Origin of the sequence: Arthrobacter sp. NPDC093125, assembly GCF_044754225.1 — a bacterium.
In the GTDB taxonomy this organism is placed as follows: domain Bacteria; phylum Actinomycetota; class Actinomycetes; order Actinomycetales; family Micrococcaceae; genus Arthrobacter.
In genome coordinates this window covers 85,291-186,723 of sequence record NZ_JBIVOQ010000007.1, presented here as the reverse complement: position 1 = coordinate 186,723, position 101,433 = coordinate 85,291, and the positions used below count along the sequence as shown (strand labels likewise).

Annotated in this window: 93 protein-coding genes and 7 pseudogenes; 53 read left to right on the top strand and 47 right to left on the bottom strand. The window is 61.9% G+C overall.

Features of this window, described 5'->3' with window-relative positions; genetic code table 11:
• From ACIP9X_RS14965 to rraA, 6 genes are all read right to left on the bottom strand, one after another.
• Nucleotides 1-485, bottom strand: a 485-nt coding sequence (locus tag ACIP9X_RS14965; protein WP_400480529.1) for an isocitrate/isopropylmalate family dehydrogenase, incomplete at its 3' end; no start/stop codon positions are given.
• A gap of 46 nt (nucleotides 486-531) precedes the next feature.
• Nucleotides 532-1,662 (bottom strand): ABC transporter ATP-binding protein, encoded by a 1,131-nt coding sequence (locus tag ACIP9X_RS14960; RefSeq protein ID WP_400480528.1) that lies wholly within the window; start codon nucleotides 1,660-1,662, stop codon nucleotides 532-534.
• Nucleotides 1,655-3,427 (bottom strand): ABC transporter permease, encoded by a 1,773-nt coding sequence (locus ACIP9X_RS14955; RefSeq protein WP_400480527.1) that lies wholly within the window; start codon nucleotides 3,425-3,427, stop codon nucleotides 1,655-1,657. Before ACIP9X_RS14955 ends, ACIP9X_RS14960 begins: the two co-directional genes overlap by 8 nt.
• 30 nt (nucleotides 3,428-3,457) lie before the next feature.
• Nucleotides 3,458-4,633, bottom strand: coding sequence for an ABC transporter substrate-binding protein (locus tag ACIP9X_RS14950; RefSeq protein ID WP_400480526.1), 1,176 nt, complete (start codon nucleotides 4,631-4,633; stop codon nucleotides 3,458-3,460).
• Between the two features lie 293 nt (nucleotides 4,634-4,926).
• On the bottom strand, nucleotides 4,927-5,709 hold the full coding sequence (locus ACIP9X_RS14945) for a FadR/GntR family transcriptional regulator (RefSeq protein ID WP_400480525.1): 783 nt from the start codon (nucleotides 5,707-5,709) through the stop codon (nucleotides 4,927-4,929).
• Complete coding sequence (gene rraA, locus ACIP9X_RS14940; RefSeq protein WP_400480524.1) at nucleotides 5,699-6,175, bottom strand: ribonuclease E activity regulator RraA; 477 nt, start codon at nucleotides 6,173-6,175, stop codon at nucleotides 5,699-5,701. The genes ACIP9X_RS14945 and rraA overlap by 11 nt, the downstream gene beginning before the upstream one ends.
• Nucleotides 6,176-6,328: 153 nt before the next feature.
• Between rraA and ACIP9X_RS14935 the strand changes: the two genes are divergently transcribed.
• A complete protein-coding gene (locus ACIP9X_RS14935) occupies nucleotides 6,329-6,547 on the top strand; it encodes a hypothetical protein (protein WP_400480523.1) in 219 nt (72 codons plus the stop codon).
• Nucleotides 6,548-7,782: 1,235 nt separating this feature from the next.
• Here ACIP9X_RS14935 and ACIP9X_RS14930 read toward each other — a convergent pair.
• Nucleotides 7,783-7,986 carry a hypothetical protein gene (locus ACIP9X_RS14930; RefSeq protein WP_400480522.1) on the bottom strand — a complete coding sequence of 68 codons (204 nt, stop codon included), beginning with the start codon at nucleotides 7,984-7,986 and terminating at the stop codon, nucleotides 7,783-7,785.
• A gap of 195 nt (nucleotides 7,987-8,181) precedes the next feature.
• Here ACIP9X_RS14930 and ACIP9X_RS14925 point away from each other — a divergent pair, with 195 nt between their 5' ends.
• Entirely contained in the window at nucleotides 8,182-9,291 is a 1,110-nt protein-coding gene (locus ACIP9X_RS14925; protein WP_400480521.1) for an ATP-binding protein, read from the top strand.
• A 324-nt stretch (nucleotides 9,292-9,615) separates the two neighbouring features.
• Here ACIP9X_RS14925 and ACIP9X_RS14920 read toward each other — a convergent pair whose 3' ends face one another.
• From ACIP9X_RS14920 to ACIP9X_RS14910, 3 genes are read right to left on the bottom strand one after another with little or no spacing between them, the layout of a single operon-like run.
• Complete coding sequence (locus ACIP9X_RS14920) at nucleotides 9,616-10,845, bottom strand: hypothetical protein (RefSeq protein ID WP_400480520.1); 1,230 nt, start codon at nucleotides 10,843-10,845, stop codon at nucleotides 9,616-9,618.
• 30 nt (nucleotides 10,846-10,875) lie between these two features.
• Nucleotides 10,876-12,516, bottom strand: coding sequence for a relaxase/mobilization nuclease domain-containing protein (locus ACIP9X_RS14915; protein ID WP_400480519.1), 1,641 nt, complete (start codon nucleotides 12,514-12,516; stop codon nucleotides 10,876-10,878).
• 4 nt (nucleotides 12,517-12,520) lie between these two features.
• A complete protein-coding gene (locus ACIP9X_RS14910) occupies nucleotides 12,521-12,910 on the bottom strand; it encodes a MobC family plasmid mobilization relaxosome protein (protein WP_400480518.1) in 390 nt (129 codons plus the stop codon).
• A 394-nt stretch (nucleotides 12,911-13,304) separates the two neighbouring features.
• Here ACIP9X_RS14910 and ACIP9X_RS14905 point away from each other — a divergent pair, with 394 nt between their 5' ends.
• From ACIP9X_RS14905 to ACIP9X_RS14895, 3 genes are all read left to right on the top strand, one after another.
• On the top strand, nucleotides 13,305-13,574 hold the full coding sequence (locus ACIP9X_RS14905; protein ID WP_400480517.1) for a hypothetical protein: 270 nt from the start codon (nucleotides 13,305-13,307) through the stop codon (nucleotides 13,572-13,574).
• A gap of 139 nt (nucleotides 13,575-13,713) precedes the next feature.
• Nucleotides 13,714-14,430, top strand: a complete 717-nt coding sequence (locus tag ACIP9X_RS14900; protein WP_400480516.1) for a hypothetical protein — start codon at nucleotides 13,714-13,716, stop codon at nucleotides 14,428-14,430.
• A 62-nt stretch (nucleotides 14,431-14,492) separates the two neighbouring features.
• Nucleotides 14,493-14,819, top strand: coding sequence for a hypothetical protein (locus ACIP9X_RS14895; protein ID WP_400480515.1), 327 nt, complete (start codon nucleotides 14,493-14,495; stop codon nucleotides 14,817-14,819).
• A gap of 208 nt (nucleotides 14,820-15,027) precedes the next feature.
• Here ACIP9X_RS14895 and ACIP9X_RS14890 read toward each other — a convergent pair whose 3' ends face one another.
• The 5 genes from ACIP9X_RS14890 to ACIP9X_RS14870 all read right to left on the bottom strand — a co-directional run bounded on the left by ACIP9X_RS14890 (nucleotide 15,028) and on the right by ACIP9X_RS14870 (nucleotide 17,176).
• Nucleotides 15,028-15,321 carry a helix-turn-helix domain-containing protein gene (locus tag ACIP9X_RS14890; protein ID WP_400480514.1) on the bottom strand — a complete coding sequence of 98 codons (294 nt, stop codon included), beginning with the start codon at nucleotides 15,319-15,321 and terminating at the stop codon, nucleotides 15,028-15,030.
• A gap of 2 nt (nucleotides 15,322-15,323) precedes the next feature.
• On the bottom strand, nucleotides 15,324-15,587 hold the full coding sequence (locus tag ACIP9X_RS14885) for a hypothetical protein (RefSeq protein ID WP_400480513.1): 264 nt from the start codon (nucleotides 15,585-15,587) through the stop codon (nucleotides 15,324-15,326).
• Nucleotides 15,584-16,240 carry a DNA-binding protein gene (locus ACIP9X_RS14880; protein ID WP_400480512.1) on the bottom strand — a complete coding sequence of 219 codons (657 nt, stop codon included), beginning with the start codon at nucleotides 16,238-16,240 and terminating at the stop codon, nucleotides 15,584-15,586. Before ACIP9X_RS14880 ends, ACIP9X_RS14885 begins: the two co-directional genes overlap by 4 nt.
• Nucleotides 16,241-16,322: 82 nt before the next feature.
• The gene (locus tag ACIP9X_RS14875) at nucleotides 16,323-16,847 is read right to left on the bottom strand and encodes a single-stranded DNA-binding protein (protein WP_400480511.1); all 525 of its coding nucleotides are present in this window, start codon (nucleotides 16,845-16,847) and stop codon (nucleotides 16,323-16,325) included.
• Nucleotides 16,848-16,903: 56 nt separating this feature from the next.
• Entirely contained in the window at nucleotides 16,904-17,176 is a 273-nt protein-coding gene (locus tag ACIP9X_RS14870; RefSeq protein ID WP_400480510.1) for a glutaredoxin family protein, read from the bottom strand.
• A gap of 537 nt (nucleotides 17,177-17,713) precedes the next feature.
• On the opposite strand from ACIP9X_RS14870, the gene ACIP9X_RS14865 reads away from it, so the two are divergent.
• The 8 genes from ACIP9X_RS14865 to ACIP9X_RS14830 all read left to right on the top strand — a co-directional run bounded on the left by ACIP9X_RS14865 (nucleotide 17,714) and on the right by ACIP9X_RS14830 (nucleotide 24,934).
• The gene (locus ACIP9X_RS14865; protein WP_400480509.1) at nucleotides 17,714-18,547 is read left to right on the top strand and encodes a GDSL-type esterase/lipase family protein; all 834 of its coding nucleotides are present in this window, start codon (nucleotides 17,714-17,716) and stop codon (nucleotides 18,545-18,547) included.
• Between the two features lie 756 nt (nucleotides 18,548-19,303).
• Nucleotides 19,304-20,122 (top strand): hypothetical protein, encoded by an 819-nt coding sequence (locus tag ACIP9X_RS14860; protein WP_400480508.1) that lies wholly within the window; start codon nucleotides 19,304-19,306, stop codon nucleotides 20,120-20,122.
• Between the two features lie 496 nt (nucleotides 20,123-20,618).
• Nucleotides 20,619-21,398: an alpha/beta hydrolase gene (locus ACIP9X_RS14855; RefSeq protein WP_400480507.1), complete on the top strand. Its 780-nt coding sequence runs from the start codon at nucleotides 20,619-20,621 to the stop codon at nucleotides 21,396-21,398.
• Nucleotides 21,399-21,458: 60 nt separating this feature from the next.
• Entirely contained in the window at nucleotides 21,459-21,605 is a 147-nt protein-coding gene (locus tag ACIP9X_RS14850; RefSeq protein WP_400480506.1) for an SOS response-associated peptidase family protein, read from the top strand.
• Nucleotides 21,606-21,739: 134 nt separating this feature from the next.
• Entirely contained in the window at nucleotides 21,740-21,904 is a 165-nt protein-coding gene (locus ACIP9X_RS14845; RefSeq protein WP_400480505.1) for a hypothetical protein, read from the top strand.
• A gap of 192 nt (nucleotides 21,905-22,096) precedes the next feature.
• A complete protein-coding gene (locus ACIP9X_RS14840) occupies nucleotides 22,097-22,972 on the top strand; it encodes a CPBP family intramembrane glutamic endopeptidase (protein WP_400480504.1) in 876 nt (291 codons plus the stop codon).
• Nucleotides 22,973-23,101: 129 nt separating this feature from the next.
• Entirely contained in the window at nucleotides 23,102-24,502 is a 1,401-nt protein-coding gene (locus ACIP9X_RS14835; protein WP_400480503.1) for a plasmid pRiA4b ORF-3 family protein, read from the top strand.
• A 303-nt stretch (nucleotides 24,503-24,805) separates the two neighbouring features.
• Complete coding sequence (locus ACIP9X_RS14830; RefSeq protein ID WP_400480502.1) at nucleotides 24,806-24,934, top strand: hypothetical protein; 129 nt, start codon at nucleotides 24,806-24,808, stop codon at nucleotides 24,932-24,934.
• 679 nt (nucleotides 24,935-25,613) lie between these two features.
• Here ACIP9X_RS14830 and ACIP9X_RS14825 read toward each other — a convergent pair.
• The 7 genes and pseudogenes from ACIP9X_RS14825 to ACIP9X_RS14795 all read right to left on the bottom strand — a co-directional run.
• Nucleotides 25,614-26,481, bottom strand: a pseudogene (locus ACIP9X_RS14825) (chromosome partitioning protein ParB); the annotation flags it as partial.
• Between the two features lie 385 nt (nucleotides 26,482-26,866).
• Nucleotides 26,867-27,313 (bottom strand): hypothetical protein, encoded by a 447-nt coding sequence (locus ACIP9X_RS14820; protein ID WP_400480501.1) that lies wholly within the window; start codon nucleotides 27,311-27,313, stop codon nucleotides 26,867-26,869.
• Between the two features lie 112 nt (nucleotides 27,314-27,425).
• Nucleotides 27,426-28,634 carry a tyrosine-type recombinase/integrase gene (locus ACIP9X_RS14815; protein ID WP_400480500.1) on the bottom strand — a complete coding sequence of 403 codons (1,209 nt, stop codon included), beginning with the start codon at nucleotides 28,632-28,634 and terminating at the stop codon, nucleotides 27,426-27,428.
• Nucleotides 28,631-29,518, bottom strand: coding sequence for a hypothetical protein (locus ACIP9X_RS14810; protein ID WP_400480499.1), 888 nt, complete (start codon nucleotides 29,516-29,518; stop codon nucleotides 28,631-28,633). Before ACIP9X_RS14810 ends, ACIP9X_RS14815 begins: the two co-directional genes overlap by 4 nt.
• The gene (locus ACIP9X_RS14805; protein ID WP_400480498.1) at nucleotides 29,515-30,639 is read right to left on the bottom strand and encodes a tyrosine-type recombinase/integrase; all 1,125 of its coding nucleotides are present in this window, start codon (nucleotides 30,637-30,639) and stop codon (nucleotides 29,515-29,517) included. Before ACIP9X_RS14805 ends, ACIP9X_RS14810 begins: the two co-directional genes overlap by 4 nt.
• 71 nt (nucleotides 30,640-30,710) lie before the next feature.
• A pseudogene (locus ACIP9X_RS14800) lies at nucleotides 30,711-31,204 on the bottom strand (ParB/RepB/Spo0J family partition protein); the annotation flags it as partial.
• A 575-nt stretch (nucleotides 31,205-31,779) separates the two neighbouring features.
• A pseudogene (locus ACIP9X_RS14795) lies at nucleotides 31,780-31,887 on the bottom strand (DNA-protecting protein DprA); the annotation flags it as partial.
• Between the two features lie 143 nt (nucleotides 31,888-32,030).
• Between ACIP9X_RS14795 and ACIP9X_RS14790 the strand changes: the two are divergent.
• Nucleotides 32,031-33,590 (top strand): cutinase family protein, encoded by a 1,560-nt coding sequence (locus tag ACIP9X_RS14790; protein WP_400480497.1) that lies wholly within the window; start codon nucleotides 32,031-32,033, stop codon nucleotides 33,588-33,590.
• Nucleotides 33,591-33,910: 320 nt separating this feature from the next.
• On the opposite strand, the gene ACIP9X_RS14785 is transcribed toward ACIP9X_RS14790, so the two are convergent.
• The 4 genes from ACIP9X_RS14785 to ACIP9X_RS14770 form a co-directional block, all read right to left on the bottom strand.
• Nucleotides 33,911-34,090 (bottom strand): hypothetical protein, encoded by a 180-nt coding sequence (locus ACIP9X_RS14785; RefSeq protein WP_400480496.1) that lies wholly within the window; start codon nucleotides 34,088-34,090, stop codon nucleotides 33,911-33,913.
• Between the two features lie 156 nt (nucleotides 34,091-34,246).
• Entirely contained in the window at nucleotides 34,247-35,227 is a 981-nt protein-coding gene (locus ACIP9X_RS14780; protein WP_400480495.1) for a DUF4192 family protein, read from the bottom strand.
• 589 nt (nucleotides 35,228-35,816) lie between these two features.
• Nucleotides 35,817-36,194, bottom strand: coding sequence for a hypothetical protein (locus ACIP9X_RS14775; protein ID WP_400480494.1), 378 nt, complete (start codon nucleotides 36,192-36,194; stop codon nucleotides 35,817-35,819).
• Nucleotides 36,195-36,272: 78 nt separating this feature from the next.
• Nucleotides 36,273-36,701, bottom strand: a complete 429-nt coding sequence (locus ACIP9X_RS14770; protein ID WP_400480493.1) for a hypothetical protein — start codon at nucleotides 36,699-36,701, stop codon at nucleotides 36,273-36,275.
• A gap of 927 nt (nucleotides 36,702-37,628) precedes the next feature.
• Here ACIP9X_RS14770 and ACIP9X_RS14765 point away from each other — a divergent pair.
• The 14 genes from ACIP9X_RS14765 to ACIP9X_RS14700 all read left to right on the top strand — a co-directional run bounded on the left by ACIP9X_RS14765 (nucleotide 37,629) and on the right by ACIP9X_RS14700 (nucleotide 50,371).
• Nucleotides 37,629-38,261 (top strand): helicase associated domain-containing protein, encoded by a 633-nt coding sequence (locus ACIP9X_RS14765; protein ID WP_400480492.1) that lies wholly within the window; start codon nucleotides 37,629-37,631, stop codon nucleotides 38,259-38,261.
• A gap of 170 nt (nucleotides 38,262-38,431) precedes the next feature.
• The gene (locus tag ACIP9X_RS14760) at nucleotides 38,432-38,764 is read left to right on the top strand and encodes a hypothetical protein (RefSeq protein ID WP_400480491.1); all 333 of its coding nucleotides are present in this window, start codon (nucleotides 38,432-38,434) and stop codon (nucleotides 38,762-38,764) included.
• Complete coding sequence (locus tag ACIP9X_RS14755; protein WP_400480490.1) at nucleotides 38,745-39,056, top strand: hypothetical protein; 312 nt, start codon at nucleotides 38,745-38,747, stop codon at nucleotides 39,054-39,056. Before ACIP9X_RS14760 ends, ACIP9X_RS14755 begins: the two co-directional genes overlap by 20 nt.
• A gap of 35 nt (nucleotides 39,057-39,091) precedes the next feature.
• Nucleotides 39,092-39,376, top strand: coding sequence for a hypothetical protein (locus ACIP9X_RS14750; RefSeq protein WP_400480489.1), 285 nt, complete (start codon nucleotides 39,092-39,094; stop codon nucleotides 39,374-39,376).
• Nucleotides 39,363-40,403, top strand: coding sequence for an ATP-dependent DNA ligase (locus ACIP9X_RS14745; RefSeq protein WP_400480488.1), 1,041 nt, complete (start codon nucleotides 39,363-39,365; stop codon nucleotides 40,401-40,403). Before ACIP9X_RS14750 ends, ACIP9X_RS14745 begins: the two co-directional genes overlap by 14 nt.
• Before the next feature lie 67 nt (nucleotides 40,404-40,470).
• Nucleotides 40,471-40,998, top strand: coding sequence for a hypothetical protein (locus ACIP9X_RS14740; RefSeq protein ID WP_400480487.1), 528 nt, complete (start codon nucleotides 40,471-40,473; stop codon nucleotides 40,996-40,998).
• 232 nt (nucleotides 40,999-41,230) lie between these two features.
• On the top strand, nucleotides 41,231-42,478 hold the full coding sequence (gene dcm, locus ACIP9X_RS14735) for a DNA (cytosine-5-)-methyltransferase (RefSeq protein ID WP_400480486.1): 1,248 nt from the start codon (nucleotides 41,231-41,233) through the stop codon (nucleotides 42,476-42,478).
• A gap of 103 nt (nucleotides 42,479-42,581) precedes the next feature.
• On the top strand, nucleotides 42,582-43,832 hold the full coding sequence (locus ACIP9X_RS14730) for a type II restriction endonuclease (protein WP_400480485.1): 1,251 nt from the start codon (nucleotides 42,582-42,584) through the stop codon (nucleotides 43,830-43,832).
• A 571-nt stretch (nucleotides 43,833-44,403) separates the two neighbouring features.
• Complete coding sequence (locus ACIP9X_RS14725; RefSeq protein WP_400480484.1) at nucleotides 44,404-44,631, top strand: hypothetical protein; 228 nt, start codon at nucleotides 44,404-44,406, stop codon at nucleotides 44,629-44,631.
• Nucleotides 44,628-46,514 carry a hypothetical protein gene (locus ACIP9X_RS14720; RefSeq protein ID WP_400480483.1) on the top strand — a complete coding sequence of 629 codons (1,887 nt, stop codon included), beginning with the start codon at nucleotides 44,628-44,630 and terminating at the stop codon, nucleotides 46,512-46,514. Before ACIP9X_RS14725 ends, ACIP9X_RS14720 begins: the two co-directional genes overlap by 4 nt.
• Nucleotides 46,511-47,380 (top strand): hypothetical protein, encoded by an 870-nt coding sequence (locus ACIP9X_RS14715; RefSeq protein ID WP_400480482.1) that lies wholly within the window; start codon nucleotides 46,511-46,513, stop codon nucleotides 47,378-47,380. Before ACIP9X_RS14720 ends, ACIP9X_RS14715 begins: the two co-directional genes overlap by 4 nt.
• Entirely contained in the window at nucleotides 47,380-48,141 is a 762-nt protein-coding gene (locus ACIP9X_RS14710) for a DUF6339 family protein (RefSeq protein ID WP_400480481.1), read from the top strand. Before ACIP9X_RS14715 ends, ACIP9X_RS14710 begins: the two co-directional genes overlap by 1 nt.
• A gap of 182 nt (nucleotides 48,142-48,323) precedes the next feature.
• Nucleotides 48,324-49,604 carry an HNH endonuclease gene (locus tag ACIP9X_RS14705; protein ID WP_400480480.1) on the top strand — a complete coding sequence of 427 codons (1,281 nt, stop codon included), beginning with the start codon at nucleotides 48,324-48,326 and terminating at the stop codon, nucleotides 49,602-49,604.
• A gap of 572 nt (nucleotides 49,605-50,176) precedes the next feature.
• A complete protein-coding gene (locus tag ACIP9X_RS14700) occupies nucleotides 50,177-50,371 on the top strand; it encodes a hypothetical protein (protein ID WP_400480479.1) in 195 nt (64 codons plus the stop codon).
• A gap of 235 nt (nucleotides 50,372-50,606) precedes the next feature.
• Here ACIP9X_RS14700 and ACIP9X_RS14695 read toward each other — a convergent pair whose 3' ends face one another.
• From ACIP9X_RS14695 to ACIP9X_RS14680, 4 genes and pseudogenes are all read right to left on the bottom strand, one after another.
• On the bottom strand, nucleotides 50,607-51,257 hold the full coding sequence (locus ACIP9X_RS14695; protein WP_400480478.1) for a hypothetical protein: 651 nt from the start codon (nucleotides 51,255-51,257) through the stop codon (nucleotides 50,607-50,609).
• A gap of 238 nt (nucleotides 51,258-51,495) precedes the next feature.
• Nucleotides 51,496-51,753 carry a tetratricopeptide repeat protein gene (locus ACIP9X_RS14690; RefSeq protein WP_400480535.1) on the bottom strand — a complete coding sequence of 86 codons (258 nt, stop codon included), beginning with the start codon at nucleotides 51,751-51,753 and terminating at the stop codon, nucleotides 51,496-51,498.
• 111 nt (nucleotides 51,754-51,864) lie between these two features.
• Nucleotides 51,865-52,131, bottom strand: a pseudogene (locus tag ACIP9X_RS14685) (tetratricopeptide repeat protein); the annotation flags it as partial.
• Nucleotides 52,132-52,196: 65 nt separating this feature from the next.
• Nucleotides 52,197-53,291, bottom strand: a pseudogene (locus ACIP9X_RS14680) (tetratricopeptide repeat protein); the annotation flags it as partial.
• A gap of 1,903 nt (nucleotides 53,292-55,194) precedes the next feature.
• On the opposite strand from ACIP9X_RS14680, the gene ACIP9X_RS14675 reads away from it, so the two are divergent.
• Nucleotides 55,195-56,139, top strand: a complete 945-nt coding sequence (locus tag ACIP9X_RS14675; RefSeq protein WP_400480477.1) for a hypothetical protein — start codon at nucleotides 55,195-55,197, stop codon at nucleotides 56,137-56,139.
• A 194-nt stretch (nucleotides 56,140-56,333) separates the two neighbouring features.
• Here the strand turns inward: ACIP9X_RS14675 and ACIP9X_RS14670 are convergent, their stop codons facing one another.
• The 3 genes from ACIP9X_RS14670 to ACIP9X_RS14660 form a co-directional block, all read right to left on the bottom strand.
• Entirely contained in the window at nucleotides 56,334-56,915 is a 582-nt protein-coding gene (locus ACIP9X_RS14670; RefSeq protein WP_400480476.1) for a recombinase family protein, read from the bottom strand.
• 675 nt (nucleotides 56,916-57,590) lie between these two features.
• A complete protein-coding gene (locus ACIP9X_RS14665; RefSeq protein WP_400480475.1) occupies nucleotides 57,591-58,097 on the bottom strand; it encodes a hypothetical protein in 507 nt (168 codons plus the stop codon).
• A 299-nt stretch (nucleotides 58,098-58,396) separates the two neighbouring features.
• On the bottom strand, nucleotides 58,397-59,008 hold the full coding sequence (locus ACIP9X_RS14660) for a Fic family protein (protein WP_400480474.1): 612 nt from the start codon (nucleotides 59,006-59,008) through the stop codon (nucleotides 58,397-58,399).
• Between the two features lie 5 nt (nucleotides 59,009-59,013).
• Here ACIP9X_RS14660 and ACIP9X_RS14655 point away from each other — a divergent pair.
• Nucleotides 59,014-59,262 (top strand): annotated as a pseudogene (locus ACIP9X_RS14655) (transposase); the annotation flags it as partial.
• Between the two features lie 410 nt (nucleotides 59,263-59,672).
• On the opposite strand, the gene ACIP9X_RS14650 reads toward ACIP9X_RS14655, so the two are convergent.
• The 3 genes from ACIP9X_RS14650 to ACIP9X_RS14640 form a co-directional block, all read right to left on the bottom strand.
• The gene (locus ACIP9X_RS14650; RefSeq protein ID WP_400480473.1) at nucleotides 59,673-59,867 is read right to left on the bottom strand and encodes a hypothetical protein; all 195 of its coding nucleotides are present in this window, start codon (nucleotides 59,865-59,867) and stop codon (nucleotides 59,673-59,675) included.
• Between the two features lie 1,050 nt (nucleotides 59,868-60,917).
• Nucleotides 60,918-61,880 carry a hypothetical protein gene (locus ACIP9X_RS14645; RefSeq protein WP_400480472.1) on the bottom strand — a complete coding sequence of 321 codons (963 nt, stop codon included), beginning with the start codon at nucleotides 61,878-61,880 and terminating at the stop codon, nucleotides 60,918-60,920.
• A gap of 217 nt (nucleotides 61,881-62,097) precedes the next feature.
• Nucleotides 62,098-62,712 carry a hypothetical protein gene (locus ACIP9X_RS14640; RefSeq protein ID WP_400480471.1) on the bottom strand — a complete coding sequence of 205 codons (615 nt, stop codon included), beginning with the start codon at nucleotides 62,710-62,712 and terminating at the stop codon, nucleotides 62,098-62,100.
• A 363-nt stretch (nucleotides 62,713-63,075) separates the two neighbouring features.
• Between ACIP9X_RS14640 and ACIP9X_RS14635 the strand changes: the two genes are divergently transcribed.
• Entirely contained in the window at nucleotides 63,076-63,603 is a 528-nt protein-coding gene (locus ACIP9X_RS14635) for a hypothetical protein (RefSeq protein WP_400480470.1), read from the top strand.
• Between the two features lie 124 nt (nucleotides 63,604-63,727).
• Here the strand turns inward: ACIP9X_RS14635 and ACIP9X_RS14630 are convergent, their stop codons facing one another.
• Nucleotides 63,728-64,318: a recombinase family protein gene (locus ACIP9X_RS14630; protein ID WP_400480469.1), complete on the bottom strand. Its 591-nt coding sequence runs from the start codon at nucleotides 64,316-64,318 to the stop codon at nucleotides 63,728-63,730.
• A 1,170-nt stretch (nucleotides 64,319-65,488) separates the two neighbouring features.
• Here ACIP9X_RS14630 and ACIP9X_RS14625 point away from each other — a divergent pair.
• Together ACIP9X_RS14625 and ACIP9X_RS14620 are read left to right on the top strand one after the other, a co-directional pair.
• Complete coding sequence (locus ACIP9X_RS14625) at nucleotides 65,489-66,430, top strand: ParA family protein (RefSeq protein WP_400480468.1); 942 nt, start codon at nucleotides 65,489-65,491, stop codon at nucleotides 66,428-66,430.
• Between the two features lie 158 nt (nucleotides 66,431-66,588).
• Entirely contained in the window at nucleotides 66,589-67,179 is a 591-nt protein-coding gene (locus tag ACIP9X_RS14620; protein WP_400480467.1) for a hypothetical protein, read from the top strand.
• 185 nt (nucleotides 67,180-67,364) lie between these two features.
• Here the strand turns inward: ACIP9X_RS14620 and ACIP9X_RS14615 are convergent, their stop codons facing one another.
• The 3 genes from ACIP9X_RS14615 to ACIP9X_RS14605 form a co-directional block, all read right to left on the bottom strand.
• A complete protein-coding gene (locus ACIP9X_RS14615) occupies nucleotides 67,365-69,206 on the bottom strand; it encodes a MarR family transcriptional regulator (RefSeq protein ID WP_400480466.1) in 1,842 nt (613 codons plus the stop codon).
• 203 nt (nucleotides 69,207-69,409) lie between these two features.
• Nucleotides 69,410-69,646 (bottom strand): hypothetical protein, encoded by a 237-nt coding sequence (locus ACIP9X_RS14610; RefSeq protein WP_400480465.1) that lies wholly within the window; start codon nucleotides 69,644-69,646, stop codon nucleotides 69,410-69,412.
• Nucleotides 69,647-69,683: 37 nt separating this feature from the next.
• A complete protein-coding gene (locus ACIP9X_RS14605) occupies nucleotides 69,684-70,043 on the bottom strand; it encodes a hypothetical protein (RefSeq protein ID WP_400480464.1) in 360 nt (119 codons plus the stop codon).
• Nucleotides 70,044-70,280: 237 nt separating this feature from the next.
• Between ACIP9X_RS14605 and ACIP9X_RS14600 the strand changes: the two genes are divergently transcribed.
• Genes ACIP9X_RS14600 through ACIP9X_RS14590 form a run of 3 tightly spaced genes read left to right on the top strand, consistent with a single transcriptional unit; the run spans nucleotide 70,281 to nucleotide 72,098 of the window.
• Nucleotides 70,281-70,733: a hypothetical protein gene (locus ACIP9X_RS14600; RefSeq protein ID WP_400480463.1), complete on the top strand. Its 453-nt coding sequence runs from the start codon at nucleotides 70,281-70,283 to the stop codon at nucleotides 70,731-70,733.
• Complete coding sequence (locus tag ACIP9X_RS14595) at nucleotides 70,734-71,183, top strand: hypothetical protein (RefSeq protein ID WP_400480462.1); 450 nt, start codon at nucleotides 70,734-70,736, stop codon at nucleotides 71,181-71,183.
• A 3-nt stretch (nucleotides 71,184-71,186) separates the two neighbouring features.
• Nucleotides 71,187-72,098: a hypothetical protein gene (locus ACIP9X_RS14590; protein WP_400480461.1), complete on the top strand. Its 912-nt coding sequence runs from the start codon at nucleotides 71,187-71,189 to the stop codon at nucleotides 72,096-72,098.
• Here the strand turns inward: ACIP9X_RS14590 and ACIP9X_RS14585 are convergent.
• Nucleotides 72,095-73,246 (bottom strand): alpha/beta hydrolase family protein, encoded by a 1,152-nt coding sequence (locus tag ACIP9X_RS14585; protein ID WP_400480460.1) that lies wholly within the window; start codon nucleotides 73,244-73,246, stop codon nucleotides 72,095-72,097. The genes ACIP9X_RS14590 and ACIP9X_RS14585 overlap by 4 nt on opposite strands.
• A gap of 178 nt (nucleotides 73,247-73,424) precedes the next feature.
• Here ACIP9X_RS14585 and ACIP9X_RS14580 point away from each other — a divergent pair, with 178 nt between their 5' ends.
• Genes ACIP9X_RS14580 through ACIP9X_RS14530 form a run of 11 tightly spaced genes read left to right on the top strand, consistent with a single transcriptional unit; the run spans nucleotide 73,425 to nucleotide 84,786 of the window.
• Entirely contained in the window at nucleotides 73,425-74,501 is a 1,077-nt protein-coding gene (locus ACIP9X_RS14580; RefSeq protein WP_400480459.1) for a CHAP domain-containing protein, read from the top strand.
• Complete coding sequence (locus ACIP9X_RS14575) at nucleotides 74,501-75,019, top strand: hypothetical protein (protein ID WP_400480458.1); 519 nt, start codon at nucleotides 74,501-74,503, stop codon at nucleotides 75,017-75,019. The genes ACIP9X_RS14580 and ACIP9X_RS14575 overlap by 1 nt, the downstream gene beginning before the upstream one ends.
• Nucleotides 75,020-75,062: 43 nt before the next feature.
• Entirely contained in the window at nucleotides 75,063-76,508 is a 1,446-nt protein-coding gene (locus ACIP9X_RS14570; protein WP_400480457.1) for a chromosome partitioning protein ParA, read from the top strand.
• A 36-nt stretch (nucleotides 76,509-76,544) separates the two neighbouring features.
• Entirely contained in the window at nucleotides 76,545-77,153 is a 609-nt protein-coding gene (locus tag ACIP9X_RS14565) for a DUF6668 family protein (RefSeq protein WP_400480456.1), read from the top strand.
• An 11-nt stretch (nucleotides 77,154-77,164) separates the two neighbouring features.
• Nucleotides 77,165-77,434, top strand: a complete 270-nt coding sequence (locus ACIP9X_RS14560) for a hypothetical protein (protein WP_400480455.1) — start codon at nucleotides 77,165-77,167, stop codon at nucleotides 77,432-77,434.
• 26 nt (nucleotides 77,435-77,460) lie between these two features.
• Nucleotides 77,461-78,201: a hypothetical protein gene (locus tag ACIP9X_RS14555; RefSeq protein ID WP_400480454.1), complete on the top strand. Its 741-nt coding sequence runs from the start codon at nucleotides 77,461-77,463 to the stop codon at nucleotides 78,199-78,201.
• Nucleotides 78,198-79,475: a hypothetical protein gene (locus ACIP9X_RS14550; RefSeq protein ID WP_400480453.1), complete on the top strand. Its 1,278-nt coding sequence runs from the start codon at nucleotides 78,198-78,200 to the stop codon at nucleotides 79,473-79,475. The genes ACIP9X_RS14555 and ACIP9X_RS14550 overlap by 4 nt, the downstream gene beginning before the upstream one ends.
• On the top strand, nucleotides 79,462-80,970 hold the full coding sequence (locus ACIP9X_RS14545) for an SCO6880 family protein (protein WP_400480452.1): 1,509 nt from the start codon (nucleotides 79,462-79,464) through the stop codon (nucleotides 80,968-80,970). The genes ACIP9X_RS14550 and ACIP9X_RS14545 overlap by 14 nt, the downstream gene beginning before the upstream one ends.
• The gene (locus ACIP9X_RS14540) at nucleotides 80,970-82,565 is read left to right on the top strand and encodes a helicase HerA domain-containing protein (RefSeq protein WP_400480451.1); all 1,596 of its coding nucleotides are present in this window, start codon (nucleotides 80,970-80,972) and stop codon (nucleotides 82,563-82,565) included. Before ACIP9X_RS14545 ends, ACIP9X_RS14540 begins: the two co-directional genes overlap by 1 nt.
• Entirely contained in the window at nucleotides 82,562-84,334 is a 1,773-nt protein-coding gene (locus ACIP9X_RS14535) for a type IV secretory system conjugative DNA transfer family protein (RefSeq protein ID WP_400480450.1), read from the top strand. The genes ACIP9X_RS14540 and ACIP9X_RS14535 overlap by 4 nt, the downstream gene beginning before the upstream one ends.
• An 11-nt stretch (nucleotides 84,335-84,345) precedes the next feature.
• Nucleotides 84,346-84,786, top strand: coding sequence for a DUF4913 domain-containing protein (locus tag ACIP9X_RS14530; RefSeq protein ID WP_400480449.1), 441 nt, complete (start codon nucleotides 84,346-84,348; stop codon nucleotides 84,784-84,786).
• A gap of 237 nt (nucleotides 84,787-85,023) precedes the next feature.
• Here ACIP9X_RS14530 and ACIP9X_RS14525 read toward each other — a convergent pair whose 3' ends face one another.
• A complete protein-coding gene (locus ACIP9X_RS14525; RefSeq protein WP_400480448.1) occupies nucleotides 85,024-86,319 on the bottom strand; it encodes an SIR2 family protein in 1,296 nt (431 codons plus the stop codon).
• A gap of 1,195 nt (nucleotides 86,320-87,514) precedes the next feature.
• Here ACIP9X_RS14525 and ACIP9X_RS14520 point away from each other — a divergent pair.
• Together ACIP9X_RS14520 and ACIP9X_RS14515 are read left to right on the top strand one after the other, a co-directional pair.
• The gene (locus ACIP9X_RS14520) at nucleotides 87,515-90,550 is read left to right on the top strand and encodes a hypothetical protein (RefSeq protein WP_400480447.1); all 3,036 of its coding nucleotides are present in this window, start codon (nucleotides 87,515-87,517) and stop codon (nucleotides 90,548-90,550) included.
• A gap of 1,688 nt (nucleotides 90,551-92,238) precedes the next feature.
• Nucleotides 92,239-92,532, top strand: coding sequence for a bacterial transcriptional activator domain-containing protein (locus ACIP9X_RS14515; protein WP_400480446.1), 294 nt, complete (start codon nucleotides 92,239-92,241; stop codon nucleotides 92,530-92,532).
• Nucleotides 92,533-92,586: 54 nt separating this feature from the next.
• Here ACIP9X_RS14515 and ACIP9X_RS14510 read toward each other — a convergent pair whose 3' ends face one another.
• Both ACIP9X_RS14510 and ACIP9X_RS14505 read right to left on the bottom strand, forming a co-directional pair.
• A complete protein-coding gene (locus ACIP9X_RS14510; RefSeq protein WP_400480445.1) occupies nucleotides 92,587-93,420 on the bottom strand; it encodes a hypothetical protein in 834 nt (277 codons plus the stop codon).
• Between the two features lie 604 nt (nucleotides 93,421-94,024).
• A complete protein-coding gene (locus tag ACIP9X_RS14505) occupies nucleotides 94,025-94,420 on the bottom strand; it encodes a hypothetical protein (RefSeq protein WP_400480444.1) in 396 nt (131 codons plus the stop codon).
• 753 nt (nucleotides 94,421-95,173) lie between these two features.
• On the opposite strand from ACIP9X_RS14505, the gene ACIP9X_RS14500 reads away from it, so the two are divergent.
• Together ACIP9X_RS14500 and ACIP9X_RS14495 are read left to right on the top strand one after the other, a co-directional pair.
• A complete protein-coding gene (locus tag ACIP9X_RS14500; protein ID WP_400480534.1) occupies nucleotides 95,174-95,392 on the top strand; it encodes a hypothetical protein in 219 nt (72 codons plus the stop codon).
• Nucleotides 95,392-95,640 carry a hypothetical protein gene (locus ACIP9X_RS14495; RefSeq protein WP_400480443.1) on the top strand — a complete coding sequence of 83 codons (249 nt, stop codon included), beginning with the start codon at nucleotides 95,392-95,394 and terminating at the stop codon, nucleotides 95,638-95,640. The genes ACIP9X_RS14500 and ACIP9X_RS14495 overlap by 1 nt, the downstream gene beginning before the upstream one ends.
• 209 nt (nucleotides 95,641-95,849) lie before the next feature.
• On the opposite strand, the pseudogene ACIP9X_RS14490 reads toward ACIP9X_RS14495, so the two are convergent.
• The 3 genes and pseudogenes from ACIP9X_RS14490 to ACIP9X_RS14480 all read right to left on the bottom strand — a co-directional run.
• Nucleotides 95,850-96,184: pseudogene (locus tag ACIP9X_RS14490) on the bottom strand (helix-turn-helix domain-containing protein); the annotation flags it as partial.
• Nucleotides 96,185-96,294: 110 nt separating this feature from the next.
• Entirely contained in the window at nucleotides 96,295-96,558 is a 264-nt protein-coding gene (locus tag ACIP9X_RS14485) for a hypothetical protein (protein WP_400480442.1), read from the bottom strand.
• Nucleotides 96,559-97,143: 585 nt separating this feature from the next.
• Nucleotides 97,144-100,116 (bottom strand): BTAD domain-containing putative transcriptional regulator, encoded by a 2,973-nt coding sequence (locus tag ACIP9X_RS14480; RefSeq protein ID WP_400480441.1) that lies wholly within the window; start codon nucleotides 100,114-100,116, stop codon nucleotides 97,144-97,146.
• 986 nt (nucleotides 100,117-101,102) lie between these two features.
• On the opposite strand from ACIP9X_RS14480, the gene ACIP9X_RS14475 reads away from it, so the two are divergent.
• Both ACIP9X_RS14475 and ACIP9X_RS14470 read left to right on the top strand, forming a co-directional pair.
• Nucleotides 101,103-101,228 carry a hypothetical protein gene (locus ACIP9X_RS14475; protein ID WP_400480440.1) on the top strand — a complete coding sequence of 42 codons (126 nt, stop codon included), beginning with the start codon at nucleotides 101,103-101,105 and terminating at the stop codon, nucleotides 101,226-101,228.
• Between the two features lie 60 nt (nucleotides 101,229-101,288).
• Nucleotides 101,289-101,414: a hypothetical protein gene (locus ACIP9X_RS14470; protein ID WP_400480439.1), complete on the top strand. Its 126-nt coding sequence runs from the start codon at nucleotides 101,289-101,291 to the stop codon at nucleotides 101,412-101,414.
• Nucleotides 101,415-101,433 lie beyond the last annotated feature (19 nt).

The window sequence follows — 101,433 nt, the reverse complement described above, 5'->3', positions numbered from 1 at the left end:
ATGATGCCGTGCATGATGGCCACGTCCGGGGTCGGCATGAACTCGCCCGTACCGGCGAAGGTGTTCCGGTCAGCGTAGAAGCCTTCGGTGTTTTCGCGCACGATCACCAGGTCGGTGCCTTCGACGATGGCGTTCCCACCCGGGAACGCCTTGGAGGGCCGGATGTTGGCGAACAGGCCGAAGTGCTTGCGGATCGTGCCGGAGGGGTTCAGCGCGGACTTGTGCGGTTCCGGGTAGGACGCGGAATCGTGCGGGCCCAGGAGCCAGCCGTCCACGTCGTTCAGCGCCTTGAGGGTTTCCTCCGGGACGGCGGTGCCGTGGGTATCGATCGCACTCCGGCCCAAAGGCAGCTCGGTCCAGTCAATCGCGGGGGCGCCTGCGGCAGCCATGGCTGCGTCGAGGATCTTCACCGATGCCGGCACGATCTCCGGGCCGATGCCATCGCCGTTCAGAACGGCCAGTCGGTACTGCTTGGATTCAGTCACGGTATTTCCTTTTCTATATATCCAGGTCTCGTTGACGGACCAGGGGTCAGTGGATGACTGCCATGAGCTCGGCGGCGTCGGCCGAAACGACGTTGGCGCGCGGGTACAGACGCAGCGCCTCGATCGGGACGACCAGCATCAGGTCTCCGTGGAGCGCGTTGTTCTTGCTGTCCACTGCCAGGGTGCGCGCCCCGTAGCGCAGCTCGTATTCGTAGCGGGAGCCGACATAGGAGGTTGTGAGGATTTCCACAGGAAGACCGACATTGCCGGACGGGATGGAGTCTCCCACCGGTGCCAGTGAGGCCTTTTCCGGCCGGAACGCGACGGTGACGGGGTCACCATGACGCATCTGGTCGGTCAGCACGGCGGTGACAGTTTCGCCGGTGTCTTCGAGCCGGACGATCGCCCGGTCGCCAATGGTGGAGGTGATGAGCCCATCGAGGAAGTTGGAACGGCCGATGAAGGCGGCGACTTCTGCTGTGGCGGGGCGTTCGTAGATTTCCTCCGGCGGGGCGACCTGGAGCATGTTGCCGCCGGACATTACCGCGATCCGGTCGCTCATGGCCAGGGCTTCTTCCTGGTCATGCGTGACGTACACGGTGGTGATGCCGAGCTCGGACTGGAGGCGTTTGAGCCAGACGCGGGCCTGTTCGCGGAGTTTGGCGTCGAGGTTGGAGAGCGGTTCGTCCAGGAGCAGGACCTTGGGTGAGTAGACCAGGGCGCGGGCGAGGGCTACGCGCTGCTGCTGGCCGCCGGAGAGCTGGTGCGGGTAACGGTGGGCCAGGTGGGCGAGGCCGACCTTGTCCAGGGCGTCGTGGATGAGGGTTTTTTGCTCAGCCTTGTTCACCTTGCGGATGTTCAGCGGCATGGCAAGGTTATCGGTCAGGGTCATGTGCGGCCAGAGGGCGTAGGACTGGAAGACCATGCCGAGGTTGCGCTCCTCCGGGGGGACGAACTTGTTGGAGGAGTCATCCACCAGGACTGTGTCACCGACGGCGATGGAGCCTGAGGTGGGCTGCTCCAGTCCGGCGAGGCAGGACAAGGTGGTGGACTTACCGCAACCGGAGGGGCCCAGCAGGGTGAAGAACTCCCCGTCCTTGATGGTGAAACTCACCTCGTGGAGGACGGTGATTCCTCCGAAGTCTTTGCGGAGATTCTTGACTACGACGTCAGGCATCTTTCTTACCTTTCATGAGCAGGCCGGCGATGCCGACGAAGGCTGCGGTGATAGCGATCTGGATGGTGGCCAGGGCGGCGACCGATCCGGTGTTGCCCTGGACCCAGAGCTCGAGCATGGTGGTGCCGATGATGTTCGTCTCGGCCGATCCGAGGAAGATTGCCGGGGAGTATTCCTTCATCATGACCACGAAGGTCAGGACCATGGCGGCGACGAACGCCGGGGTGAGGAGTTTGGCCAGAACGCGGAGGAACATTCTCATCCAGTCCGCACCGTTGACGCGGGCCGCGTTGTCCAGTTCCTCACCAATCTGCATCACGGCCGGGGAGATGGACCCGAACGCGCTGGGAAGGGCGCGGAGTCCGAAGCCGATGATGATGGCCCAGATGGTGCCCTGGAGTAGGGAGCCCATGTTGAACGGCAGGAAGGAGAACGCCCAGAACAGGCCGATACCGATGATCAGACCGGGCATGGCCTGCGGGGCCAGAGCCAGGTACTCGATGACCTTGCGGTAGCGGAACGTGGAGCGTTTGGAGACCACGACGGCGACGACTGCCAGGACGCTGACCAGGACGGCGCCGACGCTTGCAACGATGAGGCTGTTGCGGATCGAGGCGAGGTAGACCGGGAACTCGATGATGCGCTGGTAGTTGCCCATGGTCAGGGAGAGGAGCGGATTCTGAAGCGGGGTGAACACTTTGGTGAAGGAACGCATCACCAGCCCGAGGATCGGGACCAAAGCTCCGATGACCACGTAGACGGTAATGAAGGCGACCGAGAGCCATTTGATCCAGCCCAGATCCAGCAGGCGCGGCCGGGTGGCCTTGCCACGGACCGAAACGAAGCGCTTGGCGTCCTTGAGGAGCTTGGCCTGGACGGCGACGAGCAGGATCGTGACCAGCAGGATGATGACCGACGCGGCACCCAGGATCCCGTAATCGGGGTCGATGGACTGCAGCCCGTTCTTATAAAGGAACGTCGCGAAAACCGTGATCCCTACCGGCTGGCCATAGAGCAGCGGGATGGACAGGGTTTCAATGGACATGCTGAATACCAGGACCGAGCTGTACACCATGGGCGGGCGCAGCATCGGGATGATGACGGACCAGAGGATCCGGAACGGTCCGGCACCAACGGTCTGGGCGGCGCCTTCGAGGGAAGCGTCCGAGTTGCGCAGCGCGTTGGAGCAGAAAACGTACGCAATCGGTGCCAGTGCCACGGCCTCCGTGATGGCCATGCCCGGGATGGTGTAAAGGTCCCAGGGCAGGAAGCCCAGAATCCGCTTGACCTGGACGCTGGCAAAGCCTGCCGGGCCGTACATGGTGATCCAGCCGAAGCCCAGGATGAGCGAGGAGATGAAGAACGGCCACTGCATAGCCGCGCCGAAGAACCTGCGGCCGGGAATGTTGGTCCGCACGACCACGATGGCCATCGGCACAGCGATCAGCAGGGTCAACACAGTGGTCATCACGGCGAACATCAGCGTGTTCAGCGCCACCGATCCGAACCCGGCCTCGGTGAAGAGCCTGGTGAAGTTTTCCGTGGTGAACAGACCGCCCTCCTCGTAAAGAGGACGGTCCATTACCGACTGGTACAGCGTGGGGACCACAGGTGCAAGGACCAGGAGCGCCAGAATGATGATGGTCGCCCAGAAAAGTAGCTGACTGCGGTCGACGCCAAGTATTTTGCGGTACTTGGGTGCCGGGAAATCAGTTCGCGACGGGGTTTCCGCCGGAGCGGAGGCGACCTCGGGGAGTGTTTTCATGATTTTTGTTCCAGATCCTTGCACCGCGGGCTACTTGAGGAGGCTCTGCCAGCGGTCAGTGAATGCCTTCACCTTGTCCGCGGGAACCGATTCGTAGGGGGCCATGATGACGTTGTCTTCGCCGACCTTGGACACGACGTCCTGGTAGGTCAGGGCGAACTGAACCGACTTCACGCCCTCACGGTAGGAGGACAAGCCACCTTCGAGCACGGCCTGCTGGCCTTCCTGGGAGATCACGAAGTCCTGGAACAGCTTGGCCGTGGCCGGGTGAGGTGCGTCTGCGGAGATGCCGAGCCCGCGGGGGATGACGACCGTGCCGTCGGTCGGCAGGGCAATGTCGAAGAGTCCGTTGCTGTTCTTCACCACCGGGAACGCCGGAGCGGCCGTGACCAGGACACCGGCCTTGTACTCGCCGGCGAGGACCTTTTCGGAGAGCGTGCCCGAGGACGTCTCGGGACGTGAGGCCGAAAGGATCGTCGCGATGGAGTCCCAGGACTTCGGCTTGGCCTCGGTCAGGTTGTAGAACATCGTGAACCCGAAGGCGCCGGTCGTGTCGCGAACGCCGATCATGTTCTCGAAATCCTGCGGCTTTGCCTTGACCTGGGCGGCGAGACCTTCCAGGCTCTCAGGCTTCTCCGTCAGTAGGGACGTGTTATAGGCGATGGTCTGCGGGTCAGCGGACATGGCCACCACGCCGGGGAGCAAGGAGGCAAACTTGGGAAGCTTAGCCAGCTCAGGCGAGGTGTAATCGGCCAGCATTCCCTTGCGGGCCGCGAAGTCAGCCCAGGCGCCGGCCGCGTTGGAGACGAAGACATCGGCGCTGGAGGCGTTGGTGGCCTTCTCGCTCAGGGCCTTCTGGAACACCTCGTCGCTGTCCAGGTTGTTGGCGGAGATTTTTGTGACGAACGGGTATTTTTTCTTGAAGTCCCGCAGGACGGGATCCCAGTTTTCCTGGTCGGTGTTGGAGTAGATGGTCAGCTCACCGCCTTCCTTCTCCGCGGCGGCAACCAGGCTCTTGTAGTCAGCCGGGTAGTAGTCCGGGTACTGGCCCGCGGCAATGGAGTTCTCGGGTGCCGGCGTCTGTGCCGTTCCAGAATTTCCGCCGCAGGCGGTCAGTCCCATCACGGCGGCAATGGCCGCTGCGCCAGCGGCCATCACTGCCCGGCGACGGGGCCTGGACGGCAGGGCCGTCTTGAGTTCAGTCATTGCTTCTCTCCCTTGAGGCTGCACGGCTGGTGTTGATTGATTCCCGTGTCTGTGGTTCAGCGTGAGGCTGCTCACACAATAATGACGGTAAGTGGTCGACCAGTCAACCACTAAGTAGTAAATTTTTTAGCGAGTTGTTGCGGACCGGACCAGCTTCCGATACAAGAGTGCCCTTAAGTGGTCGGCCAGTCAACCACTTCGATGGGATTGCTTTGGAAGCGGCTGCCGCCATCCTTTGGGCAGCAAAAAGGCGGGGAAGCATGTGCGCTTCCCCGCCCCTTCTTGTGGAGTTATTATTCCTCGGACTTCAAGGTAGCCATCAGACGGCCGCTGGCGGCGTCCATGTGTTTGGCCATCGAGCCTGCCGCCGTCTCGGCGTCCCCGGCCAGAATGGCCTCGTAGACAGGGGTGTGCTCCCCGTGGGAGCCGGTAAACGATGTCTCAGCGTCCATCACGCGATGAATCCAGACTCTGAGCAGGGCCGCGATGTTTTTAAGCATGTTGGCCAGGACGGTGTTGCCGGAGGCGTCTGCAACAGCCAGATGGAAGTCCACGTCTGCGGCGACGAACTCCTCAGTGGTCTTGGCGATGCCCATAGCGTCAAGGGCCGTCTTGATGCGCTTCAGGTCGGCGTCCGTCCTCCGGCTCGCAGCGAGACCCGCCGTGACACGTTCAATGTGCTGGCGGGCCTCGACGAGGTCCGAGGTGCGCCGTTCGCCGAGCATGAGGCCCCACTCGATCACCCTGGGCAGCAGCTCCGAGTTCGTGTCCCGGAGGAACGTTCCGCCGCCGTGCCGGAACTCCACGAGCCCCAGCAGGCCCAGGGACTTGATGCCTTCACGAACGACAGAGCGTCCCACGCCAAAGGATTCACTGAGCTGCCGCTCGGAAGGCAGCTTTTCACCGGGCGCAACCTGCCCGGAAAAAATGTAGTCCAGCAGCGCTTTGGCAACTTCCGAGGAAGCGGGTTCAGCGTGGACGACTGTCACCGGCTTAAGGCCGGTCACTGAGGGCGCTGCCCGCTTACGGCGGGTTGCCCGCGGGGCGGGCTCGGCAATGGCTGGGTCAGCGCTCAACAAGAACTCCATCCGGGTCGCAGTACACCATGGCACCGGGCCTGACCGTGACACCCTCAAGGGTCAGTTCCACGTCAGCTTCGCCAGCGCCAGTCTTGGTACTTTTTCGAGGGTTGCTCCCCAATGCTTTCACGCCAAGCGGGAGGCTTGAAATCGCCTCGCGGTCACGGATGACTCCGTAGATCACTACTCCTGACCATCCGTTCGAAACGGCGATCTCAGCAATCATGTCCCCCATCAGAGCCCGGGATAGCGACCCCCCACCGTCGACAACGAGTACGCCACCATCACCAGGAGTTGAGACTACCGATTTGAGCAGTGCGTTGTCCTCAAAGCACTTCACAGTCCGCGCGGGCCCGCTGAAGTGCGTTTTCCCGCCAAGTGACTGGAACTGGATGGCAATGGACTGGATGTCCTCGCCTCGTTCATCGTAAAGATCAGCCGTGTTGACCGTTTCCGCTGTCATGAAAATCCCCTTTGAGTCCTCTTACGCACATGCTACTCTGCTAGCACTAAGTGGTCGACCACCTAAGGCTACTTTTCCCAATATTCTTGCCCACATCCCCTGCCACGTGCTGCGACCGGGCAACCGTCCCCACACTCCTCCGAGAGGAAACCCATGGAACTTGCCCAGATCGTCGCTGACTTCCGTGTCGAAGGAAGGACCGAGATGGAAGAAAAACTCAATGCCGCAGTAGGGGCTGCACGACAGCAGGCCTCGGAGTGCAAGCGGGGAGTGCTCGTCACCCGGCACGACTTCCACCATTTCTCTGTATCCCTTACCCCTCAGGTGCCATTTGGTTTTATCCGGGAAAACGACCGCGCCTGCCGGAACTGACGGGTCCCTGGAGGGCCCAAGAAATATCCGGGTCGCTATTGTGCGCTTAGGAACAGAAGTAAAGCGCTCCGACTTTTCGCACTCCCCCTTCGCCGAGACCTTCAATTCCAAAGACCAAGGAAGATTCCCGTGGACGAAATCTGCCAAACAGACAACGACGCGATTGGCGACTTCAGCACGCGGCAGCAAGCCGCGGCCGATTGGACACTACTCGACGGACGAAACGTCGAGATCTATGACCAGGGAAAAGTCGTTGACGGGGGTCGTGTAGACGGAATAACCAGGGACGGAAGTATCCTCTGGCTGGCCCAGGACGGCGCCTGCCCCCGCCGATTAATAGAGAGACTGCCCGAAAGGACGGTCGCCATCCTGACTGCGCAATAAGTCGCTCGACTGGCCAAGGGGACGAAGGCGCATCGTCGATTCGTTCACAGCAACCCTCCGTTAGGGTCAACCATGTCCAGGACGCGGCCTGCCTGTCTCCCAACTCTGACCGAGCACCGCAGATCCAGCGCAGACTTGAAACCAAGGTAGCGAAACACAAAGCGGCCCAGGCTACGGCGCACGCCATCCCTTTTATCGAAAGACACTAGCGGCATTGGCGACCAGGACGTCAGCTGTAAGTACACCCCAACCTGACGTCAGATGAGCACCGAGAATCCGTCAGAATAGAGTCCATTTTCTTGTTTACTGACTTGCTTTTGCGGATGTCTTAGATTTCAACCGGACACCCATCCGGGAAGGTGCATGCACGATGGAGCCAGGGCGCGCCACCGGATGGCAAGTCCGGTCCCATGTCGACGTCCGACGGATGCACCCGCAGGCATCCCGCTGGCTTCGCTATGACGGCCGGATCTGGGTCGTAGATATCGAGGTCCACCTCTCGAAGGAAATTCGTGGCCTCACACCTGAATTGGCTGAAGCTTACGCCGGGCATGATGAGAAGATCATTGGCCGGGAAAAATGGAAGTCATCGACGCCTTCTGCCCCGTTGGGTTGTACTCCCGTAGGCGTGACGCATATCCACCTTTTCCCGAGCTCTTTGTTCTCTGCCAGGCTCTGAGTCCTGGAGCGGTGATGTCGTTCTCATGGGTCCAGTCCAGGCATTTGGGGAGAATCAGGCACAGAAATGGGTTTTTCATCCGGGAGAGCCGCCCATGTCGAAGGGGAAGGCCCTCCGCGGGTCCCTGGCCATAGTCCAAAGCACTTTGGACTATTGGTTTCCGGCTGCGGTTCTAGACGTCGGGATCGTGCCCTAGGAGACGGAGCAGGTCACGCACCGCGATGTTCAATTCCTCGAATCCGTGTTGATAGAACAGGGGCGTCATCGCCGTCAGCGGTGTGTTGTCAAAATCCTGCAGCGTTCGCATGACCCCGGCGATGATGTCCTCGGGCCCGTCCTGCCCGGAAATGGAGCCGTCTTCCGCGGAAGAGCTCATAGGATCGCCTTTCGTGCCCGACCCGACGTACGCCAGGTAGTCTCTGCTCCTGTGATTCCCGCAGGGATCGTCGTACCGGCATAGGCGGCTAACATGGTTCTAAGTTCACCAAATTAACCCACCTGCCCAAACTCACCAAATTCACCAAATTCACCAAATTCACCTAAATTCACCCGACTGCTGTGAGGATCGTTCGTGCCCGGCAATGAAAATCCCTTCCGTCCTACCGCCGGAGCCACACCCCCGGAAGTCATTGGCCGGTCGGGGCTCCTGGATGAATTCGAATACGGCTTGCGGCTCGGTTCCGGCGCGCCAGGATTGCTATCGATCTTCACGGGCGCCCGCGGCATCGGCAAGACCGTAATGATCGGAGCAGCCCACGATGTCGCCCGTGAGCGCGGTTGGGCGGTGGTTGCAGAAACGGCAACCGGTACCTTCATGGGGCGAATCGGGGAGACAATGCGCCGGCTGGCCCAGGAGCTCAGCGACCAGCCCGAAACCAAGCGCCGCATAACCGGCGTCTCACTCGCAGGGTTTAGTATCACCTCGCAGCTGACGCCCGAACGCCAGGTCGACTGGCGGGAACTAGGTGAAACGCTGCTCGCACTCCTGAATGAACAAGGCACGGGTCTGTTGATCACCGTCGATGAAATCCACGCCGCTGACCGTGCAGAACTGGCTCAACTGGCCGCGAATGTACAGCACTTCATTCAGGATGGCCTGCCGATCGCGCTGATCTTCGCGGGACTGCCCTCAGCCGTGTCTGATCTGCTGAACGAGGGCGTGGCCACGTTCCTGCGAAGGGCCGACAAAATTGACCTGCACGCAGCGGCGGTCCGGGATGTCGAGAAGTCCTTCACGAATACGTTTGCGGCCGCGCACTTCACGATCGCCCCCGACCTGGTCCGCAAGGCAGCCGCAGCCACCGGTGGCTATCCCTTCCTGATCCAACTCGTCGGCTACTTCCTCTGGCGCGAGGCCGAGAACCATGACGGAACCCTGTCCCCTGCAGCCGTCGATCGGGCCATTGCCGCCGCTGTCCGACGCAATGAGCGCGTGGTGATCGAAGCAGCCCTCGCCACAGCATCGGCGAAAGACCTGGAATTCCTGCACGCCATGTCTGTCGATGAGGGTCCCTCAACGGCCGCTGACATCATCCAGCGCACCGGCTCCAGGTCGACAGTGGTCGCCAAATACAGAAAGAGGCTCCTGGCCGCAGGGCTCATCGAATCAACCGGCCACGGAAAAGTTGACTACGCCATCCCCGCGCTGCGCGAGTACCTGCGCAAAAATGCCGCCGCCTGACCGGGAATCCCCATGGCACCGTCAAAGACACCAATCCGTCGACCGACCCCTTGGCAATCAGCGGGGGATGCGAGGACAACCAACGAAGATCTTCACGAAGACGCGCCAGGCCGCCACCCGAGGTACCTGGTGCCCCCAACAGGAACGAACACACCGGCCTCGGCCCCGGAGTTCTCCTGACCCGCGCCACAACGATGAGCGCCATGCCCTTCTTCACGTTCCCAGACGGCTTGAGGGGCGCCTGTTTTGTCGGACTGCTGGCATGCGGCTCTTGGCGCAATCGGATCACTCGCCGCTCGCCTCCGACCCCTTATGCGCTTCCGTTCAGCGGCTGGGACCGTTCTTAGTCCGTTCCAACCCCGCTGCTGTCCCTGCGCGCGTCTTCCTCGCCTTTGTTGCTTTGCCCACCGTGACCGCGGCGCTGGGGTGGGTGCCCTCGCTGCGGGCTGCTGCAAGTCGGCCGCGGATCTGGGTGTCGTTCGCACCGCTGTTTTCCAGGGACTGAGCGAAGTGCTCATGGTGTTGGGTTGAGCCATAGCTGGCGGCCGATGCGGTTTCTGCCTTCACACCTCGGCCTTGGAGTCGACTGCTGTCGTCGCCGGTGACGCGGTTTTCGATCTCGCGGCCGACACCTTCGAGACGGGCGAAGAGTTCCTTCTCGGCCCGTTCGTAGCGCTGTTCCGGAGAGGCGAACTGGGAGCCTGCGAATCCGCCTTCTGCCAGGAGCCTGGCTTCGTGCATCTCCTTGGCGGCTTGCACGAACGCCGGATCCTTGAAGTAGGAATCCTCAGCGACATTAAAGTTGGCGGTGGTTTCTTTGCGGAGCTGGTCGATGTTGGGGCCGTTGATGCCGTCTTTGCTGATGAGGAACATCCGCTCCTTGATGTCATTGTCGGCAATGGCAACTGCTTTGGGGGTCTTCGCGTTGTGGGCCCGCTGCAGCGCTTGTGCCAGTTCGGGGTTTGCCAGGTATTCAACGGGGACCTGGTGGCGTTCCATTTCCGGTGCCAGTTGGGCTGCCTGGGTGCGGAGTTCTTCTGCCCGTGCCGCTGCGAGCAGCTGCATGGCTTTCTCGTGTTCGGCGGCCGCCTTGCGTGCTTCTTCCTGGCTGCGCGCGAGCTCCTCCAGCCGGGCCTTTTCGGCTGCGATGGTCTCGATCCCCGACTCGAGGTACGCGGCGTCCCTGCCGACGTCACGGGTGTCGATGCCGTACCGGGTAAGGACTTCCTGCCGGATTTTTTCGGATGCTTCAAGGGCGGTGGGGTCGTGGTCTTTCCAGCCCTCCGCGACGGCATGTGCCGTGGCGATGTCCCTCGGGTTCGCGTTGTCCCACCACTGTTCCCTGTGGATGGCTGCAAGTGCCGCGTGGGCTGCGCTGCGCGAGGCATGCAGGCGTGCCTGGGCTTCGTGCGCTATCTGGGTGTCCTGGTGTTCCTGCTGTCGCCGGGTCTCTTGCAGGCGGCGCGCCAGCGTCTCGGCGATGCGTGAGGCGATCAGCAGAGACTGCCTCATTCCGTTGTCCAGGAAGTCGTCCATGCCGTCTGATTCACTCATCGTGTTCCCCTTGCACTAGTGGTGTGATTCTTATCGGTCGAGTCCGGGCCCGGCGTCGTGCCGGCTGGGCTGATAGGTCTTCGCTGGTCTTGCCGGTGTGGGCGTGGTCGGCACTACCGAGCCAGGGCGGATGGGGGTCATGCCGCGGCGGGCAATATCAATTGCCCTCGGCGGCAGTGCTGCCTCGGTCGCAGGTGTGTGTTCCGCTCCCACCGGTACAGCCTTGGGCATGGTGGCGGTGAACGGGGCGAGCTGGTTCTCGACCACTGACCGGATGCGCGCAGCTTCCCGGGTCCGGCCGGACTGGGCGTGCATTTCATACACCGCGAAGGCTGTGTTGATCAGCTGCACCATGAGTGCCGTCTGCGCCGCTGTCTTGTTTTTGCTCGACGCTGCCATGAACAACATCGCCGTGCCGGCAATGGATGGCAGCGCGACGGGTTTGCCGTGCTGCCGGGGAGCCCGAAGTTGGGCTGTGCGGGACAGCTCCTCGGCTGTGGCGGCCAGCGGCCCGGGTGTCGGTTCGAGCCGGTAGGACCATGCTGCGAAGGCACCGGAAACCTCACGCGCTGCTTTCGCCCAGGTGGCGTGATCGTCACGGGGAATGGTGCGGAGCTGGTCGGCCAGTGCTGTGGCGTTGCGGGTGTATTCCACCCACACGTCTGCTGAAGGGGTCGCGTTCTCGGGACCGGTCCTGGAGACCTTGCGCTTGTTGCGGGCCGCAGCGTTCCATTCCGCTGCGGCTTCGGTAGCCAGGTGCGGTGAGTCCATCCATTCCTCACGCAATGTACCGAGCTTCAGGTCGGACGCGAGGGTGCCGCCGCCGAACCAAATAGGACGATCACCCCGCAGGGGGCGTTCGGCGACGGAGTAGCCGACGATGACGTCGGTGGTGTTCTTCGCGTAGCGGGGACGAACCAGCATCCCGGTGTCCCGGGCGCGTCGAACGAACTCCGCTTCGGTAGCTGACGCGCTGGCGCTGGCGCGGACTTTCCGGGCCAGCGAGGAGCGGTGCATTTCGCGATCGTCTCGGACGGCGGTGGCCTTTTCGGCCCGGTCGTAGCCGCGGGTGGCGTGCACGCTCGAGAGCTGCTCGAGCCCGTACTTGGTTTCGAGTTCGCGGCAGGTCTGTTGGGCCCGTTTGTAGTCGCCGTGGGTGGAGGCTTTGGTGCCGTCCTCGCGGACGAGGGACACGGCGATGTGGATGTGGTGGTTGCCGTTCTCGGACGTTCCGTGGTTGATCGCTGCCCACCGGCACTGGGCTTTTCCGCTGGCCTCGGTGAAGCCCATGGCGTCGACGAAGTCGTTCGCGATGTCGCCCCACTGCTGGTCCGTCAGGGCGCCTTCTTCGGCGCGGAGGCTCAGGGAGCAGTGCCATACGTCGGCGTGCTTGTGTCCGTTCGGTACGCGTTCTTTCTTGACGGGGTCCCAGCGGAAATCCTTCTGCAAGACCTCGACCCCGAACGCTTTTCGGGGCTGGTCCAAATGCTTCGCGATGGCGACCGCGTCGTCCTTGTCCAGGACGCCGTCGTCGTACCAGGCCATGATGGCCGCGTCCCCGGCGACCAGGTGCGGGTCAGTGTGCGCGTTCTTCGTCTTATCCGTGTCCGTGGAGGCCAGGTAAAGCATGAGCCCGGACATCCGGGAGCCGCGGGTGATGTTGGGAATCATCGCCCTACATCAGCCCCTCAATCGTCCGGTCAATACGCATCGCAACCTCTCGCACATACGCCAGCGCCGCCTTTGCGTCCTGGGGGAACTCGTCGCCGGCGTTCGCGTGCCGGGCGATCTGGTTCACGTTGTTCGACACCCGCGCCAACAACGTATGGACCGCCATCAGTTCGGCCATCGCCGCCCTGCGCTCGGTCGGCGTCTCCGACTCCTCCGACAGCGCAGCGGTCAGCAGCAGGTTCGGGACCGTGACCTTCTGCCGGGCAGCCTTCGCGAGTAGGGCTGCTTCCTCCTCCGCCGTCACCCAGACGTCGCGGCGCTTCTTGGTCCCTGCCGGGGAATTCGCACGGCGCCGTTTCGAAAGCCGGGATCGCGGCACATTCTCTTCAGTCACGCACTCCCCCAATCCCTTCAACGGCCCAGCGCAGCGACCCCGAAACCCGGGGACCCACAAGCCAGTGTGCCAAGCAAACAACCACAGGGCCGTGAGCGACACACCATTTACACCCGTGCAAATGTATAGCTTGCTCCGCGCTGTGGCCCCGCCCTTCATCCTGCCCCGGGGTGGGGTTGGATTCCTGCCGGTCGCTGCGCGCCTGTCCTTTGTAACGACTGCGTCGTTCCGTTTCGGCTGTTGAGGCTACTGCCCGGTCCTTCCTTGGCAAGTCTGCGCCTGGGGCTTTCGCGGCATATCCTCGCTGCGCTCCGGTATTCCACGGTCCCCAGGCTCCGACTGGCCAATTCCCTCACCGGTCAAGTGCTTTCGGGCATGCCGAAAGGAACGCGGCATGGGGCAAGCGAAAGGCACAGTCATGGCTCTCATCCCACCAACCGCCGTGGAACAGCACTACGGCATCCCGGTAGCGCGGCTGCGCCGCCGGCGCAACGCAGGCATCGGACCCGAAAACTTCCAACTCGGACCCCGCAGCATCGCCTCCTACGCCCCCGACCTGGACGACTGGCTCCGGGACCCGGCCAACGCCCACCTGCACAACAACACCCCGAACCGCGAACAAGGCCACCGGCGCCGGGAAAAGGTCCTGGTCGCCGCCACATAGGGGGCGGGACGGGCGACTGCAGACACTCCTTCCGCCTCACCACGCAACAGCATTCCCGGTGCACCCACGGCTAGCTCGCAGGCACCGTGAAGCCCGTTTGACCAAGGAAAAAACCCAGACCATCCAAGGAGACCGAACCATGGAACCAGACCACATCCGCTACGCACCCGCCACCGGGAACGGACACGACTTCCTGTACACCCAGGTCAGCTTCACCCCGGCTCCCCAGCGCGACCACATCCTCCATACAGCTGCAGAGCAGCGCTCCGATGACTTCTGGTTCCAGAAGGAACCCTGGGTACTGGAGGACTGCATCAGCCTCGTCGCAAGCCGGCATCTGCAAGGACAGACAGGCATGAATGCCTACATCACCGGCCGGGACGGTGAAACAGCGCGCGTGGTGACCCTCGTCCCCACACCCCTGGCGGAACGGTCATCCTTCGAATCCCAAACCTATCTTCAGACATCCGAGATGCGACCGCTGACGGCCGCCCAACTGAACCGGCTGCCGGAGCTCACCGCACGGCTCCGGGAGATCGTTCCCGACAACCAGCAGCCCCACCTTGAAGATCTCGCCCGCAACGTCGCACAGGACATCCCCTCCCGCACCGACCTCATCCGCGCCTACCAGCGCACCTCCGTCACCGAAGTCCTCGCCAAATACGACGCACGCACAGCCCCGCCCCCAGGCATCGACAACTTACCGGCCAGCATCAAAGTCGCCAGGCTCAACTTCCCCAAACACCCGGGTTCGGCAGTGACAATAGCTGCAGCTGGGAACCCGGCCGGCCAGCAAACCGGACCCGTCCCGCGAACTTTCCTCAGCCCGGAACCGGACCACGGCTTCAGCCGCTAAAAGGGCAACACAGCGCAGCACCGTCCCCGCCCACCGCACACAGGAAGATTAATCTTGGAACCATGGCGATCATCGACATTGAACAGACACGTAACCAGGCCCGCGCACTCCTTGACTCACGCATCGAAGCCGTCACCACCCTCGTCAAAAGCCGGCAACGGGTGGCAGACCTGAAAGAACAACTCGCCGACGCCGAGCGCGAAGACAAACGCGCTTACGTCCGAGCCACCAGGGACGGCTGGAGCACCGATGAACTGAAAAAACTCGGGCTCGAACCCGCAGCCGCAGCACGCCGCCGCAAAGCCGCCACCCGGACCGCAACCAGTGACAACTCCGCGCCTTCCACCATGGCCAGCACCGGGCCCGCCAGCGACCACCTCCAGGAGTAGGAGCAGGGTTCCCGGCGTAGGAGCAAGGCTTTAGTACAGGGCACGGAAGTTCCCCCTGGTCCCACCGTGCTGCTCCCGCCCCGGCTTTACGCAGTGGCTGGTTTTTCTCCGCCGTTGAAGGCAAAGCCCGGTTCACGGCGGCGCTGCGATGCGTGGAAGGCCGGCACCTGCTCAGGTGCCGGCCTTCGGGCTTTGAAGCAGAGGGTGGTCAGTCGTCGGCGGTGCTGTCACCTTCGGGGAGCTGGCCCGACGCGATGCGCTCGGCGGTCCGATCGAACGCGGCGTCGATGTAGGCGAGCAGGTCACTTTCGCGGACCCGCCAGACGCCCCGGCCGCCGAACTGCGCCGCGCGCAGCTCGCCGCTGCGGACCAGCGCGTACACCAGCGGGCTCTTGACGTTCAGGATCTCGCAGACCTGTTCCAGCGTCAGCAACTTCGGCAGCGCCGGCCCGTGGGCCGGCGCCTGCTGGATCGTCTTGGTGTCCTCTGTCGGTTTTGGCATGCTTAGTCGCTTTCTTCCCGGTGCTGGATCTCGTCCCTGGTGCGCTGGCCGCGCCGCAGCGAACCCGCCGGGGCCGGATCCCATTTCCGTCCCCCGTTGTGTTTGCGCTGCAGGCGTCTGACTTCCCGCATCGTCGCCCTCACGATGAAGTCCGAGACACTGGCATCGCCTTCCAGGTGACCGGCGGCCAGGAACGCGGCACGGACCTGATTGGCCTCCTCCTCCGTGAAGTAGGGAGTGAACGCCGGAATCTTCTTAGAGCTCACTGGCCCTCGTCCGGAGCAGCGGCAGCTTCGGGTGTCCCCTGGTCCGGGGCCGCGGACTGGTTGGTTGGCTCGTCGGGGGCGGGTGTCTGGTGGGGGGTGATGCGTGCCAGCAGCGCGTCGTAGGCCGCCTGCATGGCGCCTTCGCGTGCAGCGGCAGCGGCGAGCTTCGCGGCGGCGCCGGCAGCTTCGGCGGCGGCGGCCCGCTCCGCGGCGCGGGCTTCCTCGAGCTCTCCGGTCAGGGCCGTCAGCTGTGCCTGCAGCTCGCCGACCTGCGCGGTTAGTCCGGACACTGCGGCGTCTTTTTCCTCGGTGAGCCGGTCTAGGTCGGCGACGAGCTCGGCGATCTCGGCGTCTTTGTCTTTGCGTTCCTGGACCCAGGCCGCTTCCAGAGCCGTATGCCGCGCGTCCGCCAGGGCGGACGCTTCGGCCCACGCCATGCCGGCCAGGCGCGCCGATGCCTCCAGCAGGCCCGCCGGGGTCGCGGCGAGCTGGCTGCCTGCGGCCTGCCGCTCCTCCAGCCACTCCTTCAGGTACCGGGTCGCGTCGGCGTTGCTGACGCCGGCGGCCGCGCGCACCGTCGAGACGGTCGGGCGCCGGTCGGCGGCGATCTGCGCGGCGGCAGCGTACACGCGGTCTTTCACGCTCTGCGTCATGGGCGTCCATCCCGTCCAAGAAAACAACAAGTAGTAGGAGTAGTAACGATACGACTCCTACTACTAGGGCTTGTCGCCGCTTCTAGAACGCAGGCTCTGAGGCCGCGCCGGGGAGGATGACCCGGCCCGAGGGGTTGGCGTCCTTGCCGAACCAAGGGTCATCGTCGGGGTAGTCCCGGGGGCTGATGGTGAACTCATCGGCCGGGTGCCTGCCGTCGTGCGCTGCGTCCGTGGGCTGGGGTTTGCGGCTGGCCTGGGCTGTGGCGGCGGCGTAGCGGAGGGACAGGCCGATCTCGTCGACCTCGAGTTCGATGACGGTGCGCTTCTCCCCCGCCTTGGTTTCATAGCTCCGGGGCTTCAGGACACCGCTGGCGACGACGCGGGAGCCTTTGGTCAGGGAGGCCGCAACGTTCTCCGCGGCGTCGCGCCAGACCGAGGCGCGCAGGAACAGGGTTTCGCCGTCTTTCCATTCCTTTGCCTGGGCGTCGAAGGTCCTGGGGGTGGAGGCGATGGTGAAGTTCGCGACCGCGGACCCGGACGGGGTGAAGCGCAGTTCGGGGTCGGTGGTGAGGTTGCCGATGATGGTGATGCTGGTTTCGCCTGACATGGTTTCGTTCCTTATCTGCTGGTTTCGTATTGGCGCGCAACGTAGGGGGTGGTGTTTTAGCTCTGGTGGGCCATCGCGGCGGTTTCGATGCTGATGACCTGCGCGATCCTGGAAGGGTTGAGGCCGGACCAGTGGTTTTCGGTGCCGTCCCTGTCGTAGACGACGACGGGGGCCTGGGAGTAGCCGAGTTCTTCGGTGATGTACTCGAAAGCGGCCTGGTTGGCGGTGATGTCCACTTCGTGGAAGGACAGGCCGGCCTCAAGGAATTTCTGCTTGGTTTTGGTGCAGCCGAAGCATCCGGAGGACTTGGTGTAGATGGTGAGAGTCATTTGTCAGTCCTCGGTTTCGTATCACTCTGGTTAGGTTCGTCTGATCTGTACTGCTGCCTCCATCCTAGCAATCATTCAACTGAATGAATAGGTATTTTGCCGCTATTTATAGGGCTTTTTAGGATCAAAATTGTAGGTGCTTCGTGAGGTGGGTCCGTCAGCTGACGGCGTTTAGCCACCCGTTCCTGGTCCTCGGAATAGAGCCTGCGGTAGAACTCCCCCACCGCCTGGCCGCACCGGTGGCACTGAGGCATGCCGTCTGCTTCCCGTATCGTCCACGGCCGGCTTTTTATCGCTCGGTTTGTCCCTGTTTGGGAAACAATGAACGCATGTGTGCGGCAGATACGTGATGGCAAAGCCCAGCAGTGACCTGTTGAGCCACTTCGGGGCTCTCTGACGTCTTCCCCGGCACCGGTTTTGTCGGCATGCTGGCATTGATCCAGGCAAGAACGCGGGCATAGCGTCTGTTTGTACGGGCCGGCCGGGCTGGCACGGTGAGTTCCCGGTATGCAGCGCCGGTCCGCGAAGGAGGTGGCCGTGCCGAAAGTTGCCCGTTTCCTGATCCTGCCGTTTGTAGTGCTGGCAGCGTTCACGGCGGCACAGCCGGTACCGACCGCGCCGCCGCCGACTTCCCCGCCGCCGCCCGCCTCCATGGCAGCCTTGGGCGACTCCATTACCCGGGCCCTGGCAGTGTGTTGTTCGAACGGGGACAACTCACGTCACTCGTGGTCCACAGGCGACCGCCCCGGCGATGGAGTCGCCAGCCACTACGAGCGGTTGACAGGGCTGGACCCGACTATTGCGGGTCGCAACCACAACAACGCCATCAGTGGCTCCACAGCCAGGCATCTTCCGGGCCAGGCCGAGATGGCGGTCGAGCAGAACGTGGAATACGTGACCATCCTGATCGGAGCCAACGACCTTTGCGCCTCATCTGCCGCCGCAATGACGTCCGAGGCAGAGTTCGCTTCCCACATCAATGCCGCCTTGGCGACGCTCGCTCGTGGCCTGCCCAGGGCACGCATCTTCGTTGGCAGCATCCCGGACCTTTACCAGCTTTGGAAGGCCCTGGAAAACAACGCAGAGGCGCGCGACGCATGGTCCCGCGGCACGTGCCCATCGATGCTTTCTGCCGGCAACAGCGAGGAGCAGCGCCAGCTGGTGGCCGGGCGGGAACTCGCGTACAACAGAACCCTTGCCCGGGCCTGCTCCCGGTACAGAAACTGCCGCTGGGACAACAACACAGTGCATGACTTCAAGTTCTCGCCAGGCCACGTCAGCGTGCTCGACTACTTCCACCCAAGCCTGGAGGGCCAGGCACGCCTGGCTGAGCTCACCTGGCGGGCGTCATGGTGGGGCGACCAGCAGTGACAGGGCTCCGGCTCCTGTTCCCGCCCCGGGGGTGTGGCCCTTATCCCTGAGAGGTGGCCCAACGCCATGGGCGAGCACTTTGCTGGCGCCACCGCCGGCGCGGTCAGGGGCCTGGGGTCCGGAGCTCTGGGACGCCGCGCCCCGGATGGCGCAGCCGGGGAAGCAGGCCGTAGAGAACGTCAAGGACCCCTTCCAAAAGGGTTGACCGGGTTCACAACGGAACGGTGCGGTTCCCTCGGAGCCGCACCGTTATGTTTGACGGCCCATCTGCGCAAATGCGTGGTCAAGAGTGGGAAAAGACAGGTACCGATCACCCGTGCAGAGCGGGGATCACGGGGTGTTGACTTCAGGAGGGCGGCAGTTGGTTGAGGCCCTTGTGGTGGCTCAGGTCGCCGGCGTCCCTTTTGGTTTCCGGGCACCCCAGCCCGGAGAGAGGCGGGGCCGGCGACGTGAGTGTCCGCTGAGCCGGGCATCTCCCCCCAGCCGTCGTCGGCCCCTTTCATCCCCCGCGTCCCTGGAGCCATACCTCGCTCGAGGAACCGCAACAGCGAGGAGCTACCTGCATCACCACTGAATCCTCCGCCCCTTGTCCCGGTCGACCCGGTTCCTGGAGCAGGCCGGCGGGCCGGCCACAAACGCTTGACCTGCTCCTCTGACTGTGACAAGCGTCTCAAGTAAAAACGGCCCCGGTGGGGAACCCGCCGCGTAGGGTGGGCGTTATCTATTCGTAACATTCCCCAACTGAAATGCGTGAATATGGCTGCGGACTCCGCTACCGAAGACAAGCCGAAACAATTCCTCGGACTAAGTGGTGCCCAGACTATTGGCTCGGCTCTGGCCGCGGTGACCTCTGCCTTGGTGGGGTCCTTTCTAGGCGTTGCGGGGACGCTGATCGGCGCGGCGCTCGGCTCCATTATTGCCACAGTGGGCGCCGCTCTCTATGCCCGAACGCTCAGTTCGGCCGCCATTCTGGCCTCGACGAAAATCCCCCAGCGCCGCAGGGGCGGACTGGCCGCTGACGACCGGGAGGTGTTGGCCGCCGACGCTCCGGCCCAGAGCGAGGAACCTCGAGCCAAGCGTGTGAGGAGGCAGTTCACGCCCATGACCTGGATCAAGGTTGGGGCGGTCAGTGCTGCCGCATTCGTTATTGCAATGGTTGGTGTCACTGCGTTCGAATTCGGGACCAATCAGCCCATCTCCAGCCTTGTCTCGTCGACCTCGAGCATCGACGGCGGTGCGGTCGCACACACGACGACGCTGGGCAAAGCACTGAGCGGGAATCCGACAATCCCGGACAAGACAGACAAACCGATTGAGAAGGTGGAGGAGCTGCCCGGGCAGGTCGAGGAAGGCCCTGCCAAAGAAGGTGGCCCGACCACGGACGGTAGCCCCGGTGGCGGAGACAGCGGTCCGGCCGGAACTGAAGCGCCCGGAGCGGACGAAACAGGCGACACTCTGCCGACGGACCTCGCCCCCGAAACCGAACAGAGCATGGAGCCTGCCCCCGAGGCCGAACAGACCTCGGTGCCGGAGGTGCTCACGGATCCGGGATCGGCCGGGCAGCCCGCACCGTAATGGCCAGGACACGGATACAGGCCCGATAGGAAACCCTCTTAAACCGGCACCGCTCACTCAAGCGGCACTGGCGGCCTAGCCCGAGCGGGTTTGTGACCACCGTGGAGGCCGCACACTGGCTCAATCAGCCCTGGACCCCCAACCAGCACATGCAGTGGGCGTAGCGCAGGACGTCACACCGGCGAGCTGTGGATAATGACGCCCGATGGTCACCGGCTTGAGCGAAGCCGAAACGTCGTCACTCTCGCCAAGTATTTTGGGCATCCGGGTCGCCGGCGTCAGGGCAGAAATGCCGTCTGCCACGACTGTCGAATTTCTTCTTCTCCATCTATCACCTGCTCGACGGCGTGCGTCAGCGGTCGGTGATCAGGTCGTCGGTCACGTGCCGTGTGCGGCGCGAACCGCTCTGCGATCATAAGACCGTGGCGAAAAAGTTCAGGGGGGAGGGATCATGCCGCTCGCGACCGTGTTCGTCGTCGTCGGGCTCCTGATTGGCATGCCGTGGTTCTTCCAACGCTCGCTCATCTATTTTCCCGACCGCGGCCAGCCACGCCCGGCCGCCGAGCTGTTGCCCGGAGCCCGGGAAGTCACGCTCACGACGAGTGACGGCCTCGAGCTTGGCGCCTGGTACCTGCCAGCCGCAGGCGGCTGCCGCGCGACCGTGCTCGTCGCAGCGGGCAACGGTGGCAACCGGGCTTATCGGGCAGGGCTGGGACGGGCGATCAGTGAGCTCGGCTTCGGCGTGTTGCTCTTCGACTATCGAGGTTACGCGGCGAATCCCGGTTACCCGTCCGAGGACGGTCTCGCGCGCGATGTCCGCGCCGCTCGCGAGTTCCTGACAGGTGCGGCAGGAGTACCGGCGGGCTCGCTCGTCTATTTCGGGGAGAGCATCGGCGCCGGGGTGGTCACGGAGCTCGCCACCGAGCACCCTCCAGCCGCGATGCTGCTGCGCTCACCCTTCACCTCGCTCGCCGACGCCGGCCGGGCAGCTTACGGCGTGCCGGTGGGCTGGATGCTTCGCGATCACTACCCGGTACGCGAGAACGTAGTACGAGCGGACATCCCGACCGCCATGGTCTACGGGAGCGCGGGCACCATCGTGCCCGCACAGCAGAGCCGGGACGTGGCTCAGGCGGCCCGGGACGCCGGACACTACGTCATCGAGGTGGAGGTAGCGGCGGCGGACCACAACGATGCAGCACTGGCGCTGGGTCCCGAACTCATCGGTGCCCTCGTCGACGTGACTGGCCGCGGCGGGGCGACCGGGTGCCCGTGACGGGTAAGGACGCCGAGTGCACGCGCGTTTCGGCCCGCTCACCACACACGCTTCACGTCAATGGCCAAGTGGAAGTCCCCGGAGCGGCGCGCGCTGGTGCCGGCGGAGGGGTACTACGAGTGGGAGAAGACCGAAGACGGCAAGAAGATCCCGATCTACCTGCCCCCGAAAGGGATGATCTGCTGGCCTTCGCGGGACTGGGTATGAGTGGTGGCCGGACCCGTCCCTACCGGAGGATGACCCGGGCAGGTGGCTGCTGTTCTGCACCATCCTCACCACCACCGCACACGATTGCCTGGGCCACGTCCACGACCGGTCCCCCCGTCATCGTCCCACCAGACATGTACAAGGATTGGCTGGACCCCGGAACCAAGGACAAGGCGGACATCCAGCAGCTGCTGGACGCCATGCCGGAACCCGTCCTCACTCAGCGGGTTGTCAGTGACCGGGTCAACAGTGTGCGCAACGACGGCCCCGAGCTCATCGAGCCGGCGGCCGCTCCCTGACCGCCGGGCACGGGCGCAATGTCAGATGAACCCGCAGGGAGAACCGGAGTGCATGGATCCGGTCCTTGGGCCACGTCGTTTTCCGAGGGCTCGCTCCGCGGAGGCGGCAGCCTCCAACGTCAACGTCAGAACATCGGCGCCTAAAGTGAGTGCCTAGAATTGGTGTGCCGCTCTTGAGCCAGGAGGGTTGCGGTGGCATCCTCGACGATCCGGAAAGTCCAGTTGCCGCTGTTTTTCGTCCTGGCATACGCCATCACGTGGGCAGTCCAGGTCCCGGCTTATCTCTTCGTTGCTGTCCGGGGCGAATCCCTGACCAACGAGGTGAACCTGCTGCACTTCCTCGACCTCTTCAGAGGAGTGCTGGACCCCGAGTTCGCAGTCGTGTTCCTACTGGTGTCCTTCTCTTTCGGGCCGACTCTTGCCGGGCTCATAGTCATCGCTCTCACCCGCGGGACGGCCGGTCTGAGGGAGCTGGCCTACCGGCTGACAAAGGTTCGAATACCCTGGCACTGGGTCGCCGCGATCCTCCTGATCCCGGTGCTGCTGGCCATCGCCAGCCTCGCCGTGGCGTTTGTCCTCGGCGGATTCCAGCCTCTGCACTACAACCCGCTGGTCCCTCTGATCCTGGCTGGTCCGTTCCTGGTGCATCTTCTGATCTTCACCGGGCTGGCGGAGGAAATCGGGTGGCGCGGTTATGCGCTGCCGGAGCTGTTGCGCCGGCATACGGCCGAGAAAGCCAGCTGGATCCTCGGGCTGGCTTGGGGCCTGTGGCATCTGCCGTCAAACCTGCTCCTGCCGTACCTGCGCGGGCAGCTGACGATCCCCATGGCAATCGCCGTCCTGCTCGGGCTGACCTTCGGAGCGGTCGGCTGGACCATCGTCCTGACCTGGCTCTACATCAACACCGGCAGCCTCTTCTGGATGGTAGTCCTACACGGCTACTACAACTGGGTGCACTCTTACCTGGTCATCTCCTCCGGCAGCTACACCGCCCAGGTCGCGGCCGGAGTCCTGCCCTGGGCGATCGCGGCATACTTGCTCAAGAAGAACGACCCAGCCACATTATAACAGCTGCGGCGCGGCCACGGAGACCAAGGGCCAGCACCGGGCTCATCAGCACCATGAGCGCACATCCCGGCCTGTCGCTGGCAAACAGCCGCGACAGCTACACCACCGCGGAGCTGGCAGGATGGTGATGTGACGATACGCGCTGCGGATGAGAATGACGGTTCGGTGTTGCTGCAGGTAAAAGTCTCGATCGTGGGCAGCGAACCGGTCATCTGGCGATTGCTTGAGGTCGACTCCTCCCTGACCCTGGACAACGTCCATAACATCATCCAAACGGCGGTTGGCTGGCGCGATTCACACCTGCACTCCTTCACTGACACCGACCCGTTTGTTCGTCTGCGTGCCGTCAACGGGCAGGTGCCCGAACCGCGGCGCTGGGTCTCGGAGGATCTGCTGGAAGACAGTGACGATGACCTCCCCGAAACGGACTGGCGACTGGGTCAGGTCCTCACCCCGGAGTCCGGTCCCCTGTTCTACGAATACGACTTCGGAGACAGCTGGATCCACCGGGTCGAACTCACCGGAAGCCTCCCCCGGCCGTCCGGCGCACCAAGGGCGCGGCTCCTGGACGGCGCACTGCGGGCACCGCTGGAAGATTCCGGCGGTATCGGCGGCTACCACGACCTGCTCGACGCCCTGGCCAACCCCAACCACGACGAGCACGAGGACCTGAAGGCGTGGGTGACATGGACAGCCGGGCCATGGCAGGAATTCGACCCGGAACGGCTGGACATCGACGACGTAAACCATGAACTGGCCCTGCTGTTCCCTGCTCCCTCAGCCAACGAACCTGGCCCCGGAAGCGAGTCACTAATTCAGGAACTGGCGCACCGGCTGCCTCCTGGCATCCGCCGGGACTTCCGTTCCTACCTCGCCGCCGCGGACCTCGACGGACCCTCGACGGTGGACGCGGCCACGGCTGAGGCCATGGTTGCCCCCTATCTCTGGCTCGCCCGCCGTATCGGCGGGGACGGACTCCCCCTCACCGCTGCCGGCTGGCTGCCGCCGGCCGTGGTCCACGAGGCAATGACCGAGCTGGGTTGGGCTAAGAACTGGATCGGCAACGCCAACCGGGAGGACCAGACCCTGCCCGTCCTCCAACTGCGCGAAAGCGCCCAGCGCCTCGGCCTGATCCGCAAAATCAAGGGCCGGCTCGTCCTCACAGCGGCGCTGAAGCGGCTCCTCGATGATCCCGCGGGCCTGTGGCTTATCCTCGCCCGGGCTCTGGCCCACCGGCACCGTCATGATTCCGGGCGCGACGCGGTCCTGCTGCTCCTCCTCGAGGTCGCCGCAGGGAGACGGACCGTGTGGGAGGACTACCTTGATGCCGTCGCATTCGGCCTCAGCGCACTCGGCTGGAGGACCCGCATTGGAGCCGAACTGCCGCCGGAAACTGTAGAGGCACTCCTCCACGAGCCCCGAGAAGTGCTGTCAAACCTCGGAGTCTTCCACGACGGTGGCGGAACGCAGACAGCAACCATCGTCACGCAGCCGGGGCAGTCCTTCGCCCGGGCCGCCCTTCACTCATAACCACTCACCCCCCACACACGCGGTACGCAGCAACGCGACACGGAGCTTCAGAGGCTACCGGGTATGTACAGCAGTGGTATTCACATGCCGTGCACCAACCGGGACCAGTGGACACACCCGAGGGTCACGACACGCCGGATGCTTTCTGTGGATGAACTGACGGGATTTTTCCACAGCCGCCCGTTCCTTCGGGCGCGGCAGGCAGGCACCCTGTGCACAGACCCACCTGGCTGTCCGCGGCGCAGCATTGGCTGACGGTCCCCGCACCTACGATGGTCCTCCAGCTGCAAGAGGAAGGCATCCGTGACGAAGCAGCAGAGCAACGAGCGTTCATTTCGGCTCCAGGTCGCAGGCATCTGGATCGCCTCGGCAGGGCTTGTCCTGGCCCTCTTCCGGACCGTCCTGGACATCATGGAGGTCATCGGCCGGTAGCACCCCTTATGTCTGACCTGCATCCTCTGGTGCTCGGCGGGGCGTTGGTTCCCGAGTCAGGGTCCGGCTTCCCGACAAGCGTGAAGCCGGACCCTCTGACCGCCGGCGCGTAGTGGAAACATCCTTCGGCGGTGTCTTCAAAGGTACTCCTGCCGCCTCCGATGTGGGGTGGGCCTTCCGGGCGAAACGGGAAGGGGGCGGCACGTCCGCGAACAGCCATGGTCAGGGTTCAGCTCCTGCCACGGGATGCGATATCCGGGCCGCGGCGATTGTGGATCCGTCAGTGGCCGTGGCCCGGAGGTGCCCGCCGGTTAACCCGGAAAGGAGCCGGCATGTGCCGGCTCCTTTCGGGTTCCTCTGCAAAAAGAAATCTGGGTCGAGTCTAGCTCAATCATTGATCGCTGCAGGCCGTCTGCCGCTGATGCCGTCCATGTGCTTCGGCAGCCAGGTTTGAATCTCTCTGGTGCCAGAGCCGGCGCATCCGCGAGGTCGGCGTGGCGGCGCGGCACCTGGTGTGGGTCCTGGCAGTTGCGGTGAACGGCGGTCCGCCGCTGGTGAGTGCCTGCGGTGGTTCGTACTGGGCGGCGGACCGCCCGCGACTGCCGACGGTGACGTACCCGGCCTGTGGTGAGTGGCCGGGCGGGGCATGGTGGACGCACCGCCCGGCACTCGTCCTGCCTTACTCGGCGGCGCCGGTGTCCTCGCCGGTGGTGTTGGCCTGGGCGCTGTCGAGGATGATCTGTTCCACGTCGCTGGCGGTGTAGCCCCAGGCGACGAGTTGGGTCAGGTAGTCGCGGTGGGTCTGGCTGAGTGAGCACCATGAGTCTTTGGCGATGGTCTTTTCGTACCCGGCGCAGATGAGCGCGATCAGGGCGACTTCGGGCCGGGCCGTGGTCTTGGCGACGTGGTCCCTGAGCGGGTTCCACCCCCACCGGTCGCTCTCTTCGGCTTTCACGCCGACCATGTCGGCGGCGACCTTTGCCGTCATAGCCGCTGGCGGTTTCGGGGTGGTGGGTGATGGCGTGGACGGTGAAGTACTGCCAGCCCTTGGGTGCCTGCTTCCGGGCCAGCAGGGTTTTGACGAAGTCGCGGCGGACGGTGGTGGCGGACTGCATCAGCTTGTTGTTCTCGATCAGGGTTTTCCGCTCGGCTTTCTGCTCCTCGCTCATGGGGCCCTTCGCCCCTGATGTGGTGCCGTAGCCGCTGTACCGGAGGGTATAGCCAAGGTCCTTCCACGCGGCCACCACGGGGACGGTGGAGTGGGTGCCGTTGTAGCTGGTGGTGATGGCGACGGCGTTGGCGTCCTCCTCGGTGGCCGGTTCCCCGTCGGGCCGGTTCAGCGAGGAGACCCGGACGTTGTCACTGTCCACGTCGCACCCGGCGGCATCGACGACGGTGGTTCCTCCCGCTTCCAACTCGGCCTTGAGGGCGGCGAGGGCGGCTGCGCGGTCCCGGCGGTCCCGGAGCTGCTGGGTGACGTGCAGGAGCATGTCGGGTTCGTCCCGGATGACGGGTTCGAGTTCCTCGGTCGCGTCCTCGTCGTCCTCGATTATGTGGACAAGCTCCATTCGTCAACGCTTCCGGTGCTGTTTGGTCGGATTCTCGGCACCATAACGGGCCAGGTGATCCAATAAGCTCTGCCTATGGCAACCATGTGGTGGAAATCCTTGCCGGATTTTGAACGCGATCTAAAATCTGCGAATGATGCCCGCGTTGAAATCATGCGGAAGTGGGCAAGTGACCACGAGGCCGCTGCAGACGCCCCCGGCCCAAGGCGAGCACCCAAGGCGAGACGCCTCTTCAGGCTGATGAGGGTCGCCGCAGACCAGGAACTAGCCAGGCGGCGGCCAATGTGAAAAAGTGACGACCTCTGAGCCTGACGGCGACGTTCACCAGAACGCCAAAAGGAGATGCAGGGGCCAGTCGTTTTCCTTAATAAGGTCGCTTGAGACTGGCTTCAGTACCGTCCCGACCGAACACTAGTCCTACCCGCGCCAAAGCTTTCAGAGGCGGGTACCACTGGATGGGGTGATCGGTGATCCACTCAATGGTTTCTTCAAGGGTGACGGGCAGGGTGTCCGTTTCATCTTCGCCAGGTCCTGCCGTTCGCTCATCCGTCATGAAGTAATCAGCAGAGTAGACAAAGTCCTCCGGTCGAACAGGTATATGCTCAGGCTTTCCCCACACCAGGACGAGTATGTCGTAGTTGACCCATGGCCCACTCAGCACTTTGCCGGCGAACTCCCTGCGGCCCGCGACGATCGCATCCCAGCTGGGCCCGTACCCTTCCGGCGGCTCCGGTGCCTGCTGCAACGCGTCCAGCAACGCTATGCGCTCGGCCCATTCCTGCTTGACCCGCCGCCGATTCCTCCACCACACTCCGGCTGTACCTTTCCTCCGAGGGGATGAAGGAAGGCTATCGGATCAGCCTCTTATATTGAGCCGGTCCTGCCTAGAAGCAGCGTGGGGACATCGAGCCGAGCCCGTTGCCTCAGTTTGGGCCAGACTCATTGAGGTCGCGGAGTAGTTGAGTGATACGGCGCTGAGTTGCGCGATGACGTTCGACTTCTCGGGGCCAGCCACGAACCTCTGCATCGATAACGAGTTCTTCCTCGCGCTGGAGCCGTGCCTGCAGCCTAGGTGCATATTCGCTCGTCGTGAGAAACTTCGGGCACGAAAGCATCAGTTCGCATTCGCACGGTCCTTCTGCCGGCAGCCGGAGGCAGTGGCCTAGTTCTAGTTCAGTCTTCAGGAAATTGGTTTGCAGCCAATGGATCGACTGATCATCGAGACGGCCGTTCATAAGCGCTTCAGCGGCAGGGCCCGCGATGCGGTGTCCGGACGCAAGAGCGTCTTCATACTGCTTGCGGACTTCGGGATCGGAAATCCTGCTGTAGATCATCGACATGGACGCGCTTTTGTGCCCAAGGATCGTCATGATCGTTTGGATCCGAGCACCCCCTTCCACGAGCTGGGTGCCCAGCGTGTGGCGGAGCCTGTGGGCGCTGACGGTCCTGGTGCCGTCATTGTCGACGAGTCCGGCGGCCGTGCTGGCCTTGTCGAAGGCATCGTCAAAGAGAGTGGCTGAGGACAGGAGCCTGCCTTTGCGCACGAAGACGTGTTCCTCGAGCCGTCCGGTGGTGGGGTCGTGACGGATGCCCGCCTTCCTTGTCTTGGCCTTCTCGATCGCTTCCTGCAGGGCAGCGGCTGCGTCAGGGTGCAGCGGTATCAGGCGCTCTGTATGGCCTTTACCCACGGGGACACGCAATCGCGGGTGGCCGCTGGCATATGTGTCCAGACTGCTGCAGGTCAGCCGCCGGATCTCATCTCTGCGAGCCCCGGACCAGCACAGCAACAGTAGGGCTGTCCGCTGCAACGGGTCAGTCAGTCCGTTGATCGCTTCCATTAGGGCGTCCAGTTCGTGTTGGGGCACATAGCGTGGAATGGTTTCGGGATTGCGGGGAGCGTCGCGGCTCGTCAGCAGTGGCCGGCCGGGAACGTCCTCCCAGCCCCAGATACCGGTGTCGCGGCAGAATGTGCCGATGGCATTGATTTCGTGTTTGCGGGTCGTGGCTTGCAAGGGTTGGCCGGTAGTTTGACTCACGTAAGTGGGCAGCCAGCGCAGGTAGTCTTCGACCAGGGTCCGGTCCAGGTCGCCCAGGGAGGTGATGTGCGGGTGTTCACGTCCCAGCCAGTTCACCAGACGGCGCAATCCCTGGCGTTCCGGACCGTCTGCGGGCGGTCGATCTTGGCCTCGAGACGGAGCCGGAGGTACCTCTCCACGACCGCGCGGATCCGCGGCGGACAAGGTTCCGGGAGCAGCTCCTGCTCCCAGCTTTCGCGGTGCCTGGTCTCGGTGACGGGTGCTTCAGTGATCTGACCAGCGTTGAACAGCAAGACGTGGAGGGTATGGACTTTGGCCAGATGGCTTCTGATGAAGCGCTCCCCGGCGTCGTCTCCTGTCATTTGCCATGGAGATTTCTCGTAGAGAGCAGCCCGTAGCTGGCCGAAGTCCTGCCGGCTGCCAAAGGCACGTATTCGCTCGGCGAGGTCAAATAAGTCATCGGCCCCTATATGAGTGATGTCAGGATCGCCACGCGATAGGACCAGCCGCCCTATGGACCATGTGAGGTTGGACCGGGAGGACACTGCGCCATAGCCCAGCTCCGTAAGCCGTGCAGCGTGTGTCTCCAGAAGGTCCAGGTCCACGCCCAGCCCCTTGCCACCTGCCTGCGCACTGAAAAGCCGGGCGTACTTGCGGACGAAGAGATAGTCATGATCCAGCGCAATCCCGTGCACAAGGGCCAGATAGACCAGATAGCCACTGGCTGTGAAGGTGCCGGTGCGGCCCGTGGCACGTAGCGGCGCCCCGGTGAAACCGGCGCGGGCGAGAAGGGGCGCGCCGAACCAGTCCTCCAAGTCAGGCCATGCCCGAACAAACCGGCGGTAGGAGGCCATCCGCTCATACCGCGCCGCCTGATTCGGCACGAAGGTGTTGACCCAGGTGCTGTACTCAGCCTCAGTGGCGTGCCTTCGCTCCCAAGGAGCGGCTATGTCTGCAGCTGAGGCTGCCCCGGGATTCACTGGAGGGCTCCCAGCGCGTTGCGGTACTCATCACGGACTTGGGCGTCGGAAACCCTGGTGTATATCCGAGTGGACTCCGGCGATGCGTGCCCCAGACGGCGCTGGAGCGCGAGCTCGCGCATTCCGGCCTCCCACATCAGGCTTGCATGGGTATGACGCAGCGCATGCGGCGTTTTCTCCGGTCCCCGGAAGCCGAGGCTGTCCAACCGGCGGGCGAACATCCGCACCAGCGCTGAGTAGGACAGCGGCTCACAGGCCCTTGCCCCGTGCCCGCCCACCAGGAAAATAAAGGGGCTCGGAGACTGCGAAGGACGCTCACGAAGGACGTATCTGTTCACGGCGTCGAGGGTGCGGGGCTCGAGCACATCGACGACGCGCTCCTGGCGAGATTTCCCCCTCGCCCCGCGAGGATGGTCATCCCTCTTACTGACGGTAACTCGTCGGCGGCCGTATGAGATGTCCTTAAGATGCAGGCTCAGAACCTCGCCGGGCCGCAGTCCGCCATCGAGCATCAGCAGCACCATCGCCAGATCCCTCAAACAGGTCATGCTCTCCAAGAGCGCCTCGACCTCAGATTCGGCCAGCGGACGCGGCAGACGCAGCGGCAGCTTAACCCTGATCTGCCTCCGGACTGGCTGCTGTCTGCTGGCACCTCCTGTGAACGGGCGGTGGCGCTCCGTCACCCTGGCCAATGCCAGGTCGGGCTGGCGGCGCATCGGATTCTCCGCTTCGAACAGTTCGACGACAATCGCCCACTCACAGAAGCTCGACACGGCCGCCAGCACGCGCGCAGCGCTGGTCGGCGCCAACCTCCGCCCATCCTGCCCGGCCACAGCCAGCCCGAGCCGCTGCGCCGGCCGTCGGCTCGGTCGCTTCCGCAACCAGCTTAGGAAGCTGACAGCAACGGCGGGCCGGAAGTCCTGCCAGTCCGTGGCCGTCTCGTCCAGGAACTCAAACAGATTCTTCAAGTCGAACCCGTAAGCGGAAGCGGTGTTTGGACTCCCACCGGAGTCGAGGATGTGCTGCAGGAAGCGGCACACCGGTGCCACCGCTGCCCCGGTCCGATCACAAAGCTCAATCGAGGAAACCACGCCAGACGACTTCGTCGTTACCACACGCATGTGCGTCACCTCTCCAGTGCAACACCCCCTGCCCTCCGCCGAAGTGAGGCGCGCAGCGTCCACATAAGAAAGAACTCGGCCATGATCAGCGCTTCCGTAATGCTCCGTCCCCTGCCCAGGGCGGCGGCTCCGGCATCGGACGCTTTGGCCTTCAGCGCGCTGTCCACGGTGGTCTTGGTGGGTCCGGTTTTCTTCGCGATCGCGGCCGCTGAAACGCCGATGAGGGAGAGCTGGTGGTAGGCCTCGGCTTCGTCCGCTTCGGTGAGCTCCGCGCGCTGGATGTTCTCCACCACCTGCGTCACGATGCGCTCGGCTTCCTCGGGGATTCGATGATCATGACCGGGATGGCGTCTCGTACGGCTTCGACGGCAGCGCGGGTGCGGCGCTGGCCCATCAGGACATGCACGGTGCCGTCGTCCTTGCGGTGGGCGATCACCGGTTCCATCACGCCGTGTTCCTTGATGCTGGCGATGAAGTCAGCGGTCAGGGCGGCGTCCTTGCGGACGTTGATGTCAACGGTCAGGGTTGCCGGGTCGAGCATTTCAAGCGTGGGTGTTGCGTTCATTGGTGGTGTTCCTTCTTGTCCGAGAAGTGCCGGTGGGTGGGGCGGCACTGGTGACCGGCCAGCTCCCCTGCTCCCCCCGTTGTTTTTTGGTTGCTGGCAAGCTTGCTTGCTCGGCGGCCGACGGAGGCCTGTCTACCCGCCAGGGCAAGGGGCGGGAAATTCCCGCAGGAAATCAGCGACGCAGGAGCGCCGCAGGGAAATTCCCGCGCCGCAGGCCCCGGTGGAGCTTGCGGAACCGGGGCTAGACGGGCTGGAGCGGACGCCTAGAATCCGCAGGACAGCAACCAGAAAACGTCGTAGACAAGACAGGTGATGACGGGCAGGAGCTCTGCGACGGACCGACAGCACCCAACAGCCGGCCGCGCCAGCGGACGCCCGTTCCCTGGTGAGCCCCTGCGAACCACGCATCAGCACCCCCGCCGAATCCCCCAAGGTTCGTGCCGCGGCCGGCAGGCCGCGCTCCCGTTGGCCCCCCGCGGACGTGGTGGGCGGGTGGCGCCGCCGGCGACCAACAGCGAGGCGGCGGACCGCCGACGGTGACCGGCCCCAAGAAGGGACCGGCCACCCCGCCAAGGCTAACTGGCGAGCAGTTCGGTCAGTTCGGCCGCGTCGGTCACCAGCACCGCGCCGCCCTCTTTCAGGAGTCGGTGGCATCCTGCCGTGTTTGCATTGTGTACATTGCCGGAACTGCTGCCACGTCAGCATGGGAAGCGCAAGTAATTTTTCAGTATTTAGCGGGCAGGCATTCCTTCCGAAAGACCATTTGGATAATGTCCACCCAGAGGCGTGCTGACAAGGACGGCCCGGACAATTAGGGGGACTGGGCATGATCCCACGGAATCTTCGGAAAACACTTGGCGCCTTCGCGATAGCTGTGGGTGTCACGGCGACAGCCCTTGACCCCGCGCAGGCGGCTGTGACCGATCCGATACCGGTGGGATCGACGACGGAATGCCAAGATGTCGTGGTCCTAGGGGCGCAAGGTTCTGGGCAGACTTTAGCTGACAATAACGGCTTTGGTCCCGAAGCATGGCTTGGATTGACGGCATACGCCGGACATATGGACGGCTACAAGATCGGATACTTCACGGTCCCATACCCATCTGCTCCAGCCGATCTTGTTGCCCTTACAACCATCAAATATCGTCAAACCTTCTTTGGGTCGATTGACCAGGGCGTATATGAAACGTTGAAGTTCCTGGAACAGCGGGTCCCGCGCTGCCAGGATGAGGGGGAACACTATGTGTTGATGGGGTATTCGCAGGGTGCGATGGTGATGCACAGGGTTCTCTGGCAACTTACCGACCACAAAACCAAATATGCGGCGCTGGGCAGGCAGCTCTTACCCCGTCTGGATGGTGTACTTGCGATTGCTGACGGTGACAGGGTTGCCAATCAAGGGGGCGTAGCCATGGATACCGCCGCAGATGGAGGTTCGGGCATATGGTGGCTTGGTCCTACCGTTGGCGCCCGCGCCAAGTACAAGCCACTGGAGCAGCCGATCCCTAATCTCGAGGAATTGCAGTGGTCGGCGACGAGGTTTCATTCGGTATGCCACGCTCAAGATCTCGTTTGTGACGCCAGCAACCTGGACTTGATCCCGGTTCCCCACCCGATCGCGAGTGCAATAAACGCGGGCATCGTTTCCAGGGCAAAGACAATTCACGAAAGTTTCTATCGGCCCAGCGGCGATAGCTCCGTGTTTGTTCGATCCGCTGCTACGAACATTGCTAAGACGTCCAAGGCCCAAAACCCGAAAAGCGGAACGGTGCTTCCAACGGTGCCGGTCCGGGTTGGCCAGCAGCGCAGCATCGCACTGGTCCCGGATGGGGACAACATTGCTTCCGTTCATTGGCTCTCCGATCCGGTTCCCAACGCGCGACTGTCTCCGGGTATGCCCTCAATCGCACCGACGTTGACCTGGTCTCCAACGGCCCCTCAAATTGTCGATTACTCGGTTCGCGTCAATTTCACCGACGGTACAAGCAAGGACGTGTCGGGCTCCCTGCAGGCATTTCCCGTACCTGCCCCATCCCTGTCAGTGGAGAATGTTAAAACGGCATATCTAACAGATTCTTATCGCACAGAGCCCTACTCAAGGGTTACCTTCGACGTGGTCAAAACGGCCACTTCGGACACCACGCCGCTTAAGAACCTCTCGAGCCGTGAGGACCCGGCCACAGATTATTTTTATTACTTATCAGGAGATACGAACGGCGATAATGATCTTGACGTTGGTGAAACCTGGTCTTACAGGGCAGACATTGACTGGATTTGGTGGGAACCTGACACGGTTCGCACGCGGACGATACTCGTTTTCGCCAATGACACCACCGGCGCAGGAGCGTGGACGGAGCTTCAAGTTCCCGTTACGCTGACACGCTAGGTTTGCGTGGGGCTCTCGGGTGAGGACGGGCAGAGGCTCTGCGACGGACCGGCAGCACCCAACAGCCGGCCGCGCCAGCGGACGCCGTAATGAGTCAGTAAAGGTCTCCTTAAAGCGGCCCTGGTTTTGCTAGACCTGTTGTCGTCCGGCGTCGGTCGTTTCCCCCAAGCCGTCCGATGCCGGTGGGCACCTATTCGGCCGCCTACACTCCTGTCGCTACATGCGGTCAAGGATGACAAAAGAGCCGGTCCCTACTGGGACCGGCTCTTCGCATTCCTCGGACAAAGGAAACCTGTGGTGCAGCGTGTTGCTGCCTGGTGCTAGAAGTTGTGGTGTTCCTGGGCGTGGGCGGTGTCCACGGGCCCGGTTTTTTCCCGGGCTGTGAGCAGCTGCAGCTCGATGATGTCTTCGGCAAGACTGGCGTCGGCAGCCGGCTGGTCGTCCTCGGTCAGGATGTATTCGGTTCCCACAGTTGCGCGCCCTCCGGTTGTCATGGTCATGCCACTGTAGTCCGGGATTCTGCATGTTCGCTGGGTAGGTGGCTGCGCCCGCGTCAGCGTCATCGGCGGCCGGAGGAGCGCCAGCGGGGGAGGCCGCCCCGCCACCGGAAAGGCCGGGCCGAATACCTAGTGGTGATCCGTCCCGGCCTTTCAGGCCTAGATCAGGCGGCGCTTGTAGGACGTGGCTTCGTCCCGGGCGACGTCGGCAATGTGGCCGCGGTTGATCAGTTCCCGCAGCAGCACCGCGAGCCGGAAATCGGATACGTCCTCAGCCGCGAGTTTCAGGTAGCGGTCGGCCTGGCTTCCGTGACCTTTGAGCCATTGAAGCCAGCCCATCAGTGTCAGCATGGGCGCCCGCTGTCCTGCCGGGACAACTTTCATCAGCTCGAAGGCGATAGCCTCGGCACGGTCAACGCGTGCCCAGTCGGGGCGCCCGGTGAGTTTGCCGGTCAGCACGTCTCCGAAGCTGCCGTTGTGGGTGGTGATGGTGTCCCGGAACAGAAAGTCACGGATGTGCCTGTGCTGGAATGCTGCCGCCAGCGCGCGGGCGGCCTCGGTGTCAGGCATTCCGTCGGCGTCCAACACGGCCGCCCATGTCGCGCACGCCATGTCGAGGTCCTCGAAGGTCCCCTCCGGCGCTTCCACCGGAAGCGCCCGCCCGCCCAGCAAAGCCGGGTTGTACACGTCAATGTCCGTAGCTGAACCAAAGTAGGTCAACGTCGCGTTGGCTTGACTGTCCTTGATAGCGTCCAGCGGGTTCCTCTCGGCGGTGCCGTACGTTCCCCAGTAAGTGCTGGTGACCAACAGGACCTGACGCACGGGCATCCGGGCTGTGGCCAGCTCGGTCACCAGCATGGCGACGTGAGCGGCATAGGGGTAGCCGTAAACCATGACCTCGTCGGTGTAGACGATCAGGTAGCTCTCGGTCGCCTTCTCGTCATTGGCGGCGTAGGTGGTCAGCGTCTGCGCGTAGTCCAACGGGTCGGCTTCGGCCGGTGCGTCCACGCGCAGGGTGGCTCCGAGGGTGTTCGCGCGTGCGGTGAGCACGACGAAGGATTCCTTCGGCTGGTTGCCCAGCAAGTGCGGGACGGTGGCGAGCAGGTCAGCGGAACCGGTAATGGTCAGTTTTTCAGTCATGGTGGTGTTCCTTCTTGTCCGAGAAGTGCCGGTGGGTGGGGCGGCACTGGTGACCGGCCAGCTCCCCTGCTCCCCCCGTTGTTTTTTGGTTGCTGGCAAGCTTGCTTGCTCGGCGGCCGACGGAGGCCTGTCTACCCGCCAGGGCAAGGGGCGGGAAATTCCCGCAGGAAATCAGCGACGCAGGAGCGCCGCAGGGAAATTCCCGCACCGCAGGCCCCGGTGGAGCTTGCGGAACCGGGGCTAGACGGGCTGGAGCGGACGCCTAGAATCCGCAGGACAGCAACCAGAAAACGTCGTAGACAAGACAGGTGATGACGGGCAGGAGCTCTGCGACGGACCGGCAGCGCCCAACAACCGGCCGCGCCAGCGGACGCCCGTTCCCTGGTGAGCCCTGCGAACCAGTTATCAGCACCTCCACCGAATTCCCCAAGGTTTGTACTGCGGCCGGCGGGCCGCGCTCCCCTTGGCCCCCCGCGGACGTGTTGGGCGGGTGGCGGTCCGCCGCCGGCGACCAGCAGCACCGGCCAGCCACGTGCGGCGGACCGCCGGCGGTGACCGGCCCCAGGAAAGGACCGCCACCGCCAAGGGTTTATTCGCGGCGGTCGTGCAGCGGCACGGCTCCGTAGAAGTCGATGGATTCGCGGAACCGGGCGTCGCTGCTGAAGATGAACGCGCCGCCGAACATGTACCAGGGCGCGGGTTCATCCTCGGTGGGCAGGGGTTCGGCGTGGTAGACGGCCCCGCTGGTGTTCTCACGCTTGACGATGCGCACCGCCGGGCGTTCCTCGGTCGGTGTGAAGATCCGGTCGATGCCGGGGCCGACGACGGTCACCTCGGTGACCTGGGCGGAGAGTCCCCGGTTGGAGAAGTCGATGCCCAGGGCGTCCCGGTAAATCAGGGCGGTGATGCCTCTCAGCGGCTCACTGTCTTTGTTCGCTGTGTCGTTGTGCTCGTTGTCGTTGCTCATGGTGGGTGCTCCTGGAAGGTTGGTGGGGCTGTACTGCCCGGCCTGGGTGGCCGGGCAGTACAGCGGGTTGGGTGTTGGTTAGGCGGCGTTGATGGCGTAGGGCATGCGGTACCGGCTGGGCAGTTCGGCGGCGGCTTCGGGCAGGTCGTCCGGGCCGTGGGCCTGTCCGTGCTTCCAGTAGAAGAAGGCGTGTTCGGTGATCGCGTCCCACTGCCGGGCCTTGGTCCGGTAGAAGGTGCAGGTCACGTCGCCCTCGCAGTACGTGGCGACGCCGAACAGGTTGCCGATGCTGTCCGCGGTGCGGGTGGCCGCGACCATGACGTAGGGCCACTGGCCCAGGTCCCATCCCTCCGATCCCCAGCTGGGGATCACGGCCCAGCCGTGCTCTGAAATGAGGTCCATCCAGTCGTAGCCGCCGTTCAGGTGGTAATCCCCCAGCACGGTCACGCCGTCGATGGTCTCGCCGGTGTCGGCGGTGGTGACGGCCTTGGTGATGACTGCGTTCATTGGTGGTGTTCCTTCTTGTCCGAGAAGTGCCGGTGGGTGGGGCGGCACTGGTGACCGGCCAGCGTCCCCTTCTCCCCCCGTTGTTTTTTGGTTGCTGGCAAGCTTGCTTGCTCGGCGGCCGACGGAGGCCCGTCTACCCGCCAGGGCAAGGGGCGGGAAATTCCCGAAGGAAATCAGCGACGCAGGAGCGCCGCAGGGAAATTCCCGCACCGCAGGCCCCGGTGGAGCTTGCGGAACCGGGGCTAGACGGGCTGGAGCGGACGCCTAGAATCCGCAGGACAGCAACCAGAAAACGTCGTAGACAAGACAGGTGATGACGGGCAGGAGCTCTGCGACGGACCGGCAGCGCCCAACAACCGGCCGCGCCAGCGGACGCCCATCAACTGGTTGGAGCGCAGCGGAAGCCAGGCTCCGTGGCCACAGCGCCGGTCGATGTGGCATGCTCGAAAGCGTAAGCAGCAGGATGTTTACACAGCAGAGGGTCCGCACTCCAAGAGAGTGGATCCTCTGCTTCTTCTCAAGAGATCCGGTACGCGTTGGTACCGTTGAACCGTCTCGCCAGTTGCAGTGGAATTCGGGGGAGTTCCGACTGCTGGCGGGACACCTCTTCGACGGGACAGGGTATGGGGCTGCGAAGCTTACGGAGAACAACCCAGGCCCGTGAACATGGCTCTTGCGGGCGGCTGCCCCAAGGTCCCGCAACTTATTTGCAAGCCCTGCAAGACAGAGTGGTCTTGCCCACCCCCCAGGGGCGCTGTCGAGGACAAAGGCGGCGGATAAATGGCCAGGTCCGGAGAGTCTCCCCCAATGCTCTCCGGGCCTGGTGATCCAGCCGCCAGCAGGTCGCCTGTGCGCGAAGGCGTCATTTCTTAGCAGGGGTTGTCTCCGTACCGGTGGCAGGATGGTTCCGTGGCGACCAGGCGAAAGATGACGGCCCCGAATGTGGAGTGGGTGCTCATGTACCGGAAGGGTCTGAGCCGGGGGCAGATCGCCGAGCTCACCGGCGCTGCGCCGGCAACTGTCGGGTACCACCTCCGCCTCGCCCGGGAACGGGAACCCGGCCTGCAGAACGAACACGAAAGTGCGGCGCGGAAACCCGAGGTCACCGGGCAGGGGCGGGAACGGCTGGGCCAGCTCGCGGCCTTCGTGCAGGAGACCGGCCGGTACCCCTCCCGATGCTCAGACGACGGAGCGGAGCGGATTCTGGCAGGGTGGCTGCAGCGGCGCCGCCGCGAAGCAACCGCTGGGACCCTCGCACCGGCCTACCTTCAGGCCTTGGCGGTGCTGCCCGGCTGGCAGGGCACACCCCGGGCCGTGGCCGATGAGGCACGCTGGCAGGACCGCCTCACGGAGCTGGCCGGTTACCTGGCCTCAGGGCAGGACTGGCCGCGCCACAAAGCCACCATCACCGGCCAGGAGCATGAGCTCGGTATCTGGCTGCACATCCAGCGGTTCAAACTGCGCCGTGGCGAACTCGACCCCGCCAGGGCGCAGGCCCTGGATGCTGCCGTCCCGGGGTGGCGGACCGGCAGGACCCGCGGCAAGAAACCCACACGCTAGAACGGGTTGTGCCCACTGGGGGCAGGTGGAGCCCTCCGCACAGCTCAGGCTGTCCCCATTGGCGTGCAACCCGTTCTTTGTCGTACCCCTCCCCCACAATGAACAGCGGCGGCTCAGAAGGCCGCTTTTTACTGGCGTGTCTATTCGAATATATGTTCTAAGGTTGTGTTATGGGACCGGAGCAAGCCAGCGCTTTGCAGGCGCGGTACGCCCGCCGGGCCGGCCCGATTGGGCTGACGGTGGAGGAGCTCGATTTCGAGCACTTCCCGGTCAAGAACGGCTTTCCCGGGATCCCGGTGAAGGCGTGGATCCGGTTCCCGAACTGCGCCGAACTGGTGGACGGCGAGGTGTTCGCCTGGACAGCCAAGGCAGCCGAAGTGACATGGATGGATGGGCCGGTGACGTACCGGACCTGGGTGTGGAGTTCGGCGGTGACCCGCCGCGAAGAAATGATGAACAGAAACTTGGGAGAGCGGACCAACCGTGACAGCAACACTGAATGAAACAACCCTCGACGTCCCCGTCGATGTCCGGTTCACCGCCGCCGGGACTCCCCTGGCCGTCCGCTACGACGGGCGGGTGTGGGCCGTGGCAGCGGAGCCGGTGCACTGGTTCGACCGGGATTCCTGGTGGGCGACCCGGCGGACCGCGCCGGTCGGGGTCGGGAACGTCGTGGCCGTCGAACACTGGCGGGTTCAGGTCCGCCTGACCTCGACGTCGGCGTTGCGGACCTTCGAGCTGCGCCGGGACCCGCTGTCGGAGCAGTGGCTGCTGGAGTCCATCGCTGACAACTGAGGACAAGTGAGCCCGGGTCTGCGTAGCGTGGGGCCATGGGACTGCTCTACGACGATCCGCGGCTGGCCGCGCTGGCGCTGACGCGCATCGCCGCGGAGGAAGCCGATGGCCCCAGTGAACTGACCGGCCGCATGCATGAAGTCCTGGACGACCTTGTGGAGCGCAACGGGACCGGGTACCTGACGGAGCTGGCCATCGCCTTGCCCGGGCAAGGTTTATCGCCCTTGATGAACTGGCCAGGGTCACCGGGACCGGCACGGCAAAGCTGCTCGATGCAGTGGAAATCGAGGGCATTGGAAGGCTTCGATGACGGCGCCTGACCCGCGGGCCGGCGTCGGGCTGCCGGCGGGGCTTGCGCCGCCGGTGAAAGTCGCCTTGGCGCGGGCCGTCACGAAGATGCCCCGGCCCGGCGCGTTGCCCGGCACCTTGACGTTTGAACCTAAGTGGGACGGGTACAGATGTATTGCCATCCGCGACAACAACGGAGCCACCTTGTGGTCGCGGCAGAACAAGAACCTCACGAGATACTTCCCCGAACTCACAGCAGCCATCAAAGCTGCCGTCCCTCCGGGCTGCGTGATCGACGGCGAGGCCGTGATCTGGACCGGCGGCCAGCTGGACTTCTCCGCCCTGCAGCAGCGCCTGGGCGCCGGCCCGAAAACCCTCCCCGCACTGGTCCGGCAGGCGCCGGCCAACTACGTTGCGTTCGATGTCCTTGCCGTGGCCGGACATGATGCCCGGGACCTGCCGCTGAGCCAGCGGCGGGCGCTCCTGGAAGAACTCGCCAGCGCATGGGAGCCCCCGCTGTCCCTCTCCCCCACCACGACCGACCCCAAGGTGGCAGCTGAGTGGTTTGAAGAGCTGCCCCATACCGGGATCGAGGGCCTGATCATCAAAGGCGCCGATCAGCCGTACACACCGCGAGTCCGGTCGTGGTTGAAGCTGAAGCACAGAGAAACCGTGGAAATCATCTGTGGGGCGGTGATCGGCCCGATCAACCGACCCTCTGAGCTTGTGGCCGGCCTGGTGCTGGACGGGGAGCTGCGGATCGTCGGCCGCTCCAGCCCCTTGAAGACGGCGGACGCCCGGGAACTGGCGCGCTGGCTCCAGCCGCCCCGCGGCCATCACCCGTGGCCCGCCACGGTGAAAGGCACGACCTTGGACAGGTTCAACCGGGACAAGGAACCCGTCACGCTGACGCTCGTGGAACCGGTCGTCGTGGAAGTATCCGCCGATACGGCCTGGTCAGGCCGCTCCTTCCGCCACGCACTGCGCGTGCTCAGGGCCAGGCCCGAACTATCCCCGGCCGACGTCGTCCTGCCGGAAAGACTCCTGCCGCCCGCCTGACTGGTTATTGTCATGACCGCCTGACACACTGACTGTCAGGAATACCTGACAGGAGAGGTTGCAGGTCATGGGCTGGGTATCAACAGACAACGAGCACGAGGGCTGGGCAGCGTGCGTCGCGCCGGACGGGCGGCTGTCCGCATCCTCATCCGGCGAAGGAATGCTCTTCCGCGGCATATCCGGCCGCTACAAGCGTGACAAGATGATGCCCGACTATGAAGTCGTCCCGGACGCCGAGATCGTGGGCTGGCGGGGACAGTGCGTGTGCGGCTGGCAAGGCGAGATGTGGGAACGGGTCATCTCACGCGCGGACGCCGACTTCAACCACCGCCGGGACTATGTCTCCCCGGAGGATTCCGCTCACGCCTCTCTAAAAGTCGAAGACGCCATCCATGACGAGTGGAAGGCCCACATCGGCCCCTCCGAAGCGCTCCTCGGCGTGGAGGCAGCCGCCCGCGAATACAACCAGGCCGGACACCGGCTCGACAAGACTGTCGCAGCCGCCAAAGCAGCCGGAGCGTCGTGGGCGGACATCGGCCGGGCAGTAGGCATCAGCCGCCAGTCCGCACACGAGCGGTGGGCAGACAAACAGTGAACCCGGCGTCCTGGCGGCCCACGCGGATGGCATCGGCGCCTGTGGCCTGACAAAGCCGTTCGTTAGCAATGAAACGACATGGGGAAAGTTTGTCAGTGCCGCCCTGCATCCTTATCCAAGGAAACCAAGCAGCTCAAATATGGACCGGAAACTAGTGAACTAGGGCGCGGCGATCCCTGCTCTGGGTCATTTGTGCGACAGAATGTCGGGTGAACTACCCAGATAGGACATCATGGACAACGTAAATACGCTTCTCGGGCAGGCGCGCGCCCGCTACACCCAGCGGCAGCTCGCTGAGCAACTCAACGTTTCGGATCGAACTGTAGCGCGTTGGGAGAGTGGCGAGACCGCCTGCCCCACAATGCTCGCGCCCGCACTGAAAGAACTGCTTGGGCTGCGGACTGTCTCGGGAGCGGACGATTTCAAGTTCATTGATCTCTTCGCCGGCATCGGGGGCATCCGGAAGGGCTTCGAGGCCCATGGCGGCTGCTGCGTCTTCACCAGCGAGTGGAACAAGTACGCCGAAAAGACGTATCTAACCAACTTCCCCGACGATCAGGAAGACTCCCACACGTTCGTCGGTGACATCCAGCCATTCCCTGCCGAGGAAGTACCGGACCACGACATTCTGCTGGGCGGTTTCCCGTGCCAGCCGTTTTCCATCGCTGGCGTAAGCAAAAAGAACTCCCTCGGCCGCCTTCACGGATTTGAAGACGCTACCCAGGGCACCCTGTTTTTCGATGTGGCCCGGATCATCAACGAAAAGCGCCCGGCAGCGTTCATGCTCGAGAACGTCAAGAATCTCCGTTCCCATGACAAGGGACGCACTTTTGCTGTGATCATGCAGACCCTCCAGGAGGAGCTCGGGTACGAGGTTCACGCCAAGGTCATCGACGCGATCAACTTCACGCCTCAGCACCGGGAGCGCATCATCATCGTGGGTTTCCGCGAACCCACTGATTTCAGCTGGGACGATCTGGAAATCCCGCCCGTTGGCCCGAAGCTTCACACCATCCTGCACAAGACTGACGGAACTGAACCGTTCCTTGAATGGGACGGCGACCGGTTCTTTGACCACGAGAATGACGAGGTGCAGGCCAAGTTCACCCTGACGCCTAATTTGTGGGCCTATCTGCAGGCGTACGCTGCCAAGCACAAGGCCGCCGGCAATGGCTTTGGCTTCGGTCTGGTTCACCCCATGGGAACATCAAGGACCCTCTCCGCGCGGTACTACAAGGACGGCTCGGAGATCCTCGTCGCACAGGACGGTCTTCGGCCACGCCGGCTGACTCCGCGCGAGTGCGCGCGGCTGATGGGATATGACGACACTTTCAGGATTCCCGTAAGTGACACCCAGGCCTACAAGCAGTTCGGAAACAGTGTTGTCACACCGGTCATGAGCGAGATTGCCCGGATCATGACCCCGCACGTACTCAAAATCATGAACCAGCCTGTCGCCGTAGAGTCTCTTTCTGCCTGACCTGCCTCACGTTCGCGGCCGTGTCGTGGTACCCGTGTGAGACGGCGCCACGATACGGTCAGTCCGGCGTGCATGTCTGGTCTTTTAGCGTTGGGGGAAGTGTATGGATTTCGGTGACCTGGCTGATCATTTCGACGGAGTAGCTGCCAAGATCCTCAGCACCGTGGAGACTGTGGGCCGAAGTTCAAACCAGCACGAACTCGACGGAGTCAAAGCCCTCCAAGCCCTCTTCGGGCGCCCCACGGAGAAACTGTTCATCTCAACACGGTTTCTGTTGGTTTCCGATGACACCGATGAGCCTGTAGCCGAAGACGGCACGCTGACTTTTTATGATGCCCGGGTCAACATCCCCAAGCGGTCCGAATACCGCCTGTACTACCCGGCGTCGGTAGAAGCGATGAAAAGGGCGAAGCCTGGCGACGTGGTCTTCATCGCCAAACAGAGGAACGGGGACGCCCTGTTCATTGTGGCCCCGTCCGGGTCCAGCATCGCTGCCCAGCTCGACTGGCTCTTCGGCACAGACGTACTGGAGCACCGAGGCTTTTCCGTCCGATCGGAACTTGAAACCGGGCACGACAGTCTGAGCCTGACCGCCATGTACCTGCTGGATATGCTCGGCATCGCCATCGAACCCGTCAACGACGACTGGCTTGACAGGATCCTGGCAAAGTTTGGACCCCGGTTCCCAACGTCAGCCGAATTTGGTGCTTTTGCCCGCTCCACCCTCCCTGACCTCCATCCGGCTGACGACCCTGACAAGGTGCTGATGGCATGGATGGAGCAGGAAGAAATACTCTTCCGAACCTTGGAACGACATCTGGCCACGGACACTCTGGACGCCCTTTACAAGGACGGGCACGTGGACGTGGACCGATTTATCGAAGTCTCGCTCTCCTTGCACAACCGGCGTAAAAGCCGCGCCGGGAAGGGACTGGAGAACCAGCTCATCGCCCTCTTCGATTCTTTGGAAGTACGCCACACGTTCAACCCCGTAACGGAGAACAGAACACGCCCGGACTTCATCTTCCCGGGCATTAGCGAATACCTCGACCCCGGCTTCCCGCCCCTCAATCTGACCATGCTTGGAGTTAAGACCACATGCAAAGATCGATGGCGTCAGGTCCTCAGTGAAGCAAAACGCATCGAAGAAAAACATCTCCTGACGCTTGAGAGCCCTATCAGCCCTGCCCAGACTGACGAAATGAAAGACCACCAGATCCAGCTGGTCATTCCACGATCCTTGCATGAACCGTACAAGCAGGAGCAACGGCAATGGATCATGAGCGTAAACGACTTCGTCACCATGACGAGAGAGCGCGACCAGCACGGCCCGGCCCAGGCCGTCCTTCTCTGACCGGCAAAAGGAGACACGCTCAAGCACTGATTATGGGGACAAGTCGGCCAAGACTGCGAGGATCCATACACCGTCGGCAAACTGGATCTCAAACAGCGGCTCCCCCAAGGCATCCGTGCCGCGTGGTTCCATGGCGAAATAGGGCCAGCCATCCCTAGCGAAGGCTACCGCGTCTCTGGTTTGAACTGCACGGAACGTCCCCAGTGGCTCCGGGGTACTGCTGTTCACGTCATCTGCCCTTCGGAAAGCTCCTTCATAGCGTCTCCCCATCTCCTGCCCATGACGGCTCAAATCCAAGCTGGGCCAAAACTCTTAGACTCTCCCAGCCTTGGCCGCCTGAGCCTCCTCTCGGAACCTCCAAACTACCCCAAGGCTTCTTCCCGGTCCTGTCGTCGTTCCTCCAACAGCTGGCACATTCCCACACTTTCAGCCCGCCGGAGAACTAGTCAGTCGCTAGGTCAGCGAGTCTCCGGCCCTCCTAAGCAAACTCACCCCCATGACTTGCCCTGCCTATATTTCGGATATATAGTAGTCATATAGCGACTATTTATCCGAGAGGTAGCCAAGGATCATGCCTGACGAATCGCGGAATGAACGGTTTCGGCGCCTTGCGGAAACGCGGGGTGACCGGCTAATTCGCGAGATATCCCTCTTGGGAAATCTAGCGAACCGAAAGAACTACGACTACACGCCCGAAGAAGTGGACGCACTTTTTCGCCCGATCGAGGCCGAGCTCAAAGAAGTGCGTGCACTTTTTGACCCGGCCGCCGCTTCCAGCAGAAAGGTGACATTCAAATGAACACACCGCAATTCGGGTTTTACTTCGAAAAGGCCCTCAGAGGGGCTGCCCAAGGTGCGATCTCCCCGGCGGAGCAGTTCTTTGAGGGCTCCCTGGCGGAGTCATCCTTGGTCCGTGAGACGGGGCAGAACTCCATTGATGCCCGAGCTGGCAAAGACCCCGTCACCATGGTCTTCGAGCTGGCTGACATGGCCACCGACACCATTCCTGGCATCGCAGGACTTCGAAGCCATCTGGAACAGGTTGAAAAGCACACGCGAGGCTCCCAAGGCCATAAGAGCATGCAGTTGGCCCACACTACTGCCAATCAGGAGACTGTCCCGGTCTTGAGAATCAGTGACTATGGGACAAAGGGCCTCGCCGGTTCGGAATCGGTCAACAATCCCAACAGCCCACTTAGCGCGCTCACGAGAGGCGCCGGCATCTCTGCGGATGACGGGGCCCGCGGCGGGTCCTTCGGCATTGGCTCCGCGGTTGGCCCGATGGCCTCCAATATGAGTACCGTTTTCTACACTTCCTTGCCGCTCAACAGCTCCGACGTTATCTTCGCCGGCTACAGCAGCCTGGCCACACACCGAGACGCTGACGGAACCTGGCGTGTAGGCGATGGATTCTTCACGGATCTCGACTACACAGAGGACTTCCGCTACCAACGCAACCCCCTGCCCTTGGCGCCTTTCGATGCGCGCACCGAACCAGGAACAGATACCTACGTCCTCGGTTACCGCAAAGCCAGCGTTGATCCCGACCTCCAGCACATCAAGGTCGCCTTCATGAGGAACTTCCTCCTGGCTATTCACCGCGGCATCCTCGTCGTCAAAGGGATCACAAAGTCCGGAGTATGGCAGCTGGACTCAACCACCCTTGCCGGCCATGTGGCCGAGGACCCCGAAGCGGCGGCCTTCTACCGGGCAATCAATGACCCCGACCCAATCACCGCAATTAGTCCGCGATTCGGAAAAATGTCCTTGCACATCAACGTGGACGAATCCTTGGACAAGACCCTGCACACCATCACCGTGCGCGCACCCCTCATGAAAATCGACACCTTCCGCCACAACTCCATCCCTGTGAAGTACGCAGCAGTGTTGGAATGCTCCGATGACAAAGGCAACACGCTGTTGCGGGCCTTGGAACCTCCCCAGCACCACCGCTGGGACCCCGAACGGGCACCCGGAGGCAGGTTCCATCTCGACGAGCTCAAAAAATTCGTCCGCGAGGGCCTACGAAGCCGCGTAAAGCAGCAAATCGGCGACAAAGTAGAAATCAAGGGGCTCGCACGCTTCCTGCCGGCGCAGCTCTCTCAGGACACAACACCGGCCACGGAAAACACGGGGACCCCCACTTCGGGGGCCGGAACCGAAAAGGAATCAAGCACCGTCCACGGGGCCGAGGAAGCGCCGCGCAAAGCACCCATTGGCGGACGAAAAACCGTCAAGGTAGGCGTACGGACAGCGGCCGACGGCGCAGGAGACTCACCCACTGATAAGGGAAAGGACGCCGGAGGATCCAACAAACGCCAGAAGAAGGGCGGGAAAATGCCCGGGACCGGACAGCAAGGTGAAGGCACATCCCGTATCACCACCGGGGACGTCCGCTTCCGCAGCTGGTCCGACGCCTCAACGGGTCACCTCTACCTGGCCCTCACTGCCCATGAGGACATCACCGGCGATCTTGAGCTCGTCGCACTTGGCCCCGGGGGCAGCATGGAGGACGACTACAAGTTGCCCATAACTAAAGGCGTCATGGTCACCAACGGAACTGCGGCACCCCTCAGCCACCAAGAGAACGTCCTCTCGAACCTTCAGCTCCAAGCCGGCGTGACATCCCAAATCCGGCTCACGCTCTCCTCCGCTCACCGCTATCGTCTGGGGATCAAATGAGTACCATCAAGACCCGTGGGTCCTACCCACATCCCGTTCTCGACGCCTCGGACGACGTGGCCTCCACTATCGAAGTATTCAATCCGACCTATACATCAGGCGTTAATGACGTTGAGATCAAATTCCAAGTTCGGATGACCGACCCCGGTATCCAGTCACTTCTCGATAGCGGACAGGCCAAGTACAGTTTCCGCTGGACCTGCAGCTCAACTATTGCCAGCGGCGAACTCAAGGCTGAACCGGTGCAGATATACGCCGACAGCACCGGCTACGTCGGGTGGCTTGATCAGGAGGATGTCCGCGGAACGGTCAGGATCGACGTCAGAATCGTTGCCATAAACCCCATAGACCAGTACTGGCTGGAAAACCAGCACAGTGACTACGGGAATGCGCGCTTCAGCCTGTTTGCCGGTGACATCCTCGCCGATGGCGGCTACTTCGAGTTTGAACCGAGCAAGCTTTATGACCCCCTGAATCCTCCTGTCGGATCCTGCTTCCTCTTTGTCTCCGAGTCCACGCGCAAAAAGGGCCTAACCGTCAGGTTCCACGACGATGAGCACGTGCTCGTAACCTTCCCCGAGAAACTCCTGACCGGATTCGGCCTGCTGCTTCCTGAACTCCAGATCAGCCTCGTCGTCCTGCCGGCCCTAATGGAGACCATCACCTTCATCAAGGCCAACATCCAAGCCGGTGACGAGGGAGAGGACCTGAGCGGAAAGCATTGGTACGTCAGTATCAAACGACTCGTGGAAGAGATAGCTTCCTTCGACGATTCAGCTTTCGACGTTGCCCAAAAAATCCTCGCACAACCCTTGGAGGCCTCATTGCTGAAATCACTCAACGCCCCTGATTCGGAGGACGACTGATGCAGGAAAACCCAGCACGCGCGCTGACCTTTGAGGCGCTGGTCAAGCTCAAGGCAGCACTAGACACCGCAGAATCTCCCGACGACTTCCTGGCATCAGCAGATGCCATCATCAAAAACCCAGAAAATCTGCTGACACTTCCCTTCGACACCGGAAACCCCGATCCGCTGGACCCGGGATCCGCCGGCGACACCGGAAGGGACGCGGACAACGCCCCGCAGGTTTACGAGTTTCTCGGAGCCCTCGACCGGGCCAATGCGTCCGACCGACGGCTATGGACCTACCTGACGTTCGTCGTATACCGGGACTACATGGAAAAACGCTGGCCCCTTACAGAGGTGCGCAACTGGAAGTCCCGTGTCCAAGACCGATGGCTGATGCTCAACGCTAGCCGCGGCAAACTAGTCAGAAACGGAATATCCCGCCTCTGGTGGGTCACATCGCTCACCTACGATCCCAAATGCAAACACGCCCTTTCGAAAGTGTCCGGTGACCCCTTCGCCTACACCCGTGAAGTGTTCCGGAACGAGGACCGAATTAACTCCCTGTTTGACAGAGAGGCCGGCGCTCTCCCCGTACTGGTCCGGTCCGTCCTTGAACATGCCTCTCAGGGCGGCGTCTATGGGACGGACAAACACCTCGCCGGCCTTATGAAAGAGCTAACACTCGTCTATGGGTACCGCGACATCGGATTCCTTCATGAAGATGACCTCCGATCCCTGATTGCAGAGTCAGCTCCCGCGCTCAAGAACGCCGAATGAAGCCGGAGGCGCGTCTCAGGGAGACGCGCCTCCGGCCCACCAGCTCACTGCTCGCCATTGCTCCTTCAAGCGTCGTCCGGCCGAGCGTGATTTCGATATCAGAACGATGCGGCAAACCGGTTGGTACGAGATCCGCGATCGGGCTCCCCACTGCCGCTTCAGGTTCGCTTTAAGCTGGGGTCATGCCTCTAACCGCCACCGAAGCCGCCGCAAAACTGGGTCTAAACCCAAAGACACTCCGACAGAAGTTACGCGACGGTGTAATTAAGGGCCGGCAGATTGGACGGAATACTTGGGTCGTGGAAGAAGGTGACGTTGAAGAGTACAGGTTTAGGGCCGGCACCTATCGCGCGGATCCTACTCTTCTGCCAGCCACCTTGCCGGGAGGTCGGCAGAAATATGCGGGAGCGGCAAACGAAGCCCCGGAGGTTTCAGGGTTCGTGCCAGAACCCGCTGACACGAAGCTCCTGGAAAGAGATGCTGGACCTGTGCCGCCGGTGCGTTCTGCGAATGAACCTGCTACGGCATGGCTTCTCCTGGCAGTAGGCGAGAACCGGGCGTTTGGAAGCAATGACGGGTACGACGATGAACCGGAAGCTCACTATAAGTGGGACGACACGGTCCCAAACCATGGACGAGTTTCAGTCGGGGATGCCGTGGTCCTGTGGGACAAGAAAACGAGCATTGGCGCCTCGATTATCGAGTCGATAGCCACTGCAAGTAGAACCAAGCCCATCTACAGCTGCCCGATCTGCCGTAAGGCCCACATCAAAGCCCGCCAGACCAAAATGCCCCGCTACAAGTGCTTCAGGTGCCAGTCGGACTTTGACGAGCCGATCACGACCGTCAAGAAGGTCAGGGAATACACCTCGACGCACAGCGGGGCGTGGGTGGACCTCTCGGGCTTGTTGCCGGGCGCGCGGCTCCGTGCTCTGTGTGAGAGCCCTAAGTCACAACTGAGCCTGCGGCCGCTGGAGTGGGAACGGTTCAAGGCCGCTGTCGCCGAAGCCGGGGGTCCAGAAATCCTTACCGTCGTTGAGGCTTCCCGGCGGATGATAGCGGGTGGGCACCGGACCGCTAATGTACGGGTGCGCCTCGGTCAGGGTGTGTTCCGCCGAGAGCTTCTCGCCAAGTTGGGAGCGGTGTGCGCCTTCACCGGCAGAGCACCCGTCGCGGCCTTAGAGGCGGCACACCTCTATAGCTACGCAAAGGCGGGCGAACATCACCGACACGGCGGCCTCCTGATGCGCCGAGACCTGCACCGACTTTTTGACCTAGGTTTAATCGCGGTCCATCCGAAAACTTTGACCATCGATGTTGCTCCATCCTTATCGGGTTATCCCTTGTACCAGGAGCTTTCTGGCCGGCCCCTTAAGGTCAAGGCCACGCAGGGCCAAACAGAATGGCTCAAGGAGCACTGGAACGAACACAGAACTCCTGCCGACGCGGGTGTGTCAGGGTGACACACTGAAAAAACTCACCGCACCTATTGCTCTAGCGGCCGCCATTGCCTTGAGGGGTTGTGCCGGACCAGGCAGCGCACCGACATCAACTGGTTCTTGTTCGGCGCACGGCGAAGGAACTTTGCAGCAGCGGCGGCGGTACGGACCTGGTGTTTCCCTATCGAGAAGTCAAAACGCGCAACGTCACCGTCTCTTCCGCTTTTTCCTTTTGCTGGTATCCCTAGTCGCCCGCTTAGCCTTTGGTGGAGGTAGGCTCGGCATCTTGTCGGCAGGAACCACGCCGACGCTGACGTAGAAGCGAGAGCCTGGCGACGAGGCGCCGCCCGTGTCCGGGGATGAGTGCAGAGGACTTCGGACATTCCGTACAGACGACTTCAGAAAATGACATCAAGCTCATCAAACGACACTACTTTTGTTGAGTGAGGCCAGGGGCAAGGCCCCGGAAGCCCCGCCAACCTGGGCTGCGGCCAATCTCCGAGGAATCGTGCGCCCGGGTCCTAATGAAGGATGGATTGCTGAGGCAGCGGCGACCCATGCTAACGTCGCTCCACATACCAAAGGGAGCACGGAAAATGAGACACGAACCGACCAGCGGCTATGAAGATCCGAGCCTGAAGTATCGAGTCACATGGAAGTCCTTGGAGGAGGACGACGGGAAGATCTATGAAGAGGTCTTCACCAGCAGAGATCAGGGATGGGACTTCTACCAAGACAAGCAGAAGTCACCGCGCGCGTATGGCGCCACCTGGGAGCATATCCCCGCTTAGGGGATCGACCCGCTTGTAAGTCCGCCGCCCGGCTTACGGGCGCCCGCCCGTACAACGTTCCGCAAGCCGGTGGTCCGTCGAAATCCTCGTTGAGCACGAGGGAGTGAGGGTGTCCCGCATCAAGGAGTGGCTGGCCGGGCCGGTGTGATGGCCCTCGGTGAGACATCTCGGCAGAGGATCAAGCTGCTCAGAGCCTCCTGTTCGACGGGGTTTTTTTCTGTGGTGAGCCTTCCTGTTACGGCGTTGTAGATTTCCGAGGCCGCATTGCAGCCGTTTTTTCGTGGAGACGGGTCGCCCTCGATGCGGCCTTACGAAGTTCTTGGGCAAGGCCTTCATCGTCAGTCATGCTGGCCTCCAGCGCGAGGTTCTCTATGCTGGTTTCCAGCCTTCGCAGTCTCTGGCGGATCGTTGTCTGAGACATCCAAAAGTCCTCTGACTTTGCCACACACCGAAATTCACCTTCGTTTTTGACTTGTGCGGTTAAGATCCACACGTTCCACGCTTGCTCGTCGGCCTTTACTATGGTCCTGGCTGGGAGGATCCTCTTGACTTCACTTGCCGCATCACCATCGGTAGGGGATGCCGTGAATTCGAGGGAACGAGCTGTTTTGTCGAGTAGGCCGGGAGTTGCGGGGGGATCCTCAGGGCGAGCGGCCTGGCGAGCAGCTTCCTTTTCTTTCTTGTTCTTGATGTATTCCATAGCATCACCAAAGCTGAACCACTTGCTCTTTTTCGTGCGCTTGTCCTGCGCTCCGCACATCCAGGCGTAAGCGTATTCATCACCATATTTGGTCGCGAATAGTTCGTGGCCCAGCATGAATTTTCTAGCCGTCGAGTTCCAGCCCTTCTCATAGGCGTCTTCGATGGTGATCTTGCTCGGCGGCATAGTGAATGCTCTCTGATAGGCAACGGGTGACGTGTTCGCATAGCTTACTGTGCGGCAGTGAGCTTAGCGTGATATCCGGTCGCGCGAGGCCGACAACATTCCCGTATAACCTGCGCGAGATGATGCTCGGTGAGGGTGCATATACGGACGCAGAATCGGACCGTGGTCCATTGTGCCGTCTCGGAAAAGGATCCATTGGTGGGACCGGTCCCAGCAATGCAATCCCGCCAGGCCTCATTCAAAATGGTTCGGCAACATTCTCAAAGTAGGCCAGGTTGCTGCGGGCGCCGAGGGTGTCGGGGTGGTCGGCTCCAAGTACCCGCAGCTGGTCGTCGAGCAGGTCCCGGTACTGGGTGAGCGCCCCGGCCACATCCCCGGCTTGCCCGGTCCAGGAGGCCAGGTTGCTGCGGGTGCCGAGGGTGTCAGGGTGGTCGGGTCCTAGTACCCGCAGCTGGTCGTCGAGCAGTTCCCGGAACTGGGTGAGCGCGCCCGCCACATCCCCGGCTCGCCCGGTCCAGGAGGCCAGGTAGCTGCGGGTGCCGAGGGTGTCGGGGTGGTCGGCTCCAAGTACCCGCAGCTGGTCGTCGAGCAGCTCCCGGTACTGGGTGAGCGCCCCCGCCACATCCCCGGCTTCCCCGGTCCAGGAGGCCAGGTTGCTGCGGGCAGTAAGGGTGTCGGGGTGGTCGGGTCCGAGTACCCGCAGCTGGTCGTCGAGCAGTACCCGGTACTGGGTGAGCGCGCCCGCCACATCCCCGGCCTGCCCGGTCCAGGAGGCCAGGTTGCTGCGGGTGCCGAGGGTGTCGGGGTGGTCGGGTCCAAGTACCCGCAGCTGGTCGTCGAGCAGTTCCCGGAACTGGGTGAGCGCGCCCGCCACATCCCCGGCTTCCCCGGTCCAGGAGGCCAGGTTGCTGCGGGTGCCGAGGGTGTCGGGTGGTCGGCTCCAAGTACCCGCAGCTGGTCGTCGAGCAGCTCCCGGTACTGGGTGAGCGCGCCCGCCACATCCCCGGCTTGCCCGGTCCAGGAGGCCAGGTTGCTGCGGGTGCCGAGGGTGTCGGGGTGGTCGGGTCCTAGTATCCGCAGCTGGTCGTCGAGCAGCTTCCGGTACTGGGTGAGCGCGCCGGCTACATCCCCGGCTTGCCCGGTCCAGGAGGCCAGGTTGCTGCGGGTGCGGAGGGTGTCGGGGTGGTCGGGTCCGAGTACCCGCAGCTGGTCGTCGAGCAGCTCCCGGTACTGGGTGAGCGCCCCGGCCACATCCCCGGCTTGCCCGGTCCAGGAGGCCAGGTTGCCGCGGGTGCGGAGGGTGTCGGGGTGGTCGGGTCCAAGTACCCGCAGACGGGCGTCGAGCAGCTTCCGGTACTGGGTGAGCGCCCCCGCCACATCCCCGGCTCGCCCGGTCCAGGAGGCCAGGTTGCTGCGGGCAGTAAGGGTGTCGGGGTGGTCGGGTCCGAGTATCCGCAGCTGGGCGTCGAGCAGCTTCCGGTACTGGGTGATCGCCCCGGCCACATCCCCGGCTTGCCCGGTCCAGGAGGCCAGGTTGCTGCGGGTGCGGAGGGTGTCGGGGTGGTCGGGTCCAAGTACCCGCAGCTGGGCGTCGAGCAGCTTCCGGTACTGGGTGATCGCCCCGGCCACATCCCCGGCTTGCCCGGTCCAGGAGGCCAGGTTGCTGCGGGTGCGGAGGGTGTCGGGGTGGTCGGGTCCAAGTACCTGCAGCTCGGCGTCCAGCAGCTCCCGGAACTGGGTGAGCGCGCCCGCCACATCCCCGGCTTCCCCGGTCCAGTAGGCCAGATGGCTGCGGAGGAAAAGTCTGCTCTCGCTCGTTGAAGGCAGTACGGCTGCGCTTCGGGTGTCCCACGATTCAAGGATGTTCCGGTTGTCGTTGGCCCGATGGTCCAAGCCGGACGTTACGGCCTCCAGCGCTTGGTCATAGCGTTCCAGCACCCAGAGGTGTTCAGCGACACGGGTCCGTCGGTAAGCCTGGGCTGCAGGATCCGTAGTCACTTCGAGTTCGGCGAGGATCGCTTCGTGGGCTTCCATCACCAGGTCGGCCCAGGCGGTTTCCGAGCGCAGGTAATGGACGAGGGTTTCGTGGAAGAGGCCAAGGGTTTCGGCGTCAGTGCCGGGGTTGGCGCGGGTGGTAACCGGATCCAGGCGCAGAAGGACGTCCCGGAGCTGGGGGACAGCTGAGGGCCCGCCTAGGCGTGTGCCGGCGGCCACGGTGACGAAGACAGGAAGGACCGGGCCGGAGCCAGCGGCGGCCAACACTGCCAGTGCAGCCCGGGTCTCCCGGTCCGATGTCGGAACGTTCGTGGCAAGCCACGTCCGGTAAAGATCTTCCAGGCTGAATGTCCCTGTGTACATGGCCTCCGGAGGCAGCGCAGATCCAATGTCTGAGAGGAGGGCCAGTTCTAGCCAGGTCCATGCATGCTGGACCAAATTCCCGGCGAGTCTGTTCGGCACTCCCTGATTGGTTAGATACTCAAACATTTCTTCGTGCCGGGGAAGCATCAGATCAAGCCTTACCGCGCGATCAGGGCGATTCAGAACGACCGTGGAGTCCGGACGTGTAGTTAACAGCACGCTTACGCGTTCGAGCCCCGGGTCAGAGTTGACCGCTGCCACCGCGGTGATCAGTTCCTCCTGGCTGGCCGTGTCGAGCTGGTCTGCCCCGTCGACGACGACACGGATTCTCTCTCGGATTTTCATCTTCTTGAGCGGACCGAAGACCCGGCGTTCCAGGGCGGGCAGGTTCTCGTATTCCTCTGCGTCGGTTGTCTGCCGATAAGCCGCCTCCGCATCCGGGAAACCAGGAGTGTTGTCCAATTGTGCAGCCAGGCTGTCGGCGACGTCGGGAAGCGTGCGCGACAATGATGCGTACGACACAGCGGCCAGGAACCGGGAGTGGTGCCCGGGCAGTAGCTCCGGTCGGGCCATCGCCGATACCAGCGCCGACTTGCCCGACCCCGCCCCGCCGACAAGGACCACCAGACGGGCGATGAACAACGCGCCCATCACGCGCTCCAAGTCATGGGAGGGCTGGAATCCCTGGGTCAGTGAGACCGCCTGTTCTCCTTCTGCCGTGCCGGCCAGCGCCCATGAGTATGGCGAAGCTATGTTCCGCGTGACAAAGAGTCCCCGATCGCTACCCGGTCTTCCGGACGCTGCCATTGTGAGGAAGGTTTCCTGCTGTTGTTTCCCGCAGGCATCAACACCCGCATTTGCGGCTTCCTGCCCGCCAATGTAGTCGCTGGACAGATGCGGAAGCCCGTTTTGCATCAAAGCGATCAATGCCCGGGAAAAGCAGCCCTCATATGCGACTTCATCAAAGGTCGACCCCAGGACCAGCACGCGCGTAGACCCGGTGACAGTACCTACTTGGGACATGACTTCCAGGGCTCCCACGCCCGCATGGCAGGCATCGATGACCAGCATCAATCCGTCCAGCCCCTCGATGTCCAGATCTGAGAGCAAAAACGCCAGATGGCTACCGATCTCGTAAGCGGTCTCAGGGCGCGGTCTGGCAGCGTCGCTATCGACCGGCATGAGAAAAAACTTCAGCTCTCCATTGGGCATCGGCCTTGTCACGGCGTGACCGATGAAGCAGATAATCAGCGTTGCTTGCGCCGCCGATGCCCGGACCACAGCCTCTTCAACCGCTGCCCTCAAATCCACCACTGTCGGGTCCATAAGGCGAACACTGCCGCGATGCTCGGGCTCGCATCCGCCGCGGCGGGGGTCAGTCAACAGGGTGATCAGCCGATCGACCCGGCCGGGCACGAATTCCAGAGGCTCCAAAGCATCGCATTGTGAGCCAATCACCAGGGCATGCCGTCGCGATTCCATGGGACGTTCTATCACGGGCAGCAGTCCGCCGGTACCATACACAAACACCGGGAGATGCTGCCGGAGCCTACAGACGCACACCCCGAGGGAACCGATCATGGCTGAAATCGTCCTAATTCACGGCATCGCCCAGGAACAAGAAGGAAAAGCGAGCCTGGAATACCGCTGGATTCCCGCTCTCGCCGACGGTGTCAGGGCCGCCGGGCACGACGGGTTGGCTGACACCATCTGGCCCGCCGGCCGACCCGGAAGCCCCGATATACAGATGGCGTACTACGGCGACCTCTTCAAAAGGAAGGGCGCACAGGGAGGGGAGGACAGACTCACCGACCTGCCCCAGGAGGAGCAGGATCTCGCTGCTTCCCTGGCTGCAGAGTGGCTGACCCACGCGGCCGAGCGTGACAACCCCGATCAGAAGACCGCCAAACGCCAACTCGCCCACTTGGACCCGACACACCCGCCTCAGGGTCCCAAGGAGGAGGCTACCCGGGCGATAATCAACGGGGTAGCCAAACTCAAGTGGTTCGCGCCAACCGGGATGGCCTTCGCCGAGCGCTTCGTCAACAAGTCCCTGAAACAGGTCACCAGATACCTCAGTGAACCGGAACTGTACGAGAAGATCCAGCAGCGGGTCCTGGACCTGATCGGCCCCGACACGAAGGCCATCATCGGCCACTCCCTAGGCTCGGTCATCGCCTACGAAATAGCCGCCAGCCATTTGAAAGCCCCGCTGCCGCTGCTACTCACCATCGGCAGCCCACTCGGGCTGCAAACCATCATCTACGACCGCATCAAACCTCAACCCCCCGAGTACCCAAACCTGGTACGTAAATGGGTCAGCATCGCCGACCGCAACGACCTTGTCGCCGCCAAGCCAGACCTCACAACCCTCTTCGACCGAAACAAACCCGCCGAGGGCGTCCTCGAATCCGCATGGACCGTCGACAACGGCGCAAAACCCCATCAGGGCGAGTACTACCTCCGAAAAGCACAAACGGGAAAGCCGATCGCCGCCGCACTGGACGATGCAGCAACCCGTTAGGACAGAAATAGGGCCCGTTTCAGACTTACCCCAGAAAATGTAGCGGGCCCAGCTTGACGCTCACCTCGTTCTCACAAAACGATCCCTTGTCTAGACGGCAAGGGATCCTCGTCGATGGTTTTCAAAGCCCCGGCTTTGCGGTGTGACTGTTGGCGGTAAATGGCGGTCTTTTTGCGGCGCTAAATGTCGCCCTGCTAGTCGGCAAGGGCTCGTGACCGCCTGTAGAACGTCGCTCGGGACATACCGAGATCGCGGGCTACCTGCGCCGCGGGCTCGCCACCTTTGACCAGTCGAACAGCGCTTCTGATCTGACTATCAGTGACCCGGCGGGGCCGGCCGCCAAGGTCCTTGCCAGCTTCTCTTCGTTTGATTATGGAATCCGTAACACGTTCGCGTTTGATCTCGTGTTCCATCTGCGCGAGGGCGGCCATGATCGTGAACAACATAGAGCCCATCGGTGTTGCGGTGTCGACGTCGCCTCCGCCCAGGTTCAGGACGCGGAGGCCGGCGCCCCTGCTGCGGAGTTCGTCGGCGAAGGCAAGCATGTTCTGGGTGGATCGTCCGAGCCGGTCCAACGTCGTGATGACGAGGGTGTCACCCTCGATGAGTGCGTCGAGTGCTTTATCGAACTGCGGTCGTGAAGCACGTGCTCCGGAGACTCCATGGTCGATGTAGAGGTCATCGCGTCGAACGCCGGCGGCCAGTAGATCCGCCCCCTGCCGGTCGGTGGACTGCTGCCGTGTTGAAACTCGTGCATAGCCAATAAGTTTCGACATGCAGGCCTCCAAAGTGTCGCATAACTAACGCTTAGTACCCCGATTCAAGCAGAAGGTTTCGAGACATAGTTATGAGAATCACCGGATGCAGAGAAAGTCGCAAGATTCCACGGTAATCAGATCCTGTAGGACATAGCCGGTGAGACGTCTCGTATCCCAAGGGTTTCGAGACGTCAGGGGGTAAAAAACCGACCCCTTGAAGTGAGGCGAAGCTGAGCTAGAAAAGGGGGTTTGAGCGCGCAGAGTCGCGCGATCACATGACGGAAAACCCGCCACGGCCAACGCCATGCCGGCCATGTCCTCTCCCACGACGGCTCATGGATCGGGAACACTGTTCTCGTTCAATGGACGCGAAACAGAAGGCCAGAGGTGCTGCCGCTGAAAATCCGGTCCTGACAAACACCTGGACCATCCCCTACTGGGTGGAGAACCGTTCCATCGCCTTGTCATCCGGCAGCCGGTCGTGGCCGGCGTTCAGGGCATCGAAGCCGCTACCGTCGCGTTCAAAATAGAGCGAAGCGACGCGACACTGGACTCGCCCGATCGGACAGTCGCCGGCCCAGCAACGTCTACTCGGGCGCAACGAGCTGCATGCATTTGAACTGCTCCACGATTCCTGGAGCTAAACGGTCCCGCCTCGGGTGATGCCCTCCAGAAGCGGCTGGTGCGGGCCGCCTAGTCTTTGTCGTGCTCTGCCACGTTGTTGATGTACGTATCGACGTCCATGCCTCCGAGCATCTCGGCGCGGGTCCGGTCCTGCCAGTCAAGCTCATCGTGCCCGTCGTACCACAAGTGCTGCGTTCGGCGCCGTGTTGGGCCGGGCTCATCGTCAGGGACCGCAGGCCGCAGGCGCCGGTTATCGTACCCACGCAGGGACCGGCGGAACTTCCACCTCCGTTCATCCCGAGTTTTCTTCGCATTCTCGGATCCGCGCTTCCAGGCCCCGAAGGGTCCTATCCAGCCAGTGAACAGTACAACCGCTGCCAACAGACTGAAAAGGCCGTCCAAGTCGCTGGGATCGCCTTTGAGCTGCTCTGATTGCACGACCAGGAAGACCGTCAGTGCCGGGTAAATCAGACCCAGGATCACAAGCCGGACGATGTCGTTTTCGGAGAAGGACAGTTTGTTGATGCGCCGGTACTCATCGAGCTCATCGTCACTAAGCAGTCGTTGGTCGATCACCACATGCATACGAGCCCCCGTGTTCTCCGCCGCATACTATTGATCGGGAGCATATAGTGCTTCCAATACGCCGGTACGGCTTGTGACGAGGCGGCGTAACAACAGGCAGCCCCGTGCCCTTAACCGCGCTCACCGAAATACCCCAGTTTTGCTCGCTGAATTCCCCACTTCGTGTCGGCAAGAAGGCATCAACAGTGCTGATCCTCCTCGGTACCGCGCTGGTGATTATTTCACCTGCACTGGCCGTCCTTGACTACAATCTTTGGGGAGGCGACGAGCTGCTCCCCGAGAATGGGCTCTCAGCCGCGGCGGCGTCTGGCCCGCGCCGCGAACGCATCGAGTGCAGCGAGGACCTCCCGCGCCTGCCAGATACGGTTCCGGCGGCCGGTGGTGCTCTGTGTGAGCACGCCGGCCTCGACTAGCCTGTCGACCGCGCTCTGCGCGGCGACCTCGCTGATACTCAGCTCTGCCGCGATGGTCCTGGTGTTCACGACCGGTTGGCGGAGCAGGTATGTCTTTACCCGGTGCACCGAGGAGTCGCTTCTGGCCACGACCTGGTGGTCCCAGCGTTTCGCGACAGTCTGGACGTCATCGACCAGCCGGCGGCCGTTCCGGATTGCAGCAAAAGACGCCTCGGCCACGGTGATTACAATGGCGTCCGCTTTCCCTGCCCGGTACTCGGCCAGTGCGCGGAAGTAGGCGTTGGTGTCGTTTAAGAGTCCTGCCGACACGGGCACAGTGATGTTGCGGGTCAAGCCGCCGTGGCGGAGCATGCCCTGGAGGAGTGCCCGTCCGGTCCGGCCGTTGCCGTCGGGGAAGGGGTGGATGGTCTCGAACTGCGCGTGTGCGATCGCTGCCTGGATGAGCACGGGCACGTCGGTGCGCCCGGCGAAGGCGACAAGGTCAGCCATGAGCCGGGGTCGACACCGCATTCATCGACCCGGGATCACCCTGGCAGAACGGCTTCATCGAATCCTTCAACGCCCAATTCAGAAGGGAACAACTCTCCGGAGAAATCATGGACACCATGGCCGAAGCGAAGTACTTGGCCGAGGAATGGAAAGCGATCTACAATCATGAACGGCCCCACGGATCCCTGGACGGCATGACGCCGAAACGCTACTGGGAAAACTGGACGCAAGAAAACCAATTAGCTATCGCATAGACGCCGGACTGCTAACGGGGGCCCAACCATGGGATGGAATCACAGTGATTACGGGAACAACCTCCACCGGGCTACTCATCCTGCGAGAACTGCATAATGTTGATCTGTGACGCTGGCAAGAGCCACTAGCTAGACGCTTGTGAACAGCAGCATCTGGCGCCTCGGTAGAGGATCCATTACGGACGGCCGCACCCTCTCCAATCCCGCCGCTGTGTGTCTCATAACCCAGGTGCCTCAAATTGCAAGGGTTTCGAAACAGGCGGTTAGATGGATAATCGCCGGAACTAACAACAGCCACGCCTGTCAGCCAGATGCAGATCGCTCTGAGGACTGCTCCGCCGCGGTAGGTGGGGGCGAGTTTGGCGTAACGGGTTGCCAGGGCTAGCCATCGTCAGTGAGCTTCGGCCACGCTATCGAAAAATCCATGCTACGGCTGCCCAGATCGCAGTTCCGGCGGCGGCTAGGCTTCCAACGCGAATCAGCAGGCGTTCATTCGTCGCGAACCAGCGAGAGAGGCGGTCGCGCCGTGTCAGCGTCGCGGTCTGCGGCAAAAAATTTTCGATCACCACACGCAGTTGCGGCAGTCCGTCGCGCTTATCAACCAAGCCGATTGGTTGGTGTACGCGGAGCTCATTATTGATGACATCGTCCTTAACAAATGCGCTGTATACGATGACAGGAACTTGCGCAGTCGATGGCTCTTGCCGCAATAAGGCCAAGCATCCAAGGCCGCCAGAGATGGCAGTCGCATTAGACTCGCGAGCAGCAAGCCATGGCAAACGGAGATCCAGCACAATTATCGCTGGAACGCGTTCTCCGTCGGAAACGCGCGTAAGCCGGTCAACTAGTTCGCTCTGCGTCGCGAGTTGCACCGGAGACAAGCGCACTCGACGGACGACGTCGGATACGTCGGCGCGTGACTTGGCGTTGTCGTCTACGATCCAAGCATCCGGCTGAGGCTGCCGACGGGCCTTCACGGCTGCCGACCGAACACTTCATTGCCAAATTTCGACAAAGCACCAAGGACGTCGTCCTCGTATACGTAGACATTGGCTGGCTTGGATGGGCTTATCCACGCATTTGTAGGCGCAGTTACGAGCACGGGCTTGTCTCCTAGTCCCCCTGAACGTACGAAGGTTGCTAAAGCTTCGTCGTTGCAATGACCAACGAGGATCGCTCGTGGTAGCCCACTTGCTGCCGCCTCGATCATCTCCCGGTCGCGCTGGAAATATCGAGTGGGTCCTAGAGTGCTCGCGAGATACCCTGACCGGTCTGCAATGGCCAGGTGTCCAACCGGGCCGTCCAGTACCCAAATTGTGTATGCGTCGGAGACCATAGCTCAATCCCTTCGAGATGCGCTTATGCCGGTGAGCGATGGCAAGCCGGTGCACCCACGGACTGACGTTGATCGAAACTGTACCAAGCAGGCGGATCTTCAGACGCTCCCTTCCAGTGCGCGACTAGTGGTCACAACCTTCCCAGCTAGTGATTGAGCCGCGGTCCTCCAAAGGAGGCGGCCTCCCCGTGCTTCTGTTCGCGTTCTCGAGGGAACCAGGTGTCTCGAAACCGCTGCGCCTCGAAACCCTAGAGTTGTGAGACGAGGGGCGTGCATTTGAGGCGCCTTCACCGTGGCGCAGCCTTACAGGTCGAGCGATTCAGTAAACCAGGGCAAGATTTATCGATTCGAGAAGGTTGTCCGTGATTTTCTCTACGTAAGGCGTTTCTTCAGCATCGTAAGCGTCGAGAGGGACCATTAAAGTCATTGACTTCTGACCGAACAGGACCTTGATCTTCACATAGTTGCCCGCAGCCTTGCCCATTTGCACCCTCGACCGTCGGGCAATGTTGAACTCTTCGGGCTTAAACACGGTGCAACCAGTGATCTCTGACATCTTCGCCAGTACGGGGCTCCCCTTTGATTTGTCTTCGACGGAGCAGTCGGAATACTCAAAGAAACCAAGATCGTCATTTAGCACGATGGCGTGACCATTCCAGGAGCTCTTATCTCCGATCATCATGCAGGGTAGGACGACCAGTCCGTCCAAACTCCCCATCGCAGCGTCGGCAAAGTAGCGTAGCGCCCCATAGATCGTCTCCTGCAAAGCGGCATCGACACCCAGATCATACTCGTCAACCTCATCCGAAAGACTCTTGCAGTTGGCGTCGTCGCTCTTGTTCTTGGCGTTGCCGCGGGCGGTAAGAGCTGAAATCAGAACGGAGACGACCTTCGAATAGGCTTCATCGAAGACTTCTACCTTGAACGTTGCTGCTTCTCCGCTCTTTGAGCGGATCTCGATCCGGGGGGAACCAGAGCCAAACCGCAGGCCCGGAACCCGGGGCAGGTTCTCCAGCAACTCCTTGCGGATCCCACCGACGGTGATCAGTTCAACGTCTTGGATCAGAACCATGAAGTCGTCCGCGCGAGGGGTGGATGACAGGCCAGTAATTGCGTTTATTCCCTGAAGGACAGCCACAACCTTGTGCCCGGCATATAAGACCGCTTTCGGTGACCGTGATGCCCCTAATTCCACCCGCCCCTCTACATGCCCTGACTCCTGAGACATCAACGGAACAGGGATGCGAAAATTGACAGCGTGACCGGAGCCAAAATATGACATCGGATCAGACTATAGATTGCTGCTCTTCCCACGCGACTATATGAAGTAAAGCCCAGGGCCAAGCGGAGAGTGCAGTTCAGAACACCCGACGTGTCGCGGCACTGCTCCTTGAGCTGTCGTGGATGGCTAGTGACTTGAGACGTACGGTTTCGAGACACTGACCTGATGGGGAATCTTCAGGCCCACAGCCTGGAACGGCCAGTGCTTGCCTATCTTCCTATTTGAGCAGCAGTTCCGCCAGCACACGGCCGGGCCACGGGATCGTTAGTAGTGCCAGTTCGCGAAGTACCTTACGGCTGCCGCTCTCTCCTTCGTCGATATCAGTGTTGATGAGAAGCCCTCGTAAACTCGGTACAGCAGTGCCTTCTACGAGGAACTCTGCCATCCATTCAGCTTTTTTAGGCAAGTGCCCAGGATTGAAGCCAATTTGAGCGTTTTCGGTTCCGATGGCCTGCATGGCCATCCCCGGGGAGGCCCCGACTGTGCTGGTTGTGTGGATCAGACCCATGAACGTGGCATCCAGTCCAACCCAGAGGGGCTGATTCTGATCGAAGTGATCTCGGGTGATGTCGTGAGGGCCTACATTCTTTAGCCGCAAGGTCACAAGCTGCGGGTCGTTCACCGGGATTCCTTTGTATGTGAAGCCAAGGCCTTCCCGGGGCCCTCCGGTAGGCATGAGGCTGGTGACGTTGTATGCCAGCAGTAATCTTCCCCTGCGGTTCCCCCAACGTCGTGCTGCCCAGATGCTGAAAAAAATTGCAGCAATAGCTAAGGCGCCGCCAATCACAATGCTCCAGAAGGCCAGCCACTCACTGCTCGTCCACTTGTCCATTGGACTATCTTGACCTAGCTCTAGGGCAGAAGACTCCACGCTGCCCGCCGTTAGGCGGTCGGTCAACGCACAGCTGGTCCAAATGATCGTCGCATGGCAAGGTCCTCCTGAGCCCGATTCCCCTAAACCTCGCCCGGTGAAGTGTCCGCGAGGTCGCCCTCTATACGCGACCTGCTGGTGTACGGTGCAGTCTCATAGGTCATTAGTGGTGTCCCACTTCTTCGTTGCCGCACATGTCCCACCTCCTTGAAACTGAGACACCCATCGCTGACACGTAAGACGTTGGGTGCCGCTGTGTCTAGTCAATGTCAGGGGGTCCTGAGACACTGGCTGTCAGGAACTCCTGACAGGAAAGGCTGGACCATGGGCTGGATTTCAAACGACAACGAACACGAGGGGTGGGCGGCCTGTGTCGCGCCTGATGGACGGTTATCGTCCTCGTCTTCAGGTGAAGGAAGGCTCGTCAAGGGTATCTCCGGGCGGTACAAGCGGGACAAGCTGATGACTGACTACGAAGTAGTTCCCGATGCAGAGATTATCGGCTGGCGTGGAGCGTGCGATTGCGGCTGGCAAGGCGAGATGTGGAAAAGAGTTGCTTCCCCGGCCGATGCTGACTTCAGCGAGCGTCGTGACTACGTTGCCCTAGAGGATTTCGCTGACGCCTCCCGAGAGGTTGAAGACGCCATCCACGACGAGTGGAAGGCCCACATCGCCCCGTCGGAAGCGATCCTGGGTGTTGCAGCAGCTGCGCGCGAGCACAGCCAGGCCGGCCAAAGGTTGGATAAGACCGTTGCCGCGGCTAAGGCGGCCGGGGCCTCCTGGGCGGATATCGGCCGTGCAGTGGGCACCAGCCGACAGTCTGCCCACGAACGTTGGGCCGACAAGCAGTGACCCTGGAACAACCGGCCCTACACGAAGATCTTCCCGCCCGGTCGGCGGCGGCTAACTGTCCCGCCATATATGCCGGTTTGTCCGTAATCTGAGCGTCCCAGAAGCATTTCATAACTAGAGGCGGCTACGCGGCTGCAGTTGCGACTTCTGGGACGTCGTTCCGGCTAAGGGCCCGGGTCAGTGATGAGATGCTGACGCTGAGGATCTGGGCTGTCTCCTTCAGAGTTTTTCCTTGGCTGCGCAGCTGCCGGGCGGCTTCTGTCTTTGACGGCGTCATCGTTCGAGGGCGGCCACCACGCCGCCCGCGTGCTTTCGCCGCCGCCAGGCCGGCCTTGGTCCGTTCAGACAGCCGGGACCGTTCGTACTCTGCAAGGGATGCGAACATGTCAAAGATCAGCTTGCCGTGTGCGCTCGTGGTATCCAACCATGGTTCTGCCAGGGAACGGAACCCTATCCCCCGCTGTCCCAACACCGTCACAATGTCAGCCAGGTCCGCGGTACTGCGGCCCAGCCTGGTCAGGTCAGCAACTGTCAGAACGTTGCCTGGCTGCAGGTAGTCCAAGCATTCCCTCCACCGCGTTCTCGCCTGGGTGGCGCCGGACGCGTACTCCTGAAACACTCGCACGGCCCCAGCAGCGACGAGTGCATCCACCTGGGAATCCAGGGACTGCCCCCGGGTGCTCACCCGCGCGTAACCAATTACGTTGCCAGACACGTCAAAAAGCCTCCACTTTAGGTTTTGACTAGGTTTCATTTCGAGAACCAGTTTTGACCAACGATATGAGTACTTTTTTCACATTTTTGAAGGCTGGCCGCGGGCCGGTCAGAAACGGCGTCGTTATTGAACTACCCATCTTCGCAAGGGCGAAGAGTTTTTAGACATGCCTCGCCGTGGCGCAGGCTCGCTTGTCTACCTCTGGTCCCCAGGCGCTCTTTGTGGGCTCCACCTGCCCCCACTATGGCACAACCCGCCTAGGTATCTGGGTTCGCCGGCTTCTGTCGTACCCCCGCATCATCCTGATCGAGCGGCTCCCAGTGGATGCCGCTGAAATTTCGGGTCACCGCTGGCGCCTGTCGTGCCGAACGGCCAGGCAGGCCCGCCGGGGGCTGAGCCACGGTTTCCGACATTTACTTCTTGACCATAAGTTCGACGGACTGGAGGCGCCCTCTTCGGGCAGATGTCCGGCCTTATAAGCCTTCCGTCCGGGACGACCCATCCAAATTCCAGCGGGTGTCTGCCACGAACCACAGCCGTTGGCCGTTCGAGCCACTTGGGCCGCTCCCCTGGCCATGGCGGGCCTCTGCACAAGCGCCCCCCAGTTAGCATTGGGCGCAACCCCGTAGGCTCAACGTTATTCCTCGTTGCGCCACAGGTGATGAGATCCGCTTTAGAATCAACAACAGTTCATGCCATAAGTCATGCCATACCTCCAATTGGAGAAACAAACAGAAGGCTTGTTGGAGGATAAGCAGGAAGCAGGGCCATACTATCTGTGCAAGGCAATGCGTGAGACTGGGCCATAGGCTCAATAGTCTGCTAAATGGGTGCACACGTAGGGTTAGCAATACCGATGCTAGCAAGTTAAAAGGCAGTGACAACTACCCGAACGGCAATGTGCTATGCAATGAGAGCTAATGCAGAAGATAGGCCAGTAGTTCTGGCAGGAGATGACATTGAAACATCAGCTAAAGCTCCCCTTTGATTTCATATGGCCCAACGCGCGTTGCGCCCAGCCGTGTCTACAACGCGACGTTTCATGAATCACCCTGCTCCATGCTCTGTTGTTCCTCTTATGCGTGTCACTGCCACCATTTCCGGAGAAGTGCACATAGCGTTGAGAGCAGGACAACATGCAAACCCACCAAGTAGGAGAGTCGCCGGCCGATGGCACGATCACTGCAAACCCCCGTACCCCCGAAACCCCAGGCAACGCGGGCCATTGACCGAGTTGTCTCCCTGGCGAACGGCAAAGGTGGAGTCGGCAAAACGACAACCGCAGCCAACGTTGGCGGATACGTGGCGCTGGCTGGCTCCCGTGTCCTGCTGATCGACCTTGACCCGCAGGGCGACCTGGCTCGCGACCTCGGATACGAGCGGCAGACAGGGAGGGAATTCTTCCAAGCCCTGATCGCTGGCACAACGCCGATGATCCTGCGCGACGTGCGGCAAAACCTTGACGTCATCCCGGGCGGCCAGGACCTCGAAGACATCCAAGGCCTCATGGTGTCCCGCTCCAGCCGCTCCGACGCCGGCGACTTCGGCGACATGCTCTACACCGTCTTGGCCCCGCTGGCAGACGATTACGACTTGATCCTGATCGACACCCCGCCGGGGGAGCGGATCCTTGTAGAAGGAGCCTTCGCAATCTCCAGCGCCGTCGTCATTCCTACCCGCTCCGATGATGCGAGCATCGACGGTGTCGAACGCATCGCACGCCGCTTTATGGCAGTACGTGACCGAAACCCCTCGCTACAGTTGGCGGGCATCGTCTTGTTCGGTGTCGGACCACGCTCCATGCGCCTGGAACGAAGCGTCCGAGACACCCTGGAAGAGATGCTTGGCACCGTCGCCCCCGTCTTCGGAACCCGCATCAGGAACCTGGAGAGCGCAAGCGCCGACGCCCGCCGAAAGGGCCTGCTCTTCCACGAACTTGAAGGTGCCGTCACCGACGCACAGAAGAACCGCCTGAAGGCGCTCCGGGCGGGGGAGAAGCCGGCGGACGGTTTCTTCTCACGCAATGCCGGGGGATTGGCTGAAGAATACGAGCAGCTGACCGGCGAGATCCTCGCACGACTGAACGAGATCGAAAGCGGGAACCAGGCATGAGCGGCCGGCAGAGCCTTGCCGGGGCATTCGCACCTGTAGCGCCTGCGCGCGGTGCAGCACTGCAAGGGTTGCTGGCTCCGAAGCGGGGGAAAGGCGTCCCTGCACCAGAAACCAAACCCGGGGAGTCCGTGGAGGCACCGGCCCGAGAACTTGTCCGGATGCCGCCAGCAGCAGCACCCGAGCCCGCTGATACGCAGGTACCTACTGAGCAGCAGCAGCCGGACAAGCCGCCCGCTGATCAAGCACCTGTTGAGGAAGCGCCCCTTGTGGCGGCAAGAGAGAGGGAGGAGCGCAAGCCTACATCCGTCAAGGCCCAAAAGGCCACCACGGGGCAGCAGCCTACTGCCAAGAAGCCAGCTAACGCGGCCAAGGCCTCCGAGCTGGTTCCGGGGGCGCTGCGCAATGTCGGGGTGTACCTGCCGCCGGCGCTCCTGGCCCAAGTCAAGGATGCTGTCTATCAAGAGCGGACCACTTACGCCGACCTGTTGATTGACGCCTTCGAAGCCGTCGATGACAAGCAGATCACCGAGGAGTTCACCCCCAAGACCACGCTCACCAGCTCCGGCATGCCCCGCCGCGCACCGCGGAAGCGGGGGGAGGCCGGCATTCAGATCCAGCTGCGTCTCGACGGGCTGCAGGTTGCCTGGCTGGATGAAAAGGTCACCGAGTTCGACGCACCATCACGCAGCGCGCTCGTCTCGACCGTCTTCAAGCTTCATATCCAAGCGGGACAAACTCCGGAAGAGTGATGTTGGCCTCCTGCAACAGGCATGGCTCGTCTTCCCATTGCATTTATGGCATTAGTTATGGCACGAAAACGGAGAGTGTCAAAGTTACACCGGGGGAATGGATGCGGCGGTCGGCTTCAACAAGACCTGTCATGTGCGCAGGCCGGGGGAGCGGCTCACATCTGGCAGGCCGTTGGCGTTGACCCTCATCCGGTTCTGTTAAAGGCCACGTGAGACAGTGACCATTCATGGGGTGGCCCCTCGAACATCTCCCACGGATAGTCCTCGTCGGGGGAGAGCAACTCAGGTACCGTGTTCACGTTCTTGGCCAGCCATTCCCGCCAAATGATCCTGTCATGGCGGTACCGCTGTAACTGGAGGGCCACCGCTTCAAGGACCCCGAACTGTTCAGCAAGTTGTCTCAGTGAAGTTCCGGCCACGATTGACCAGGCCCGCCTGGAATTGCGGACAACCAGGTTCCAGGCGGCAAGGACTTCCAGGGCCTCATGGACGGCGGACCGGGACAGTCGAGTGACCCGCACGATCTCGGCGGTCGGCATGGCGGGGGAGTGCTCCAGCGCTTCGTAGACGAACGCGGCCGGCAAACCCAGCTCCCGGAATACCGGCCGCAACGCGTGGATCTTCCCTTTCTGCCAGGTGAGGTCCTCGGCGGCTGTCTTCACGTCTTCGGGGACGGTGAGCATGTACAGATCACCCTTGGTTCCTCTACCCTCTTCAACGAGGGTGACCAAGGGGTCCTTCTCGGCACGCAGCTCCCTCAAATGCAGCCCAACGGTGGTGTGGTCCAAGCCGGTAGCCACGGCAATGGACCGAACGCCAAATTCGATGAACCGGGATGAGGTCATGTGGGCTGCCTCCCCCAAGGCCCTGAGCACCATCCGTCGCGCCATCCCCATCCTGGATTCCTGGTAATTCACCTCCCTGATGCGCAGCGCGTTTCGCCAGATCCGAATGAACCGATGCTCTGCATCGGGATCCGAAATTGGATTAATCCCTCTAACCTGCCCCGCCTGTGTAAGTGGCTGGCTTGTGGGGGATTTGCGGACATTGTCATTCCGGACGGTCTTGGTGGGCTTTTTGCTCAAGTACCTGAGCGCGCTCATCCAGTCACGGCGCAGCGATGGGAGGCGGTGACGGGCTGCATAGCGGGCGTAGAAGGAGGCCAGCCCAGGCCACGTTCCCTGCAGCATCCGGCGCTCCACATCCACCAGTTCGAGGCCGGCGGCTGCGGCACTGACGATGACCGCCTGGCGGGCATCCGAGTCTGAGGCGTACCGGTTGGTGTCGTACATTCCGGTCTGGGCCAGCACCTGCATGGCCCGGGACATGCGCCCCACAGGCTGGTCGATGGCAGGAGCGCCTGAGGTCGCCGGGGTGAAGGTCTCTTCCAGGCGGAGCGCCCGGACGGCTTTGATCTCGGCGGCCAGGTCGTTGGTCATGGCTGCCCAAATCGCGGCACTGTTAGGCCGGCGGGCGATGTCGTATGCCATGGACAGGCTCATCGCCAGTTCTTGGTGGCCGCCGCGCTTGTGCGGTGAGCCGGGGGTTCGCATGCAGCCGTGGAGCAGGTTTTGGTGTGGGGTTTTGTCCAGGGTCCGGTACCGGGTGCCCAGCGCCTCGACAAGATCACGCGCTTCAGAGAACGTGACCCGCTGCGCCAGTGGGACGTAGACGTGGCGGCCGCCGTTGGGGGAGTAGTCCTCAATCCAGCGGGCCCCGACTGAGTGCAGCCAGGTCTGGACGGCGCGAACGTCGGCCTGGACCCAGTCCGTACCTGCCACGGAGGAGTCGAAGTCGAGGAAGATCGCCGCGCAGGTGCCGTCCTTGCCAAAAATCCGCACTGCAGCGGGCAGCGAAGGCAATGATTCGGTGAGATTCCGCTCGTGTTTTTGGGGGTACGTTTTGCCCGCGTCACGGGACAGTCGAACGCGGGGTTGGCCGGCAAGCAGGGGTGCTAGCGCCGCCCAAACGGTGGCTGGGTCGTCTGGTTGCTTTGACACGCCAGAAATTGGGCGTGCTGGAAGCACGGAGACGTGCTGATGTACGATGTGGGTAATCCTTTCGGGGATTGAGGTATGAAAAAGGGCCGATCCTGCCAGATCGGTTTCATAGCAACACAAAGGATGGCCTTGGTTGGCCCTCCACGACTTACAATCTGATCCGCCGGCAAGCAATCCAGAGGGTAAGTCTCAAGCTTCGAAGGCCCGCCTTGTGCGGGCCTTCTCTTTTGTCATGAGGCGATGCGGATGGGCAGCTCCTGCTGGTAGTCGTCGCGGTCTAGTGCGGCCAGGTCTTCTTGCAGCTTTGGTTCCACAACGGACAGAAGGTATTCAGTAACGGTCAGGCCCTTGTGAGCTGCTACTTTGGCGATACCGTCAGCAGTGGGTTCCGGTGAGCGGAACCCAATGAACTTACGCAGGCCTTTGCTGGGGCGACCGCCGCCTCGATTTACTGCTACTGCCGTCATGTGCTGTGTCCTTTGAATTTTGTTCCCGCAGTCACGGTTACAGCTTCATCGTTGTTAGCCCGCCGCTGAACTGGACGTCCCTTGCGACTGCTCCGAAACTATCACCGGCCCAGCAGCCCTCCGGGGATTTGTTTTCAGAAAACGGGAGCGTGTCGTCTTTGTGACGTGTCGCATTTTGGCGTCCTACGACTCTTCGATACGCCATGCCCCCCTGCTGCATCCCATCAAGCTTGTTGGGACGTCCTTCCGCGCGGTCTATCAGCGCGCCGACATACTCACCGAAGGACATGTTGTACCGCTGCGCCGCCTTCCAAGCGGTGTGGTGCTGATAGGGAAGCACGAGGCAGTTCAGTGGCGCCTTCTTGCCGATCAGCTTGGGTGGACGGTATTCCTCCAAGTCATCACGCTCACTTCGGTTTCAAGGGAACCTATAGATGTACAGGTTCTGCCGCGGCGGTACCCGTTGCTCGTTCAGAAAGAATCAAGCAAGCGACAGACTACATACATGCTCCGCACATGTACAACCCAGTGCCTGTACCCTCCGGTAGGCATCGGGTAGCATTTGGGTCAGCTACCCGCCTGCTCTGTATGGCGGTCTATACCAGTAGCTGAGCTTGGCTAAGGAGCTATAGAGATGGCAAATGGGGGCCGCAGCGTGTTTCTCACGCAGCAACAGAAGAAGGAGCGGCTGGCGGATCGCATGGGGATCCTGGTGGATATCTGGGAGTCCGATAACAACACTGCGCTCACGTACCCTCATGTCGAAGAAGCACTTTCTGCCCACGGAATTCACCTGTCGCGGACGCGGTGGTCCTACTTGATCAATGGCACTGGCAGCCTGGTCACAGATCAAGAACTGCTGAAGGGCATAGCTGAGTACGTTTTTGCCGTACCTGCTAGCTATCTGTGTGATCTGAATAGTGAGACTCCTCCTGAAGTGGAAGCGCGCATGGAGTTCCTTGTGCAGATGCGGAAGCTCAAGGTTAAGAACTTTGCAGCGAGAAATCTGGGGGCCACCTCGCCAGAAACGCTGAGGACGATCACCAGGATTATCGATGCGTCGATGAACGGCGAAGAGGGAGACTGAATGGTTCTCCCGCCGGTCGCAGAAAAGGTCCGGGAGTTATGCGGAGATGGCACGACGTCGATGAGGGAAGTTGTCGACCGCTTAACCGTGATCTGTGAGAAGCCGATCAATCTGATCGAGTACAAGGAGTCTTGGGGTGCGTTGACGGCCTTCAAAGCCGAATTTGAAGATCGCATTAACGTCTATTTCCCACCGCAGAAGTCGCGGCAGTACAAACTCCACTGCATCTATCACGAGCTCGGGCACATCTATTTGGAGAGCTTTCGGATTCCCTTGGCTCTGCCGGATCTCTCGGAAGAGATGTTGAGGGAAACCGCGGACGCAATTAGTGTCACCTGCCGGTCCGTGCCGAATCATCCTGTCGAACGGTGGGTGGAGGATTTTGCTTTCGAGATGTCGAAGAAGACCCGGGCGCGAAGCTCGTCCGATCCTGATCCTTTTCTCTGCTAGACCATGAAACTGTTGCTCTTTGCGCTGCTGAGTGCCCTATGCCTCCTTCGGATCCCCTCGGTAGTCAAGGTGGCGGAATCCCGGGTGTCGTGGCTGGCATCGACGTTCGGCCTTACGGCGCTCTATGTCTTGGGAACGGTTACACCACTAGTGGTTATCGATAGCTACCTCGGTGGCGTCAACGTGACGAACCTGCTTCAAGCCATCTTCGCGCTGCTGGCGATCTTCTTCTTCAACGACAGCGTGCGGCGGTTAGCGAACGTATCAGTCAGATGGACTTACTACACTCCGTTGCTGAGCATTCCCATCATGATTGTCAGCTTCGCCCTGATTGAGGACAAAGGTCCAACGGCTGCGGACTTCATTGATTCCCGCATGGACCAGCTCGCAACGGCCGCGTACAGCGGCACATACATGCTCGCGCTGTTGTTCACCGTACTCAGGATCATCTACATGCTTCGGCACAAGACGAGGGGCCTGTACGCGACATTCTCAGCAGGTCTGACCGTGGTTGCGGCGGCCTGCTCGTGCCACCTTGCGTACGTAGTGCTGTTCCACTTCTCGCCTTGGGACGCCTTCGCTCAAGCGATCGGATCTTGGTTTGACCGCCTTTTCTATGCAGGCCTCTCGGTGACGGCCGCGGGCTGGCTGATTCTTTTCCTGTCGAAGCAGCTCCCGAAGCTGCGTCTCTGGATGATCGACGCCCTCTGGCTTACTGCCTTGAGGATCCGGGTGAACGCGGATCAATCCCGGGTCAGTCCGGCGTGGGACCTTTTCAATGAAACGCTCGAAAATGGGGTCTACAAGAGCCTTATTGTTCTGCACAACTACCAGCGGGGGAACTTAACGACGTTCCCCGAGTCTATTCAGGGCAGAATCAGCCAAATTGAAGCCAAGCTAGACGCGCAGGTCTAGCCTTGCTCAATCAAGATCGTCTTGCTGACCCACCTCGTCAATTCGTTGGTGAACGTGCGAGGCGAGGCATTCCACTCCTGGGTATGGTGCGCCTCAGGTAAGGGAATCAGGGTGACGGTTTCAGGATTCGCGCGTTGGAACGCCGCCGAGATCTCCCAGGGAACCTCTTGATCTGTGCTGGAGTGCAAGACCAGTGTCGGGACTGCCACACGGTTAGGTACGTCGACCCATTCAAGGGCATTGAAGTCGATGGGTTCCTCCAGACCGAGCATTTTCGCGAATGGGGGAGCCTGCAGCAGGCACATGACAAGGCCGGCCCCTACCGCCGGCACGCCTGCCCGCGCCGCCCCTGCTGTGATGGTCTTACGCCAGCTCGTGACAGGCCCTACCAAGACAATCCCGACAATACGGTCCCGGTGGGCGCTCCGCTCCGCTGTGAGCAGGGCAATGGTCCCACCCATTGACCAGCCCGAGAGGATGATTCGCCTGGCTCCATGAGCCACGGCGTAGGCCACAGCGCTTTCCACGTCACGCCATTCAGTTTGCCCAAGGTGGCTCGACTCAGCCTGTGGTGGGCTGACCTCCAGGTCGCTGCGGAAAGAGGGAACCAAGGAAGTGAACCCCAAGGGACTGAAAGCGTGGACGTCTCGAAACATGATCGAGCGGTCGGTCCAGCTCCCATGGATATGGATCACCCATGTGTCCGTGTCTTTGCCTTCGAACAACCATGCAGGCGCCGCACCGTAGGCGGTGGGGATGTCCACCTCTTCAAACCTTCCGCCGACCGCAGACGGCTCGAAGAAAACATCGGGTGTCCAATCGACCAACGGCCCCAGGCATCCCGGCCCGGAGCCCGGCGGATGGATCTGCCGCTCCACGTACTTTTGATCCTCATCGATCAGCATGACCTCGCCGACTCTCGTGTAGCTCTCGGCGACGGGGTCGAACACGCCAAAGTCACCCGGGGCTTTGGTGTAGTCGTCTAAATCGATACGGACGCCGCGGCGATCATCTGTCAGCTCGGCCCGACGGTAGTCCTTTGGTCCCCGCTTAACGATCTTGCGGGCCATCAGAACCGCGAATCCAGATAGTGCAGCCGTCGGCACAAGGAACGCCAGGCAGGCCAGGCCGCGGCGTGTCGTCAGCATTAGGTCTCACCCTCCAGCGCGGATCCAGGAAGAGCAACGAAGCCAAATCATAGTAACGTCCTTTCTGCGCATGATATATGAACAATTCATGTCAACTACAAGCGTTGCACATGTTCACTACACGCGTGTATCGTTTCGATGGAGCCAGCCGACGCCTGAGGCTCGAAGGGGGATTCACATGCAGCGGAAGTCACTTGGGCTCGTGGCGCTGATCGTGATTCAAGGCCTCTTGTTCGCGCTGGTCTTCTCCACACTCTTACTCCTGGCTCCAGCGAAGCCCGCCGCTGCCGACTGCGCCCCGACCGTCTCAGTGGCCATCACCCGCGACACCAAAGTAGATGGCTATTCCCAGGAGCAGTTGAAGAACGCCGCCGCGATCATGGGTGCCGGCAAGGCGCTGAATCTGTCAGTGAAGGGCCAAATGATCAGCGTCATGGTCTCCTTGGGGGAATCAGGGCTGCGTGTTTTGGATTACGGCGACGGACCGGGCCCTGACTCCCGTGGGCTGTTCCAGCAGCGCGACAACGGGGCGTGGGGCTCCTATGCCGACCGCATGGACCCGGCAGTCAGCGCCACGAACTTCATCAAGGCCCTGCAGGAGGTCGAGGGTTGGGAATTGCTGGAGCCGACCATCGCCGGCAACAAGGTTCAGCGCAACGCCGACCCTTACCACTATCAGAAGTACTGGCCCGAGGCCGTGAAGCTCGTCCAGGCGCTCTCGGACGGGAAGTTCTCGCTCGAGGGCAGCGACTGCGCCATTCCGGGGAAATCCGGTGCCGGGGATGACTACCCGTGGAAAGACTCTCCGACCTGGCTGCAGGTTGGTGCAGGCCCAGCCGCCGCATCCCCGCTGGGCATGTTCAACCGCGAATGTGTGGACTTTGCCCTCTGGCGGGTCAACCAGCAGATGGGTTCCACCAGCGTCCCGTTCAAATTCCTCAACGGCACCTTCCGCCCTGACGGGCAAAGCCTTGGCTCGGCCCTGACGTGGAAGGCCGGCTGGGACGCCAAAGGCTGGCCTACCGGTTCCATTCCTCGTGTCGGCGCCGTGGTCTGGTACGCACCAGGTGCCGGGGGAGCGGACCCCACCTTCGGCCACGTCGCCGTGGTCAAAGAAGTCAAAGACGACGGGACCTACGTCGAAGAGGGCTACAACGGCAACCCGCCCCCGGACGACCACAACTACTACACCCGGACCGTAAGCAGCGATGTCCCCTCCGCCTTCCTGTACTTGCCCACCCAAGAGGAGAAGTAATGAAGAAGCCCCTGGCCCTCACCGCAGTAACCCTGCTCTGCGCCGGGTGTGCACCGGGACCGGCAGCGAACACCACGCCTGCGCCTGCTGAAACCGCGACTGTCACGCCTTCCGCGCCGGTTTCGTTGAGCGTCAGCAGCGGCCCGCAGGCACCCGGCGGCACGGTGCCGGCCACGATCGGCATTACCTGGGATAAGGCCAGCAAGGACGCGGCCGTAGACGCTGCGGAGAAGGCCATGGCCGACTTTGCCCGCCCTGGAGTGGAGGAAAAGCAGTGGGCCAACGATCTTGCCCGCTGGCTGACGCCACAAGCCGCTGCCGATTACTCGGCTGTGGACCCGGCCATTATTCCCGCCAGCCGCGTCACCGGTCCGGCCGCTCTGAGCGTTGATGAGGCCAACGGTTACGGGGTGATGGCAGCAGTGCCCACCGACGCCGGAACCTACACGCTGCAGCTGCTCCGCACGGGCAAGGAAGCCCCGTGGAAGGTCAATCGCTTCACTCCACCCTCGTCCTAAGCGCCGGAACTCCCCAACTCACACACGTAAAGGAAGAAAGCCCATGAGCATCACATCAACCGAGGTCCTGGCCTTTCCAAACATCAGGGCCATCGTCCGTGACAACGGAACCGCTGAGGTCGTCGTTGCCGGTAACTCCCGCATAGTCCCCGCAGGGGAGTCCCTGCAGGATCTTCGCAACAATGCCCTTGCCCTGGTTATGGGCGAGGCCCAGACGTTGAACCGTCCGGTCAGGGTCCAGATCGAGGATCCCGAAGGACACGGTGAACTGATCGTGCACCCGGACAACAAGATCGAATCCGTCTCCTACGAGGCACGTCCCGCCCGACGCCGGGCCGAAGCACCGGAACCCACGCCCGAGACGCCAGCTCCCACAGTCATTGATACCGCGGCTCCCGGACCTGAGCCTGTGGCCGCTCCGGCAGAACCCACTGCCGCCGTCGCCGCGGTGGACCGCCAGCCGTGGCCGCCGAATCCCGTCGCGTCAGAGACGACGCCAGCGCCGGCAGTTGCCACGGACGGAGCACCGACGACCCGCCGGAGCTTGAAGGAAACCTCGTTCCTGGTCAGTGCCCCGGTCCTGGAACCGGCCACACAGGGCTGGCGGGGTGCGCTCACGCGCCTTGGCTTTCGGATGGACCCGTCCGCTGAAGAACTCTCCGAGCGGGAGGATATCCGCACGGTCAGCCAGCACTGGCCCGGTCCCCGGACCATTGCCGTGGTCAACCGCAAAGGCGGGGCGAACAAGACCCCCACGGTCGTCATGCTCTCGGCCATCCTCGCCCGCTACAGCGGTGCCGCGACCGTCGCCTGGGACAACAACGAATCCCAGGGCACGCTGGGGTGGCGGACGGAAAAGGGCGCCCATGACCGGAGCGTTCTGGACCTGATCGATTCCTCCACCGAACTGCTTTCCCCGTCAACGAACGCTGCTGAGATTGCCAAGTTCGTTCACCACCAGACCGCAGACAAGTTCGACGTGCTGCGCTCGGACGAGAACGAAGAAGGCGACCACGAAGTCACCGCCGAGGAAGTGGACATCGCCCACCAGGTCCTCACCCGCTACTACCGGCTGGTGGTCATGGACTCGGGCAACACCGCCCGGGCAGCGAACTGGCGACGCATGATCGACCACACCAACCAGCTCGTCGTGCCGGTCACGGCCATCGAAGACCGCGCCGAAGCGGCCCGGCTGACGCTGCAGACCCTCGAATCCCGCGGGGGCCACGACGCCGAGCTCGCCCGCAACGCCGTCGTGATCGTCTCCGAATCCACCGATGCCAAGCGCAGCATGACCGGGGATGCCTTGAAGCGGGCCAAAGCCGAGGCCCAACGGATCGCGGACGGCTTTGAGCCATTCGTCCGAGCCGTCGTCAGGATTCCCTACGACCCGGCCCTGGTCAACGGCCCCATCCGCTATGAAGCACTCCAGCCCGCCACCCAGCGGGCATGGCTGGCCGCCGCAGCCGCCGTCGCCAAGGGCTTCTAAGCCACCCACCAACGGACGCAGAAAGGAGGACGAAAGATGCAACAGTCGCTGAACCCGTGGATTACCGGCCCCACCGTCGACAACGCCGAAGAGGAAACACCCGACACATACGTGCCGCCGACGGCAGTCATTAGTGCGCCCCTGAAGGGCATGGTTGAACCGGACGCAGCAGACCGGCTAGCCGGCCGCACCATGACAGGTTCTGCAGCACTGTGGGTTGTCGGCACTCACGGGGGAGCCGGTGAAAGCAGAATCTCTGACCTCCTCGAGGGAGCACGCCCCACCGATCACTGCTGGCCCGTCCTCCAGGACGGCAGTAAGCCACGGGTGGTGCTGGTCTGCCGTGCAGACATGCGCGGTCTGACAACTGCCAGGAGCGCACTGACCCAATGGGCGTCAGGAGCCGCCCCGGAGATAGAACTGCTTGGCCTCACCATCCTGGCAGACGCACCGGGGAAGACCCCCAAACCACTCCGGGACCTCGCCACCATCGTCGGCGGGGGAGCCCCACGTCTCTGGACTCTGCCCTGGGTAGAAGCCTGGCGACACGGAGACACCACGATGCCGCCACCGGCCCGCGAATACCAACGCTTCATCACCGACATGGCGGTCCTGGCCGCCGACACATCAAACACCACCCCCTGAAAGGTCGCACCATGAACTCCCTCTCCGCACTTGCATCCAGCGTCATCCCCAACCCCACACCGACCATCCCGGAACAGGCCGACGGGCTGCTGACGATCCTGAACTGGGCATCGGGTATCGGCCTGGTCCTCGGCGTCCTGGGCGTCATCATCGTCGGCATCAAGCTGGTCATCTCACTCCAGCGCGGCGAGGGCGGCCAGACCCTCGCCAGTCTCGGCTGGGTCCTGATGGGCTGCATCATCATCACGGGCTCTTCCGGAATCGTCCGATCCTTCGTCTAAGCCAGCACCAGCAACCGGAGATTTTCATGAGCCAGTCAACAGAGAGCACCACCGAAAGCAATCCGTTCACCAGGCCAGGTTTCATCATCGCTGCCGCGCTGGTGGTCGCGCTGATCGCAGCAACCGTCGTCATCTTCCTGCTCCCCGAAGGACAGGGAAACGCGCAGCCGGCCCCTGCCCCCGCGGAGTCCAGCAGCCCAGCCACCGCCAGCCCCAGCCCTTCAGCTGAAGCTGGCAAAAGCGTCTGCGGACTCCCCTCATCGTCAGAAACGGCGTTGGGCTCTGCCCCGGAAACGACATGGGAGCTTGTAGGCACCATGGCCGCCCCCACTGATCCTAAAATCGGCCCCGGAAAAATAGACGGCCAGGGCATCAGGTCATGCTTTGCCCACACCCCAACAGGGGCTCTATATGCGGCCGTGAATCTCTGGGCCTTGGGTAGCGATCCTTCCAAGGAACAGGCCATTGCCGAACACCTCGCGGCTAAAGGACCCGGCCGTGACGCCGGGATGAAGGCACCCCAGACCGCGGCTCCTGCATCATCAGTGAAGGTCCAGATAGCCGGCTTCAACGTCTCATACACAGCGAACAAGGCAGTGGTGGAACTGGCATTCAAGGCGAACACCGGAGCACTCGCCTCGGTACGGACGACACTGCTGTGGCAGGACGGAGACTGGAAGGGAGTCGTCGCCGACAACGGTGCGCCCCTTGAGGAACCACGGCAAGTACCTGACCTTTCCGGATTCATCCCCTGGAGCGGAGCATGAGGCCGACCTGGAATCCGGTAGGGGACTGGGTCGCAGGGCTTGCTGATGACGCCATAAGCAACTCGGCCAAAGCCATCATGGAGGGCATGAGTCAGATGGTGACAACTCTGTCTACCTTCTGGGTCTCCATGCCCACGGTGAACCTCATCAGTGAGGACAGAACGGGGCCAAGTCCCGTGGTCTCCACGGTCAACAGCGAATTAACGACGTGGACGTTGACGCTGGCGGTCCTCGCCGTCATCATCGGCGGCATTCGCATGAGCTGGGAACAGCGCGGAGCACCGTTGAAGGATCTTCTACGCTCCCTCATCACGCTCACCCTGGTGTCCGGCATTGGCTTGGGGGTCATCTCAATTCTGGTCATTGCCGCAGATACATTCTCGGCCGCCATCATCGACCGCTCCACCGACGGCAAGGGCTTCGCGCAGGCGATGAACATCCTCGTCATGACCGGGCAGACAGAAGTCGGGGTATTTATCCTCATCGTCCTGGGCCTGATCGGGTTGATTGCTTCCCTCGCCCAGATCGTCCTGATGGTTGTCCGCAGCGGCATGCTCGTGATCCTGGCCGGCATCCTGCCCACTACCGCCGCTTTCACGAACACGGAGATGGGCCGGCAGTGGTTCCAGAAGGCAGTTGGCTGGACCATCGCCTTCATCCTCTACAAGCCAGCCGCGGCCATCGTGTACTCCGTCGCGTTCCTCCTCATGGGCAACAACAGCGGGCAGAGCGCCCTGGTCGGTTCCATCACGGGCTTCGCGCTGATGATCGTTGCCCTGTTCGCACTTCCGGCCTTGATGCGGTTCGTCACGCCGATGGTCGGCGCCGTCGCCTCCGGCAGTGGAGCAGCAGCCGGGGCCGCAGTCGGGGCCATAGCCACCGGCGCCGTGTCCCTGGGCCGCAGTGGCAGCGGGCGGGGCAATGCCGCGCCAGTCCCTGCGAGCACAACCACTACGGCCAGCACGCAGAGTACTCACACTGGTGCCTCTCCGAAGGGCAGTGACGGAACGCCTGGCCCCCGGGGCGGGGGAGGTCAGCCCATACCGGGTGCTACTGGGCCCGGCGGCGCCGCCGGGATTGCAGCCGCAGGCAAAGCGGGCACGGCAGGACCCGGAGCAACTGTGGGCACCGCAGGGACAGCGACTGGTGCAGCGGCAGCTGGGCCAGCTGGCGTGGCTCTGGCTGCAGGGGCGCAGGTGGCGTCCAGGACATCGCAGGCCATCGAAAAGACCGCGCAGGATTCAACCGGAGAGGGCCCCAGTGGCAGCAATTAACAGCGAATACAAGGAACCGTCCTATGGGAACTGGCGCGTACCGCGCTCTGCCGGGTTGGCCAACCTCGGCGCCATCGGCACCGGGATTGTCATGGTCGGGCTGTTGCTGGGGATCGTCAGTTTCGCTCTCTGGGGTCTCTTCGTCGGCCTCGCTGTCCTGGCCGTGGCAGGGGTCAGCGTCCTGCTGCTGACGGTCAAGGACAAGCACGGCCAGTCCGCCGTCGACCGGTTCGGCACCCGGATGGCATTCCGGCTGTCCAGGTCCTCGGGAACGAACCTCTACCGTTCCGGCCCCCTTGGTGTGACGCAGTGGGGCATGTACCAGCTGCCCGGCCTGGCGGCGAAGTCGACCCTGTACGAGTTCACCGACTCCTACAAGCGCCCGTTCGCCATGCTCCACGTCCCGGCCACGAGCCATTTCACCGTGATCTTCTCCACCGAACCTGACGGAGCCTCACTGGTGGACCCGGAACAGGTCGACGCCTGGGTAGCGAACTGGGGCGGCTGGCTCGCCGGCCTCGCCGACGAGGCCGGCCTGGACGCCGCGGCCGTCACGGTCGAAACCGCCCCGGACTCCGGCTACCGGCTGAGGAACGAAGTGGAGATGAACATCGACCCGAACGCGCCGGAATTCGCCCAGGCAATTCTGCGCGAGGTCGTGGACACCTACCCGGAAGGATCCGCCACGGTCCGCGCCTGGGTCTCCCTGACATTCAACGCCTCCCTGCGGGCAGGATCAAAGAAACGCACCCCGGAAGACGTCGCCCGCGACCTCGCCTCCCGGATCCCGGGCCTGTCGGCCCGCCTGCAGTCCACCGGAGCCGGCATCGCCCGGCCCATGACGGCACAGGAACTCTGCGAAGTTGTCCGCATCGCCTACGATCCGCCCGCTGCGCTGATCATTGATCAAGCCCACGCCGCCGGGTCCCCGGTCTCCCTGACCTGGGGCGAGGCCGGCCCCACCGCCACACAGGCGGACTGGGACACCTACCGGCACGACAGTGCATTCTCGGCCTCCTGGACCATGACCGGGGCACCGCGCGGGTCCGTGAACTCCTCGGTCCTGTCCCGGCTGCTGGCCCCGCACGGAGACATTGACCGCAAACGCGTGTCCCTGCTGTACCGGCCGATGGATTCCGCCCGCGCCGCAGCCGTCGTGGAGCGGGACCAGAACAACGCCAACGTCCGCATCACCTCCGGGACCCGGCCCTCCGCCCGCGCCCTGGTCGACGCCCGCTCAGCCGTGCAGACCGCCCAGGAAGAAGCCCAAGGCGCCGGGCTGGTGAACTTCGGCATGGTCGTCACCGCCACCGTCACGGACCGGGACCGCTTGGCAGACGCTGTGGCTGCCATTGAACAGACCTCCGGCACCTCCCGGGTGCTGTTGCGCCGCGCCTACGGCGCCCAGGACACCGCGTTCGCCGCGTCCCTGCCACTGGGGCTGGTCCTGCCCAAGCACAGCCTGCTGCCGTCCGAGATCAAGGATGCCCTGTAATGGCACGCATGCGACTCCTGCCAGTAAAGCTGCCAAAGACAGTAATGCAAGCAAAAGCGTCTGCCAGGCACTCCGGAACCGGTTCTGCACGTGAGCAGGGTCCCGGGGCGCGGGGCTGGTCCGGGCGCGGAGGCGGCATGGCCCGGCTCGTCCCGTCCGTGACGGAGTACAGGGGAACCACGGTCCAGGTCTGCGGGCTGTGGCCTTTTTCCTCCGGGGCGTCCTCGCCCATGATCGGCGTCCCGCTGGGCCGGCACGAGGAAACCCAGTCCACGGTCTGCTGCGACCCGATCAGCTGGTTCCAGCGCGCCCGCCTCATCTCCAACCCTTCCGCCTTCATCCTCGGCAAGCCAGGGTTGGGGAAGTCGACGCTGGTGCGCCGCATGTTCCTGGGCCTGTCCGCCCAGGGAGTCCACCCGCTGGTGCTCGGGGACTTGAAGGGTGAGCACATTAAGGCCGTTCGGGCTCTCGGTGGTCAGGTCATTTCCCTGGGCCGTGGTGTTGGCTACCTGAACATTCTGGACCCCGGTCAGTCAGTCGAGGCCGCTCACCTCCTCGAGGCGCAAGGCCACCATGCTGCGGCCGCCCGGGTCCGGGCCGACGCCCACGGCCGACGACTGAACATGGTCGTCTCCCTCATCACGATCAGCAGGAACAGCCCGCCCACCGACCAGGAGCAGACGATCCTGGATCGTGCACTGTGCGTCCTGGATGACACCTTCGACGGGATCCCCGTCCTGAAAGACCTGCTCGACGTCATCATCGCCGCCCCCGCCGAACTGCGGCAAGTCGCGCTGGATCGGGGAGACAAGTCTGTCTACCTGCAGGAGACGCGGGCGTTGGAAGCGACCCTGCTGGGGCTGACAGGGGGAGGGAAGCTTGGTGAGATTTTCTCCCGGCAGACCACCAATCCGATGCGGCGTGATCGGGCCGTGGTCTTTGATGTCTCCAGCATCGATGAAACCGAGACTGACTTGCAGGCCGCGGTGCTGCTCGCCTGCTGGTCCTACGGATTCGGGACAGTGAACGTCGCCAATGCTCTCGCCGACGCGGGCCTGGAGCCCCGCCGGAACTACTTCGTCGTGCTGGATGAACTCTGGCGGGCGCTGCGGTCCGGCAAAGGCATGGTCGACCGGGTCGATGCCCTCACTCGTTTGAACCGCTCTGTGGGTGTTGGGCAGATCATGATCTCCCACACCATGTCCGACCTCCTCGCCCTCCCGGCGGAAGAGGACCGGATGAAAGCCCGCGGCTTCGTCGAACGCTCCGGCATGGTGATCTGCGGCGGCCTGCCGGCCTCGGAGATGCCCCTGCTGACCTCAGCGATCCCCCTGTCCCGGCAGGAGCAGCAAAAGCTCATCTCCTGGCAGGACCCGCCCGCCTGGGACTCACGCGGCCTCGACGTCGAACCCCCGGGTCGGGGGAAGTTCCTGATCAAGGTCGGCGGCCGCCCTGGCATCCCGGTCCAGATCGGGCTGACCTCCATCGAGCAAGGTGGGGGATTGAACGACACAAACACCAAATGGCACGAGCCCGCTGAAACGCTCATGAACCCGGCGGCTCCTGGGCTGCCCCCGGAAGGAGGGACGCTGTGAGTGCTCCGAACCGTAAAGGGATGGGCTTCGGTGCTGATGCGCTGATGGTCTGGCTGGCCATCGGCTTCATCGCCGTCTTCGGCGGCGGGACCTACGGGGCCGCGCACCTCGGGTCCTGGATGGCCGGCCTCAAGGCCCCGCCCGCGCACCCCATTGACCTGATTGCCGGGCTCAGCAAGGGCCGGGTTCCCTGGCCCGTCCAGTCCACCATTGCCGCAGGTGTCATGGCCGGCCTCATCCTGGCCCTGGCCATCCTCGTACTGGTCGCTTGGAAGAAAGGCGAATCCAAGCGCGCCCGGGTCGACAAGGCCGCCCGTTACCTCGGCCGCGGCAAATCCCTCGCGGCGTTCTCCGACAAGGGCGCACAGGCCAAAGCCGAACGTCTCGGTATCAAGGACAACCCCGGGATCGTGGTCGGCAAGGTCGTCTCCACCGGCCAGACGTTCATCCAATCATGGGAAGACCTCAGCCTCGACATCTGGGGACCCCGGACAGGTAAGTCCACCTCCCGGGTAATACCCGCCATCCTGGACGCACCTGGGGCGGTGGTATCGACGTCGAACAAGCGTGACGTCGTGGACGGCACCCGCGGCGTCCGGGAAGCCACGGCCCCGGTGTGGGTGTTCGACCCGCAAAAGATCGCCCAGGAAGAACCGGACTGGTGGTGGAACCCGCTCTCCTACGTCACCGACGAAGAGAAGGCCTACAAACTCACCCAGCACTTCGCCGTCGGATCCCGGGTGCCCGGGTCAAAGCCTGATGCCTACTTCGACCCCAAGGCCGAGGACATCCTGTCCTCGTACTTCCTCGCGGCCGCGCTCGGGAACCTGCCCATCACGCAGGTCTATGTGTGGGTGACCGAACAGGTCAGCCAGGAACCCATCGAAATCCTCCGGGAGCATGACTACGAGCTGCAGTACAAGGGACTGGAGTCCACACTGAAGCTGGCCGACAAGCAGCGTGACGGTATCTTCGGCACCGCCGAGAAAATGATCCAGTGCCTCAAGAGCCGGAACACGCTGCGCTGGGTCGCCCCGACCGGCGGCGCAACAGTGGCCTCCGACAAGCGCCGGCAGTTCAACCCGCACGCGTTCGCTGCATCCCGGGAGACGATCTACATCCTCTCCAAGGAGGGGGCCGGCTCCGCCGCCCCGCTCACCACCGCCCTGACCGTGGCGATCGCCGAGGCGATGGAGGAACGCGCCGAACGTTCTGGCGGCCGCCTGCCACTGCCGGCACTGTTCGCCCTGGACGAGCTGGCCAACGTCGTCCGCTGGGCCGGCCTGCCGGACCAGTTCAGCCACTACGGCTCCAAAGGGCTGATCGTCATGGGCATCCTGCAGTCCTGGTCCCAGGGCGTCGAGCTGTGGGGAGAGGCGAACATGCGGAAAATCTGGTCGGCCGCGAACGTCAAAGTCTACGGCGGCGGGGTCGCCGAAGAAGGCTTCCTCCGCGCCCTCTCGGACCTCATCGGCGACTACAGCTACATCAGCGTCTCGGTTTCCTCCGGCAAGTCCGGGTCCAGCCGCTCCCGCCAGGAGAGTAAGGAACGCATCTTCGACGTCTCCAACCTCGCCGAACTCGACCGCGGCCGCGCCGTCATCCTCGCCTCCGGCGCACCGGCCACCATGGTTCGCACCATGCCTTGGTACACCGGACCCCACAAGGACGCAGTAGAGGCATCCATCGAAAAGTACAGCCCCCGCCCGGAAGAAGTCGCTGTGCCGGCCGCTGCCGCCCCTACCACCAATCCCTGGGTAAACGGGTAGGAGACTCCATCATGACTGTCAACATCGGCCGGTTCAGTGAAGCCCCGGGAACTCTGGCAGCAGAACCGGCTGAGACGGCCCGGGAAGACCAAAAACCACCAGAACTGGTCTACGGCTCAGCGGAGGAGTTCCTGCACGAGCAGCTACTCCCTACCTACGTCCGCGACGTCGACGGACGCGCTGCAAAATGGTGCTTCGAGTGGTACTTCCACCCGGAAGCAGTCTCCCGGGTGGAAGCGCTCTGGCGGGCATGGGAACACCTCAGACTCGACGGAGCCACCGGCATCAGCGTCTGGTGGAGGGACCATGCAGACCACCACATGAGTGTGCTTTTGGACCCTCGAGGGCCGTTCTACAAATGCGATATGCAAAAGCACCGCGACCCCGAGCACCTGGAGCCCAAAAAGGCCCCGAACGGCTGGTTCCCCGACGTGCGCGTCCAAAATAGGTAGCTCCGGGCAGAACTAGGTGACTCCAAGCTGTCAACGGTTGGGGTCAGTCCGGGTTATCCACGGCTGGAAGTTGGGAGTCTTTAGGGTAGCTCCCTTGGCAGCAGTAGCAGTGGACACCCCCACCAAAAGTGTTGCTGCAGCGGGAACTGCCACCCGCTGCGAGGCCAAGCGCGATGCCCATGACACAGTCAATTGTGGCAACCCAGTGAGGCCTTATCCCCGTCTTCTGCGTTGCTTTCACCCGCCGCCCGCGAGCCTGCACTTCCGGATGTAGGCTGCGCCTTGTTTTCTTAGTCCGTCCAAAAGAATTGGAAGGTCATCATGGTCCTTAATAAAGAAAGGCCTGATGCCATAGTGCAAAAAGTGGTCACGGGCCTTACGGTACTCCCCGAAGTCGTCGAGAACATGAGATTCATCTTGGAACACTGCAAAATGCGTATTGAGGGGCGATTGTTCTTTCGCCTCTAGAAGTTCGTTTAACACTGCATCATCTTTTAGTGAGCAGCCTATAAAGAGTGAGCCGGCGCGACCCAAAATTTCCTTGTGCACCAACTTAGGCACGCCGTCGGCGTTGGCGTAGAGGACTTTGTAGGAGGACTGGGAGAAGACAACGTCGTGCAAACGAATCGTTTCCTCAGAATCAGCGTGCTGCGCAGGCAGCACGTCAGGACGTCTGATCCAGCCTTCTGGTCTTACGGGTTCTGATTGCATTGGAATGAAGCCGTGGGCGTGGACAATGGGAAATGGGTAATCTCCTTGAATGTCCCCCTGTAGTAGGCTCACCGGGGCCCCTTGTTTGCTGAAGAACACCTCGACACCGCAACGACGGTTGGTCATAGCGAGCTCCAGCATCTGGTCGAAGTTGTACGTCACAATGCCTCGGATTCCAGGTCCTCCGAGACCAACGGGCCCGCCGGTGATTGAGGGTCGTGCTGCATGATGCAGCGCTGCAAGGCGGTCGTGTAGCCGCGTAGGAGCGACGGGTGCCCATAAGCCGGGAAGGCGTTTGTAATAGGTTTGAAGAAGGTTTTGAAGCCAGATCGAGGCCTTACCGCGGGCTGCTGTCACGAACGCGTCTGTCGCCTCCTTTAGCTGCGCGTCGGTGTAATCCTTGGAGTTGAGCTGATCGAAAGCAGTGACGACTTGCTGAACGTCCTCGGGTTCCGCATGCCGGCGCGCATAGAGGAGGCAGTCTTTCGTCAACTCCCCCCAAAGCGGAAATCCCGCTGGCTTGCTGATGCCTGCACCTGCCACGGGAAGGAGTTGACCGTCCCAGTAAAGTCCCCATATTGCATGGAGATATGCCTTTTGCTCGTCGTCTGGGGTACTCCAGGAGCTTCGGATTCTGTCCCGCCAGTCAAGTACCCAGCGGACCGCATTCGGGTTATCCAGTAGGTCATTAGGGAAAGGTAGAATATCCATCACGACCGCGGTGAACTCCCGATCAAACTCCAGGCACTGATCAACGACGGCGTCGTCCTGGTTTTTGATTGCCCTTGGAAGTATGCGCCGAATGGAATCCGACTGAATCACCTTGTACGCCTCTACTTGTACCCGTGCAGGGAATTACCCGCCAAGAACCGTCCACGCGGGAGAGCTGAAAGATTGTGCCCATCTCTATTCATGATGGTCCTCTCGTACGAAGAGGACAAGGCTTCGGCGGTAGGCAAGGCTGTGGATCCTTGGGGTATAGCCGAGACAACGGGGCGGCATCACCCTGCGTAATAGGCGAATCAGAACTTATCGCGGAATACAGGAGTAACGCTACCGTAACGCACCAACCACTAGTTTCGGCGACATTAGCGGCGCTTCATGGGGAAGGACTGTAAATCCTTCTGCTAGGCGATGCGGAGCAGGAATGCACGTCGGCAGTTGCCCTCGGCATGTGAAGCCCGACGCCGTGCAGTTCTGCTTCTTGGAGGATGGGTTATGAATTACAGCGCCCTGCTTGTTCACGTATCGCGCATCAGTCCGGCCGTCTTGGACGGGATCTTCCCGCGTGGCCCCTTGATGGGGAACCGGTACTCTAGGGCCCTCAACCCTCAGCCGCCGCCCCCGAAAGCGGTTTCCGAGCAGCCGCAACTAGAAGCAGGTGTCACGGCTCGGGAAGTAGTTCGGCGGGCATCGTGAGCCAATTGATTGACTACTGGTGTGGTACCCCGTGGCCGCGTAAGTCGCCCTTTCCTTGGCCGGCTCCCGGATCAGGGGGTGGAGCCCATCCCAGATGCCTTGGCAGTTAAATGCCGCCCGGATCGTCGGTGTCGCCATCTTCGCATCGTATGCCTCCCGTCTCGGAGAAGGGTCAGTACGGGACGCCTTGCCAAGCGGTGCTGAACGGCTAGCTCAAGTGGCGGTGGACAGCTGAGTCTTCTGTGTCCGCTCCCTGTGTTGCGGGCTGTGTCACGCCCGAGCGCACTAGTTTGAGGCATTTGCGTTGACGGCCATCTCCCAGAATATTCACAGCAGAACGTCACGGTAAAGGATCACGCTTGCTAGAAGCCGCCATGATTCCTGATAAATCTCAGTTCCTACTGTGGAGAGGAGCGAGCACCCATAAAGATGGTCCCTATTCGTGCGACTACTGGATAATGCGAAAGCTATTAAGCCCAGGGCCACTCATATAACGCCCTTTTGCGTCATCGGAACCTATCGCTTCGAGACTTACAGCATCTTGGAGCGGATCATCCATCTTGGCTCAGTGCCGAGCCGCCCCCAAATAGGACCCCTCATGCCTGAAGTAATAACGAGCAGTTCCAAGTTTCTCGAAGCTAAGTTCAATTCGTTGCACACTAAGCCTACTGAGAAAGCCCCAGCCCTGGCGGTCATGGAATTGTTGACCCGAGCAAAACGCGATGGCGTCTCAGGAAAGGAGGAATTGACCAAGGCGGCCAATGAGCTCAAGACCGGCATTGAGAAGAGGACGCAGGAAGGCCGGAGCCTGAACTATTTGGAAAATTACTACGACATAGCCCGTGACAGTGTTCAGGCGGCCGGAATAATAGCAGGCGGAACAAAATTGGCTATACCTCTTGGTGTGGGGGGAGGAGCCGCGGTAGGCGGCGTCGGAGGGGCAGCGGCAGGCGGCCTCACAGTCTCGCTGCTATCCGACATGATTTCCGCAGGCAAAGATGTTGCCGACGGGATCCTTAATCTGACACCCATCCAGGACATGGTGAAAGAAAGCCGGAATCTCTACAGCGCCAATGCGATGAACGAGCTCGTGGAGACGTACAATGATCGCTCCTCAGAGATTATCAAAGAATTTCATGATCAGTGCCTGCAGGCACAGGACTGCCGACAAGCGGCAGCAGTGATGTTTCCCGACCTCCGGACATCCGGCGACGAGGTCGACGTCCGCCCGGGTGCCGTAGTGAACTCCAACCCCGATTTGTTTAGCCCAGTGATCCAGAACTCTGTTCAGGTAGATCTGACGATCGTCATTGATCTGGACGAACTTCGGGCGTCGCTGACGGAAGAATTTCAAACAACTACAGGTGAACTTCGGGCAGACCTCGGGGAAGTGCGGGCCGAACTGCTCACCATCAAAGAGGAACAAAAAAATTTAGTGGCCTGGCTGCACAACCGAGCCGCACAAGAAGACGCACAACAACGAAAAGCACTACTGGAAGCCAAGATTCAGCAAAGGTGGGGCTACGCCCAGCAGGGGATCGAGGTCGCGTCAGTTATCGCGGGACTCGTTGACAAGAAGCTCGGCAACGACATCCGCCGGGTAGGAGGGGCGGCCCTCACTGTCGTTAAGGCAGGCGTCGAATTGGTTAAGGCCGCCACTGCGCTAAGTAAGGGACTGGAAGTCGCGACTGCCATGGGCTCAGCCGCAGCGACGGGCAACTTCATCGGGGCCGCCTTCGCCCTTATCGGTGCTTTCGCCCCCGCCGGACCCACACCAGAGCAGATGATTCTTGAGGAGATTGGCGCCCTGCGCCAAGAAATGAGAGACCTCCAGTCCGAGATGAACGAGCGCTTCGACCGTCTCGACCGGACCCTCAACACCATCTACATGGATGTTATGACCAAACTCGATAAGATTGACGTCGCCCTTGGCAAGATTAACGGCGACGTTGAAGAAATTCAGGAAGATCTCAACCGCATCGAGGCCTCGCTCATGCGACATCAGCTACTCCTAGTGAACTTCTTTCAGGCCGCTCACCGGGAGGACCTGGAGGAGGCCATTCTCACCGCCCTCGACAGGCCTGACCGGACAAACACGCCCACAATGAGTAGCGCCGAATTCATGCAATACGAGGGGACATTCCGAACGTGGGCTTCAAGTACCTCCGGCAAAGAAATCGAAGTCCCCTCAGCAGCCTGGGACACCGCGGACATCCATCTCGAAGAACAGTTGCAAGGATCAGCACTTGAACATGTGGCCTTTCTGAACGAGGTCGTGACGGAAAATGGATGGCCGCCCTTCGCTCCCTTAGAAAGGGCAAAGCGCCTGCACAATGCCTACACTTGGATCCTCGCCGCCAGCGGTTATAGCGAACTGGAGCGGGAGTGGCCAGCCCTGTCAGCCGCAGCAACTCGCATAGACCACGAGACAAATCGCGATCAGGTGGCTGCTCCTGGCGGGGCGCTGCTGGCTGCGCTTCGGAAGATCCCTGCGCGTAATAATGGCGATCTGCTAGGCGCGGCCATCGGTAAGGTGCGGCTGAAGTACATCGCTTACGGTGAGCAGCTACACGAAGCTGAAAACGAGTGGGCCTCAAGCGGCCCGGTACCGAAGATACCCCATCCCGATCCAACCGTTCCGCAGCCACCAGTCTGGCGCGCGGATCCGTACCATGACTACGGCTACGCGCCGAATGTCCCCGTATGGCGAGAAGGTGCGGCAGTAGACTTTGTACTGCCTTCGGCCGCAGTCATGAGGATCCCCGCCTTGTATCGCAATGCAGCACGGTTGAGTCATCCCGTGGATAGCAACGCCCTTCGAGTCGTGATCTCGTCGAATCCGTACTCCTGGACCGAGAAAGTTACGGTTGTACTTCCCGGAAGAGGGCCCGGACGTGTAGACGATCAAGGCGTGTGGCAACCCCCAGCGGACAGAGAAGTCACAAATCATGTGGCACGAACAGGCATCAAGTACTCGGCCACGGTCGTCTATCGGGATCGCCCCCTCCAGCGGTATTTACTCGACGCCGAGCGAGGGGGGGAATTGGGCAGGATCTGGGAGGTCACGTGGCGCGCCATGATTGATACGGGAGACGGCTTCATAGATCTTCCGAAGGACGAGGCGGCCGCGCTCACAGACATCGAGAACTCACGGGCATGGTTGTGGACAGATCACTTTTACCGATGGTTGATCGATAAGCAGGTTGACGTCGCCCACCCCCTCCGGGGCGCTGCCGTCGAGCTTAATGGCGCTCTGAGGCTGCTGACCTGTCTGCTCGAGTTGGGTCTCTCCTCAGCACGCGTTGGTGATGAAGCAATGCAAGGTGTAATTGACGGTGCTCCTGTTTGGGGCGGCGGCATTGGCCTATTCACGAGCGGGCAGTTTTTGGCTCACCTAGATCCTCTCGGGTCGGCCCCCGCGCCCTCTCCGCACAGCCAGGGCTTCCCGGACTATATTGCGGCAATGACAAAAGAACCTTTGGAACTCATCGCCGAGCGGGTAACGGCCTACCAAACTGCCCTTGAGGCAGGCACATACGCTGAGTTCAATCGGGACATCGAGATCACACTGGCGCGACTTGCTGTCGCAGCAGACATTGTCGAGCTCGCTCGGTTGCAGGAAAAATTCGCGTAGCACACGAGTTTGGCCTCGGCGTTCCGGTTCGACAATGCTTTTGTGTCACATGAGCGCTCGGGCCGGACAAGGTGAGTAAATCCTCGATCCAGGACTGCACTTTTTTCCAGACTGGTGATGATATGGGTGGATCGCGGACCCGGCCGTCACGCGGCCGGGCCGGGAGATTCCGCGCTGTTACAAGAATCGTGATGCCTGGGATGAATCCCAGGATGCCGACCAGCAGGAACGTTCTGGACGTGTCCCTGCCAGAGGTCTTGTCGGTGAACACACGTTCCTGGACATGGCGCCCTCGTGCCGGCGCTGTTCGTTCTGGTCCAGAGTGTTGACCCGGACGTACCCGATCCGCTGACCCGCCACCTGTGCCTCCCACTCGAAACAGGAATTTTGACCCTATTCTGACCGGTTCTAGACGCGGGACCTGTCGCCAGGTCGGGGTGTAGCTGAAGCTGACGACGGGCAAGGAGGTCACCGGCTGACGCATCGCTCATGAAGCTGTCCCGGCGATGGCTAATGGTCCGGCAGCTTGCGGAGCCATTCCTCAACGCTGGCCAAGACAGCCTCTCGGCTGGCGGTGTAACTGGTCGCCGCTTCTGAGACATGTCCAGGCGTTGTAGATGTAAGGCGAGCCCGGAAGGGCTGGCTGTGCTCGGCTTCGAACCAGACGTTGATTACCAAGATTGCTTCCAATCCTCCGGCTCTCCCGTCGGCCATCACAAAAGTCACAGCACGCACCTTGCCTTCTCATGATTTTTCACATTCGTAGTAGCGCCCTCCACCCTGGCCGCGAAGAGGATAGAAAGCTCTCAGTAGAATACTTCCATAGGTGCCTCAAGGTCCGAGACGGCTTCCATCAAGAAAAGAGCAAGACCAGAAGCCGAGCCGTTACTCCCATGTCGGGCTGGGGCCCGGCACCCGATCTTTTGGCCGTATGACGCACAACCCGATACTGCGCATTCATAGGACGACCGCCTCTGCGCTTCAGATCACGTCGACCACGCGTGTTTGGCTTAGATTCGTTACGGATTTGCGAAACAGTATGAGTTTTTCATTTTCTTCTTTCTTTGGATGAGCTACTTTATCGATTGGCAGGATGTGAAGCCAGAAGGAGGTAATGGAGCCTTCCTGAGGTGCCAGCAGGCTGGGGTGCCGGCTAATGAGCAGGAACGGATAGCAACCAGCGACGGCCCCATTGCGGTGCCGCCATACTGCGCCTGCAGCGAACCAACCAAGTGTCTCGTGGTCGTTGGCAGCCGCCTTGGGGGGACTCGATGGCACAGGACGAAGATGTCCAATTTCAGCTGAAGCTTTTTCAATGCTGGCAACTGTTTTGCGGCCAAACCGAAATCTGGGTCCCTTCCAGACAGCAGCGGTTGATCAGTGCTCTGGCAATTTGCGGTGCCCGGAACCGTCGCTATTTCAGTGGACTCCTATGGCCGGACAGCACGGAAAGCCGTGCGTTGGAAAGCCTGCGCGTAACTGTGCATCTGATATCCCGCCAAACCCCCGGACTACTAGTAAATGGCGGTCCAATCCTCTCCCTTACGGACAGTCTCACCGTGGACCTCCATCACTGTCTTAAGAACATCAGAGCCTGTGAGCAGTCAGAATCTTGCTCTGCCGGAGACGGATGTCTATCCCGACTTCAGCACGCCGAGCTGCTTCCTGGCTGGTACGAAGACTGGGTGGTGCTGGAGCAGAACCGCCTGCGGAACCTTCGAATACGCGCCTTGGTGCTCCATGCACGCCGATGGTTGGAGAGCGGGGACGCCGCTAAGGCCGCCGAAGCCGCCCGAACCGCACTCGAGCTTGAACCCCTCTACGAGGCCTGCGTCGGACTCCTGATGCACGCCGAACTGAAACTAGGCAACCGTGCAGGGGCACTGCACAGCTTCGAAACCTTCAAGGCACTATTAGACACCGAACTCGGAGTCCGGCCTTCCGCGGCCATGATCAAACTCGCGGACGGCCTACGGAGATAACGACCTCCGCTGCTACGGCCCGTTGTGTAGACACACTATAGTCATACGTCTGAATCAGAACACAGCCATTTGAAGTGAAACAAAAAGGACCGCCGGATACGATGCGGTGAACATCCAGAAGAATGAGTTCAGTCCCATTACAACCGCATTGGTGAGATGGAATAGGACGCCGCCAGCTATATATGCAAGTGTGACTTGGGCAGGGGCCACAAGACTCAACGCAAAAGTTGTCTCAAACAGTAAAAGCGTCCACGTCAACGTCCAGGTAACTTTAGGATAAATTCGTAGAATTGAGGCAAAAGCGGGTAGCCCATAAGCTTCTGTCTCCAGAATGCCAACCAATGCGCTGCCTGACCTCCACTTAGTTGATACGACTTTAGAGACACCTGCAGCTAGGTAGGACAAGACACTCTGCGCAGCAATGAAGGTGAGACCGATGAAAGCCAATGCGGGAGACGACCATGACGAGCAGCCAATAAAGAGAGCTACTCCGATTATTACTCCCATTTGATCAGAGCCCTCACCCCCGTATGCTGAATTACGAAAACTTTCCGCAAGCATAACCAGGATGACCACGGCAATGGCTATCGTTAGTGCAACACTTCCTATAGGAAGTAGAATTAAGCTTGCTGCGGATATGAGCTTCACGACCAGAAGTACTGTCATCCCACGGATTTCAAAGAGGTGGACAGCCAGTTTCTGCAGTCTTTTTAGTGGCCGATATCCAAGTTGCAGAATCCGCCATGGCAGCAGCCCGCCGTCACCAAATTCTCCTCGTTGTGAAAGTGACTCAGCGGTGCTAATGACCTGGCCCACACCAAATAGCACTATGATAATCGTGTAGGCTCCGGCCATTGTCCCGGCGTAGGCCAACGCTTGATCAATCATTGCAAGTGCCAGACGATAACCGGTGGAAGGGTGAGCAAATCACTGGTTTGAGTTGAGGATCTTCTCTCGTGCCACTCTTTTCGATTATCGCAAACTGACGATGCGTCGCGCCGTTGCTGGACGCTTCATTACAAACTGCATTGAGTATTATGAGATAAGGAATTGTCACTTGTAGGTGTGAATAATTCCGTGCTCGCACTAAATCGTTCGATACAGCCGTTTGGCCGGGAGACTGTTTTTCCATATAACTTTTTAAGGATAACGCTATTGAAGAAAGGCAGTCAGTCACGGCCTTGGACCGGCGCTTTCGGGGGTTCCAGGCCCACTGAAGTGGGCGATTCTTGAAAATCACTGGCATTTCGCACCAATCTGAAACATGCCCGTCCGACATCTTATCTCGATAGATGACATGCTGATCGCTTGTTCCGGGATTTGGCGCAAAAAATGTCCAAGTTGGTATTAGACCGACGACATCCCATCGTCTTATCTTGTCAGTAACGGGACCAGTAAACTGGCAAGCAGCGGTAAGTGCCAGCCAGATTGAAAGGATCGTTCCGATAAACAACTCGTGCATGACGGAATCCGGGCTCGTAGCGGGTCAGGGTTAGCCACCGGCTTCAAAGTAGGCTTTTTGCAACTCATGCCTTGCTTCAATGAGCTGCTCGAGTGAATACTGTCCTTCGTATTGGAATGATTCATCTATCGGTACGACCGCGTCAGGGCCTACCACACCTGATTTCCAAGCTTTGTATACCTTTATTGTGGCCACTGCTACATAAAGCGTGGCTTCGACTGCAGCAGTTACCAGTTGTGGGTCGACGTTGATGAGCACTTCGTCTTCATCGTCCGCCGGATTGAATCGTAAGTCTTTGGCTCTCACCTTTATGTCCGACGCTTGCCCCGCTCGCTTTTTCTCTGCAATTTGCAGTGCCCTGATAGCCGTATCAATGGCGCGTAGGTCTCCCCGTGAAAGTCGTATTTGCTGTTCATTGCCTGGCATCGTCTTACTCCTTTGGATTCAGTTGGTTGAAAGAGTCTTGTATCTGTAAGCGCTCAAACTCAAAGACGTCGTCTACGGAAAAAAATTCGCGCTTATGCCCGTCAGTAAGACGCACGGAGTTCGGTGAAAGAATGGCTCAACTTTAGGCAAAAACCCGCGGTGCAATATGCACCCATTCCACCCGCCAGTTAAACGGGTCGTCACCATTCTTGTCTGGGTATCCGTGCTCCAAACTGGCGTACGGCTCCCCATCCGCATGGTAGGGCGTTGTTTCGCCACTTGCGGAGACTACTGCCATTGGAACTCCTTGACGCGCTCGGAAAATTTTGTGTGGCACACGGAAGCCGGCAAAGTACCGGTACGAGTAGTGAAGCCCCGGCCACGTTACTCGCGCGTTACTGCCACGATGTTGACTTCGCGTTTGTAGGGCCGCCTTGACCCTCAGAGAGGATGAACAGAGCCTGACCGCAACCCCACGCTAGTTACGAGCTCGTCCTCGAGCCCTTACAGAAATCTGTGTCGAACTTCTGATGCATAACAGCTGATCGATGAGGCCGGCAGCTGTGAGTCCTTCACGGTACTTCGAAATGACCCTGGGTGCACGACAGCGGCAGGCAGCGGGATACGTCGAACGCAGTCATTGCCATAAAGGCGGGCGAACCTGAGAAAACGCCGTGATAGTCAAGGAACGGGAGTTGTGCTTCAGCCCCAGTGCCCGTGGCCAATCTGAAGAAAGCAGTCAAGGTCGTTGCTATGGCAACCGGCGTTTGGGGTCAGGGGTTTGCGTTCGCGCTGCAGTCCGACGGAACCGTGTGGACATGGGGAGCGAACTCGGAAAGTCAACTCGGGCAAGGGGGCGGCTTCGTTGGCCCCGGTACGCCTGAGTCCATTGGTATTCCATTGCCTACACGCATCCAACTTCCAGGCGCTTGGCTGCACTGGCGGAGCGTCTGGAAGCCCCAGAGGTATTAGTGGAACTAATTGCCGCCCGCTGGTGGGACAACGCCAAAGCAGAAGACATCGTCCGCGTCCACCAAACCGCCACTGCATTGAAGGGCCAAGACCCCATGACGTGCTTTGCGGCCGACACACACCGGGAATATGTCCAGCACCGCTACGGGATCGGTGTCCACGCCATGGGAACAGGCATCCAGCCAGGGTGCGATTTGTGCCCGCGCTACTGCGCGTTCGCCTTCAGGCGGGCCATAGTGTCCGGTTAAGATCTAGGACTTTCGAGAGGGTGTGTCAGGAAATGGCAATTTGGCCTCTATTCCGACGCTTTTCATATAGGGGTCACACGTCAGAGTGGGGTGTGCCCAAACTGGACAACAACCGCGGCTGTGCGCCGGGTTCTCCGGACTTTCCAAGTCCGGGTCCGGCTACACACGAGGCCGCTTTCGGCCTCACCCAACTTTGAGCAGGTTTGGTCCTACAGCGCTGTCAAAGGCGCGAATAGTTCGAAATCGAATATGCACGCTTTCCAGTAAGGACCGCCGGGCAAGGCACAGCGACAGGGAAGGCAGGGGGAGCGGTTTCTATCGAGCTTGGCGTGGCGCAGGTACTGGTAGACCGTTCCCCTGCTGATGCCGTAATCACGGGCAAGAACGGCTTTCGGCACACCGTTGCCAGCGCGGTGGACCAGTCGGCCGCCCGGTCTGGAGTGAGCGTCTTTCTCCGTCCTTTGTAGGCGCCGCGCTGCTTGGCCAGTGCGATGCCTTCCTTTTGGCGTTCCCTGATGAGGGAGCGTTCGAATTCAGCGAAGGCGCTCTGCGGAACAGCAGCTTTGCCTGTCCGCGTTCAGTTCGTCAGCCCACTTTCGGACCTGGAGGAACTTTCCGTGCTTCGGTGTCCCCCGCCAACAGGGAGTGATTTTTTCAGCGAGTGCTGTGGCCCAGGGCTGCCAGTTCTGATTCGAGTTGTTGTGCCAGTGACCGGAGTCGCCGGACGTGTTCCTGGGAGATAGGCGTCGGCTGGGATGTCACTTGTGCGTCGACGTCAAAGACGGTGTTGGGGCTGTGCCAGACGTTGAACCATTCCAGACCGTGGCCGAGCGCGTCACGGGTTACCCCTTGAAGCAGGAGCAGGGGCTCACGGGTACTGGTATGGAGTTTGTGAGCCAGATCGGCATCTGCGGCCACGGCCTGGACCTGTCTGGGTCCGCCTGCCGGGTGATAGCCGTGCCCGGCGCTCCGCGAGGGACTCGGAGTTCTCCCCGCACAAGGCGGCGCTGACAAGAATCTCGGAAGGGCTGCGCCCGGTTCGTTCTTCCAGGACGGCGAGCTGCGCGCGTTCCCTCTCCGACATGGACACGCGGACGTAGCGGGTATCTCCCTCGATGTTGGCCCGGCGACGGCGCGTGAAACGGCGTGGAGACTTCAGCCCCTGAGTATCCGGACGGAACGCATGCGGCCAAGCCGGCAACCAGCGCTGCGACCAGCGCACCGGCATGCAAAAGAACCATGCTGCGCTGCATGGTCCCACACCCCCAAAGCCCGGCCTGGTAGCACGAATGAAAACCATTATGAGGCAGGCGAATGAGTTGGCAATCTCAGACGCCAAATCGTGCCTTCGGCAGGGATGGCGTCAGATCCTGGGGACCTGCATCGGAGTCGCCGCTTCCGATCCGCCAAGTACCTGGCATCCATTCCGGTGGGCGTGGCATGGAATTCCTGCGAAGCGCGCCGAGCGGCAGCGTGATTTGTCCCCTCAGACCGGCGTATTGATCAGGACCATGGCACCGCGTTCAGGACCTTGGCTGTTGGCAGGTCGGGAACTGAAGGAATGTGCTGGTCGGTGAAAGGTTCCTGTTGGATGCTCTCGTGCTTGGTGTGGAGCACCTCGTTGACGATCTGTGTCAGGGTCAGCGTCTTTCCCTCCGCCCAGGCCAAGCCGAATGGGATCGGGCCGGCTTCGGCGCGCGCCTTGGTGATGATCGATTCGATGCGTCGCTGTTCTGCGGCGTAGAGTGGATGCCCTCGGTCGGTGCGGTGGGCATCGGCGGCCGCCAGCACGCGGATGGCCTGCTCGAAGCGGCGCTGTTTGACGTAGACGCCCGCAATTGACTCGAGGATAGGAACGACATGGCCTTGTGCACCGAGCTCAAGCGCCGCGCCGAGTGCTTCATAGAGCAGCTGTTCTGCGGCATCATAGTCGCCGGCCTGCTCGGTGCTGTCGGCCAGGTTGACCAAGGTATTCGCCAGGAGCGATCGATCACCGAGCGGTCGGGCACGTTCGACGCATTCGCGGCATAGGTCAAGGGCTCGGGCGGGGTCGCCCGAGTACAACGCCAACAGACCCAGAATAATCAACGCTGCGATGCGTGTGCGGGGGCTGGCCTCCGGTAGCGACAACGCTTCTGCAGCGAGTCGCTGAGCTGTGACTGTCTCGTCTCGCTCGGCCGCCTGAGTCGCTAGGCACATTGTGGCCCAGGCGACACCTTGGCCGTTGCCGGCGTTCAGGAATGCCTGGCGCGACCGGTCATGAAGGCCCGCCGCCTCATCGTTGCGGCCGAGCATCCAGCACAGAGTGGCTGTACCACTAAGCGCTGGAGCTTTGAGCGAAGGCGGAGCGTTCGGAGTCCGAGCGAGCAGCTTGAGGGCGGCCTCGCATTGCTCGGCCACGTCCCCCGTGAGCTCCCAGTAACGCCAAAGGTGTCCGACCAGCTCCAGTGCCAAATCAGTCGAGCCGTCCGGTCCCGTCGCCCACAACAGTGCCTCACGCAGATCCGGCGCATCGGCGTGCAGCAACCGGAAGGCGTCCACCTGATCCTGCCCCCACAGCTGAGGGCTGACAGCCTCGGCCAGGCTGAGGTAGAACTCGGCGTGCCGACGCCGCACTGTGGCAGCATGATCAAGCAACCTGAGATGGTCGCGGGCAAACTCCCGGATCGCATGCAGCATCGACACTCGACTGGCTCCCGCCAGGTCTGTGTAGCGACGCAGCAAGCTATGGCGTGCGAGTACCGTCAGCAAGTCCTCGACCGCCGACGCCGCCTCAGGAGCCGGTCCGCAGATGCAGCTGACTGCCGCCACAGTCGGATCAGCAGCGAAGACGCCAAGCTGATCGAAGAGTTGCCGTTCAGCCTCACCGAGCAGCTGGTAACTCCACGCGATCGTTGCCGTGAGGGTTTGTTGGCGATCTGGAAGATCGCGAAAGGCCGCTGGTAGCGCGGCAAGACTTAGCTCTAGGCCGTCCAGGAGTTCGCTTTCGCTGCGATGCCGCAATTGTGCTGCGGCCAGTTCGATTGCGAGCGGAAGACCGTCCAGGCGGCGACACAGCCGGGTCACGACCGCAGAGTTATTGCTGTTGAGGTTGAAATGCGGGCGGGCAGCCCGGCCGCGCGTCAGGAAGAGTTTCACGGCTGGCACTTCCTGCAGCACGTGCGGCGGCAGCGGCGGGTCAAGTGGAGGGAGAGCCAACGGCGCAAGCTCGTATTCGTACTCGGCGCGCAGTCCGAGAGGTCGTCGGCTCGTGGTCAGGATGCGCAGGCCGGGTGCGGCGGTGAGCATGTCCAGCACAACCGGCCACGCCCCCTCCAGTTGCTCGAAGTTGTCCAAGACCAACAACAGCCGGCGGGATCGCAGGAAGCCAGTCACGATCTTCAGCGGGTCGGCGCCTGCCCGGTCCTCCAGGCCGAGCGCAGCCGCTACTGCCCCCGGCACTTGCTGGGTCTGAGTGAGCGGGCCGAGGTTGACCCAGCAAACACCGTCGGCCATCCGCGCGCTGAGCTGTCCCGCCGCCGCTAATGCCAGACGGGTCTTACCAGTCCCACCTGGACCGGTTACGGTGACTAATCTGCAGCCTTCGGCGACAAACAAGGAGCACAGCCCATCCAGCTCGGCCTCCCGCCCAACCAGTGGCGTGAGTTCGGCAGGGAGGTTGTCCAGGCGTTGCCTGATCCGGCGGTGCCCATCAGCGGCGGGAGCCATGAGCGACGCATCTTGTTGCAGCACCGACCGTTCCAGCTGTCGCAGGCGCGAACCGGGGTCGATACCCAGCTCCTCGATGAAGACCTGGCGGGCGCTACGGCAGGCCGCCAGCGCATCTGCCTGCCGATCGGAGCGGTAGAGGGCGAGCACGAGTGACGCCCACAGCCGCTCCCGATACGGGTGCCGGGCCACCAACGACTGCAACTCGCCTACCAGCGTGCCGTGCCGACCCAACGCGAGCTCAACGTCAATCACATTCTGGTAGACGTCCAGCCTGGTCTCCTCCAACTCGTCCAGCTCTGGCCGAAATATCTCAATGTCAGCCAGATCAGGAAATGCAGGCGGCCTGACGAGCTCTACGGCCTGGCGAAGATAATCCGCGCCTCCGACCAAATCCCCGGCCTGCACGGCCATCTCACCGGCCCCAACCTGCTCATGGAACCGCAGGAGATCAAGCTCCTCCTCGGTAACGGTCAGCATGTAGCCCCCGGGCCGGCTGACCAGCCGCTGGGAGACTACACTTTTTGATCGATCAGGGTCCAGCATGCGTCGCAGGTTCGCGACGTACACCTGCAACTGCGGGCCCGGCTTAGCTGGCGGGTTGTCGGCCCAGACAGCCTCCACCAGGAAATCAGATGTCACGACCGAGTTTGCCCGCAGGGCCAAACACTCCAACACGATTCGCTGCTGACGAGCACCAACGGCGACTGGCACCCCGTCGGCGAGGACCTCCAGTGGACCCAGGGCTCGTATCCAAAGCGCACCCATCGCACAGCACCCCTCACCGACAGACCGCTCACCCGACCTGCCGGGTCTCGCGAAGTTCATCGATCTGGCGACCCCCCAGAGCCTGCCCTGACGCTCGATGGGCCTTGAAGGGTCTGGCCATTTCTTTCCAATCATGCCTCTGCGGCACACAGAGGGTCCAGAGGGTCCGGGCGCCGCTGCGCCTGCGAGAGCAACTCGCCTAGCAACTGCTTGGCAAGCAAGGCATCGGACTGGAGGGCCCTCGAAGTTGGTTGAACCATTTGACGAAGCGAGTGCTTGCGACCGTGCTGGCGGCGGAGATGAGCCAAACCGGGCTGTGAAAAGGACGAGCAGGTTGGGTGGTACTCCGGCAACTGTCGCTCGAACGTTCGGCGCTGGAATGTTCCCAGTGTTGAGAACCCACACACCAGGACCGCTTCAGGGGTGGGACGACTAACCCACCAGTGCAGGCCGGCCCAGCTCTACCTGCTCGGGCAGTTCCCGGCCCCATCGAAGCGGATTAAGGATCGCTTAAGCCCTCCGCGCGACTCTTAGAACACCAGATACACACCATCCAGTCACAACGGATCCGAAAAGCATCACCATCCGCACCGGCCCTAACGAACTAGAGGGGATCCTGATCATGAAGCGCATAGAAACACACAACAGCCAAACACTTGGTGGTAGCAGGATTGAACCGGTGTCAGGAGCCCTTTGCCCGGAAACCGTGTGGCGGCCCACACCTACTAACGGTCGCAGCCAGACCTGGGATCAGGAACTTTGGCCGGACTGCAGGGATTGACAACCCCCATGACAGGGAAACCGACCCACGCACAGACACGCTGAACATGTAGACGCAACTACCATACCCACCCCACCAGTGCCAGCATCCAGACTCCACCAACTCGGGCAGTTCCAAGCCCATCGAGGTGATTAAGGATCCCGTTCACGCCCTCCCCGCGACCCCAGAACAGCAGACCGACACACCGCGCGAAAGGAAACACATTATGTTCCGCAGAATCTGGACCACCGCCGTCCTGACCGCCACCGCCCTCGGCTTCGCCGCCGCCACCGCCGGCCCCGCCACCGCAGGGCTCAACATGAACCATTGCGAACCGCTCGTCCGCCGCTGACCCTGCAGCATCCCGTTACCCCACACCACCCGCACCGCCGCCACACCTGAGGAGATCACCATGTTCCGCAAAATCTGGACCACCGCCGTCCTGACCGCCACCGCCCTAGGCTTCGCCGCCGCCACCGCCGGCCCCGCCACCGCCGGGCTCCAGCTCAACCATTGCGAACCGCTCGTCCGCCGCTGACCCGGCGGCACCCCGCATC

Excerpts from the sequence above, each read along its gene's own strand:
- ACIP9X_RS14530 (WP_400480449.1), top strand. The coding sequence starts at position 84,346 with ATGACTGTCAACATCGGCCGGTTCAGTGAAGCCCCGGGAACTCTGGCA.
- ACIP9X_RS14960 (WP_400480528.1), bottom strand. The coding sequence starts at position 1,662 with ATGCCTGACGTCGTAGTCAAGAATCTCCGCAAAGACTTCGGAGGAATC.
- ACIP9X_RS14790 (WP_400480497.1), top strand. The coding sequence starts at position 32,031 with ATGATCCCACGGAATCTTCGGAAAACACTTGGCGCCTTCGCGATAGCT.
- ACIP9X_RS14555 (WP_400480454.1), top strand. The coding sequence starts at position 77,461 with ATGAGCCAGTCAACAGAGAGCACCACCGAAAGCAATCCGTTCACCAGG.
- ACIP9X_RS14500 (WP_400480534.1), top strand. The coding sequence starts at position 95,174 with ATGGCAACCGGCGTTTGGGGTCAGGGGTTTGCGTTCGCGCTGCAGTCC.
- ACIP9X_RS14920 (WP_400480520.1), bottom strand. The coding sequence starts at position 10,845 with ATGAGTGAATCAGACGGCATGGACGACTTCCTGGACAACGGAATGAGG.
- ACIP9X_RS14955 (WP_400480527.1), bottom strand. The coding sequence starts at position 3,427 with ATGAAAACACTCCCCGAGGTCGCCTCCGCTCCGGCGGAAACCCCGTCG.
- ACIP9X_RS14725 (WP_400480484.1), top strand. The coding sequence starts at position 44,404 with ATGCCTGACGAATCGCGGAATGAACGGTTTCGGCGCCTTGCGGAAACG.
- ACIP9X_RS14870 (WP_400480510.1), bottom strand. The coding sequence starts at position 17,176 with ATGACTCTCACCATCTACACCAAGTCCTCCGGATGCTTCGGCTGCACC.
- ACIP9X_RS14610 (WP_400480465.1), bottom strand. The coding sequence starts at position 69,646 with ATGACGGCAGTAGCAGTAAATCGAGGCGGCGGTCGCCCCAGCAAAGGC.
- ACIP9X_RS14880 (WP_400480512.1), bottom strand. The coding sequence starts at position 16,240 with ATGACGCAGAGCGTGAAAGACCGCGTGTACGCTGCCGCCGCGCAGATC.
- ACIP9X_RS14600 (WP_400480463.1), top strand. The coding sequence starts at position 70,281 with ATGGCAAATGGGGGCCGCAGCGTGTTTCTCACGCAGCAACAGAAGAAG.
- ACIP9X_RS14520 (WP_400480447.1), top strand. The coding sequence starts at position 87,515 with ATGCCTGAAGTAATAACGAGCAGTTCCAAGTTTCTCGAAGCTAAGTTC.
- ACIP9X_RS14770 (WP_400480493.1), bottom strand. The coding sequence starts at position 36,701 with ATGAACGCAGTCATCACCAAGGCCGTCACCACCGCCGACACCGGCGAG.
- ACIP9X_RS14595 (WP_400480462.1), top strand. The coding sequence starts at position 70,734 with ATGGTTCTCCCGCCGGTCGCAGAAAAGGTCCGGGAGTTATGCGGAGAT.
- ACIP9X_RS14915 (WP_400480519.1), bottom strand. The coding sequence starts at position 12,516 with ATGATTCCCAACATCACCCGCGGCTCCCGGATGTCCGGGCTCATGCTT.
- ACIP9X_RS14890 (WP_400480514.1), bottom strand. The coding sequence starts at position 15,321 with ATGCCAAAACCGACAGAGGACACCAAGACGATCCAGCAGGCGCCGGCC.
- ACIP9X_RS14720 (WP_400480483.1), top strand. The coding sequence starts at position 44,628 with ATGAACACACCGCAATTCGGGTTTTACTTCGAAAAGGCCCTCAGAGGG.
- ACIP9X_RS14550 (WP_400480453.1), top strand. The coding sequence starts at position 78,198 with ATGAGGCCGACCTGGAATCCGGTAGGGGACTGGGTCGCAGGGCTTGCT.
- ACIP9X_RS14930 (WP_400480522.1), bottom strand. The coding sequence starts at position 7,986 with ATGAGCTCTTCCGCGGAAGACGGCTCCATTTCCGGGCAGGACGGGCCC.
- ACIP9X_RS14565 (WP_400480456.1), top strand. The coding sequence starts at position 76,545 with ATGCAACAGTCGCTGAACCCGTGGATTACCGGCCCCACCGTCGACAAC.
- ACIP9X_RS14660 (WP_400480474.1), bottom strand. The coding sequence starts at position 59,008 with ATGGCTGACCTTGTCGCCTTCGCCGGGCGCACCGACGTGCCCGTGCTC.
- ACIP9X_RS14645 (WP_400480472.1), bottom strand. The coding sequence starts at position 61,880 with ATGTCATATTTTGGCTCCGGTCACGCTGTCAATTTTCGCATCCCTGTT.
- ACIP9X_RS14765 (WP_400480492.1), top strand. The coding sequence starts at position 37,629 with ATGACGGCCCCGAATGTGGAGTGGGTGCTCATGTACCGGAAGGGTCTG.
- ACIP9X_RS14575 (WP_400480458.1), top strand. The coding sequence starts at position 74,501 with ATGAAGAAGCCCCTGGCCCTCACCGCAGTAACCCTGCTCTGCGCCGGG.
- ACIP9X_RS14855 (WP_400480507.1), top strand. The coding sequence starts at position 20,619 with ATGCCGTGGTTCTTCCAACGCTCGCTCATCTATTTTCCCGACCGCGGC.
- ACIP9X_RS14620 (WP_400480467.1), top strand. The coding sequence starts at position 66,589 with ATGCCGCCAGCAGCAGCACCCGAGCCCGCTGATACGCAGGTACCTACT.
- ACIP9X_RS14850 (WP_400480506.1), top strand. The coding sequence starts at position 21,459 with ATGGCCAAGTGGAAGTCCCCGGAGCGGCGCGCGCTGGTGCCGGCGGAG.
- ACIP9X_RS14805 (WP_400480498.1), bottom strand. The coding sequence starts at position 30,639 with ATGCGTGTGGTAACGACGAAGTCGTCTGGCGTGGTTTCCTCGATTGAG.
- ACIP9X_RS14875 (WP_400480511.1), bottom strand. The coding sequence starts at position 16,847 with ATGTCAGGCGAAACCAGCATCACCATCATCGGCAACCTCACCACCGAC.
- ACIP9X_RS14845 (WP_400480505.1), top strand. The coding sequence starts at position 21,740 with ATGTACAAGGATTGGCTGGACCCCGGAACCAAGGACAAGGCGGACATC.
- ACIP9X_RS14895 (WP_400480515.1), top strand. The coding sequence starts at position 14,493 with ATGGCGATCATCGACATTGAACAGACACGTAACCAGGCCCGCGCACTC.
- rraA (WP_400480524.1), bottom strand. The coding sequence starts at position 6,175 with ATGACAGCGGAAACGGTCAACACGGCTGATCTTTACGATGAACGAGGC.
- ACIP9X_RS14580 (WP_400480459.1), top strand. The coding sequence starts at position 73,425 with ATGCAGCGGAAGTCACTTGGGCTCGTGGCGCTGATCGTGATTCAAGGC.
- ACIP9X_RS14570 (WP_400480457.1), top strand. The coding sequence starts at position 75,063 with ATGAGCATCACATCAACCGAGGTCCTGGCCTTTCCAAACATCAGGGCC.
- ACIP9X_RS14640 (WP_400480471.1), bottom strand. The coding sequence starts at position 62,712 with ATGGACAAGTGGACGAGCAGTGAGTGGCTGGCCTTCTGGAGCATTGTG.
- ACIP9X_RS14905 (WP_400480517.1), top strand. The coding sequence starts at position 13,305 with ATGGGGCAAGCGAAAGGCACAGTCATGGCTCTCATCCCACCAACCGCC.
- ACIP9X_RS14785 (WP_400480496.1), bottom strand. The coding sequence starts at position 34,090 with ATGACCATGACAACCGGAGGGCGCGCAACTGTGGGAACCGAATACATC.
- ACIP9X_RS14510 (WP_400480445.1), bottom strand. The coding sequence starts at position 93,420 with ATGATTGATCAAGCGTTGGCCTACGCCGGGACAATGGCCGGAGCCTAC.
- ACIP9X_RS14675 (WP_400480477.1), top strand. The coding sequence starts at position 55,195 with ATGGCTGAAATCGTCCTAATTCACGGCATCGCCCAGGAACAAGAAGGA.
- ACIP9X_RS14745 (WP_400480488.1), top strand. The coding sequence starts at position 39,363 with ATGACGGCGCCTGACCCGCGGGCCGGCGTCGGGCTGCCGGCGGGGCTT.
- ACIP9X_RS14950 (WP_400480526.1), bottom strand. The coding sequence starts at position 4,633 with ATGACTGAACTCAAGACGGCCCTGCCGTCCAGGCCCCGTCGCCGGGCA.
- ACIP9X_RS14635 (WP_400480470.1), top strand. The coding sequence starts at position 63,076 with ATGGGCTGGATTTCAAACGACAACGAACACGAGGGGTGGGCGGCCTGT.
- ACIP9X_RS14775 (WP_400480494.1), bottom strand. The coding sequence starts at position 36,194 with ATGAGCAACGACAACGAGCACAACGACACAGCGAACAAAGACAGTGAG.
- ACIP9X_RS14700 (WP_400480479.1), top strand. The coding sequence starts at position 50,177 with ATGAGACACGAACCGACCAGCGGCTATGAAGATCCGAGCCTGAAGTAT.
- ACIP9X_RS14860 (WP_400480508.1), top strand. The coding sequence starts at position 19,304 with ATGGCTGCGGACTCCGCTACCGAAGACAAGCCGAAACAATTCCTCGGA.
- ACIP9X_RS14560 (WP_400480455.1), top strand. The coding sequence starts at position 77,165 with ATGAACTCCCTCTCCGCACTTGCATCCAGCGTCATCCCCAACCCCACA.
- ACIP9X_RS14505 (WP_400480444.1), bottom strand. The coding sequence starts at position 94,420 with ATGCCAGGCAATGAACAGCAAATACGACTTTCACGGGGAGACCTACGC.
- ACIP9X_RS14625 (WP_400480468.1), top strand. The coding sequence starts at position 65,489 with ATGGCACGATCACTGCAAACCCCCGTACCCCCGAAACCCCAGGCAACG.
- ACIP9X_RS14585 (WP_400480460.1), bottom strand. The coding sequence starts at position 73,246 with ATGCTGACGACACGCCGCGGCCTGGCCTGCCTGGCGTTCCTTGTGCCG.
- ACIP9X_RS14750 (WP_400480489.1), top strand. The coding sequence starts at position 39,092 with ATGGGACTGCTCTACGACGATCCGCGGCTGGCCGCGCTGGCGCTGACG.
- dcm (WP_400480486.1), top strand. The coding sequence starts at position 41,231 with ATGGACAACGTAAATACGCTTCTCGGGCAGGCGCGCGCCCGCTACACC.
- ACIP9X_RS14935 (WP_400480523.1), top strand. The coding sequence starts at position 6,329 with ATGGAACTTGCCCAGATCGTCGCTGACTTCCGTGTCGAAGGAAGGACC.
- ACIP9X_RS14730 (WP_400480485.1), top strand. The coding sequence starts at position 42,582 with ATGGATTTCGGTGACCTGGCTGATCATTTCGACGGAGTAGCTGCCAAG.
- ACIP9X_RS14695 (WP_400480478.1), bottom strand. The coding sequence starts at position 51,257 with ATGCCGCCGAGCAAGATCACCATCGAAGACGCCTATGAGAAGGGCTGG.
- ACIP9X_RS14900 (WP_400480516.1), top strand. The coding sequence starts at position 13,714 with ATGGAACCAGACCACATCCGCTACGCACCCGCCACCGGGAACGGACAC.
- ACIP9X_RS14705 (WP_400480480.1), top strand. The coding sequence starts at position 48,324 with ATGCCTCTAACCGCCACCGAAGCCGCCGCAAAACTGGGTCTAAACCCA.
- ACIP9X_RS14540 (WP_400480451.1), top strand. The coding sequence starts at position 80,970 with ATGGCACGCATGCGACTCCTGCCAGTAAAGCTGCCAAAGACAGTAATG.
- ACIP9X_RS14480 (WP_400480441.1), bottom strand. The coding sequence starts at position 100,116 with ATGGGTGCGCTTTGGATACGAGCCCTGGGTCCACTGGAGGTCCTCGCC.
- ACIP9X_RS14590 (WP_400480461.1), top strand. The coding sequence starts at position 71,187 with ATGAAACTGTTGCTCTTTGCGCTGCTGAGTGCCCTATGCCTCCTTCGG.
- ACIP9X_RS14740 (WP_400480487.1), top strand. The coding sequence starts at position 40,471 with ATGGGCTGGGTATCAACAGACAACGAGCACGAGGGCTGGGCAGCGTGC.
- ACIP9X_RS14470 (WP_400480439.1), top strand. The coding sequence starts at position 101,289 with ATGTTCCGCAAAATCTGGACCACCGCCGTCCTGACCGCCACCGCCCTA.
- ACIP9X_RS14780 (WP_400480495.1), bottom strand. The coding sequence starts at position 35,227 with ATGACTGAAAAACTGACCATTACCGGTTCCGCTGACCTGCTCGCCACC.
- ACIP9X_RS14475 (WP_400480440.1), top strand. The coding sequence starts at position 101,103 with ATGTTCCGCAGAATCTGGACCACCGCCGTCCTGACCGCCACCGCCCTC.
- ACIP9X_RS14670 (WP_400480476.1), bottom strand. The coding sequence starts at position 56,915 with ATGTCGAAACTTATTGGCTATGCACGAGTTTCAACACGGCAGCAGTCC.
- ACIP9X_RS14710 (WP_400480481.1), top strand. The coding sequence starts at position 47,380 with ATGCAGGAAAACCCAGCACGCGCGCTGACCTTTGAGGCGCTGGTCAAG.
- ACIP9X_RS14715 (WP_400480482.1), top strand. The coding sequence starts at position 46,511 with ATGAGTACCATCAAGACCCGTGGGTCCTACCCACATCCCGTTCTCGAC.
- ACIP9X_RS14760 (WP_400480491.1), top strand. The coding sequence starts at position 38,432 with ATGGGACCGGAGCAAGCCAGCGCTTTGCAGGCGCGGTACGCCCGCCGG.